This is a genomic window from Streptomyces sp. NPDC048331, assembly GCF_043201215.1.
GTDB lineage: Bacteria > Actinomycetota > Actinomycetes > Streptomycetales > Streptomycetaceae > Streptomyces.
In genome coordinates, this window is sequence record NZ_JBICYT010000002.1 from 112,865 (window position 1) to 226,887 (window position 114,023).

Consider the following 114,023-nt stretch of genomic DNA (forward strand, 5'->3'; position numbering starts at 1 on the left):
GGCTCCAGCGTCGAGGGCGTGACCGACAGTCTGACCCGGCAGGGCTACGAGGTACGGTCCGTCACGGCCGCGGGCCGTAACCTGCTCCAGCTCGAACTCACCGCGGAAAAGGTCGACCTGGTCGAACTGAGCAACTTCTCGCGCCAGATGGCCGCCTTCATCAAGGCGGGGGTGCCCCTCCTGGACGCCCTGGAGATCATCCGCGCCGAGACCAAGGACAAGAAGCTGGCCAAGCTGCTCGTCGACGTCATGGACTCGCTGCGATTCGGCGAAAGCTTCGCCGGCGCGATGGCCGCCCACACCAAGGCACTCCCGCCGTTCTACGTCTCCGTCCTCCGCTCGGCCGAGGCGACCGGTGAACTCGACGTGGTGATGGCCCAGTTGGGCCGCTACATCGAACGGGACGTCGAGGGCCGGCGCACCATCCGCTCCGCCCTGACCTATCCGAGCCTGGTGATGGCTCTGGCCGTCGGCGTCATCCTCGTCCTCGTCATCTTCGTACTGCCCCGGTTCAAGCTGTTCTTCGAGTCCTTCAACGCGGAACTGCCGCTGCCGACCCGGATCCTGTTGGGCTTCACCGACTTCGTCACCGTCTGGTATCCGGTCGTCCTCGGCGTGCTCGTCGGCCTCGTCGCGGCAGTGATCGCCGCTCTGCGGACCGAGCGGGGACGGGTGCTGCGCGACCGATTCCTGCTGGCGACGCCGGTGGTCGGCGACGTGGTCCGCTACATGGTCATCGAACGGTTCTGCCGCATCCTGACCTCGATGATCAAGGCCGGGGTGCCGATACCGGAGGCGCTCGGCCTGGCCAGTGCGGGCGCCAACAACCTGGTGTACGAGCGTTCCATCGGGAGGGCCCAGGTGGAGATGCTCGAAGGTGGCGGCATCTCCGGGCCGATCGTTCGTACCAAGCTGTTCCCCGGGGCGGTCACCCAGATGATGCGCGTGGGGGAAGAGACCGGGACCCTCGACGACCAGCTCGAGAACGTGTCGGAGTTCTACGAGAAGGAACTGCAGCACAAACTCAAGCGGCTGACCAGCCTGTTCGAGCCGGCCATCGTGATCGTGGTCGGGGTCGTCGTGGGCTTCGTGGCCGTCGCCCTCCTCTCGGCGATCTACGGCGTCTACAACCAGGTCGAGGTCCAGTGACCGGCCCCGCGCGCCGCCCGGAGCGCCGCCCGCGGCGCCGCCGCCGCGGCGAAGAGGGCGAGACGCTGATCGAGGTCCTCGTCGCCGTGGTGCTCATGGGCATCGCCTTCGTGGCCGTCTTCGCGGGCATCGGCACCGCCATCGTCAGCTCGGTCAGGCAGCAGAAGGTGACCACCACCGACTCGGTCGTCCGTAGCGCGGCCGAGAAGGTCATCGGCGCGCCGTACGTGTCCTGCGCCGGTGGGTACGAGACTCCGGCGCCACCGGCCGGGTACACGGTGACCGTCACGATCGAGTACTGGGACGGAGTGGGTTCCTTCGGCCGGTCCTGCCCGACGGCCGACACCGGGGTGCAGAAGGTGACGCTCACCGTGCACTCGACCGGCCCGCACCCCGTCCGGGACGCGACCCTGGAAGTGGTCAAGCGGGAGTCGATGCTGTCATGACGACCCAACGACCCACCGGAGGCTCGGAGTCGGGGTTCACCCTGACCGAGTTGCTGGTCACGATCGTCATCCTGGGCATCATCGGGCTCATGCTGCCCAAGGCGATCCTCCTCGGACTGCAATTCACCGCGGGGACCGAGAAGCGGGTGGCCGCCACCGGCGCGGTGGGCACACTGGGCCGCTACTTCTACGGCGATGTGCAGAGCGCGACCACCGTCACGACCGCCCCCGCGTGCGGCGTCGCCGACGTGATCGTCCACCTGGGCCGACCCGGCACCGACATCGTCTACGCCCACGACGTGCCGACCGGCACCCTCAACCGGGTGACGTGCACCGACGCAGGCGTCGTCACCACGTCGCTGGGCCGGTTCGACAGCGCCACAACGCCCCATCCCGTGACGCTGAGCTGCGGTGCCGAGATCTCGTGCACCTCACCCATGGAGGTAACGCTGACCGTGCGGAGCGACCCCGCCGCGCCCCCGACGGCCCTCACCGCCGTCCGACGATCGAGCGCGTCATGACCGGCCGCCGCGGCTCGCCCCGCCGGCGCGACGACGAACAGGGCGCGACACTGATCCTCGCGCTGGCCTTCATCGTCGTCTTCAGCCTGGTCACCGTCTCGGTGCTGTCCTTCGCCGCCACAGGACTGCGGGCCGCCGGCGCGTACGCCGACCAGGGCAAGCGCGGCTACAGCGCGGACGGTGCCACACAGCTCGCGATCGAGAACTTCTCGCAGGGCAACCCGTGCGCCGACTACACCGCCCCGCCGATCAACGGCCGGCAGATGATCGTCCACTGCGACCCCCTCAACGCGTCCCCCGCGTCCACGCGCGCGACGCAGCCCCAGGACGCGCTGCGCAGCCTGGGCAAGGCCGCGGAGGACGGCATCCACGTGACCACGCCCGGCCTGCGCGTGCAGGGCGGCGTGTTCTCCCACTCGAACATCACCGCCGGCGCCGGCGCCTCGATGGTCGTGTCGGGCGACGTGTCCGCCGTCGGGAACTGCTCCGGTGCCGTGTCGCAGCCCCGGCTGTCCCCGACCCAGGCGCCGTACGCGCACGACTGCGCCGACGACAACCCGCCGGCTCCCGCCGACGAGGTCGTGGGCGCCGACCCGGACCACACCCCGCCCGCCACGGCCGTCCCGGTCCGACGGACGGTGCCCGCGTGCCCCGGCACCGGCCCCGGTTCCGGCCCCGGTTCCTGGCTGGTGCGGTTGCAGCCCGGCCACTACGACGACGCCGGCGCCCTGACCCGCCTCACCGGTGGTGGTTGTCCGGGCGTCGTCGTGTGGCTCCAGCCGGGTGTCCACTACTTCGACTTCACCTCGACCGGCGCCGCCGCGGTCTGGACGGTCGACGATCCCACGGTCGACGTGGTCGGCGGCACGCCGGCGGGATGGGATCCCGCGGCCGCCGCCCGCCCGACCATCCCCGCCCCGGGCGGGTGCGCCGCGACGCGGCCCGAAGGCGTCGAGGTCATGCTGGGCGGCGGCAGCCGGTTCCAGGTCGACCGTGGACACGCCGAACTGTGCGCTCCGGTGACCCCGGACGCGCAGCAGGTGGCGGTGTACGGGGTCCAGCCGCCGAAGCCCTCCCACACGCTGAGGCCGACAGCGGTGCGCACGAACACCGGCTTCGTCAACCCGGGCCAGGCCCTGACCGGTGGCGAACGGCCGACCCTGCCCGGGTGCGCACAGCCGACGCGCACCGCGGGCTGCACGGCCGACGCGGTCCTCGACCCGACCGAACGTCGGTCGGCCTCGATGCAGCTCGCCGGCTTCACCCCGCGGGTGCCGCCCGGCTCGGTCATCAGCAGCGCGACGCTGCGTATCAGGCACGAGGACGACGGCGCCCTCACCGCTCCCGGCGCGGTGAAGGTCACCACCGCCGTCGGCGGAGACACCTGCCGCACCGACGACCTGCCCCGGCACGCGGCGCTCGTCACGGATCCCCCGATCGACCTGCTGGGCGCGTGCGGGCTCACCGACCCGGCTCGGCTCACCGGCCTGACGGTGACCTACGCCGCCACGCTGGACGCCGACGCCACCAGCGCCACGGAACGCCTGGACGGCATCTGGCTGGAGGTCGCCTACCGCACACCGACCACGTTCAAGCCGACCGCCGTGGCCGCGTCGAGCGGGTTCACCGCTGCCGGCACCGATCCCCGCAACGCCCTGGAGATCGGCGAGCAACCGACGGCTTCGGTGGCCGGCGCCGCTCTGAGCACGGCGGCCCGGGCCGCGTCGATCACCCTGGCCGGGTTCGGCCTGCCGCCCCTGGCCCCGGATTCGACGGTCCACTCCGTCGTGCTGCGGGTGGCCCATCAGGAGACCGGCGACGCGGCGGCGCCCAGGATCAGCGTCACCCCCGCGGGTGGCGGCGGCCGTTGCACCGATCTACCGCTCACCGCGCGGGCCGCCCTGGGCGAGGACCGCGTCGACCTGAAGGCTTGCGGCATCACCGACCCCGCACAGCTGACCGGCCTGACCGCCACCTACGCCGCCGGACTGAACGGGGGCGGCACCGCGGGCGCCGATTCCCTGGACGGCATCTGGCTCGAAGTCGTCCACGATCCGCCGCCGCCCCGGCCGGCGACGAGCGCGGAGTCGACGACGTTCCTCCCCGCGACCGACGCCAAGGCGATCGACGGCGCCGACACGGCCCGCGTCACGCTCGCCCCGGTCACGAGGCCGACCGCCGCCATCGACCTCGGCGGCTACGACACCCCCGCGGTGGCGCCCGGCTCGGTCCTGGACAGGGCCGTGCTGCACATCGCGCATCGCGACGATCCCGGAGCGGCCGGAGGCCCGCCGCCGACGGTCACGGTCACCCTGACCGGGCCCGGTGTCCCCCGCTCCTGCACCACCGCGCGGAAGCTCCCCACGCGCCAGGACGCCCTGGGCACCGACACCCTGGACCTGGTCGCCGTCTGCGGGCTCACCGACCCCGCCGAGTTGGCCGGCCTGGTCGTGACCTACACCGCCACCCTCGGCGCCGGCGGCACCACCGCCACCGCCCAACTCGACGGAATCAACCTGGAACTGGCCTACCGACCCCCGATCGCGGTACGGCCCACCCTGGCCGTCAGCACCGCGACGCCCACCACCGCGGCGTTCCTCGACCCGAAGAACGCGCGGGCGCTCGACACCAGCACGTCGACCGCGAGGCTCTCGACGGCCACGCCGTCGGCGTCGATCCGGCTCGGCGGGTTCGCGATGCCGGCCCTACCGCCGGGGGCGGTGATCGACAAGGTCCTGTTGCGCGTATCGCACCAGGACGACGACACCAGCCCGGCACCGCCCTCGCCGACGGATCCACCCGCGCCGACGGGGCCGACGGATCCACCGGCACCGGCGGGGCCGCCCACGGCCACCCTGGCCGTCTCCGGAACCGGTACCGCGTGCGACGCGAACCACACCCTGACCGCCCGCAACGGCGCACTCGGCGTCGACGTGGTCGACCTCGGCGCCTGCGGGGTCGGTAGGGTCGACCAGTTGACCGAGCTCGCCGTCGACCACACGGCGAGCCTGGGCACCGGAAGTACCGCGGCCGCCGTCCAGCTCGACGGCGTCGAGCTGGACATCGTGTTCCGAGCCCCTTCCATCAGGCCCCTGTCGGGGTGCCTCACCAAGGGCAGCGGTTGCGCGGTGCTGAAGTCGACCGACGGCGCCGACACGGGCACCCGTCACAGCCGCCTGATCATCAACGGCACCGTCTACGCGCCGACCGCCGCCGTCGACCTGTCGATGAGCCAGGTCAGCTCGCAGGTGGTCACCCGCGGCATCATCGCCCGGAGCATCGGTGTCGGCATCAGGCCGGCCGCCGGACACCTCCGCCCGGTCATCGGAATCCCACCGGAGCCGGTGCGGTTCACGACCTATCCGGCCGTGATCGCCGAACCCGGGTCGGTCACCGCGATCACCGGGTTCACGCGCCCGGCTCCCGGCGCGCCCGTCGACGTCACCGATGCCACCGTCCTGGGTGGTGGCCGGGCGTCCCTCACCTTGGGCGGCTACGCCCCGCCGGCACCGGCCCCGTCCGGACCGCTCGACCATGTCGTCCTGCACGTGGCGCACCACGAGGACGGAGACGTGGCGTCGGTCAAGATGTCGGTGGACTTCCCCGGCAGCACCTGCACCGACGGCGCCACGTCACTGGACGTGCCGGTCCGTCTCGGTACGAGCGGGCCGGTGACCGACCAGGTCGACCTGGCGCCGTGCGGCCTGACCAAGGCCTCCCAGCTGGCCGGGCTGACCGTGACCTACACCGTCACCGCCGGGAGCGGCGGCGCGACCGAGCACCTCGGCGGCACCCGGATCGACCTGCTGTCCGACCCGCTCGTCAAGGCCGCCGTGTCCTTCGACGGCCACACCAGCACCGTCAAGCAGTGGACGGTGCTGCCATGAGCGAACACGCCACCTTGGAGAGCACCATGTCCGGACCGAGTCCCGCGATCATCGACCACCTGCTCGGTGAGCTGTCGGAGCGGGGCGGCAGCGACCTGCTGCTCACCGCGGGATCGGCACCGTTCCTCCGCGTCGACGGCACCCTGCGACCGGTCGAGGGGGCCGCACTGACCGAGCCGGAGGTCGATCGCCTGGTGACCGGCGTGCTCGGCGAGGAACTCACGGAGCGGTTCCGCCGGGAGAAGCAGGTCGACTTCGCGTTCAGCTGGGGGGAGCGGGCCAGGTTGCGCGGGAACGCTTTCGTGCAGCGCGGCACGTCGGCGCTGGCGCTGCGGATCATCCCGTTCGAGGTACCGTCGTCCGCCCAGCTCGGACTCCCCCCGGCCGTCATCGGGTGGGCGGGCGTGCCGCGCGGGCTCGTGCTGGTCACCGGGCCGACCGGATCGGGGAAGTCGACCAGCCTGGCGGCGCTCCTCGACTGGGTCAACACGCACCGGTCGGTGCACATACTCACCCTCGAGGACCCGATCGAGTACCTGCACCGGCACAAGCGCTCGGCGGTCAACCAGCGCGAGATCGGCACCGACACCGACTCGTTCCCCGCCGCGCTGCGCGCGGCCCTGCGCGAGGATCCCGACGTCCTGCTCCTCGGCGAGATGCGCGACCCGGAGAGCATCTCCGCGGCCCTGACCATCGCCGAGACCGGGCACCTGGTGTTCGCCACCCTCCACACCAACGACACGTCGCAGACGCTGGACCGCATCGTCGACGTGTTCCCGGCCGAGCAACAGCCGCAGATCCGACTGCAATTGGCGCACACCCTGGTCGGCATCCTCAACCAGACGCTGATCCCTCGGACCGGAGGGGGCCGGGTGGCCGCCTTCGAGGTGCTGGTGGGCACGTCGGCGATCCGCAACCTGATCCGCGAGGGCAAGACCCGCCAGATCCGCAACATGGTCGCGACCGGCCACCGCGACGGCATGCAGACCCTCGAAACCGGCATCAACGCCTTGGTCGCGGCAGGCCTCATCGCCTACGAGGAGGCCGTCCTGCACACGGCCCACCCGGAGGACCTCCACCGCCCCCAGGCCCCGATCGGCCGCGCCTGACCGCCCTGGGGGGACGGTGATCGTAGCGATCATCCGGCGGCAGCTGCCGCCCGTGATCGACTCCGCCTGGCCCACGGTCTGCCGCCGGCTACTGAGCCGGCATGCGTGATGTCGGCCAGTCGTCCATGATCAGGTCGGTTGCGGTCGTCCTGCCTGGGGTCGAGTCCGTGCGGACCGCATCCGGGTGACCTGGGCGCGGTTGCGGGCCCGGGTGGCCCGGCGCTCTTCAGCCTCGGCGAGCACCGCGGCTCTGGCTTCGTCTCCGGCGTCGAACGTCGCCGGAGAGAAGCGGTCGCCGGCTCTGACGTGCCGTTCCCAGTCGTCCTGCCAGAACTCCACCGTCCAGCCCGGCCACAGCTCCGCTACGTGGTAAGCCTGTGGCGAGGAGGAGAGGGACCACCAGCCCAGGTGGCGGCGTTCGGGGTCGAGGTGGATACCGGAGTTGACGTGCAGGTGGCAGCCCGCGTGCGGGGGCGCGTCCGTCAGGCGGTTGAGCAGGGCGGCGCCCTCGCGGACAGGGTGGTCGAAGGCGTCGGAGGCGACGTGGCAGCGGCCGTCGCTGAGCGTGATCACCACACCTCCTGGGTCGGGCCCGGCCAAGTCCTCGTCGTCGGGGGCGAGCAGCGGGGCCGAAGAGGGTTCCGCGTCGCGGCAGCGGACGTACTCCGGGTCCAGCCCGACGTACTCCCGCAGTTCGGCCGGGCCGTCGTACAACCAACGGACCTCCCAGCCCGGCCACGCGGCTCGGATCAGCTCGTGCGTGGCCGCGCGGTGGCGAAGCTCGGTGCTGGGCCCCTCCCAGGCGAAGAACAGGAGCACCTTCCGGCCGAGGTCGAGCAATATCCCGCCCTGGGCCATGGTGTCGTCCAACCACCATCCGTCTTGGCGGAGTTCGGGAAGCATGGCGAGAACCGGCATCGGCCCTTCCAGCAGGTCGAGGTCGATTCCGACCGCCCACCCGGTCCGGTACAGCTCGTGTGTGCCGTTCTCGCGGACCACGATGATGTTGGCTCTGTCTCCCATCGGGTCAGGATGACCGGGCGGGAGGCTGTCAGCCATCCGTTTTCGGCGGCTGAGAGGCTCTGACGTCCAGAGAGGCAAAGCGTGCCGACAGGCCGGCGGACGATCCAGCCGTCACACGCCGCCGCGGTGCTCCTCCCCGCGGCCAGGCTCCTTCGTGCGGACCTCGACCGCCGCGTCGTCACGCCCGATCGCCCGCAGAGCGGGCTGCTGCCAGGACCAGCCGCGCCGCTTCAGCGGAAGCCACCCGCTTGTCACACCCCGAGCCGGTGGCGCACGTGGTCGGCTTCGCCGAGCAGCTCTCCTGGGCCCTGTACAGGCTGGACCGCTCCCACACCCACCATCTGAAGCGACCTCTCAGTCCCGTCGTGCGGGCCCGAAGGCGGGTGGCCTCTGGTTGTCGCCGGCCGGGCCGACGTCGCCTTCCTTCCACGCCGGGTCGTAGGCGCAGGGCATGCTCGCGCCGCCGGTGAAGTACTCCCGGTCCTGGTACCAGGTGAAGGACATCCGCTCGGCGCCGCCGTCCCGTTGGGCGAACAGCTCCCAGTCCTTGTCCTGCTCGCCCTCGCCGTGGACGGTGACCTCCCAGCCGGTGTCCTCGAGGTGCTGACGCAGTCGGCGCAGGCCGGGGATCGCCTGGCTCGCCGGCACGTGGTCCAGTGCCCAGCCGTGGCGCATCGAGTAGGCGCCGTCGACGGTCTTGTCGTCGAGCCCCAACAGACCCCCGTCGTAGCAGTAGTCGGAGTCGAGCGTGTTCTCCGTACTGACTCCGATGTCCTCGACTCCGGGTTCTATGGTGCGCTCGAAGCCCATGACCTCGTAGGCCTGCTGGGAGCGCTGAAGGGCGCGGTCCGCCATCTCCTCGGGTGCGACGCGTCGGAAGTCGGTCGACCCCCATGCGCCCCACGCGAACGTGACGATCACAACGAGTACGCCGACGAGCCCCACGCCCGCGCATCCCAGGATGCCGCGGAGCCAAGTGGAGGCCTTGGACCGGCTCGAATCGGGGGCGGCGATGCTTGGCGGGTTCTCGTGGGACATACGAGGAGGCTATGCGAGCGGGATGCGCGGCGAATGAGTGCGGTGACCGGTCTCGGACTGAGTACGCGTACTCACCCGGCCCGGCCCCCCATCGCCCGCGTCAGGTGGGTGTGTGGACGGACTTGTTCGTCGTGGTGCCGTCTTCGTCCTGGGCCTGCGCCGCATCGGGCTGTTGCGGAGCGGGCGGGGTGCGGATCAACAACGCGACCAGCACGGCCAGGACGCCGATCCCGGCGCCGATGCCGAATCCCCACCGGATGCCCGAGGCGAGGGCCCCGGTGGCGTCGGCGCCCTCGGCAGCCGCCGTGACGGCGTGTCCCGACATGACGCTGATGACCAGGGCCGTGCCGGCGGCGGCCGCGACCTGTTGGAGCGAACCCAGAATGGCGGAGCCGTGCGGGTAGAGGTGCGGCGGCAGCACCGCCAGACCGGAGGTGAAGACGGGCGTGAAGACGAACGCCATGCCCGCGCTCAGGGCCACGTGCAGGGCGAGCACCAGCCACGGCGAGGTCTCTTCCCCGGCGAGGGCGAACAGCCCGAGGCACAGCGCTGTGAGCGCGGCTCCGGGTACGACCAGGCGCGGTGCGCCGAGTCGGTCGTAGAGCTTGCCGACCTGCGGTCCGAGCAGGCCCATGGTCAGGCCGCCGGGGATGAGGAGCAGCCCGGTCTGCAGTGAGGTGAGGCCGCAGACCTCCTGGAGGTAGATCGGCAGCAGGATGAAGGCGCCCATGAGGGCCATGAACGACAGGCACATCAGGCCGAGTGCCACGGAGAAGTGGCGGAACGTGAGGGCGCGCAGGTCCAGGAGCGGGGTGGAGGAGCGCTGCAGTGCCAGTTGCCGCCATACGAACAGCGCTACGAGCACGGCGCCGGCCAGGGTGGTGGCCTCCGGGGGCACGAGTGCCTGGGCGGCGTTCTCGGCGCCGAGCCCGCTCAGGCCGTAGACCAGGGCGCCGAAGCCGGCTGCCGCCAGGGGGACGGAGATCCAGTCGATGGGGGCGGCCTGCGGTTCGCCGATGTTGATCAGGTTGCGCCGACCGAACACGGCCATGGCGCCGGCGATGGGAAGCACGGCCAGGAACAGCAGGCGCCATGACCCCAGCTGCAGCAGCACGCCGGAGACGGCGGGGCCGAGGGCGGGTGCGACGGAGATGACGAGGGTGATGTTGCCCATGACGCGGCCGCGGTCGTGCGGGGGCACGAGGGTCATGAGCGTCGTCATGAGCAGCGGCATCATGACGGCGGTGCCGCCGGCCTGGATGACGCGGGCGGCCAGCAGTACGGGGAAGGCGGGCGCGACCGCGGCCAGAGCGGTGCCGGCGAGGAACAAGGCCATGGCGAGACCGAAGGCGGTCCGGGTGGTCACGCGCTGGAGGAACCAGCCCGTCACCGGGATGACGACGGCCATGGTGAGCATGAAGGCCGTGGACAGCCACCCTGCGGCGGCTGCGGTGACCTCGAAATCGCGCATGAGCCGCGGGATCGCGTTCACCATGATCGTCTCGTTGAGGAGGACGACGAAGGTGGACAGCACGAGAATCCGCAGCACGGCGGTGACGCGGGCGGGCGGGAGGGTGGGTGTTGCGTCTGGTGCGGGCATGATGCCTTCCGTCATGTGAGTGTCCTCCGTACGTGGCGGGTCACACTGACAGACTGCGGCGCCGGGAAGAACTCATCGGTCTTCCCCGATCCTGTCGGCGCCGCCGCCCGAGCTCAAGCGATTTTGCCGACCCGGAACGGTCCGGGCACGGCTTCCGGGGCAGCCCGGCCCCGCGTGCGGCGCCCGGTTCCCCGCCGGGCGGGGAACCGGGCTCACGCGTCGTTCAGTCGCAGCAGTCGCAGCAGCACTTGCACGGGTTGCAGCAGCCACCACCGCCGCCGCAACCGTCTCCCGAGCCGCCGCCGGAACCACCGGAGCCACCCGACCCACCCGACCCATGCCCGCCGCCGTGGCCGCCGGAGGAGCCGCCCGGGTGGCCGCCGCCCTGGCCGCCGAACCAGCCGTCGCCGCCGGAACCGTCCCGGTTCGAGCCGCCGCCGCGGTTGCCGTCGCCGACCTGCCACGGCTCCGCGTCGTCCTGGCCACCGTCGTCGCAGCGGCAGCATCGGGAGCACAACCCGCAACCGCGGCACAACCGGGCCGACGCGCGGCACCGCCGGCACTGCCCCTCCGACGGCCGGCCCGAGGCCGTCACCTCCCGTGCCGAGACCGCGCCCGCGAGCTCCCCCACGCCGCAGGCCGTGCCCGCGTCGGTCCCCGACGGCGTCGCCGTCTCGGCCCGGCGTCCCAGCCAGGGCAGCACGCGCAGGCCCGGCGCCTGGCGGCGGTGCTGATGCTGACGATGCCGAGGGTCGAAGACGCGATCGACGGCACGCTCCAACTCGCCACCCAGGAGCGCCTGCACCAGCCGCCCGTCGACGAACACGGCGTCGGACAGGGCGAGTCGGATTCCGTGGACGGCGTCGTCGCAGAGCCTGCGCACCTCGGCGCGATCCGCGCCGGTCACGGCGATCGGGTTCCACGCGCCGGACGCCTCGTCCGCGTCCAGGTCCTCCACCGCGTCCAGCAGATGCGCCAGCCGACCGAACAGGCGACCGGCCTCCGCCAGCGGTTCGGCGTTGTCCGGGCGGTCCGTGAGCACCGCGGTGTACGAGAAGGCGGCCGCGGTCGCCGTCTCCGCGGGTTCGGTGACCGTCAGCAGCGAGCCACCGGGGCCGGTCGAGCGCTCGATGTCCGGCTGGCGCTCGACCGCCGCGAGCAGCAGCGTGGTGTCGAAGCCGAGTCGTTCGCCGCCCGCGACGCCCGCGCGGTCCCAGTTGTGGGCGATCCGGCGGGCCGCCATCGCCACCGGGCGGCGCCCCGCCAGGCCGTCGCCGTCGGCCGCGTGGTCACGCATCTTCGCCGCGGCCAGCACCAGCGACACCGTCGCCGCCAGCCGCGCACCCTCGCCCTGCGCCACGTCCGCCGACCGCATCCCGCGCAGCGGGCACGGCCCGGCGCCCCGTCGCCAGTCCCCGGTACGCTCCGACTGCGCCTCGGTCAGCACCGAGACGATCAGGCCGTCGTAGTTGGTGGCCACCCTGGCGAACTGCCCGTACTCGCTGCGCAGAGCCAGGCACAGCCCGCACAGATGCGCCATCCACTCGGTACGCAAGCCCTCGCCCAGGCGATGACGGCATGGCCTGATGATTCCGAACACCGAACTTCTCCCCCGTAACCGCACATGACATCCACGCGCGGCCGACATCCTACGACGGTCCCCTCCGAGGGGAGGTAGCGTGCGGGGAGCGACCATGCGTCCGGCTGGTCCGCACGAGGGATTCCGGCGGAGAGCGATGAGGCTGCGATGAGTGAACGGACGAAGCCCGAGGTCGAAATTCCGGAGGGTGACGCTCCTGAAGAGCTGACCGTCCGGGACCTCGTCGTCGGGGACGGAGCCGAGGCGAAGCCGGGCCGGGTCGTCCGCGTCCACTACGTCGGGGTCACCTTCGAGTCCGGGGTGGAGTTCGACGCCTCCTGGGACCGGGGGGAGCCGTTCAAGTTCGCCGTGGGTGGCGGCCGGGTCATCAAGGGCTGGGACCGGGGACTCCGGGGAATGAAGGTCGGCGGTCGGCGCGAGATCATCGTTCCCCCGCGCCTGGGCTACGGCAAGCAGTCCCCTTCCCCGTTGATCCCGGCGGGTTCCACGCTCGTCTTCGTGGTGGACCTGCTCTCCGTGGTCTGAGACCACCGTGCCGAGGTGGTGGAGGGCCGGGATCAGCTCCCCTTCGGAGCCGCGCTCGCCGTGGTCGCCGCCCTCACGGATCAGAACCCGAGGCCGGAGCGGACCTGGCCCGCCACCCGGTTCGCGAGGGCGCCGACGTCGATCTGGGGGACGATCCACTGGATGTCCCCCGCTTCGGGAAGGCGGAGCGGCTGGTCGGATCGGTAGTGGAACGGGGCGACGAGACCGAATTCCAGGCCCGTGGCGTACGCGTAGGACGCCAGTTGATAGGGGAAGCGCCAGGTACCGCCCACGGCCGCCTCGATCAGGATGTCGGCCTCGATGCGCAGGGTCAGGACGGGCTGCACGCTGATGCGGGCCAGGGTGTCGAAGGACAGGACCCCCTTCGCGTAGGCGAGCCGGGCACCGGCGTCCAGGCCGCCCCGCAGCAGGACGCCGCCGGTGAGGGTGATGCCGCCGGTGGCGCTGGCGATGGCCACGGACGCGCCGATGCCGGCGCGCACGAACATCTCCAGACCCGCTTCCGCGGGCAGCACGAGGCGGGCCTCCGCCGCGAGTTCCGCGTTGCTCTCCTCTTCGAGGGGGTTGAACGCGCCGCGGATGACCATGTCCCGGATCTCGCCGGGGCCGAAGCGGTAGAAGACGACCAGGCCGCCGCCGATGCGGGCGACCAGGCCGACCGCCCCGATACCGAGGGGGATCGCGAAGATCGGGATGTCGGGCAGGCTGTGTCGGAACAACTCGTGTCGGGCGCCGCGGGGTTCGAGGAAGCGGTACGGGGGGAAGCGCAGTTCTCCGGAGACGCGGAGCTTGCGGTCCCGGCCGTACTCGACGCCTACGGTGGCGACCAGTCCGGGGCGGATCGTCAGGCTTCCGGTGCCCCGGCCGCTGATCCGGCCGTCCTCGTCGAGGTGCGCGTCGAGCCGACCGGCGAACCGTCCGCGCCGGAGCTCGACGGATCCGTCGCCGCCGAAGAGACCGTCCCGGTAGCGCAGTGCGATCTCGCCCTCGGCTCCGAGCAGGGTGAACGTCGTGCGTGCGGTTCCCGTCACCCGCTCGCCGTCGTAGGTCACCGCGACGTCCACCGGTCGTAGGCCCGGCACCTTCAGGAGCGTCTTGCCGCCGTAGAGGAGCCGGTCCCCGGCCCTGCGGACGGTCAGCTGGGCGGGACTGTCCCCGGGCAGCATCACGTCGATCCGGCCGCCGACGCGCCACGCGCCGCCGCCGAGGTCGAGCCGCACCTCGCCGTCGCGCACGAGCCCGGAGGGCCTCGACGCCCGGGCGACGAAGAAGCCGGTGAGTCCCGTCGCGGGCCGGTACTCCACGTCTCCGGTCGCCTCGTCGAGGCCGGGGACGTGCCCGACCATCCGGCCCTTGGCGAAGAATCCCTGCGCGTCCGCACCCGCTTCGACGCGTCCGGTGACCAGGGAGCCGAGGACGAAGGCCACGTGGCCGCCCACCTGGAGCTGCGGGGCGATGCTCAGCGCGAGGGCGGCCTCGGTGACCTTGAACGGCGGCAGCGACAGTTTGTCCGCGGGCGCCTGCGCCGACCCGCGGAAGCCGGTGCGGTCCCAGTCCACGGTGATCGGGACCCGGGACAGCAGGGGAACGCTGGGGGTGAGGGTGCCGTGGCCGACGAGCCCCTGGTCCGTCGACGAGAGCGTGAGCCGGCCGGCGGACAGGTACGGGTAGAGGAAGCGGATCTCCTGGTGTCCGCCGTGCAGGGAAAGGGCGCCGGTCGTGAAGGGGTCCTTCACGTCCAGGGTGAGTTGTTTGTCCTCGGCCTTCGGGATGCTGATGGGCAGTCGGGTGCCCGCGCGTACCGGGTGCGCGTCGGAGTCGATCCACGCGGTGACGGTGTGCGCGCCCTTGCCCGACGAGGGCCGCTTCAGTTTTTCCAGCATGACGCCGGCGATCAGTTCCCGCGCGGCGCGGTTCTCCGGTACGGCACTGGTCTCGATCTCGTCGTGGCCGTCGGCCGCCGGTTTGTCCGGCACCCGCAGTCCCTGCCGGTTCGGTCCGCTGACCAGGGGATAGCTCGTGTACGCCGCCCATGCGTCGGCGGCCTTCTTCAGGTCGTCCGCCGAGGGCCGCCGTCCGGCCCTGCGGTCCGCCTCCGCGGTGAAGTGCACTTGGAGCGCCGACTGGGCCTTGCGGGAGGCGAAGGGCGGGTCGAGGGGCTTCACCTCCTTCTTGTCGTACCTCTTGGGCTGTTCGGCGCTGCCGAACCACAGCACGATGTGGTCGGGCCGCTTGCGTCCCTTGGCGTGCAGCGCGTCCGACACGGAGGAGGCGGCCTGCTGCACGTGCCGGGCGATCGTGCGCCCGCTGTCCTCGTTGTCGGGTCCGTCGTGCGGGGCCAGGTTCTCGGGCACGTTGGAGCCGCCGAGCTGGAGCTCGACGATGTGGTCGATCTGCGACTGCACGGAGTTGACGTACGGATCGAAGTCCGCGCCCTTCGTACGGTCGTCCCCGCCTGCGTCCTTCCACCACGCGTTGGCCTGGTCCTTGGGCCACTGCTCGCGCAGCAGCCACAGTCCGCGCAGCTCCTTCGTGGGGGCCCGCTTCTCCCAGAGCCCGGAACTGGGCCGGTTCCCGGACATCTTGACGACCGCCTGGAGGCCCTTCTCCTTGGCGATGGCGTCGTACGTCTCCTTCCACGGGCCCTTGGTCTGCGGGACGACGAAGGTGCCCAGGTTGACGCGGACCATGCCGGCGGGGTCTCCGGGAGAGCGCTGCTCCTCCTCGACGGTGCGCTGCTCGTCCGCGTACTCGACCGTGTACCGGTCCTTGGCGTCCAGCGTGGTCCAGCTCATGTCCGCGCGGCCCAGGAAGGGGCCGGCGGGCCGTTCCCAGCGCCATTCGGCGGGCAGCGGTTCGCCGCGCGCGTGGAACGCGGACGCCGTGTGCGCCTGCTGTTCCAGCCGGGCGTCGGCGGGCGGCGGCGCCACGGAGGGGTGTGTCCGCAGGAAGCCGGGCGCCGCGGGGTGGCCGCGATGCTGGGCGACATGGGCCAGCTCGTGCGCGATGAGGCTCCGGCCCCGGCGCGACAGCGGATCGTAGGCGCCGTGCGAGAAGACGACGTCGTTGCCCACGGTGTAGGCCAGGGCGCCGAGTTCGGCGGTGGCCCGGTCCGCGGCGGGGCCGGCGTGGACGCGTACGGGGGAGAAGTCGTGGCCGTAGCTCGTGGACAGCTGGTCGCGTACGCCGGGCTCCAGCGGCGCGCCCGCTCCCTGGAGCCCCGAGGCGGCGGCGCTGCCGCCGGCGTCGGTCATGAGGGCAGCCAGCCGCGGATCTCGGCGGCGGCCAGGGGGCGTTCGAGCTTGTCGCTCTCGATCCTGGCGGCGTCGAGCACGTGGCGCATGCCCACGGGGGCGCCCTCGTCCGCGGCGAGGAACGCGGCGTGCAGGGCCAGCTGGGCGATGGTGCCGCCGCTGACGGCCAGTTGGGCGAGGCGGCCGGGGTCGAGCCCGTCGGTGGGCACGCCCGGCGGGAACGCCCCGGCCCACAGGTGGGCGCGCTGCTCGGCGTCCGGGAAGGGGAACGTCACGACGAACCGCATCCGGCGGACGAAGGCGGGGTCGATCGCCTCGCGGGCGTTCGTGGTGAGGATCGCGATGCCGCGGAAGGTCTCCAGGCGTTGCAGCAGGTACGACACCTCCAGGTTGGCGTAGCGGTCCCGGCTGTCGCGTACCTGGGTGCGTTTGGCGAAGAGGGCGTCGCCCTCGTCGAACAGGAGCACCGATCCGGTCTCGGCCGCGTCGAACAGCCGGGCGAGGTGCTTCTCGGTCTCGCCGATGTACTTGCTCACCACCTGGCTGAGGTCCGCGGCGATCACGTCGAAGCCCAGTTCGTGGGCGACGGCCTCGGCGGCCGTGGTCTTGCCGGTGCCGCTCGGGCCCGCGAACAGGGCGGTGACCGCGAGGCCGCGGCTCCGCTCGGCGTACCCCCACTCGCCGTGGACCCGGCGGCGCCGGCGTACGTGCGCGAGCAGGGCGCGCAAGGAGCGGTTCGCCTGATCCGGCAGGACGAGGTCGTCCAGCCCTGCCGCCGGGCGGCGCACCGTCGCGAGACCGTGCAGCGGCCGCTCGGCGACGGCCCGGCAGACCGCCGCGACGTCGGCGGTGGGGGTGGCGGCGCGCTCCGGCCCGCCGGCTCGGGCACGGGTGTCCCCGACGGCCCGGTCGCCGGGGGCGGAGGCGAGCCGGCCGGTGCGCTCCACGGCCAGTGCGATGCCCGCCGGGGTGAGCGGATGCCGTTCGGCGAGTTCGGCCGGGTCCTCGCTCAGGCGGGCGGCGCGGAGGGCGGCGGCGAACAGGTCCCGTCGTTCGCCCGCCGATGCGGGCGGCAGGCGCAGCATCGGGAGGTCGCTGCCCGCGGGTGCCTCGTCCGCCGACAGGACGGCGGCGACCCCCAGCGGTGCTCCGACGGTCAGCAACCGCACGCAGCGCGGGAGGGATTCGGCGGTTCCCTCGACGAGCAGCAGCCGCAGCCCGAGCCCCGCCTCGCGGGCGAGCAGACGGGCCAGGGTGTCCATGGCGGGCGCGGTGTCGGGCAGGTCGAGGCCGTCGACGGCGAGCACGGTGAGTCCGATCCGCTCGGCGGCGTCGACGACGGCCTGGCGGCGGGTGAGCCGGTCCTCTCCGGTGAGCAGACAGCCTTCGGCGCCGGGGTCGGGGCGGACCAGCGCGGCCAGGGAGGCCACGGCGGCGCCCTGTCCGGGCGCCAGCCGGCACACCGGGGTGACGAGGCGGGCCCGCCCGGCCAGGCGGTCGTCCGTCGTGTCGGCGCCGAGCAGGGCGTGCAGGATGCGCTCGTCGACGGCGAGGGGCAGCTGCGACAGCCCGCCGAACTCGGTGGGCGGCAGCTGCGCCGGTACGTCGAGCAGGCGCCATCCGCGCAGCGGCGAGTCGGGCAGCAGCGCGCTCCAGTGCGCGTCCGGCAGCCCGGCCAGGGCGCGGGCGAAGGTGACCGGCCCGGTCGCCGTGGGCAGGCCCAGTTCGGGAGCGGCGACCGCGACGAGCAGGTCGCGCTCGAACGCGGTGAGGGTGAACAGGCCGCAGAGCCGGTCGAGGGCCGTGGGCCGTCCGGTGCTCTCCCGGACCTCGGCGGCCAGCAGCTCGGCGGCGCGGGCCGGTCGGTCCGCCTCGTCGGGCCGGGCGTCGAGGCGGGCCGCGGCGGCGGCCGCGGCCAGGGCGAGATGCCGTTGGTTGTCACGGGCCCAGACCCGGTCGCGGTCGGCCGTGTCGAGGCGGGGTTCGGTGTCGGAGAGGGTCACAGGGTCACCACCGTGGGGATGTACAGGCCGTTGGCGTCGAGGCCGGGGAGGCTGCGCGCTCCGTCGACCTCGAGGGTGAGGCGGTACGGGCCCGCGGGGGCGTCGGTCACCGTGAAGTCCACCTGTGCGGTGGGGGGACCGCCGCGCGGCAGGGCGGCGGTGAGGGCGAGCGACACCGCCGAGCCGGGCGTCATGGCATCGAGCAGGAGCCGTACCCGGTTGCCGGGTCCGACCGGTGGGGTGACGGCGGCGGAGACGGTGCCGGTGCGCAGCCCCGGCCGGTGACCGTTGTCGGTGGTGGCGACGACGGCGCCGAGGGTGGGGACCACAAGGACGACGACGGGGGCGCTCACCTGCGAGGGTCGGGTCGGGGACAGGGTGGGGTGCGGCGGCGGCCCGCTTCTGCGGACGGAGATCCGCCGTCGGCCGGGGGCGAGCGCCGGCGCGGTGAGGACGAGGTGGGTGTCGTCCGCGGCGGTCACCCCGGTGACGGGCGCGCCGTCGATCAGCACCTCGCTGGTCTCGCCCTCGCGGGCGGCGAGGGCGTGGCCGTGGAGATGGAGATCGGGCATCGGGTCGGCGGCCCGGACGGGCGCTCCTACGCCTTCGGGGCCGGCGGCTCCGTCCAGCCGGGGCGGTGCGAAGGGTGCGGCGCCGACGAGGACGGTGCGGACGGGGAGGACGGCTCCGGGGTCTCCGTCGCCGTCCACGAGCACGGGGCCGGCGGTGACGGCGAGCGTCACGGTGAAGGTCGCGGGCGGGAACAGGGCCCAGAGCCTGCTCAGTTCGTCGGTCGAGAGGGCTTCCGGAGTGACGCGGACCGGTTCGTCGGCCTGCGCCAGGTCGTTCCCGTCGATCTCGGGGTGGTCCACCTCGGCGTCGGCGAGCAGGGTGGCGGTGATCTGGGGGACGGTGTGCAGTGCGGCCGCCGTTCCGGCGAGGAGCTGCTGCGTCTCCCATTCGTTCGAACCGCGGAAGGTGAACAGGTAGTGCAGGTCGAGGGCTGCCCGCGGCTTCTGTCGCAGGTGGCCGGCGGAGGAGCGGGTGGGCAGGTCGGCGAGGGACAGGGTGGCGTTGCGCGAGACGCGGTACAGGTGCACGCCGACGCGGGCGTGGTCCCCGGTGTCGTCGAGGGGGCCGGGGGCGACGACCGGGCGGGGGTTGATCCCGAGCCCGTCCACGGCGTGCTGTACGAGGGTGGTGAGGGCGGCGGTGACGGCCGGCACGGCCAGGGCGTTGCTCATCGGGTCCTCACCACAGCGTGCTGAGGTCGTCGAGGTCGGTGTACCACTGCTCGGTCCCGTTGATCAGGCTCTCGGTGATCTCGACGGCGCTCTGCTCGTCGTCGGCGAGCGTCTGGCGCACCCGCTCCAGGTTGTACTGGAGCAGGAGGTCGTTCTGGGCGGCGGCCTGCACGGCGTCGGCGTCGAGGATCTCGGCGGTCGCCTCGCGTTCGGCCGTGTCGGCTTCGAGGGCGCTGTTCGCGGTCCGGATGAGCGCGTCGAGTTCCGTACGGATCGCGTCGAAGAGAGGTGACAGGGCCTCGTTCACCACGTCGGGTTCGTCGTCGGGGTCGTCGTCGCGTGCCTCCGGCGACCGGGGCACGATCACGATCATCCCCGGTCGTAGCCGGTCGAGGTCGAGTCCCGGATTGGCTTCGCGGATCGCCTGCGCGGCCTTCTCCTTCGCCGCCTTGGAGGTTCGGGTCTTCACGAGCCGTGCGGCCAGGGCGGCGACGGTCTTCTCCTGATCGACGACGATGATCGGCATCGGTACGGTCCTTCCGGCGTTGGGGGTCGGGGAGGTCGAGGTCGGGAGGGAGCGGGTGGTCCCTCGGCGGCGGGGTGCCGCGGCCGTCGTCAGAGCACCCCGTCGACGTTGAGGTGGAGCCACTTGGGGTCGATCATTCCCTCGGCGTCGATGCCTCCGGTGGTGATGTTGCCGAGCACGGCGAGCCATCGGGGTTCGACGTCGAGGTGGATCGACGGACGGCCGCCCCTGGCCCGGTTGCCCGTCACGGTCGCGGTCCCGGCCCGAACGACGAGCGCGGCCGGGTCCGAGTCGCCGTGCTGGCGGAACTGGTTGGCGGAGACGACGGCGTCCCTGGCCACGTGGATCCGCGCCGCGGGGTGCTGGGCGGCGCCGGTGAAGGTGTTGGCGGAGACGATCGCGCTGACGTCGTCCGAGACGTGGGCGAACGCGGTGTAGGGGCCGATGAGGTACGAGGCCCTTTCGCCCACGACGGAGACGTACCGGCCGATGCGGCCGCTGAGGTCGTTCGGGGTGTCGGGGTCGGCGTCGTCGTCGCGCGGGTCGTCGCCCACCAGCAGACCGCTCCACGGATTGTGGCTGTCGTGGTCGACGTCCTCGGTGATCCGCCGGCAGACGTTGCCCTCGATGGTGGTACGGGTGAAGACACAGACGTGGATGCCGAGGTTCCGGGCGGTCTCATCAGGATCGGACGGGCCGATCCGCTCGACGGTGTTGGCGTGCACCCGGGACTCCCGGCAGGCCAGCAGGGCCACCCCGGTCCTCCGGTCCGACGCGTCGCCCTCCCCGCGCACCTCGCGCTCGCCCCGATCGGCGCGCTCGCCCCGATCGCGGCGATCGCCGTCCCCCTCGCCCTCGTCGAATTCGGTGGTGAGTCCGGAGACGGTGTTGGACCCGACCAGTGCGTGGTTCGCACCGACGATGCGGATGCCGTCGGTGCCGTCGGTCAGGTTCCACTCCCGCGTGACGAGGTCCCGTACGGTGTTGCCGATGATCACGGCGTCGGCGGCCCGGCCTCGATCGGTGACCACGATGCCCCCCGAGGTGGCACCTTCGACGGTGTTGTGGGAGACGTCGAGGTCGCCGGCGGGCACCCGCACGAGGACGCCCACTCCCCCGATCCGGCTGATGTGGTTGCCGCGGATGCGGGTGGCACCGCGCAGGACGCCGGACACGCCGCTCCGCAGGACGATCCCGTCGCCCGAACCGGATTCCGGGTCCGGGGTGCCGGAGACCGTGTTGTCCCGGACGGTGTATCCGCTCGCTCCCACCTCGATGCCGGTCCCGTTGCTGCGCACATGGTTGTCGGTGATGTCGAAGGAGGCCCACGGGGAGACGGCGCCGAGGAAGCTCAGCGCCGCGCCCTGCGCGAACTCGACCGTGTTGTCACGGACGGTGTTGCGGAGCATGTGGGCGGCGCTCCCGCGGAACTGCACGCCGGCCCACCAGCACATCAGCAGGTTGCCGCTGATCTCCAGATCAGCGGTCAGCAGGTGCGCCCTGTTACCGCCGCCTTCGGCATCACCCTCGCCGTCGCCACCGCCGTCGTCGTCGTCCGTGTTCAGGTTCTCCTTGGCCTCGATGCCGATGCGGCCGGCGAGGTCGCAGTCCTGGACGCGGGTGCGCAGGCAGGCGTGGGACAGCTCGACGGCGGGGCCCTGGCCGCTGCCCTCTCCGCCGCCGGCGATCAGCACGGTGAGCCGCCGGACGGTGACCTCGGCCGCGATGGAGATCTTGATCCCCGGCCGTCGGCTGCTGGAGATCAGCGCGAAGTCCTCCAGGGTGACGAAGGCCGAGAGCCGGATGTCGAAGCCACCTCGTTCGGCGATGAGCAGGGTGCCGGGGCCTTGCCCGTGGATGCGCACCGACCGTGCCCTGCGCATCCGTACGGGTTCGTCGCCGAGGTGGTAGACGCCCTGTGCGAGACAGACCGTGCCTCCCTCCTCCGCGACCGAGTCGACCGCCGCCTGAACCGTCATGACACCGCTGGCGTGCGACTCGGGCGTGACGCAGACCGTGCAGTCCCCGCAGTGCCCGCCGTCCGGCCACAGGGTGCGGCAGTCGTTCGCGGCGGCGGGGAAGGTCACCACGGCCAGGCGTGCGTAGTGGTGGTGGACTCCCAAGGGGGGTGCCTGGTCGAGCGGTTCGACGGTGGCGGTCGAGGTGCGCGCGGTGAAGATCCAGTGGTCACCGGGGCGGAAGGCACCGTAGGGGGCGTCGAGCACGACGGTGACGCCGTGCTCCAGGACGACGGCCGCTCCCCCGGTCGCCACCGTGATGACCCCGGTGGAGTCCGGGGCGTCGAGGTCCTGGAGTACGGCGCCCTCGCCGTTCTTGATCCTGCCCGCCTGGTCCCAACGGCGGATCCGCAGATTCCGCCTGAGTGCCTCGTCGGTCGTGGCGGGCAGGTCGCCGGGGAGCGCCGGGCTGAAGGAGACCGTTCCGTCGGTGTGCACGGTGGTGATCCGGCGCATCTCGCCCGGCTGCTCGTCGAGTTCCCGGTGGTCGTCGAGGATCTCCACCCAGTCGTTCTCGCGTAGGCCGAGCACGGTGTCGCGGCCCAGGTGCTCGGGCCGCAGCCGGTCGGGGGCCACGACCTCGACGACCCGCATCGCGACGGAGCCGTTGTCGCGGGACCACTTGAAGGTGGCGGTGCCAGGGGTTCCCCCGTCGTGGACCTCCACCCGGTACGTCTGGTTCTCGAGACCGCGGTAGTCACCGCCGGGCGGCAGTGAGCAGGGGTCGTCGGCGGCCGCCACGACCACCGTGCCGGTGGTGAGTCGGCCCCCGGAGGGGGCGATGACCCCGGACCAGTCGGGGATGTCCTCGTCCGGGGTGCTGCAGTCGATGTCGGGGGTGTCGGGCTCGTGCACGCGCACCCGCCAGACGGTCTGGGTACGGGCGGTGGTGTCGACGCCCACCGCCTCCTCGACCAGGTCCGGTGCCTGGATCGGGGTGACCTCGCGCTGCCACACGTCCAGATAGACGAGATGGGTCCCGGTGGTGGGCAGCTCCTTCGGGGCGGCCCAGTAGGGCTGCTGCGTGTACGGGGTGTCCTGCGCGCGCGCCGGTTCGGCGAGCAGCGGATCGAGCACGGTGGCGCCGGTGCCGTGGTTCTCGGCCGGCAGCCCGTCGACGTACATCCGGCCGCGACCGATGGTCATGCCGTCGTCCGAGCTCGTGATCAGGAAGGCGTCGGGTGTCGTACGGGGGACGACGGCGGCTCCGGAGAAGCCCTCGGTGACCCCGGGGCTTCCTAGGTCGGCGGCGGCGGCGCGCAATCGGCGGTCGACGATCGCCACGAACTCGTTCCAGTCGGAGTCGAGCAGCAGTCGGCCCTGCTGCATGACGACGCCGGAGTGGTCGCGCAGCGCGTCGAACCGCACGCGGCTCAGATCGGCTCCCATCGGGAGGCCTCCTTGCTCAGGTCGCGTAGAAGAAGACCGCTTCGAGTCCGAAGCGGAGGTACTCGTCGAGCCGCAGCAGGAGATCGCTCTCCCGTTGTGGCGTGAACAGCAGGTGGGTGGCGCCCATCTCGCCCTCGTCGTGGGCGCCGCGCCGGACGGTGTCCGGTGTGGCGGCGGCGAGCTGGGCGTAAGCGGGGTCGCCGAAACGGAGCGAGGTGAAGTGCGGGCGGTCGGCGCGCCGGGTGCCGGGCGGATCGGCGGGGTCCGGGCGGCAGCGGTACCGGCGGCCCGTGCGTGAGCCCTCCGGCACGTAGCTGAAGCGCAGGCATCCCTGCTGGCGGCGTCGGGCCCACACGGCGGCTTCCCGGACGTCTCCCGGTGCGAGTTCGGCCACGAGCAGGGAGTTGGACGCGTCGAGCTCGACGGCGTGGATGCCGCCGACGACGGTGGACTCGTGCAGGTGGAGGCGGCCACCGGGCTCGCCGCCCGCGCCCGTCTCCTGCGCGGCCTCGTCGGGGACCGTGCGCGGGCCGCCGCCGGGCGGGGCGGGGCGACCGCAATAGGCGACGGCCGTCGGGGCTCCGGCGTCGACGACGCAGTCGGTGAGGGTGATGTCGGCGCCTTCGACGGCGACGATCGGCCCGACGACACATCGGGTCAACCTCACGGTGGCGAACGGGTCGAGGACCAGGAGAGCGGCCCGCTCCGGGTGGGCCGGCTGCCCGTTCGCGGTCCGGCCCTGGCCGGGGACCAGGGTGCAGTCGCGCAGCTCCACGGTGCGGTTTCCCCCGTCGCCCTGCTCCTCGAGGACGACGGGACCGCCGGTGACCAGGAGTCCGTCGAGGACGACGGTGGTGCGCGGGCCCATCGCGAGGCGCAGTCCGTCGCGGACGACGACCGTGGGGCGGGTGCCGTCGTCGGCGCGTACCCACACCGTGGTGTCCGGGCCGTCCGCCGCGGCCGTGGTGGTCCGCACGGTGTGCAGCTCCTCGTACCGGTCGGAGTCGGTGACGCGCAGGGTCCCGCCGGTGGCGAGGCCGTCGAGGAGGGCCTGCGGCGCGTCTCCGTCGGCGACCTGCCGGTGCGGGCGGGGCGCCACCGCCTCGCCGCGTGCCGAGCCTCGGGCGCCCAGCGGCACGGCGAGGCCGTAGTGGTGGGTGGCGACCGGCTCGGTGGTCCCCGGAACGGCCGTCCCGAAGAACACCCGCCCGAGCTCGGGATCGACCGCGACCTTGCCCGCCGCCGGTTCGTGCCCCCACGCGCCACTGCCGCCGGGCAGGTCCGACAGGTCGCACACGGTGACGTGGGTGGCCGGGACGGGGGTGAAGACCCGTGCGCCGTCGGGGGTGCGTACGGCCTGGGACAGCAGAAGATCGCGCCCGTCGCCGTACGAGGCGTCGAGGCGGGTGCCCAGCACTCGGCGGGTGAGCGGCAGGGGGACGTCCGCGGGCTCGGCGAGGTGGGTGATCTCCTCCTCGGTGCGTGGCGCGCCGAAGAGGGCCGAGTCGCTGCCCAGCGTGTCGAACCGGAAGCGGCGCCGGTCACCCGGGGTGTGGGGGGTGAGCGGGGTGCGGTCGAGGCGCACGGCCTCGGTGCGCCAGAGGAAGAGGCCGACGTTCGGGATCCCGTACCGTCCGGCGCGGTGCGGCGGGCGCGTGGCGATGGCGCGTACGTCGGCGGTGTGGGCCAGGTCGTCGAAGGCCCCGTTCATCCGGGTGCACCAGGACAGCGCCTCCGCGTCGCGCATGTCGGGGGTGGCCCTGGCGTGCGGCCTGGTGTGGTTCATGTACTGGGTGGTCACGAGGCGTTCGAAGTACTCGACGGCTCGGGCCGGCCAGCCGGTGACGTCCCGGGCCAACTGCTCCAGCGCCGCGGCCGTGCCCTTGCGGCGCCGGTAGGCGATGGTGTGGGCCACCTCGGCGCGGGGTGAGCGCACCTTGTCGGCCACGCCGTGCAGCGGGCGGTAGCCGATGAGGTCGCCGATGTAGGGGGCCACCCAGGGTGCGCAGGTCTCGATGAACTGGTCGTCGTACAGCTGCTCCAGGTCCTCCTCCAGAACCTCCAGCTGGGTGGCGAGCACCTCGACGAACTCGCGCAGCGGGCCGCCCCGCTCGACGTCGCGCAGCCGGTACAGCGCCGGCAGCAGGGCGTACAGCCGGTCGGCGGCGCCGGGTTCGGGTCGGGGCCGGGTCATGGCATCTCCTCCAACCGGTCGAAGGGGGTTTCGGCGAGGGCGAGCAGTTCGGCCGCGACGGGCCTGCCCGCGTGGACGGTCGCCCCGGCGGCGGGGAGGCGGGTCTCCAGGCCCGGTCCGTCGCGGTACAGCGCGTCCAGGTCCACGGCGACGACGCCCGGCACGCTCGCCGCGACGGCGACGACCTGCGAGCGGTGCACCGGTGCGGCCAGGCCACGGGCGAGCGGCGCGTAGGCGGCGCGCAGCGCGCTCTCGACGGCGGCGAGCACGGCCTTGGTCTCGCGTGCGGGATCCACCCGTACCTTGAGGGCCAGCCGGAACCGCGGCTGACGGGCCGGCAGGACCTCGACGCGGGTCAGCGGGTCGCCGTACCGGCGCAGGGCCGCCGTGAGGTGGGCGACGGTGGTGTCGGGGGCCGCCGCTCCGTGGGGCCCCGAGACGCTGACGACGATCGTCCGGCCGGTCCGCAGCCGCAGCACGTCGGCGCGGGCGAGCGAAACGCCGGAGAAGGCGAGTGCGAAGTCGGCGTAGTCGCGCAGCGAGACGGCCCGGCCGAGGGTGCGGGTGGCGAGCGGCAGGGTGGCCCGTGCGTGGCTCTCGTCCTCGGGGTCGACGCCTCCGTCGGCGGCGACGGGGTTGGTGACGGCCTTGACGCCGAGGGGGCGGTCCATGAGCAGGGACACCCGGTCGGCGGGCAGGTTGCCGGCGAGGCCGGTGCCCTTGCGGTACGTGGCCCGGACGTTGTGCGATCCGGAGGGCAGCCGGGCTCCGCGGACGCCGTCGCCGAACGCCACCACCACGGGGCCGTCGGGTTCGTCGCGGGTGGTGAAGGCCCGGTCGCCGGCCCGCGCCCCGTACAGGGTGGGCAGTTCTCGCCAGGCGACCTCGTCGGCCCGGACGGTGAGGGTGGACGCGAAGCCCTGCGGGGTGTCCGCGCGGACGTGGGTGAGCGGGCCGTGCAGCAGCGGCATGCTCTGGAAGGGGCGGCGGGCGTCCCCGTCGCCCAGGACCTGGTGCACGCTCTCGCCATGGGTGGCCCTCGTGACGTTGCCGAACAGCACCGCGGTCGCTCGTTCGTAGGCGTGCCGGGGTGGTTCGGTCAGCGTGACCAGGGTCCGCCCGCCCGTGGTCCGCACGGTGTCGAGGACGACGACCTCGGCCACCGGTTCGTCCTTCGGAGTCCCGTCGTCGAGTCGGCCCGAGAGGACGAGCCGGCGTCCCGGCGCCATGGCGCTGGTGTCGCCTTCCACGAGGAAGGAACGGGTGGTCAGTGGTGCGGTGTCGGGCGCCTCGACGAGGGTGAGGGGTTCGGACACGGCGAAGACGGTCACGTCGCGCGGTGTCGCGTCCGGGAACCGGTACCCGCCGGCCCGTTCCCTGTCCGGGGAGTTCGGCTCCCCGCGCAACGTGAGGCGGGTGACGGTGCCGGAGACGGCGAACCGCGCCAGGGAGAACTCGCTCCGGTCCACCACCTCGAACAGTTCGCGGTAGAAGGGGGTGTCCTCGCCTTCGTGTTCCTGGGACAGGACCACCCAGGACCCGACCACGACGTCGGGTTGCGATCCGTCGAGGTCGACGACGACGTGGGCCCGCATGGGCTCCTCGCCGTCGGTGACCGCGTGGAACTCCGGCCACTCGGCGTCGCACACCGACCCGCCATAGACCGCCACGTATCCGGCACGGAACTCCTCGTTCATGGCCCGCCAGACCGGCGCGTTGTGGCCGAACAGCCGCAGCCGCTTGCGCAGGACGAAGGCGTCCGGCCGGGCGGCCGGTTCGTTGTACGGGGCTCGCGAGCCGAGGCCCCGGTCCCAGCGGACGTGCGTGCGCCGGTGCGGCGGGTCCGGTTCGACGTCGGTCACCAGCCGCACGTCCCACCGGTCGTGGGCGAGGTCGTCACTCGCGAAGAGGATCGCGTCGCCGGTCCGCACCAGCAGCGCGTCGCCGTCGAACCAGGCGTCGACGCGGCCCTGGACCGGCGGGTGGGGCTTGGTGGCGACGACCGGCAGCGCGTTCCATTCGGGGCGCGCGGCGAGGTCCTCGACCGTCTCGAACATCTGGGGGCGCTCGTCGGGGCCCGGCACGCTCTGCACCCTCAGCCCGCGGGGCAGGTCGACGGCCGTGGGCGGCGCCGGGGGGCGCAGACCCGGGTCGGGCGGAAGGCCGGTGGGCTGCCCGGCCTGCGGCGGCTTCTCCAGGGAGAAGGCGAGGTGGGTCTCGGCCGCGACACCGGGCGCGAGCCGGTAGGCGACGAGCCGGCCGAGTTCCTGGAGCGAGACCCGTTCGGTGGCCGTGCGCAGGTACGACTCGTTGGCCAGACGCTCGTTGTAGAAGGTCAGGACGTCGCAGACGACCGCCCAGGCGTCGATCAGGGCGATCGTCGCGTCACCGGGGTCACGGGTGAGCAGCCGGGACAGCTTCGGGCGGCTCGTGTCCGAGAGGGCGGTGACCATGCTGGACCGGAAGTCGCCGTGCGTACCGCTGCGGTAGGCGATCTCGGGCAGCCCGGGCCGGTTGCCGAGGGTGGCGGGGGTACGCGCGGACCTGCCCGAGCAGCAGCCGCAGGTCCCTTCTCCTCCGGTGCGGACGGTGTGGCTCATCGGCCGCCTCCCAGGGTGAGGGCGAGCATGCCGCGCTCGGGGAAGTTCGGGTCGTTGTCCAGGCGGGCGATCTCCAGGCGCCCCATCTCCAGGACACCGCTGTCGAGGCCGCTGGTCTCCGGCAGTCGCTGCCTCTGGAACGTGTGGACGTCCACCGACTCCACTCCGGGCACGGCGTGCACCTCGGCGAGGACCGTGGACAGGTGCACCGGCCGGCCGAAGGTGAGGCGGTCCGGGTGGAAGAGGCCGCTGCCGCCGCCCGGCAAGGTGGTGTCGCCGAGCCGGGCGAGGATCGCCGCCCCGACGTCGGAGCGCAGATGGGTGCGCTCCACGCACACCCGCAGCCCGATCTCCAGGGGTACGAACACGGGGCCGTCCACCTCCAGGTCGTAGCCGGCCGGCCGGTAGCGCTCCAGCCGGGCGCGCAGGTCCCGTTCGAAGTCCGCGTCGACGGGCCTGCCGCCGCGCCGGTCCGCGGTGACGAACACGCTGTGCCAGGAGCCCGTCCAACGCAGGGTCGCCGCCGCACGCTGGACGCCACCGACGCGTTCCGTCACCTCGGCCCAGTCCGCCTCGGTGACCGCGCGTTCCTGAACGGCGAAGGCCTGGGGCGCGTCGCGGCGGATCTCCTCCGCGGTCTCGGGATCGGTCCCGCCCGCGGCGGGCAGCGGGTTGCGTACGGAGGTGACGGCGCCGATGTCGGTCACGACATGGGCGATCGACTCGGCGCCGACATTGCCCGCGCGCCCGTTGCCCACCCGGTACCGGGCGGAGAACACGGTGCCCTCCTTGGGCCGCATCCCGTGTTCGTCGTCCCCGAAGCGCAGCCGGACCGTCCCGTCGTGTTCGGCCTCGACGGTGAAGTCGACGGCCACCGCGGCACTGTCCAGCAGATCGGGCCGCACCTGCCAGTCCCGGCGATCGGTGCCCAGTTCGCCGACGAGGTCGATGGCCGGGCGCGCCGCGCGGGGCTCGGCGGCGGGGACCGCGGACGCGGGCGGGGACGGCTGCGACACCAGCAGGTGGTCCCCGGCGAGGAGGACGCGCAGCACGGTGGTGCCGTCACTGATCGACCAGAGCGGGTCGGCGCCGCGGACGGTGACCGTCCCGCCCGTCGGCTGCCGTCCCTGGGAGCGCAGCAACGTCCGTAGCTCCTCGTCGTAGGTGAGTGCGGTCAGCTCGGCCAGCAGGGCCGCGGTGGCGCTCTGGCGGAACAGGACGGCGGCGGGGTGGGCGCCGGCGTGGGTGAGGGGGCCCCGGGCGAGCGTGGGACGGTAGCGGGCCGGTACCGGGCCGGGCGGTGTGCTGCCGGGCCGGTCGGGTCGGCCCACCCTGACCAGGCGGGGCCCCGGGACCTCGCCGAGGGGCTCGCCGGGTCGGTCCGGGCCGGGGACGGTCTGCCCGTGGTCGGCGAGGACGATGTTGCCCCAGGCGCGCGCGGTCTCCTGGCCGTCCTCGACGCCGAGGCACAGCGGGAACGGCAGGGCGTCGTCCTCGTGCCAGGCGATCTCGGTCACCGGGAGCGGATCCGCGGTCCGGGGGTCCTCGAACAGGCCACCCACCGGGTCCTCGGAGCCGCGGACGTCGGTGAGGCGGACGGCCCATCGCCGGATCGGGTCGGCGTCGACGGCCAGTCCGGTGGTCGGCGACACGGTCTCGGCGAGGACCAGCACGTCTCCGGACCTCAGGTGCGGATGGGCGCCGCGCAGGGTCGCCGCCGTGGCCCCCGTGGGCAGGCAGCAGCCCTGGTCGCCCCAGGTGTGGAAGCGCATCTCGGTCAGGTCGGCGTGCACGAGGGCCGGCTCGACGGTCTCGAAGACGACCGGCTGCGCCGCCAGCGCCGTCCGGTGTTCCGGGGACCCGGGTTTCAGCACCGGTGGCGCGTTCGGCACCGTCGTGAGGAGCGGCGTACCCGCGGGCAGCGCGACGGCCGTGCTCCCTTCGACACCGATACGCACCCAGACACGGGCGTTGCATCCCTCGTGGACGCGGTAGTCGACGAGCCGGGCGTGCCGGCGCAGCGAGATCCGGCTGCGGGCGGTCCCGAGGTAGGCCTCGGTCGCCACGGCGTCCTGTCGGTAGGACAGTTCGTCGGCGGCGTAGGCCAGCAGTTCGACGAGGGCCGTTCCGACGTCCGCCGGGTTGCGTTCGGTCCAGTCGGGTGCGAGGAGCGCGATCCGGTCCAGCATCAGCCGACGGAATCCCCGGTAGTCCTTGGCCAGGTAGTCGATCGCGGGGGTGTCGGGCGGCTCGGGCGGACAGGTGTCGACCGGGGCGCAGTCGAATTCGCTCGGGCACTCGACCTTGAACGCGAACTCGGCCTCGGCGAGCAGCGTGTCGAAGCCGGCGGGTGGCAGGTCCGAGCCCGGACCGGCGACGAGCCGCAGCCGGTAGGTGGAGAAGTCCCCGCGCTCCGCGGTGCCGACGACGAGCACGTGGTCGGGTTCGTCGATGCCGACGAGCAGTTCGGGCGGCACGTCGGGGCTGTCGCCCGCGGCCGCCCAGGCGACCGTCACGGCCGGGATGCGCTCGCCGCCCTCGACGCGGACGTTGTCCTGGTCGAGACCGGCGGGGACGGGCCGGACCAGCCGCACGTACAGGACGCGTTGGCGCAGCTCCGGGGCGGGTGCGGCGGTGTCGAGGACCTCCACGTACTCGATACCGTTGAGGTCGCTCAGGGGGCCGGCCTGCTGGAGCGCGAGCAGGCGGTGCGGCTTGACGCACGGGAAGCGGGTCACGGGCGACCGCCGGGGGTGCGGAAGGTGGCGACCGCGCGGGTGCGGGTGCGCAGCACCACGTACGAGACGGTGATCATCAGGGTGGAGTCGACGGCCTCCACCTCGACCCGGTCGGCGGTCAGGACCTGCCCCAGGTGCCGTTCGAGGGCGCTCTGCACGAGGTACTGCGCGGTGGCGGCCGCCTCGGGGCCGCCCGGTTCGAAGACGAGTTGCAGGAGCCCCGCCCCGAAGTCGGGCCGCATCACGCGTTCTCCGGGCGAGGTGAGCAGCAGCTGCTCGATCATGTCGCGCACGTGGTCGTCCGGATCGGTCGTCGCCGTGCGTCCGCTGCCGCCGATGTCGTAGGGATGATCGATGGTCATGCCGACTCCCTCATGAGGCGATGGCCCGGGTCTGGGCGGCCGACGGGGTGAGTGGGGTACCGGTGGGGGTGCACATCGAGGTGCCGGACTGCAGCGCGACGGGTGTGCCGCCCGCCAGCACCCGCACGGCGCCGGTGAGCCATTGGGCGGTGACGCACGGTGGGGTGGGGGTTCCGGTGAGCCCGCATCCGGCCACCACGTACGGGGTGGCGAGGGTGACGACGGGTTGGCCCGAGACGGTCACCCGGGGGAAGGGTGTGGTCGGTGTGGCCTGTCCGGCGTGGGTGCACAGAACGGTGGCGCCGAGGTGGAGGATGGGTCCGGGCATCGTTCACACCACCGTCAGGGCGCCGAGGTTGATGTCGGTGGTCGGTCCGGTCAGGGAGATCGTCGCGCCCTTGCCGTTGCTGATGACGATGCCGACGTCGCTGACCGAGATCATGGCGCCGGTCGCGGTGGTGATCAGGATGCCGCCGGTCGGCCCCGGGGCGTCGCTGATCACCAGACCGTTCTTGAGCGTGGTCTGGAGGGTGATGCCGGACATGCCGGGCGGCACGGTGCGGGACAGCAGGGGGACCTCGGCCGGGCTCCCCCAGTAGCCGCCGACCCAGACCGGGTGGTCGGCGTCACCGTGCTCGTACTCGATCCAGACTCCGGAGCCGATGGGTGGCACGGTGAAGACGCCGGTGTTGATCCCGGCGAGCGGCAGGCAGGGCATCGCCCACGAGGACACGCTCGGCGAGACGTCGGGGACGAGGGCCTGGATCCGGCCCAGTTGCAGCGGGTCGACGTTGTTGACGACGGTGCCGCGGTACTTGCCGACGAAGCCGGTCACGGCGGGGGTATCGGTCCGGGTCATACCGGCACCGCCGGGACGGTCGAGACGACGCCGTTGCGGGCGAGCGAGAACGACTGGGTGTAGGAGCCGCGCCGGATGTCGTGCGTGACGCGGGTGACGTAGTAGAGGCCGTCGAAGGCGGTGCCCGCGCCGCGCACCCCCACCAGTCGGCGCGAGCGCAGGACATGGCCGTACTTCGCCACGTCGAGGGTGCCGGCGGCGAACACGGCGTCGGAGTGCTGGGCGGCGTGGGCGACGCCCCTCATCACGGCGGCGAGGGGGGTGAGGTTCGCGGTGTCCGTCATGCGGTGCACCTTCGGCGGGAGCGGGGGGACGAGTCCCAGCGGCGGCCGGATGGGGGCCACGTCGGGGATGGGCAGCTGCAGCGGGGCCTTGCTGGTGCGTTCCTGGATCGCGACGATGGGAAGCTCCCTCTTCTCCTTGTCGAACGTGAAGTTGAGGGTGGCGACGTTGTCGTGGGCGGCGTCGAGGCCGACGCTGAGCGCGGGTTGCGGCGCGCCGAGCCGGATCTCCGGCCCCCAGTACGCCTTGCTCACCCCCGGCACGGGTCCTGGTTCGATGTAGAAGACGTGACCGACCTCCTTGGCGAGAGCCATGACGTAGGCGTAGTCGGTGCCCTGGTGCACGGGGATGCGGTCGACGGGGATCGGTACGTCCTCCAGCAGGCTCGGGATCACCACCGGCGCACAGCCGAGTGCCGCGTACTTCGCGAGGACGGTCAGGGCCCGCACGGCCGGTGACATCGCCGGGTAGGGCAGGCCGTCGAACGGCACCAGGTCCATGACGCAGCTGAGGTCCTTGCCCTTCACGTGGAGCACCGAGGTGGGTCCGGCCGCCGTCATGTCCTGGTGGGTCACCACTCCGTCGACGAGGACTTCGGTGACACCGCGCACCGTGACCGCGACGACGCACCGGAACACCGGCACGGTGACCGGGAAGAACGCCTGGACCGGGGAGTCCTTGGCGATCGAGAAGGTCAGTTCGAACCCGCTCTGCGCGTCCCCGGCGCCGCTCTCGACCTTGAGGCCGGTCAGCGCGTCGACGACGAAGCGCGGCGCGGGCACGGGGACGGCGGGGCCGAGGAACAGCTGGAGCCGGACGGGGCCCGGGGGCAGGTCATTCATCCGGGGCTCCGGGCACGCCTTCGGCCAGGGTGACGCGCAGCCGGCGGCCCGGCGGCAGGGTCATCCGGGCCGGGTCGATGACCCCGTTGGCGTCGGCCAGCCGCCACCACAGCTCCGGGTCGCCCAGCAGGCTCGCCGCGAGCAGGTCCCGGCGGTCGCCCGCCGTGGTCGCGTACTCGTGGAGCAGCGCGAAGCGTTCCGGGGACGGGCACAGCCGGCGGCGGAAGTACGGGACGGGCGGCGCGGGTTCCTCACCGGGGTCGTGGGGGCGGACGTGGGCCGTGACTCCGGAGTCCGCGTAGCGGCTGGTCGGCGGGAGCGCGACGGTGGGCACGGCACCGGCCGCGAGGAGTGCCTGGAGCGGGTCGGGCACCTCAGATCACCTCCAGCCCGAGGGCGGACAGGGCGGCCGAACCGGCGCGGGAGGCCAGCGCCTCCTTGTTGCGCAGGTGGCTCATGAACAGCGCTCCCCCGCGGTGGCCGAAGCCGAGGTCGTCGACGGACAGGACGCGCATGCCGAGCGTGACCTTGGCGCGGATCGGGTTGAGCAAGGTGTCGAAGGCCTCCTCGGCGATCGACATCTCGGTCACGCGGACCGGTACGACGCGCTGCCTGCTCCAGACGAACAGCGTCAGCGGCGATTCCATGGGGAGGACCTCCAGCATGCCCCTGGCGGCCAGGGCGTCGTTGTCCACGAGCGTGGTGGCCCGCGGGTTGACCAGGAGTTCCAGGGCGGCGAGCTGCGGGTGGATGCCGAATTCGACCGTTCCCGGGTTCTCCGCCGGGAATTCGAGCCGGTCCGTCGCGTCGATCTCCGCCTCCAGGCGCAGCGTCTCGACGGCGACGCCCTTGAGGCGCAGCGCCTGGCCGGTGTCTCCGCCCGCGGCCTGGACGGCGACGGTGCGGGTGAGCGCGTCCGGGTTGTACTGGAGCGCGATCGTCCGCAGGACGCGGCCGCTGGTCACCTCCACCTCGACGAGGCCTCCCTTGACGACACGGGGCGAGATCACCGATCGCCTCCCAGGGCCGTCCAGATCGCGGTCGCGGCCTGCGCGCCCAGCGCGGCGGCGTTCGGAGCGGGGGTGGGGGCGAGCCGGGGGCGCACCACCGGCAGGGCGCGCCCGGTGAGGGCGGCGGGGTCGGCTCCGGCGGCGAGGACGCCGAGGGCCCGCTCGAGACCGGACACGACGGAGCCGGCCTGGTCCGATGTCAGGCCGCGCAGCACGACCTCGTCGACGACGATCCGCACCTGCGGCCGCCCGGCGCTCATCGCGGGTCCCGAGTGCCGCGGAGGAAGTCACCGAGGGACAGCGTGCCGGCGCCCGGCCCCGTCCCGCCCCGGAGGGCGGTGTCCGGCGCCGAAGGGGCGGGCGGGTGGGCCGCCGGGGGGACCGCGCGGATCTCGACCCTGCCGATGGTGATCGTGACGGCGGGGGCCTGCTCCGCGGTGGCGGGGAGCGTCAGGGCCACGGCGGTACGGGCCCGCACAGCCGGCGGGACCGGGGTGGGGACCGGCGCGGGGCGGGCCACGGGAATGCCGGGTGCCGTCCGCGTCCGCGTCGGCCGCCCGGGGTCCTGACCGGAATCCTGCCCGGGGTCGGCGGGGAGGCGGCGCGGACCGGGAACGCCCGGTTCGGGCCCGTTCGGGGCCGGGGAGGTGCCGCCGTCATCGGCGGCCCGTACGGCCCGTACGGCCGGTGCGCCGGGCGACGGGGCCACGGCGGTCGCGGGCGTGACGCGGACCGGCGCGCCGAGCGACGGCCGGTGCGGCGCCGTGTCCTGCGGCTCGGCGCGGCGTACGAGGTCGGGCGCCCGGCGCTCGGAGGCGGCCGCCGGAGGCAGCGGCGAAGGGGGCGTCCCGCGGCCGGGGAGGGTGGGGACGGCTGCGGGGTGCGGACCGTGCGCCGCCGCCGCGGGTCCGGGGACGGGCCGGCCGTCGGCGGGACCACGGCCGGTCCCGGTGCCCCGGGCGGGTGCCTCGGCGTCCGGCGGGCGCGCGGCCCCGTCCGTCGCCTCCCGCGACGCGGTGTCCTCGCCGGGGCCGACGGGCTCCCGCTCCCGGGACGCCCGCTCGGCAGCGGGTCGCGGGGGCAGGACGGTGGCGGGTCGGCCGGGCCGGCCCGCGGCCCGGGAGGCGAGGCGGTGCAGCAGGTCGGTCATGGCAGTTCCCCTGTGACGATGCGGAGGTAGCTCGCCCTACGCTGCTCGCTCAGCGCGAGCACCTCGCTCTCGGACCAGCCGTAGGAACGGGCCAGCGCGTCGACGTCGAGCAGCAGCTGCCGGCCACGGGCTTCGAGCTCGGCCCATACGAAGGCGGCCACGTCGAGGTCGGCGGTGAACGCGAGCTCGCAGTCGGGGCACCGGAGGTCGACCAGCAGGTCGGCCAGCGGGTCCGCGGACGACATGGCGTCGGTGAGCGCCTGGCGCACCGGGTCGGGCAGGTCGACGGCGGACGAGGTCCGCGGGTGCTCCTCATGACGCAGGCTCAGCAGGCATCGCTGGAGCAGCAGCAGGGCACCCTTGTCCGGGTCGTCCGCCTCGGGCAGCTCGGCCACCGCGCGGAGGTCCTCGTACGAGAGGCATCGCCAGACCACCTCGTACCCGCCGTGCAGCAGGGGCGGCGGGGAGTCGACGATCTTGTCCTCCAGTGCGAGCAGCGCTTCGGTCGTGGCCTGGAACTCCACCGTCCCGCGGCACCCCGGGCAGCCGACGGTGGCGGTCATCCGCGGACCGGCCAGCGCGTCGCGCAGGCGTAACAGCTGCGCGGTGATGCGGCCGATGGGCCGCTCGGCCGGCGGGACGGCGCGACCGGTGTCGTCGTCGGCCGTGGCGGCCAGGGCGAGGGCACGCGCCTGCGGGGACGCGTCCCGGCACTCGTCCCACAGCCGTAGCACCTCTCCCGCGGGCAGGGTGCGCATGTCGCCTCCCCCTACGGCTCGACGAACGAGGGCTCTTGCGGCTCGACCACGTCCACGTCACGCTCCCAGCCCTCGTGTTCGAGCTTCAGCGTCTGGATGGCCACGGCGTTGGCGTTGGAGTCGAGTTCGGGGAGGGACTGGAACTCCGAGACCCAGGCGCGGAAGACCTTGTAGGCGATGACCAGTTGGCCCGCCTCGTTGTACAGCTCGATGATCAGGTCCTTGCGGAAGTCCTTGAGGGAGACCTCCGCCCCGAGCCCGGAGCCGAAGTTCCAGACCTTGTTGGCCCACCGCTCGAACTCGACGTCGTGGGTGACGCCCCGGGTGAGGGTGATGGCCTCGTACTTCGTGCGGCCCGGTGATTTGCGCGCGGTGGAGGGGTCGGCCCCGTCGCGGTGCTCGACGACCTCGGTGGTGCGCTTGAGGGCGCTCACCTTGCTGACGCCGGCCACGAAACGGCCGTCCCACTTCACCCGGAACTTGAAGTTCTTGTACGGGTCGAAGCGCTGCGCGTTGACGCTGAACTGTGCCATGGGGTCGACTCCTAGGCGGGGATCTGGCCGGCGATCTGCTGCAGCCGGAGGACGACGAACTCGGCGGGCTTGAGCGGAGCGAAGCCGACGAGGATGTTGACGACGCCGAGGTTGACGTCGGTCTGGGTGGTGGTCGTCGCGTCGCACTTCACGAAGTACGCCTCGCGCGCGGTCTTGCCCTGGAAGGCGCCCTGCCGGAAGAGGTTGTTGAGGAAGGCGCCGATGTTCAGGCGGAGCTGGGCCCACAGGGGTTCGTCGTTCGGTTCGAAGACCGCCCACTGGATGCCGCGGAAGAGGCTCTCCTCGATGAACAGGGCGGTACGGCGCACCGGGAGGTACTTCCATTCCGAAGCGAGGCGATCCGCGCCGTTGCGGGTACGGGCTCCCCAGACGGCGTGCCCCGCGGCCGGTGCCAGCCGCAGGCAGTTCACCCCGACGGGATTGAGCAGCCCGATCTCCCCGTCGGTCAACGGCACGGCCAGCTCGGTGACTCCGGACAAGGTGGCGTCGAGCCCGGCCGGGGCCTTCCAGACGCCCCGCTCGGCGTCCGTCCGGGCCATGACACCGGCGACGGTTCCGGACGGGGCGAAAGACATCACCTGACCGTCCCGGAGGGGGTCCGGCTGCCTGATCCGGGGGAAGTAGACGGCGGCGTTCTTGCTGCTGGTGAACGTGGCCGCGCCGGCCGTGGCCAAGGCCACCGTCGTCCAGGCCTGGGGCGGGTCGAGCACGACGACGGCCCGCCGCTTCGCGGCATAGGTGAGGGCGGAGGTGATGACCTGGCTGTCGACGTCGCGGTCGCCCGGATCGCCGGTACCCGCGTAGGGCGGGATGACGAGCAGGTTGAACAGGTCGGCGTGCTCCAGGGCGTAGAGGCCCTTCTTGTCCGCCTCGAAGTTGGTGCCGGCGGTGATCTCCGCGGCGGTGATCGACCCGCCGTCCGCCCCTCCGGTGGCGGTGGCCTCCACCGGAAAGGTGCCCTGCGGCTGCGCCGGGAGCGGTGTGTCGGCCCTGACGAGCTGCGATTGGGCCGCGAGGACGAGGTCCACCCGACGGACGGCGCCGGGCAGGTAGGAGACGTTGCGGAACACCTCCTTGACGCCGGTGGCCGTGTCGAGGACGGTCAGGTTGAACAGCGCCGGGTCCTTCGTGCCGTCGTCGTTCGGCCGGACGTCGTCGTCCACGGTCGCCTTGAGCTTCGCGCCCCAGACCCCGGGCGAGGCCGCGTTGAGCTTGAGTCGTTTGTTTCCGGTTCCCAGTGCGACGGCAGCCGTGTCGTTGGCGGTGGTGGCGTGGACCCGTACGACGAGGGCCACTCCACCGCCCTGTTGGAAGAAGTCCCTCACGGAATAGCCGAGATGACTCTCCGACCAGAGCCCGCCGAAGCTGCGCTCGAAGTCCGCGTAGGACGTCAGCGTCACGGGCTTGTGGAGCGGGCCGCGCAGGGCGCGGCCGACGAAGGCCGTGACCGAGGTGGGGACACCCGTGATCGTGCGCACACCGCTGGACAGCTCTTCCACGTACACGCCGGGGTAGGACAGTTGCACCGCCATCGGCTTTCCCTCCGCCAGGTCATCTGTTGTGTATGGCTTATCCCGCCCGTGTCACCACGGCGTCACCGCTCGATCACCGGTGGGGTCGCGCGGGGGGCACGACCTGTCCCCGGGCCAGTGCCGTCAGTCGCGCGGAGGGCCGCAACCCCAGTTCCGCGTCGAGCAGTCGGCGGAACCATTCGTAGTGCCGGACCGCGTCGACCGCGTTCCCCTCGGACTGGTGCACGGCGATGACCGCCCTGTTGGCACTCTCCCGCAGCGGCTCCAGGCGAACGGCCTCGAAGGCGAGCTCCAGGGCCCCCGCGTAGCTGCCGTGGGCGGCCATGCGATGGGCTGCCGCCTCCAGTGCGTGCAGTCTGAGCTGACGGGTGTACTCCTGTTCCAGCAGCACCCAGTCGTCGTACCACCCCGGTAGCAGCTCCCCGCCCCTGAGCAGCCAGGCGTAGCCGTCCTCGTCCACCGGCGGCGGCTGACCGCCGGAGGTCGGTCGCAGCATCCGCCGGATGCGGACGGTGAATTCCCGGTTGTCGACGACCGTGTCCGGCGCCAGGGCGACGTGGATGCCGCGGGTGACCACCAGGCCGGGCGCGGCGCGGTTCACCCGCCACACCGCGGTCCGGAGGCTGGCCTGCGACTTCTCGTCGGACGCCCCGGGCCACAGGACGGCCGCGGCCGCCGATCGGCCGGCGCCGATCCGCAGGGCGAGATAGGCGACGAGCCGCTGCCCGCTGGGCGGCACGTCGACGGCACGGTCGGCGCACCCCACGGCGAATCCGTCGAGGAGCCGGATGGTGAACAGGGAAGGGCCGACGCTCGGTACGGACATGAAGTTCCTCACGCAGAGCGACTGTCGAGCGATTCGATCGCAGACGGTAGCCGAGCGGCATGGAGGCCGACCCGACGTGGCAACCCGGCAGCCACCCTTCGGTGTGCGGTGTTCGGGCCGCACGGCCCGGCCTCGGGCCGTGTTCGACGCCCATGGAGCGGCATGGGAGCCCGCGATCGAACTGTCCCCGATGTGGGTGATCGGCGGGCGCGTGAAGGAGGTGACGGAGCGCGGGCGCCGCCCGACTTCAGGTGCGTGGGTGGCCGGAGGCCGGACCGCCGCTCAGGGCTTCCCCTACGGTGCGACGCACGGCTTCAAGATGCCGTACCTGTTCTCCCTCTCCCACCGGGCTGTCCGGGGGCGGTGTTCAGCCTTCGATGCCTGTGGTCGTGTGGGCGGCGCCGACCGGCTCGGATTCGGGGGAGCCTCGCCGGCGGAGGTAGACGGACAGGACGACCATGGCGGCGACGGCGAGGAGTTCGGACTGCCGGTACGGTGCCCAGGGAGCGGGCGTAGAGGGTCTGGCGCCAGTCCTTGGTCCCCGCCCAGCGGGGCGATTCAGGGCGGGCGTGGTCGCCCATGCGCTGCTCCCGCTCGCTCTCCGTACCGGCCTGGTGGACCTTCTCGGACTCCGGGGAACCACGCTGGACGAGGTAGACGGTGCCGAAGATGTAGAGGAAGAACTGCGGGAGCTCCGTTCACCGAAGCTGAGCGGCTGGAGGCCGTCCACCGTCATCTGTCCGTCGAACTCGGCGTGCCCGACGGCCTGGCAGGCCAGAACCACCAGGAAGCCGATGCCGAAGGCGAGGGTCAGGCTGTTCTCCCGCCAGAACCCTCTTCCGACCGGTGGTGAACAGCGAAAGGAACAGGGTGTCCCCCGCCATCCGCACGATCGCCTGCCGTCCGTACGCCTCGACCCCCTGGACACGGTGCGTCCTGGGCAACTCCTGCGCGGCGAATGCCGTCGGGCAGGCTTTCCGCTCGTCCTGCTCCAACTGCCGGCGGGTTTCCGGAGCCGGCAACTCGCACGCCCGTACGTGCTCGCCTGCCGCGAAGGCGGCTTCGAAGGCGGCCCCGGACGCGGCCGCGGAGCCGGGGCCGTGGTCGGGTCACTTCGAGTCGGCGCTGGGAACGGCCGGCGGATCGCGCGGCGCCCGCTCCTTCCCCGCCTCCATCTCGTCGCCCAGCTCCGTGAGCCTGTTACGGCCCATCGCCTTGCGGACGTCGGGGAACCAGTCCTGTTCCTCTTCCTCGACGTGATGGCGGACCTGTTCCATCAGGACGCTCATCTTCGCCTTGAACCGCTCGTCGGCCGGATCCATGTCCTTGATCTCCGACAACATCCACACCACGGCGTGGTGCTCCTCGATGCTCTCCAGGATGTGGTCCTTCGTGTCCGGCGCTGCCTCGCGGGCGGCCGGGTAGAAGAACTTCTCCTCGATCCAGGCGTGGACGGTGAGTTCCTCGATCACCTCATCGGCGATGCGGCGGCGCTCGGCCGTGTCGTCGTCGGAGGTCTTCTCGAACCCTTTGAACAGCTTCTCGACCGTCTTGTGGTCCTCGCGCAGCAGCACGATCGCGTCCATGGGGGCGCCCGCCGTCAGGTGGTGACGCGGCAGTTGGATCCGTCGTGGCCGTCGGCCCGGTCGTCGTCGAACCAGCGGTCTCCGGCCGCCAGGTAGCGGAAGGAGTGGACGCTGTGAGCGGGCAGGACGACCGTGGCCGCGCGCATGCCGTCGCCGCGGACCTGCAGCGGGTGTGCGGCGGGGTCCCAGTCGTTGAAGTCCCCCACGACGCTGACCGGCCCGTCCGGGCTGTCGGCGGGAAGAACGAAGGTGACGCGCGTGCGGCCCTTCAGCTGCTTGCGTTCGAGCACCGGATGACTCCTGACGGGCGGAATGGGCAGGGCCCGAGCACCCTCGCACGGTGCTTCTCCCCCAGAACCCGCACACGCCGCCGCCCACGGGTCCCGTCACTCGACCGGACGTCGAAAGCTGAGAACAACGGGCGGACCTGAGGCGTTGGCCCTGCGTCCCTCGCCCGCTCGCCGGTCGGCCGCGGTCGGTGAGGTCGTCACCGCCGCGCGATGGCGTACGGCCAGGGCAGGGGCGAGACGGACGACAAGAACGCCGTCGTCGAAGGGGTGGGTCAGCAGCAAGGCGGGGCCCTTCGTCCGGGGAGGAGGACCATGTGGCGGCGCACGCACTCGGCCGCCTCGGCCGAGGCCGTCTCTTCCGGATCTTGCCGGGCCCGGCCCGCCCGGCACGGCACCCCGCCGCGTTGTCGGGGCACCCGAGTACGACCGGTACACGGGCGCCCCTCCGCCCGGGGGCCCCTCCCAGCGGTAGCTGGGGGAGAGGCACCGCACCGGATGACCCGGGCTCTTCCGACAAGATCCGAAAGAGACGACCTGGGCTTGGTGCGTCGGCCATGCCGCGAACCGTTCGAGGCCGACCGGGATCGCCGCGGGAGCGGGATACGCGGTGACGATCCGGGTAGCCGGACCACATGGACACCACGACTGAAACCACGCCCCTGCGCGCCGTCGCGCTGGTCTGCACGCTTTCGCCGTCGCCGAAGCGGTCCAGCTCGCAGTTGCTGGCCGAGCAGACCATGGACGCCCTCGCCGATCACGGCGTCACGGGGAAAGTGATCCGGATCGCCGACCACGACGTCAAGCCGGGCGTTCAGGTGTCGATGGGGGAAGGGGACGCCTGGCCGGAGATCCGTGACACGATCCTGGGCTGCGACATTCTCATCCTGTCTACGCCGATCTGGCTCGGCCACCCCTCCAGCGTCGCCCAGCGCGTCCTGGAGCGGCTCGACGCCGAGCTCGGTGAAAGCGACGACGAGGGCCGCATGCTCACCTACGGCAAGGCCGCGGCCGTATGCGTCGTCGGCAACGAGGACGGCGCCCACCACGTCGGTGCCGAACTCTTCCAGGGACTCAACGACGTCGGCTTCTCCCTCGCTCCGAACGCCGTTACCTACTGGGTCGGCGAAGCCATGCAGGGCACCGACTACCAGGACCTCGACAAGACCCCCGAGAAGACCGCGGCCACGACCAAGACCCTCGCCTCGAACACCGCACACCTGGCGCGCCGCCTCAAGGCCGCCGCCTACCCGCCCTCTTCCTGACCGCATGACCGCATGAACGCATGACCGTATGAGCGACCGAGCCGGAAGGAGACCCGCAATGCCCTCCCCCGAGCAGCCCGGCCTCGCCGATCCGGTGGGGCTGAACCCCCGTCCCCCGTTTCCCGAGCAGGACCAGGACCATCCCGGTTCGACCGAGGACATGGATCCTCGCCCCGACCACGGCGAGACCGACTACGAGGGCCACGGTCTTCTGCGTGGCCGCAGGGCACCGGTCACCGGAGGGGATTCCGGAATCGGCCGGGCCGTCTGCCTGGCCTTCGCACGGGAAGGCGCCGATGTCGTCTTCACACACCTGCCCGAGGAAGCCCACGAGGCCGCGGAGACCGCCCGCCTGATCCGTGCGGCAGGCCGCACGGCGGTCGCCGCCGCCTGTGACATCCGCGACGAAGGCGAGTGCACCGCCCTGGTCGACAAGACGGTGGGCGAGCTGGGCGGCATCGATCTGCTCGTCAACAACGCCGCCTACCAGATGGCCCAGCCGGACGGGATCGTCAACGCCACCGGCGGAACTCCCCTGCCGTGACACCGGACCGGTCCCTGCGTCGGATCGCCTTCCTCCTCGAATGGCGCGGCGCGTCCCCGTACCGGGTGCGGGCGTTCCACACGGCGGCCGATGCCGTCCGCGACCTGCCATCGGGGCCGGTGGACGCCGCCCGGGCCCGACGACTGCGCGGGGCGGGCCCGGTCACGACCGGGGCGGTCCCGACTACCTCGCCCGCCTGGAGGCCGAGGCCGGCCCGGGCGCCCGGGCCGGCTGGGACCTCGCAGCGTCGAGCACCGGGGACTGCCACCTGCACTCCGACCGGTCGGACGGCGGCAGCCCGCTCGAAGAGATGGCCGACGCGGCCCGCGCCCTGGGCCACCGGTGGGCCGTCCTGACCGATCACTCGCCGCGGCTGAGGCCTGGGAGCGGACCGGCTGATCACGACCTGGTCCCTCGGACACCTACTGGCGACCCGAGGGGCGGACAGTGGACCGATCTCGGCCTGAAGAACGGGAGAGGCCGCCCCGGTGCCGTGGGCGGCGTGCTCGCGGCATCGCCCCCGGCCGTACGCCGTCGTCCGGGTGCGTGAGCGAGGTACGTACTCGACGCTGGAACACGTATGAGAACCCGTACGGCCGTGTCGCCCGACTCCTTACGGCCGACCGAACGAAAGGGAGGCGCCATGGACGGCAAGGACGACCTCAGCCGGGGTGACGAGGTCACGTGGAAGAGCCACGGGCACCAGGTGACGGGCAAGGTGAAGAAGAAGATCACTGACCGGACCAGGGCCGCAGGACGCACCGTCGACACCTCGAGCGAGGAACCGCAGTACGAAGTGGAGAGCGACGCGTCAGGCCGGTCTGCGGTGCACAAGCCGGACGCCCTGCGCAAGAAGGGAAACTCCTCCTGATGACTGGCAGAGAACGCGACGAGCCCGATGAGACCGTCGACGCGTTCGCGGAAGCCGTCAACATGACAGCCGGTCGCCTCGAGGCATGGTTGACCACGGACGAGTCGAGAGCGGTGGGACAGAGCGACGGCGGGGGCGAGAGCGTGGGCCATGCTTCCGGACGGCGTATCGTCACCCTCTTGCGGACGAAGAAAGCCGACCTGACGGCAGCGGACCTCGCGCACATGCGCAAGGTCGTCGGCTACGTCCAGCGCCACGGCGCGCAGCGACCGGCCGGCGACGTCACCGAGACCCCGTGGCGGTACTCACTCATGAACTGGGGGCACGATCCGCTCGGGTGACCCCGCCGTCCGGTTCGGCCGACCTATGGCGATGCCGGGTCACAGCCCCGGTTCCGGTCGCCGGGGCGGGTCGGACGGTACGCGCCCGGCCGAACCGGGCGGACCTCAATCGGACGTGGTGGTACCGGTGATCAGGTCGATCAATCCCGGGAGCCCGCCGTCGGCCAGGGCTCGACGCTGACGATCGGCGGGGGTGCCGTCTCGGAGCATGCGGTGGACGAGTGCGTTCACTTCACGGAGGTCACCGGACTCCTCCAGCACGGGAGTGATGTGCTGGAACAGGGCGCACAACGCGTCGCCGCTGGAGTGCGGACGGCCGTCCCGGCCGACCAGGGTGCCGTTCAGGCCGTGCCGGGCAGCATGCCAGTTGGCGGCATGCAGAATCTCCGGCTCCCAGGGTGTCAGTTCCACGCCGGCCTTCTCCTCGGCGATGGCGGTGGCGACCAGCGCCCGGACGACGCCGGCGAGCATGGCGGCGTCGTCGGCCCGGAGCTGCACGTCCAGGCACCGTACCTCGACGGTGGGGTAGCGATCGGACAGCCGAGCCTGCCAGTAGACCTGGGCCCTGTCGGCGATCACGCCCGACGTCACCAGCGCGTCCAGTCGGCGTTCGTAGTCGGGGTATCCGTCGAAATGCGGGGGTGGACCACTCACGGGCCACCGTCCGAACACAATGGTCCGCCAGCTTGCGAAGCCGGTGTCCAGCCCGTCCCACAGGGGCGAGTTGACGGACATGGCCAGCAGCGTCGGAAGCCACGGCCGGATCCGGTTCAGTACGGCGACCCCGGTCTCCGGGTCGGGAACTCCTACGTGGACGTGCATGCCGCAGATGAGCTGCTCGTCCACCAGCTGCCCCGCATCGACCTCCATCCGGAGATACCGCCGCGTCGGGGTCACCGGCACCGGCTGCATCCCCCGCAGGGGAGCCGCGCCCGTGGCCGCGATCCGACAACCGTTCTGCTCGGCGGCCGACGCGAGCGCGTGTCGGAGACGGAGAAGGTGACCACCGATCTCATCCAGGCTCTCGCAGACGGGGGTGGCCACCTCGATCTGGGCCTGGAGGAGCTCGTCCTGCACCTCGCCGCGCTCCGCGAGGGCCCCGAGACCGGCCGTGCGGCTGACGTCCTCCACGAGCGGTGTCGGCACGGCCGTGACCGGATCCACCAGCAAATACTCTTCTTCGACGCCAAGACTGATCACGTCCCGCAACTACCCCACCGCCCCATGATCACCCCACGTGGTCGCCAGAAGACCGATGTATGTCACGACGAAAGACGGAAGGCCTTACAGCGTGTGGTCGGGGTGCCCGGTGGTTCGCCGCTGCTCCTTCATGCGTGCCTCGAGCAGGTGGTCACGGCCCTCGGCCAGCTGGTCGACGATGTCCCGCTCGATTCCGGCGAAGGGCCGGTAGTAGGTGGTGTTGTACGCCTCGACGATCTGGAAGGTCCAGTGTCCGGGGATGACGTTCCGGCCGAGGACCTCCCGCTCCACCCGGCTTGCCTGTGCTTCGTGGCCCGCTTCCCGCAGCAGCCTGACGGCATCGTCCAGCTGGAAATCCGCGGTTCCCGTCAGCTGATGGAATCCGTACAGGTGGCCTCGCGCCCGCTCGGTCGTCTCCAGAGCCTTGGTCAGTGCGCCCAGCGCGGCGACGGTCTTCTCACTGACCCCGTGGGGTACCTGATGCGCGTCGTCCAGTGACTCGTTCACCTGCCCATTCAGCCCCAGGAATCCACCGAGAGCCAGCCGACACGGTCAGTCACCGCCGATGTCGTGGGCATCCGAGGGCTCGGGCGGTCCGAGAGGTTTGGCGCCCCGGGTCGTGGGCACGCGCGGACCGGCGGCCGTGTACGCGAGGCCGCCGACGTGGGCCGTGTCGTCGACCGCCGTGCCGAACGGCGACCTTCGCGGTCTACTGGATCCCTGAGATCGGCTCGCTTCGGGAGCGCACAGGAGACCCTTGGGCTCCTGTCCCGGCAGGGAATGTCCGCGCAGGTCACCGAACGGGCCTCGGTGCCCTGGGGTCCGGTACTGCGCTCCCGCCGGGCTTGGCTGCAGGAGCAGGGCCTGGCCGAGGAGAACGACGACCAGGAGGAGTTGGTGATCGTCCGTGCCCAGCGCCTCTGAACCCGGCTGGACCCCGCAGATGCCCGCAGGGGTGAATTCCCGTGCCCCGCGCCACCGCCGGGTCGCCCTGAGCCGATCCGGGTCGGTGGACGGTTGCGGGCCGGTCCTCGTCGAAGGCCCGGTCGAGGTCGTCCTGGACGACGGGACGATCGCCCGGTCCGACCGGTTCATGGTCGCCGTGTGCACCTGCCGCCGCAGCCGGACCTACCCCTGGTGCGATACCAGCCACCGCCCCCGCGAGCGCACGACGCCGCCGCCCGAGGACAGGAACGAGCCGTGACCGCACCCGCACCCAGCCACACCGCCGGGGCCGCGACGGCTCCTGTGCTGGTCGAGGGGCGCGGGCCGCTGTCCCGCGCGGTGGTCGACGCCCTGCGCAGCGGCCGTACCCCCGTCCACACGACCGCGGCGCTCCTCAAGGCCGACCCGTGGGGCGACGACCTCCAACTCGCCCTCTACCTGCTGTACGAACTGCACTACCGCGGTTTCGCGGGCGTGGACGAGGCCCTGGAATGGGATCCGGAGCTGCTGCGGCTGCGCCGGGCCCTGGAGGACCGGTTCGGCCATGCGTTGCGGTCGGACACGGCGAACGCCTCCAGGACCGTGGCAGCGGCGTTCGGCCCCCTCCTCGTCGAACCGGTGGACCTGAGCGGCAGTCTGAGTCACCACCTGGAGACCGAGGGCGAGCTGTGGCAGCTGCGCGAGTACGCGGCTCTGCGCTCCCTGTATCACCTGAAGGAGGCCGACCCGCACGCCTGGGTGATCCCACGGCTCGGCGGCCGGGCCAAGGCCGCCATGGTCGCCATCGAGTACGACGAGTTCGGCGCGGGCAACGCCCAGCGGATCCATGCCCGCCTCTTCGCCGACCTCATGGACGACCTCGGCCTGGACACCGCGTACGGCCACTACCTGGACCAGGCCCCGGCGCCGCTGCTCGCCACCGTCAACCTGATGTCCTTCCTGGGGCTCCACCGGGCCCTGCGCGGGGCACTGGTCGGACACTTCGCGTGCGTGGAGGTGACCTCGTCGCCCGGCTCGCGGCGGCTGGCCAGGGCCATGCGCAGGTGTGGTGCGGGCCCGGCGGCCGAGCACTTCTACGCCGAGCACGTGGAGGCCGACGCCGTCCACGAGCAGGTCGTACGCCATGAGGTCATCGGCGGGCTGCTGGCGGACGAGCCGGACCTCGAAGCGGACGTCGCGTTCGGTTGCGCCGCGACCGTGCTCCTGGAGGACCGCCTGGCCGCGCACATCCGCGGCGAGTGGAGCCAGGGGCGCTCGGCCCTGCGCACCCCGCTGGGCGGTGCGGGGTAGCGAGTCCGGCTTCTCGCTGCTCCTACGGGCGAGGAGAGAGATGGTAGACGGCGTAGGCCCGGTCGATCACGGGCATGGCCACGTTGCGGACGAGGACTCCGCCGGCCGTGATTCCGTGTTCGGTACCCAGGTGGGCGTGTCCGTGGACGGCGAGGTCCGCGCCGATCTCGTCGATGGCCTCGGCAAGGAGGTAGCTGCCGAGGAACGGGTGGATCTCGGGGGGCTCGCCGGCCAGGGTGTCCGTGACCGGCGAGTAGTGGGTCAGGGCGATCCGCCGCGCGATGCCGGCGTCCGCGAGGTCGGTGAGCGCGCGGCGCAGTCCGTCGGCACACGTGCGGGAGTAGCGCATGAAGGCCTTCATCTCGGGTTCGCCGAAGTCGCTGCCGCAGCGGCCGGCGTACCCCCCGCCGAACCCCTTGGCTCCCGCCACTCCCACCTCGGTTCCGTCGACGTCGAAGACGGCGGTCTCGCCTTCCAGGACGGTCACCCCGGCCTCGGTGAGGACGCCGACGACTTCCTGCGGCCGGTCCGCGTGGTGGTCGTGGTTGCCGAGTACGGCCACGACCGGCACGGGCAGACCCGCGACCTCGCCGGCGACCACGGCCGCCTCCTCGGGAGTGCCGTGGCGGGTGAGGTCGCCGGCCAGGAGGAGCAGGTCGGCGTGGTCGGCGAGACGCGCGAAGGCGGGTCGCAGCGATCCCTCACTGCCCGGTGCCAGGTGGATGTCCCCCACCGCTGCCACGCGGATCACCACAGGTCCTCCTCCCGGTCGGGCGGGCGGGCACTGACCACGGTCAGGTCGTGGTGCCACACCAGGGGGTCGAGGGCCTCCGCGGCCATGCGCAGGACCGTCTCGCGGCACCCCGGGCTCGATACCGGTCCCCAGACGACGACGGTGGGGCCGCGCAGTTCGACGCGGACCCCGAGTTCGGCGATGTCCTCCTGGGCGAGCAGGTCACGTAGGTGCTGGGCCCGGTACTCGGGTGGGGTGGGGTTGCGCGTGGTCATCGTGGGCCTCCTTGCGGGGCTCGATCACCCGGAGGCGTTCGAGGAGGTAGAGAAAGGCGTCGGCCAGGGGCTGGTCACGGTGAAGACGGTCGAGGAGCCCCCAGTCGATGCGTTCGCGGAGCATGCGGGCCATGGGGAGCAGGTCGGCGAAGTCGCAGTAGTGCTCGCACAATGCGGTCAGGCGACTGTCCATGAGGTCCGTCGGGGCCAGTACGGGCATGCGTACGGAGTCCACGGCCCGTACGTCCGCGCGCTGAAGCAGCTCCTGGTCCACGGGTCGACCGGCGAGGTCGAGGATGAGGTCGACGTCCTCGTCGCCGTCGCGTCCCTTGATCAGCCAGTCCTCGGGTGCGTCGACGATGGTGATGCCTCCGGCGCGCAGCGCCGCCACGGCGGCCGGTGCGTCGTCCCGGCAGAGGCAGAAGTCCGTGTCGTGGCGGAAACGAGCGGGCAGGCCGTGGGCGAACGCGGCCACGCTCCCGGCGAGCGCGAAGGGCACGTCGGCTTCCTTGAGGAGCGCGCCCACGCGCTTGGTGGATTCCAGGATGGCCTGCGTGTGGTCGCGTGGAAGGCCGTCGGACCCGCTCACGATGCACCTCCTGCCTAGGACGTCCGGTCGGCGCCCGCTCCGGATCCGGCCAGGGGCGGGGTGTCGGCGCCGAGTCCCCGGTGCAGGCCTTCGAAGAATTCCGCGAGAGCCTGCGTGGAGGTGGCGGACGGTGCCCAGTCCAACTCGTCACGCGCCCGGCCCGCATCGAGCAGGGGCAGCCGTAGGACGGCGTCCAGCAGGCCGGGGGCGGCGGGTACGAGGTGCATGCGCCAGGCCGCGGCGAGCGCGGCGCGACGGCGCCCGCGGGGAGCGGCACCGTGCGGGTGTGCAGGATCTCGGCGATGGCGGCGGTGTCCAGCACCGGGTCGGCCACCAGGTTGAACGGTCCCCGGACCGGCCGTACGACGGCCGCCCGGTAGGCCTGGGCGGCGTCGTCGGTGTGCAGGGCCTGGAAGCGCAGGCCGGAGACGGCGGGCAGCGCGGGCAGCAGGCCCGGACGGATGAGGCGCCACGGCAGGAGGGGGCCGGCGAAGATCCGGCGCTGTTCACTCGCCGACTCCTCCTTGAAGAGGAACGCCGGTCGCATCCGGACCAGCCGGATGTGGGGGTGGGCGAGTTGGAATCCGTCGAGATAGCGCTCCAGGTAGGCCTTTTCGCGTGTGTAGGCGGCGCCCGGCCAGCCGTGGGTCGGCCAGGACTCGTCGATGGGGCGGCCGTCGGCGGGGCCCGGTGAATACGCGCCGACCGACGAGGCGTGCACGAGTACGCCCACCCCGGCCCGGGCGCAGGCCTCGAAGACGCGGATGCTCCCCAGGACGTTGGTCCGCCAGGTGGTGACGGGGTCGTGGGTGGGCTGGAACTTCCAGGCCAGGTGGACGACGGCGTCCGCGCCCGCGAAGAGGTCCGTCAGCCCGGTCCGGCCGGGGTCGATGTCCGCCGCGGCCCAGCGCACGCCGGGGATGTGGAGGTCCGGCAGTCGACGGGCGACCCCGAGCACCTCGCCGACCGTCCGGTCGGCGGCCAGGGCGCGCACCACGCTGGTGCCCGCGTTGCCGGTGGCACCGGTGACGACGACTCTCATGCCGCCCACCTGGCCCTTCTCGGCGAGCCGTGACGGGACGGCCCGGTGTGGCCGGGCGCGGCGACCGTCGCGGAGGCGGTGAAGGTGCGCCGGGCGGCCTCCACCCGCAACGCCTCCAGTACGGACTCCTGCCGTACGGCACGCGCCAGGAGCCGGTCGACGGCCACCTGGTCCAGGCGGGAGTCGCCGAGGGCGAGGATCCTGAGCGACCGCCACATCGACGCCTTGCCCTCCACCCCGAGACGCATGGCTTCCAGCTCGATGACATCACTCAGGGGCGAGCGCTTCACGAGTCGACCGTTGAGCTTGAGTCTGCCGACCTTCTCCGCCAGCCGGCCCGCGACGACCCTGGGCCACCGCGCGGGCACGTCGAGCGCGGTCATGAACTCGCGCAGGCTCTCGCGGTCCTCGCCGATCTCCACGGCGAGCTCGGACAGAAGCCCTCCCGCGGGCGTGTTCCGGTGGGCCCGGGCCATGCGACGGATCAGGGAGACCCCGCTGCCGGCGCCCGCGAGATGGTCATTGAGGTAGATCGCCAGGAGGCGCTGCGGCTCCGTAGGTGGCCGGGAACCGGGGCCTGCACTGGGGGGTCGGGTGTTCATGGCCATTCCGATCGCTCGGGTGGTGCGTTGCCCATCGCGGACTCGCGCGACCTACTTGCGCGCCGTGGGGGAAACCTCATCCCGGTTACCTCACGGCGCGGCCCGTGGCCCCGCTCCTCGGACCGGACCGGCGGACCTCGAACCCGCACGTGTGGCGCGTGCCCTCACCCACCGGACGCAAACCCTGTCGACGGACCTCGGCCTCGGGCTGAGGCGCGGCCGCTGCCCCGGGGCGGCAGGAGCTACGCCCTGGAGCGGGAGGCGAGGCGTAGGAGTCCGGGTGGGGGGTAGCCGGTCCAGAACACGACGACGCCCACCTGCCCGGACACGCGGCCACGGGGCACGGACGCGAGGAGCCCGATATGAGCAAGCACGAGCGGCGCGACGAAATGGCGACACCGCCTTCGAAGGCGCCGGGCGAGAGCGGGGACCGAGAGGCGCGGCAGGAGGCCGAGGAGGCTCTGGCCCCCGGCCGGGGTGATGGCGAAGCGGGCGACGCACGGTCGCCGAACACCAAGGACCAGAAGCGCGCGTCCCGGCGACAGCCGTCCGGGCACTGACTCCGGCCCACGTATCGTCCGCGTCGGTGGTGGGTCCCGACCCCTGCGGACGCACACCTCGGATCGCCCCCACCCCTATGAGCCTTCCCCCGATGCTTGCGGCGACCGTGGGTAGGTGCCGGACATGGACAGCGATCGGGTGACGACGGAAGCCGAGGATCTGCTCACGGGGCTGAGCGTGGATGTGAGCCGCCCGGAGCAGCCCGTACTGCTCGACGCGGACGGCGCTCCGATCCGCACCTGGCGCGAGAACTATCCCTACCACCAGAAGATCCGGCGGGCGGAGTACGAGCGGGCCAAACGAATCCTGCAAATCGAACTGCTGAAGATGCAGAGCTGGGTCCGGGCGACCGGCGCCCGGGTCGTGGTGATCTGCGAGGGCAGGGACGCCGCGGGCAAGGGTGGCACGATCCAGCGCTTCACCGAGAGGCTCAACCCTCGCGGCGCACGCATCGTGGCACTGGACAAGCCCAGCGGCCACGAGGCGGGGCAGTGGTACTTCCAGCGCTACACCGCCCACCTCCCTTCCCCCGGGGAGATCGTCTTCTTCGACCGGTCCTGGTACAACCGGGCCGGCGTCGAAAGAGTGATGGGGTTCTGCTCCGATGACCAGTACGAGCTATTCCTGCGCCAGTGTCCGGTCTTCGAGGCCATGTTGGTCGAGGACGGCATCCTCCTCATCAAGTTCTGGTTCTCCGTCTCGCGGGCCGAGCAGCGCACACGATTCGCGATCCGCCAGGTCGACCCGGTACGCCAGTGGAAGCTCTCACCCACGGATCTGGCCTCCGTGGGCCTCTGGGACGCCTACACCAGCGCCAAGGTCGCCATGTTCCGCTCGACCGACACCCGAAGCGCCCCGTGGACGGTCGTCAAGAGCAACGACAAACGGCGCGGCCGCCTCGAGGCCATGCGCAGCTTGCTCTGGCGCACTCCGTACGACCGCAAGGACGAAACCGCTGTCGGCGAACCCGACCCGCTGATCGTGGGCAGCGCCGACACTCTCCTGGAGCCTGGGGAAGAGCTTACGGACCTCTCCCCCACCCCCTTCGCCGGACCGCCCTCCGGTCCCGGACACCACCCCACCACGCCCACCCAGCCGTAGCAGGCACGGTTCCGCGCCCGCGAGGGCTGCCGACGCACCCTTCGGCCGTGATCCGCGCGCGAGGTGGACGGCGCGAACCACGGGCATCGCCCCGGCTCGGACACCCTGTCCGGGCAGGAGGCCTGCCCCCACGGCTCGGCGCCGGTCCGGAACCGCGGCCGGCTCGGCCGGTGCTACGGCCACGACCACCACACGACCGGCTCTACCAGGGGGCTCGGGCGCAGATGGTCTTGCCACCGTCGCTGGTGGGCTCGATGCGTACCTCCGTGGTGAGGTAGTTGATCAGCTGCCGTCCCCAGCCTCCGGTGCCGTCGACGTGGGGCGGGCGGGGCACGGGCCGGTCGGGGCTGGTGTCGGTGACGCGGATGTCGATGTGGTCACCATGCAGTTCGAGGTGGAGTGACGCGGGCCCGTCAGTATGTCGAATGGCGTTGGCGACCAGCTCGCCGACGACCAGGAGCACAGCGTCGTCGTTCCCCGGCTCGGCGGGCGGCTGGACGCGCGCGGCATGGCGGAGGAAGGTTCGGGTGGCGTCGCGCGCCGACGTCGTCGGCTGCCCATGGCGGGGCAGTGACCGATCGAGGACGGGTGCGTCCATACGTCCTCCCTCCGCGCGCTCTACCACGCACCTGCCCGATCCGAAGAGGAGAAACCCGACAGACGACCCACGACGGCGTCGGCGCGCGGGTACGGAGGATCCTCTTTCGGACATTCTGTGCTCGATGGGCGCGGGGCGGCGCGTCCGCGGCTTTTGCGGGCAGGCGAAAGGCTGACCACGACCCAGGCACTGCCTCCGGGCGCCCGGCTCCAGCCGAACGTCCTCACGAGCAGGCGGTGTTCTCTTCAAGGAGGTTCCACACCATGCTGATCACCGTCACACGCACCGGCGGGTTCGCCGGCGGGGAAACGACGGCGTCCCTCGAAACGGAGTGCCGCGCCGACGGGCTCGAGTGGGAACGGCTGGCCGAGCGCGCGCTCACCGCCGAGGGCCCCACGGAGCCGGAACCGGTTCCTGACGGCTTTCGCTACGTCGTCCGCGCCGACAGCAAGCTGGTCGAGTTACAGGATCCGTACCTCACCGAGGACCAACGGCAACTGATCGACGCCGTTCTGGCCACCGCCGCCTGAGCGGCCACCCGCCCGGCCCCGGGCGGTGCCGTACCGGCACGGGCGGGGCCGGTACGGCACGGGCGGGGCCGGTACGGCACGGGCGGGGCGGCGGGCCCGGCAAGATCCGGAAGTGACGGCCTAACCCGCCGCACCGTTCGAGGTCCGACCCTGCCGTGCCCCCGCCCCCGCGTCATCCATGTCACCGAGCCACGCGGTACTCAGCCGCTCTCGCGCCGCGGCCAGCGCGGCGTCCATGTCGCGCGTCCCGGTCGACACGCACAGCGTGTAGACCACGTCCTCCATCTGCTGCCGCACCGGTCCGTGGGGGCCTGCGGTCCGGAGCTGGGACTCCATCTCGTACTCCGCCACCAGACCTGCCAGCACCGCGGGGTGAGTCATCAGCACCATCTCGCTCCTTCACACACGGCGCAGTCACAGGCAGCCGGCCGCTCCCGACGGCTCGGCTGCCCCGGCACGGGCGTCCCATGCGCCACAGGCGTCGTCACGTGGCGCGGAGTCCGGCGACGAAGCAGCCGCAGAGCTCGAGCGGGCGCAACAGCGGGAACGGACCACTCCGGACACCTCCCCGGCCGTACACGCCGTGCAGGGCACGCTGCTCACGGATGCCGGCCGCCTCCTGGCCGATCTCCGCTCGGGCCGGCCGAGCTGGCCCGTACGTAAGGATCCCGGATCCGGCACGGCCCGGCGTGGTGGGTGAGCAGGGGCGGGGTACGGAACAGAAGAGACGTCACCGGTCGACGGCGCTTGCCCCTCCCGGCGATGCCCCGGCTCTGCCGCTCGCTCCTCCTGCTCCCCGCCGAAAACCTGGGTCGGTGGCCCGAAGCGGCGTGTCGTTCGGGTGCAGTCGAGGCCGGGCCGGGACTGCGGCGGGGCAGCGGGTAGGCGTGATACATGCACTCACACACCCCTGACGCCTCGCCTTCGGCCGGACCGTCCGCCGCTCTCGACTCCGCTTCGGCATGCTGGCTGAAAACCCTGGACCGGCTCGAACGGACCACGGTGGCCGACCCGGCCATCCGGGCGCTGCAGCGGGGAATCCGCGCACTCCCTCTGGGCGGCATGCGTGATCTGCTGCGGGGCAGGCCGCTGGGCCACCCCGTGCACCCCGTGCTGGTGCAGGTGCCCATCGGATGCTGGCTGTCGGCCTCGGTACTCGACGTCGTACCGGGAACACAGCACGCGTCGACCACCCTGACCGCCGTCGGACTGGCCGGGGTGGCCCCCGCAGCCGTTGCGGGCTGGGCCGACTGGGCGGACCTGCCACCCGAGCAGGCCCGCGTGGGCCTGGCTCATGCGGCCTCCAACGCGGCCGCGGTGGCCTGCTACGCCACATCCCTGACGGCACGCCTCCGCGGCCGCACGGCGAAGGGCCGACTGTGGGCCCTGGCCGGGATGGCTGCCGTAGCCGTCACCGGTGCCCTGGGCGGTCACGTGGCCTATCGGCAGACCGTCGGAGCGCACGCCGCAACATAGAGGTGGCTGGGGGCTCGCGATCGCAGTCCTGATCCTGTGGCTGATCGGTTTTCCGCTCATCCCTTGTCTCGATCCGCGTGCGTGAAGTCGCAAAGGTGGGGAAGGCGACGTTCAGGCGGGACGCAGCACCACCGCCGAACGACGTACGGAACAGGGCGGAGCCGTGGAGAATTCGTTTTCCACCGCCCCCCGTTGACCGGAGGAGTTGTTTTCGCGTGACTGAGCATGTGTGGAGTTACCAGCCGACCTCGGGCCACCTGGCCGGCACCGATCCGACCGGCTACAAGGTCGAGGCGACCGACGGCAGCATCGGCAAGGTCGACAAGCACTCCGACGAGGTCGGTGACGCCTACCTGGTCGTGGACACCGGCGTGTGGATCTTCGGCAAGGAGGTCCTGCTGCCGGCGAGCACGGTCGTCAGGATCGACGCGGACGAGCAGAAGATCTTCGTCGCCGGAACCAAGGAACAGATCAAGAACGCCCCCGAGTTCCACCGGGACAAGCACCTCGGCGACGCCGGGTACCGCGAGGAACTGGGCACGTACTACGGCACCGGCGCGCCCTTCGGCGGCCGCCCCGCCTGATCGCCTTCTCGCACGACGAGGCCGGTCCACGCCGAAACCGGCCGCAGTCAGGCCGGCGCATGCCCGCGCACCACGTGTATCCCTTCAGCCGGAGACGAGCACGGAGTCGTCGAGGGCACCCGTGCCCGGCAGATGATGGTGGGTGGCGACAAGGGCGGCGTGCACGTCCGTCGTACCGGTGGACACGCAGAGCGCCCGCTCGACGTCCTCGAGCTCTCTGCGTACGGGCGACTCGCCTTCCGCCGCGTCGAGTACGGACAGCGCCCAGTAGCGGTTGACGAGGCCGGGGAGCACGGCTGGGTGAGCCAACAACATGGGTGAGTGCCTTTCGCCGCCGGATTCCGGATCGTGGCCGTCGCCTACCCTCCCGATCGACGTTGAAGCGGTCCCCGCTGCGGCCGCGTCTCGGGCGGCCCACCCGCACTCGCCTCTCCGGCCCGGTGGAGGCCTCCGGACCGTGTCTTCCGGATCTTGTCGGGTCGCGTGTCGGAGCCGTTCCACTTCTCGTGGGCGTAGCGGAGCAGGAGCAGGGCGATGTCGTCGGTATGGGGAGTTCCGCCGCGGGCTCGGCCGATGAGGTCGTCCGCCAGTGTTCTCACCGGCTGGTGTTCGTGGGTCGCGGTGATGCGGGCGGCCACGGCCGCGATGCCGTCCTCCAGGTCCTCGCCGGGACGCTCGACCAGCCCGTCGGTGTACAGCGTGAGCAGAGTGCCCGGCTCGAACGGGATCTCGACGGCCGTGTACGACGCATCCGGGGCGATGCCGAGCAGCAGCCCGGGCGGCAGGTGCAGCATCTCCGCCGGGCCGCCGGCTTCGCGTAGCAGCGGGGGCGGGTGGCCGGCCGTGGCGAGGCGGGCGGTGCGGGTCGCGAGGTCGATGTGGGCGTACACGCAGCTGGTGAACATTCCCGGGTCGAGGTCGGTCAGGAGCCGGTTGGTACGAGCGAGGACTTCTTCGGGGGGTGCGCCGGCCGTGGCGTGGACGGCGGTTCGGACCTGGCCCATCAGAGCGGCGGCGTTCACGTTGTGGCCTTGGACGTCGCCTACGGTGGCCGCCACGGTCGTGTCGTCGATCCGGATGAGGTCGTAGAAGTCGCCGCCGATGTCGAGCCCGTGCGCCGCCGGCAGGTAGCCGGCGGCCACTTCGAGGTGCGGGACGCCGGGCAGGGCGCGCGGCAGCAGGCCGGTTTGCAGACTGTGGGCCAGCTGGTGGGTGGAGTCGTAGAGGCGGGCGCGGTCCAGGGCCTGGGCGATGAGTCCGGCGAGGGAGGTCAGGACCGCCCGTTCACCGGGGGCGAACGAGTGGGGACGTGCGTAGGACAGGATGAGGGTGCCGATGGGCCGGCCGGAAGCGATGAGGGGCAGAAAGGTCCACGCTGCCATGCCGTCCCCGATCACGACGGCGGGGAAAGCGGCCGCGAGTTCGCCCGCATCCGCGAAGAACAACGGCTCGCCCGTGCGCAGTCCGTGGGTGCTGGCCGTGTCGACGCCGAGCGGGATGCCGTCGTAGCGGGCCATGAGTTCGGCCGTGTAGCCACGGAAGCCGACGATGCGCAGACGCTGCTCCTCGGCCACCAGGAGGGCCAGGGCCTGGGCGCCCAGCGCGGGGACGAGCAGGTCGGCGGCCTGGTCCACCACGTCGCGGGCATGGACGGCCTCCGTGAGGGCGGCCGCCAGGTGCATCAGCTGGTAGAGGGCGGTGGCGCGGCTGGGCGAGGGCTCCGCGGGAGTGGCCGTCGGCGCGGCGGGCGAGGGGGTGGGATCGTCGGCGGTGACCGGGGTGATGCGCACGCTGATCCCGGTGTCGTCCGGATAGAGGTCGAAGCGCAGGTAACTGCCGATCGGCGGCGCGGCGGTGAAGCTGCGCGGCACCCGGCTGATCGCCGCGGCCCGGTAGTGGTCCTCGATGACGGGTGTGTCCATCCAGGGCAGCGCTTCCCAGGGCAGGGCTCCGCGGAGCCGGGAGACGGGTGCGCCCAGCATCTCGGCCGCCTCGGCGGTGATGAAGGTGATCGTGCCGTTCAGATCGAGTGCGCAGTTGCCTTCGGGCAGTCGGCGGATGAAGGCCATGGCGGCAGCCGCCTCTGCCGGTCCAGGTGTGGGAGGGGGCGGCGGTCGCAGCATGACCGGGTGCGCCGGCGGACGCACGGGGCGTGCTTCGTCAGCGGCCCGGCGCAGATGGTTCGCGAGACGGCCGCAGGCCGAGTCCACGGCGTCGCGCTCCGCCTCGGTCAGGTAGGGCGCGTGGGAGCCCGGCCACATGAGGACGAGCCCGGCCCCGGTGGGTTCTGCCGCTCCGGAGACCGGGTCGGGGACGAGCGGGGCGGCGGCAAGGGCGAAGTCGTACGGCAGCACGAGGCCGAGGCGCGGGTAGCGCCGGGCCGTCTCCTCCTGGCCGCCCAGCCAGATGAACCGCCCCTCGCGGACCGCGTCTGCCACCGGGATCGAATCGTCCATGACGACGCGGGACCAGGGCAGCGCGAACTCGCGGGCCAGGCCGAGAGTCATCGCCAGATGCAGGACGCGCCGGGTGGGGTCGGGCAGGTAGAGCATGCCGATGGATGCCCCTGCGGCCGCGCAGACCCGGATCAGGGCCTCGCCGAGTGCCCGCTGATCGGGACCCTGGATGTTCTCGGCGGGCTCGGCTGGTCCGGCGGGCTCGGCTGGTCCGGCGGGCTCGGCGGGTCCGGCGGGCTCGGGCGGCTCGCCTCCCTGGTCATGCCCTGGAAGATTTCCCACACGCCCATGGTCCCCCCACACCCCGCCTGCGCCTCGGCACCGGCCCGCCCCGGCGAGCCCCCGCGTCGGCCGCGGCACGGCGATCAGGCCGGATCGAGCGCTCCCTCGTAGATGTGTGCCCGTAGATGTGTGCCGGGCGGGTGGACGCCAAGGCCGGCCCGGGGTGGCCCGGCTCGCTTCCCGCGAGCAGCGGGACGCTCCTGTGGCGGGAGGGGAAGTCGTCGACCGGGTCGGCGTCCTGCCGTGCCCTGATGGTCATGTGCTTCCTGATGTTCGAGACGGCTCGGTCCTGCCGCCGCGGGCCTTTGACCGACGGGCGCGGAGGTCGGGAAGGGCCGGCCTCGCCGCGAGAGGCCCGGCTGCGACTCCTCCTCCGGAGGACACCACGTAGGGCCGATCCGGTCCCGGCGCCGCAGCGATCGACGACGGCCTAGAGTGGACAGGTGCCGGTTGCCGTCCACCCGAGCGGCCCCGTCGCGGCGGGTGAGCGGCCGGGCTCAAGATCTCGGAGTGCGCCCATGAGCAAGCCCCCGCCCGCCGGGGCCCACCGTTCTCCCCCAGCGCCTTCTGCCGACGACACCGGTGCGCTGTTCGGGCTGGAGGAGCTGCGAGCGGGGAGCGACCGTGGCGGCCCGGCGCGATCCCGGCCGCTCGTCGGGCCCTCGTTCCGTGACTCTCCCACCGCTCGACGGCTGCTCTCCGTACGGGAGATCCACGCCGAGCCGGCCGCTGCCGGATCGCCCCGGGGGCGGCAGATCCTCGCGCGCTTTCCGGATGCGCGGATCATCGAAGTGGACTCGCACTGGCGGATCCCGCATCTGCACGGCAACGAGGGCAACCTCGAACGCTGGGTCCGCGTCAAGAGCGGCGTCCTGGTCCTGGGCGAGAAGAAGACCCTGGCCACGCGACCGAACGGCAGGTCGGCCGACTGGATCGCTCCCGGGGCGGCCAACGGTTGCGCCATGGCCTGCGCCTACTGCTACGTACCTCGCCGCAAGGGCTACGCCAACCCGATCACCGTCTTCACCAACATCGAGCAGATCATCGCCCACCTCGACCGCCACATCGCCCGACAGGGTCCGAAACGGGCACCGAACCAATGTGATCCGAGCGCGTGGGTCTACGACATCGGCGAGAACAACGACTGCTCGGTCGACGCCCTCATCAGCGAGAACACCGCCGACCTCGTGCACGCCTTCTCCCGCCGGCCCTCCGCCAAGGCTTCCTTCGCCACGAAATTCGTCAACCCGGACCTGCTGCTGCTCGACCCGCGCGGCCGTACCCGGGTGCGCTTCTCGGTGATGCCGCCGCAGGACTCCCGGCTGCTGGACATCCGCACCAGCCCTGTCGAACAGCGCATCGAGGCCGCCTCGGACTTTCTGGAAGCGGGATACGAGGTGCACTTCAACCTCTCCCCCGTGGTCATCCGGCCGGGCTGGGAGCAGGATTGGACACAATTGCTGCGGCACATGGACGACGTCCTGCCCCGTGCCGTGAAGGAGCAGGCGGCGGCCGAGGTCATCCTGCTGACCCACAACAGGGATCTGCACGAGCTGAACCTGGCCTGGCACCCACGGGCCGAGGACATGCTGTGGCGTCCCGATCTCCAGCAGGCCAAACGCTCCGAGAACGGCAGCTGGAACGTCCGCTACCGCAACCGCGACAAGGCCGAAGCGGTCGACACCATCCGCCGTCTGGTGACATCGCACGCTCCCTGGCTGCGCATCCGGTACGCCTTCTGACCCACGAGCATCCTCGCGGCGGCCGAGCCCGGTGGGCCGGGCGCCGGTGGGCCGGGCGCCGGTGGGCCGGGCGCCGGTGGGCCGGGCGCCGGTGGGCCGGGCGCCGGTGGGCCGGGCGCCGGTGGCGATCGTCCGGCGTCGAATGCCGCGGGTGTCACAGCAGGCGGTGATCGGCAAGCGTGCGTGCGCGAACGCGCCCGTCGACGCCGGATGGCACAGGCGTGCCGCTCCCGCGCCGTCAAGGGGCCGGGTTGCTGCCGAGGTACCGCTGCAGCCAGTCCGCGGCGGCCCGACGGTAGAGCCTCCTGTTGTCGGCCCGCAGGAAGTCGTGCCCCTCGTTGCGCAGCGTCAGCTGCCGTGCCGGTACCCCCCGGCCGCGTGCCGCGCGGATGAACTGTTCCGACTCCGTCGGCGGCACGTTGGTGTCGTGTTCGCCGTGGACGGCCAGTACGGGCGCGCGCAGTTGATCGATGCGGCTCATCGGGGAAAGGGCGCGCAGCAGGTCCCGGTCGTGTTCGGGGTGGCCGTACTTGGCGGTGGCCGACCGGGCGATCCACGGTTCGGTGCCGGCGAAGAAGGTGGCGAAGTCCGACATCCCGCAGACCGCGACACCGGCGCGGAAGAGATCCGGATGCCGGACGAGGGAAGCCATGGTGAGGTAGCCGCCGTACGAGCGGCCCATCACTCCCAGCCGTACGGGGTCTGCGTAGCCGAGCGCGACCACGTACGCGGCGCAGTCGGCCACGTCGTCGATCGCCGCGAACCGGCCGGCGCCCAGGTCGGCGTCCACGAAGGACCGACCCCAGCCGGAGGAGCCGCGGACATCCGGGGCGAACACGTCCAGGCCCCTGCCCAGGAGCTCGTGGTAGAGCGGGCTGAACACGGGCCGCTCCTGTTCCTCGGGGCCTCCGTGAAGGTGGATGACGCAAGGTGCGGGCCGGCCGGGATCGCGGTCGGGCGCCCGGTAGTACCAGCCTCCCAGCGTCAGCCCGTCCCGCGCTCGGCAGCGCAGGGGCACCGGGCGGACAGGAGGTCGCCCGGGCGGCGCGGCGTCCTCGTCGCGGGCCGACCAGCCGGCCCGCGCCGACACGAAACCCTGGTCCAGTTCCCAGATGCCGGGCCTGCGCCGGGACCCGGCGAGCGCGGCGAACAGGCCACCGCGCTCCAACGGCGCCATGCGGGTCACCACCTCGTGCGGCAGCACCGGCCGGTGCCGTGGTTCCGCGGCGGCGTCCGCGTCGCCGCGGGGGAGACCCATGCTCTCCAGCTCGGTCGCGCCGTGCACGTTCCAGGCCAGGAGCGCCCACCGGCCGTGGTCGGGCACGCTCAGCAGGTCGAGGTCGGTCTTGTCGCGTTCGACCGCTACGGAGACACCCCTGCCGGCGCCCTGCTCGTCCAGCCGGACCCGCAGGAGGGCCGCGAACTCGCGGTCCGTGTCGCTGCGCAGCCATACCGTCCGCGCGTCGGCGGAGAACCGCCCGATCCAGGGGTCCCCGTCGGCGACGTGCAGGGAGAAGGTGGCGCGGCCGGAAGCGGTGTCGAGCACGAGGGCCTCGCGCCGGCCGCGGGGACCTCGGCGAACAAGTGCGAAGTGGCCGTCCGGGCTCGTGTCGCACACCCGCAGCGACGCCGCGTCCTCCTCGCCGTAGAGGAGTACGGGCGCGTTCACGCCCTCCGGGTCGAGCAAGTAGGCGGCCAGCCCGCCGCCGCGGACCTGGACGAGGTCCGGAAGCGGCCCGTGCGCCGCGTGCGCTGCGTGCGCCGACGGTACCCGGTCGTGTCGGGGGAAGCCCCGGTGCGCCGCAGTGCCCGGGAGGAGGGTCGCCGTGCCGCCGTGTTCGGACCGGTCCGCGCCGGGGCCCCGTACGCCGGCCGTCGGCGCACCGTCGAGGTCCGATGGCAGGTGTCCCGCCCCGGTGTGCACCGCGCCCGACACGGACGGCTGGGCGACCGTGACGGCCAAGGCCGTCCCGTCACGGGTCCAGCACCCGAGGTGTGCGGAGCTTCCGGGCTCGGCTCCGGCGAGCACCTGCCGTCCGGTTCCGTCCGGGCGCACCACCAGGACACGGGTGTGCTCGCCGCCGCCCGGCGCCGAGGTGTAGGCGATCCAGCGCCCGTCGGGAGACCAGGAGACCTCGGTCACCGGATCGGGATCGCTGTCCAGGACGTGGGCCTCGGTCCCCCGGGCGGGGCCGCTCCACAACTGGGGGACGCCGGCTCGGTCACAGATGAAGGCCACGTGCTCACCGGTGGGGTCGGCCGAGGGATACCAGCATCCGTGGGTGGTCAGCAGAGTGGGCGGGTCTGCGCTGAGATGGTCGGGCATCCGCACCGGTACGGGCGCCGGTACGGGCGGTGGCGCGGGCGCGGGTTCGGGCGGCGGCGCGGCATCGGCGCCTCCGGTTCCGGGGGCCGCCCGGATCCCGTGCGCCGTGCCGGGCGCGTGATGCGTGAGGTTCGTCCGCTCCAGGGGCATGGCCACCTCTCCCAGGCTTCCGCTTCCTGAGTGTTCCCACCACTCGGTCCCGTCGTTTCACCCGATGCCGTGCGCCTGGAGCCAGATCTCCAGCGTCGCCACCTGCCACAGAGTGTTGGCCCCGCGTCTGGCGCGGTGGCGGTTGGGCGCCGCGAGCATCTCGTCCACGAGGCGCTCGTCGAAGATCCCACGCCGGCGCGCCTCGGGAGCCGTGAGGGCGTGCCGCACCCGGGCCAGCACGGGTCGGGCCATGTTGCGCACCGCCGGGACGGGGAAGTAGCCCTTGGGACGGTCGACGACCTCGCGGGGCAGTACCGCGCGCCCGACGTCCTTGAGCACGGCCTTGCCGCCCTGCGCCAGCTTCAACCCCGGTGGACATGCCGCTGCCAGCTCCACGAGGTCCTGGTCCAGGAACGGCACCCTGGCCTCCAGTCCCCACGCCATCGTCATGTTGTCCACGCGCTTGACCGGGTCGTCGGGCATCAGCGCGTGGACGTCCATGCGCAGGGCGGCGTCGAGGGCGGTATCGGCTCCCGGGGTGGCCATGTGACGTCGTACGAAGTCGGTGGACGTGTCGTGGCCGACGGCGAGGTCCGGGTGGATCATGGCGCTGAGGTCGCCGTGGGACCGGTCGAAGTAGGCACGGGCGTAGGCGTCGTCGGCTGTGGCCCGGGTGGCGCGGGCGATCTGCGGATACCAGTGGTATCCGGCGAAGACCTCGTCCGCGCCTTGACCGCACAGGACGACCTTGACCTGCTTCGAGACCTGTTCGGAGAGCATGTGGAACGCCACGGCGTCGTGACTGACCATGGGCTCGCTCATGGCGCCGATCGCGGCCTCCAGGGCTGCGGGTAGCCGGTCGGAGGGAATCAGGAACTGGTGGTGGTCGGTCGAGAACCGGCGAGCGACGAGGTCCGAATAGAAGAACTCGTCGCCTTCCTCACCGTTCTCCTCCTCGAAGCCCATGGCGAAGGTCGGTACGTCCTCGTGTCCCTCCTCCGCGAGCATGGCCACCATCAGGCTGGAGTCCAGTCCGCCGGACAGGAGCACCCCCACGGGAACGTCGGCGACCGTACGCCTGCGCACTGCCGTACGCAGCGCTTCGTGCACGGCTTCGCGCCAGAGCACCGGATCGTCCCCGAGTTCGGACCGCCTGGTGTAGGAGGGCTGCCAGTAGCAGTGGTCGTGGCTGGTGCCGTCGGAGTCGACGACGCGGACGGTGGCCGGCGGCACCTTCCGTACGCCCGCCAGTACCGTGCGGGGTGCGACCACCGTGCCGTGCCAGCTCAGGTACTGGTGAAGGGCCACCGGGTCGATGGACGTGTCCACTCCCCCGCCCGCCAGCAGGGCGGGCAGCGAGGAGGCGAAGCGTAGGCGGTCGGCGTCCTCGGTGACGTAGAGCGGCTTGATTCCCAGCCGGTCACGGCCCAGGACGACACGGCCCGTGTGGTGCTCGGCGACGGCGAAGGCGAACATGCCCACGAAGAATTCGACGCATTCCGGTCCCCATTCCGCGTACGCCTTGACGACGACCTCGGTGTCGGAGTCGGAGAAGAAGCGGTACCCGAGCCTCTCGAGCCGGGCGCGCAGCTCGCGGTGGTTGTACAGGCAGCCGTTGAAGACCACTGTGAGGCCGAGCTTCGTGTCGACCATGGGCTGGGCGCCGCGCTGCGACAGGTCGATGATCTGCAAGCGCCGATGGCCCAAGGCGACCGCCGCCTGCGACCAGATCCCTCTGCCGTCGGGCCCCCGCGACTCCATTGCGTCGGTCATTCGTTCGATCGAAGCGAGGTCGGGGCGCCTTCCGTCGAACCGCACCTCTCCACTCAGGCCGCACATGAGGCACCTCCCCACGCTTCGGCGCCTCGGGACGCCCGGGAGAACCCACTCCGGTCGGCGGGCCAGGTCGCATACACCATGCTTCTGCACTCCTGTGCCGGCTCGGCCGGCACGTGCGAACCGGCTCGAACGGGCGATCGACATGTCCCGCACCTGCCCGCACCTGGGTCTTTCAAGCCGGCGTCCGCTCACTCGGCGTGGGAGCGGCGCCCCTCACCGTGTGCCGCCGCCGGTGCCGCGCGCACCGTGGGGTGCCCTCGTCGGCGCCGAGTGCCGCTCTCCGCTACCACACCGATCACCGCCGCTTCCGGGCCGCTTCCTTGTCCTGGGACTGGAGTTCCAGCCGGCGGCCGATGTCCTGCGCACGGCTGTCGCCCCCAGCTTCGCCGAGATCGGCCGGTCGGCGGCCGTGGCCGCCATCCGCACCGTCCTCGACTTCTTCCTCACTCGCGAGATCGCGCAGGAGCGCGCCGAGATCGAACGCGACGAGAACCAGCCCCTGCGGCAGACCACGGCCCCCTGACGGCCCGGACCCGCCAGACATCGTCCGGCCGCGTCTCAAAGCCTCCGGCAGGGCACCTCGCGCAGGTGGTGGTCCCGCAGCAGCACCGGCCCGCGCGGACCGGCCTGGAGCGAGTGGCCCGTGTCGTGGAGCCACGTGCCCGGCACGGTGGTGGGGGTGGGCGCCGCTCCGGGCCGTCCGGGCCTGCTCGTCGTCGGTCCGACGAAGTCGGCGTCGACGAGCACAGCGCGCACCGCGCCCCGGAACTCCAGGTCTGATCTTCTTCCACGATCCGCACGGTGGGGGCCGTTGTCATCCAGGTCTGGAGAAACCGGAATCTCGCGTCCTATAATTCGGGACATGGAATCGGTCGAGTCACGGACCAGCTGGACCTTCGTCACCAACCACGCCCGGATCCTCGCGATGCTCCTGCGAGACCCGGAGGTGCGGATGCGTGACATGGCGGCGGCCTGCCAGATCACCGAACGCGCCGTCCGTTCCGTGATCACCGATCTGGAGAGCGCCGGCTATCTCACCCGCGCCCGCCACGGCCGCCGCAACCACTACCAAGTCACCGACGGCACCCTCTTCCGCCACCCCGCCGAGGGACCGCACGAGATCGGCCACCTGATCAGGCTCCTCGCCGATCTCGAGCCCTCGCGACCGATGGCTGGGCAGCCCGTCCCGGAAACCGTCCCACGACCCTGACCCCACGACTCGCCGACGCCCTGCGGTCGGCCCTCACGAGTCGTTCCGATCGCTGAAGGGAGCGAGGCCATGACCCACTCCGACCGCGAACGCGACCCACGCGAAGCCGTATCCGCGGTCGTCGTCGCCGTCCGCCCCGGACCACGACGAACGCGGGCCCAGGTCAGCGGCGAGATCGACGCGGACAACCACAACGATGTGCGGGCCGCTCTCGACGAGGCCCTCGATGCCAGTACGACCGGGCTCGACCTCGACCTGTCGGCTCTGCTCTTCTGCGACAGCGCCGGCCTTCACCTGCTCCTCGACCTCCACCGCACCGCCACCGACACGGGCAAGACCCTCGTCCTCCACGGGCCCCGCCGACAGCTCACCCGGCTGCTCGCCCTGACCGGTACGACCGCCCTCTTCACCATCCACAACCCGCCCACCCACCCGGCGGAACACCCAGGCGGCCACCGCTCCGTCACCGGCAGCGACCCAGCAGGGCCCGCTTTCCATCCGCCCCACACCATCGACCCCGCCATCGCCTATGACGACGAACCTTGACGGTGAGGTGAGGTGGCGAGAGGGATGGGGCGAGGTCGGGGTGTGTCCTTCTCCACCGAGCGGCGTGGCTGAGGTCAGGTGGCCGAGGGCGGCCAGGGCCTGGAGCGTGTCGACGGAGAGTTCGGCCCGGGGGTCTTGGGGTGGGACAGCGAGACACCCATCTTGACTTCTGGGCCGTCCGGTAACGCCTCCACCTATTCCATGGTGGCTTTGTCCACGAGAAGGGGTTCTGGCACACTTTCCGTGGAGCGTGCACTCTGAGTGACGATCGTCGGGCGAGCGGGTCTGCGGGAAGATGCCCGGAATTGATCCGTACGGGGTGTGGTGTGGCTGACAGTTCGGCCCGTGGAAGAAGTGGTGCTCCGGCTGGAGAAGTTGCTGTTCCCGTCGATATCCGACGTGGTGGTGCTGTCCGTGGCCGTGAACGACGAGGCGGTTCACATCGAGGCCCGAAGCACGGTGGCTGGGGCCATCTGTCCCGAGTGTGGGGCCTGGTCAAGGCGGATTCACAGCTCCTACCTGCGGTTTCCCGCTGATGTGCCCAGCGGAGGCAGGCGGGTCGCTCTCTGTTTACGGGTCCGCCGGTTCCTCTGCCCAGTAATCTCGTGCGGGCGGCGGACCTTCGCCGAACAACTGGCGGGTTTGACTCGTCGGTACGGCCGGCGGACTGAGCGCCTGCGGTCGACGCTGGCCGCGGTGGGCCTCGCGCTCGCAGGCAGGGCCAGTGCTCGCATGGCGAGAGTCTTCGGCGTGTCTGTCAGCCGGAGTACGGTGCTCAGGCTGGTCGAAGCGTTGCCCGACCCCGAAGTTCCAGCCCCGCGGGTAGTTGGCGTCGATGAGTACGCGACCCGCAAAGGCCGCCACTACGAGACCGTCCTGGTCGACGTCGAAAGCCGGCGTCCAGTGGACCTGCTGCCCGACCGGGAGGCGTCCAGCCTGGCCGCTTGGCTCGCGAAACGGCCCGGGGTGGAGGTGGTCTGCCGTGGTCGGGCTCCATTCTTCGCCGAAGGTGCCACGGCCAGGGCGCCGCAGGCGGTGCAGGTCGCGGACAGGTGGCATCTTTGGCACAACCTGAGCGAGGCTGCAGAGCGGTGCGTCGCGGACCACCGCGGTTGCCTGCAAGTCCTGGCGCCAGACCCTACCCAGCCTGCCCCCGGTCCGGAGACGTTCGAAGACCCCTCCGGCTCGCCCTGGCCGAGGGGACACCGCTTCGCTGACCGCCCCCGCATGAACCACGCAACCGTCCACGAACTGCTGGCCGCCGGGCTCAGCCGGAGGGCGATCGGCCGCCAACTCCGGATGACCTCCCGCACCGTCAAGCTCTTGGCCGACGCAGCCACCCCCGAGGAACTGTTCCACGGGCAGTGGCAGGGCCGGCCATCCAAACTCGACGCCTTCAAGCCCTACCTGGATGACCGCTGGAACCAGGGCTGCACGAACGCCTGGAGCGTGTGGGAGGAAATCGTGCCGCTCGGCTATCAGGGCAGCTACCAGCGGGTTCGCGCCTATTTCCGGGAGAAGCGACTCTCGCCAGGCCCCGTCACAGCTCGGCCACCGTCACCCCGGGTCGTCACCGGATGGATCCTCCGCCGGCCGGAGACCCTCAACGAGACGGAGCACATACGGCTCAAGGCCGTGCTGGTCCACTGCCCTGAACTGGACGCCCTCACCGGCCACGTCCGCTCCTTCGGGCAGATGCTCACCGAGCGCCAGGGCGAACGGCTGCCGCAGTGGCTCGATGCCGTCCGGCAAGACGACCTCCCCGGCCTCCACACCCTCGCCGCAGGCATCGACCGTGACCGCGATGCAGTCATCGCCGGCCTCACCTTGCCTTGGAGCTCAGGCGTCGTCGAAGGCCACGTCAACCGGATCAAGATGCTCAAGCGCCAGATGTTCGGCCGCGCAGGCTTCCAGCTCCTTCGCAAGCGCGTCCTATTAGAGTCATCTCATTTGGCGAGTCTGCGGTAGCAGATGAGGGTGCAGGCGAGGCTGGTGAAGGCGAGGAAGTGCTCGGCCTTGCGTTCGTAGCGGCGGTGTAGTCGTCGGCAGCCGGCGAGCCAGGACATGGTCCTTTCGATGACCCATCTGTGGCGGCCGAGCCGCGCAGAGGACTCGATGCCTCTGCGGGCGATGCGGTGTTTGATGCCGCGTCCGCGTAACCATCGTCGCAGGTGGGCGTAGTCGTAGCCCTTGTCCGCGTGCAGCTTGCCGGGCTTGCGCCGTCGGCGTCCGCGGTGTGAGCGGATGGGTGGTATGCCGCGGACGAGGGGCTCGAGAGCCTGGCTGTCGTGCAGGTTGGCGCCCGAGATTGCGACGGACAGGGGCAGACCGGTCCGCTCGGTGATCAAGTGGATCTTCGACCCGAACTTGCCCCGGTCGACAGGATTCGGACCTGTCAGGTCCCCCTTTTCAAGGCCCTCATGTTCACCGAGTCGATCGCGCAGCGGGACCAGTCGAGCTCGCCGCGGGCGCCGAGTTCGTCGAGGACCAGGCGGTGGAGCTTGGCCCACACCCGGGCCTTGCTCCATTCGGAGAACCGCCGATGGGCCGTCGCCCCCGAGGGGCCGAACGATGCCGTGGGCAGCTGCTGCCAGGTACAGCCCGACATCGCCACGAAGACGATCGCGGCCAGTACTTCACGGTCACCGTGCCGACGCCGTCCACCGCCTTGGGGCCGCGACGGCGCCTCCGGCACCACCCGTTGGAACAGCTCCCACAGCTCGTCCGGCACCAGCCGTTCAACGATCCCCACCATGACCGACAGCCTACCCGCAAAGCCAAATGAGATGACGTCTTAGCGTGACTGGACGTCGCTGTACCGCAGACACCGCGGCCAGCAGCGGTCAAGGCTCACTGAGTGTCGGCGCACATCGTCAAGTGACGCAGCGTCGTGTATGCGAGGTATCCGCGCCATGTGTCCACCGTCGGAACCTGGCGGGCGAACTGCTCGTAGGAAGTGTTCCCGTCCAGCACTCCCGTCAGCACTTCACCATTCTCGCCTCCGGCCCGCTGTGCGGCGCGGGCACAGGCCATCAGGGCGGCGCCGACCGCTGGGTGGGACGGGCCGTGGGAGTCGGCAGGCCAGTCGATGGGCCGCACCACCTCCGGTCCCAGCCAGGTGGCCAGGACGTCCGCCACAGTGCTCCACAGTTTGAACGGGCACAGTAGGTGCGGGGTCTGGGCTATTCCATCCGGTCTGGCACCGTTCAGTCCCAGGAGGTCAATGAGAGGGCGGTCGAAGAGGGCCCGGGCGTCCCGGTCGAGGTTGTCGGTGCTGTTGGTTGCGTGAACCAGGTTGAAGACGGGGTTCAGGGCCCCGAAATCTCCGCGTAGAGTGCCCGGTCGGGCCCCGTGGGGAAGGGCATCCCCTATGAAACGGCCCGCGAGCTCGGCTGCAGCCGACCCCTCGTCCGAGGACCGGCTGCCCTCCCGCTGCAGGAGCAAGGCGTGCGCCGGTCCCAAACCGTAAAACACCTCGCTCAGCTGCCGATCGATCCGGCCTCCGGCGTGGGTGTCCATGTCGAGGATGAGCTGGTGTTCCGGGCTCAGGATCAGCTCCCGGAACCCGTGCAGCTGGTAGCCCCGGTCGCGTGTCCAGAGGGAGATGAGCCGAGTGAGGTGCTGGGCCACTCCGTCTGGCTTGACTATGAGAAGGGCGAAGCGGTCCGGTTCGAGCAAGGAAGACTCCTGTGCGAGCACGATCTCACGGGCGCTCCGACTGTACCTGGAGCCCAGGCCAAGCCAATTCGTAACTCTGCGTGGCTGTTTCACGGAAATTGAGCCAGACCCGGTTCTCGTGAACAAAGCCAGGTGTCGAAGTCAGCCCCCGACGCCGCAACTTCGCCGGAGGCGGCCCATGCGCGGTGCGCATGGCGGTGGTGCGCAATCGTCGCTGGTCGCGGGGGCATCGGTTCTCTACCGTGGCTCCATGACATCTGTTGCTTTTCTCGGTCTCGGACGCATGGGCGCGCTGATGGCGCGGCGACTGCTGGAGGCGGGTCACGAACTCACCGTCTGGAACCGGACTCCGGGCAAGGCCGACGTGCTCGTGGCGGCCGGCGCCCGTGAGGCGGTCACCCCCGCCGCGGCCGTGGCCGACGCCGACGTGGTCGTCAGCATGTTGTCCGACCCGCACGCCGTGCGCGAGGTGCTCCTCGGCACGGATGGGGCGGCCTCGACGCTGCGCCGGGGCACGCTCATCGTCGACATGTCGACCATCGGTCCGGCCGCCACGGCGCTGCTGCGCTCCGAGCTGCCTGAGGGGACACGACTGTTGGACGCTCCCGTCCAGGGCAGTCTCCCGCAGGCCGAGGCGGGCAAGCTCACCATCTTCCTCGGCGCGTCGGACGAGGACGCGGTAGCCGTCAAGGAGGTCCTGGAGCACCTCGGCACCGTCAGGCACGTCGGCGCCCCGGGCGCCGGAGCCGCGCTGAAGATCGTGGTCAACGGCATGATGGTGTCCGCGTTCGCGGCCATGGGCGAGGCGCTGCGGCTGGCCGACCGGCTCGGGGTCGACACGGACGACGCCCTGGACGCGCTGGCCGTCACGGCCGTGGGCCCCCTGGCCACCCGTGTGAAGCAGCGGCTCGCCGATCCGGAGACACCCACCCTGTTCGGTCTCGGGCTCGCCGAGAAGGACCTGCGCCTGGCACTGGAGGCCGGTGCCGTCACCGACGGGGTCACGGCCGCCGCCCAGCGCGCGTTGGCCGCCGCCGTCGCCGACGGCCTGGCGGAGAGCGACTTCAGCCGCGTGGTGCAGCACATCCGCGGCTGACGACCGGTCGCCTCCCGGGCCCGTACGCGGGAACGGGGCACCCCGGCCTACGCGCTGCCGCGAACCGGTAGCCCGTGAATCGGCGGCCCGGCGTGGGCCGATGCCCCCCGGGCCGATGCCGACGAGCGGGCCTGCCCGGCCGCGCGCAGCTCCGCCAGCAACGCGCGCGCCGCCGGTGCGGAACGCGCCTGCTCCGACAGCACGGCGTACACCTGGCGTACGGGCGGCGCCGGCGCGAGCGGCAGCACGGTCACCCCGTCGGGCACCGCGTCGAGTGCGAGCCCGGGCACGAGGGTGATGCCCAGCCCCGCCGCCACCAGCCGGAGCTTGGCGATCCACTCACTGACCCGCAGGGTGCTGCGCGGGGCGAACCCCGCGCTCTCGCACAGGGCTCTCAGAGCGTCCAGCGCCTCGGGGGTGTCTCCCACGATCCAGTCGCTGTCCGCCAGCTCCGCCCACGCCGCTTGGGGCCGCTCGGCCAGTCGGTGGCAGCTCGGTAGGGCCACCATCAGTGGATCGTCCAGCAACCGGGCCGCGTGGTGGCGGACGACCGGTTCGGGCAGCCGCCGCTTGTGGCTGCTGAGTACGGCGATGTCGATCTCCCCGGACTCCAGCATGGGCAGCAGCCGTTCGCTGGTGCCCTCGCACAGATCCACCGGGATCTTCGGGTACGCCGCACGGAAGCGTGTCAGGGCCTGTGGGATCAGGGTGGCGTTGGCGGTGGGGAAGGCACCCACCCTCAGCGATCCGGTTTCGAAGCGCCGCGCGGCGTTCAGCGCCCGTCCGGCCGCCGCCAGTTCGTCCAGTACGGACCGCGCATGGGGCAGCAGCATCTCGCCGGCGGTGGTGAGCCGCACCCCCCGCGCCCCGCGGACGAAGAGCTTGACACCGCAGAGATCCTCCAGCGTGGTGATCTGGCGGGAGATCGCCGACTGGGTGTACCCACTGTCGGCCGCCGCGGCCGTGAAGGACCCGTGGGCGGTCACGGTGACGAAGGCCTGGAGGGCTGTGGGCGGCAGCACCTCGGGGCGCATCGACTTCGTCCTCATCGTGCCTGCGACGGGTTGCTCTGGTCGGCGGGGGTGGTGAGCGCCTCTGCCAGGTTCCGCCAGGCCTCGGCGGTCAGGTCGGTGTTGGAGGAGTCCTGCAGCCGGGTGGCGAGGGAGGTCATCTCGTCCACCGCTTCGCGGACGGCGCCGGACTGGTGCCTGAGGCGTATCCGAAGCATCTCCAGACGTACGCCGTCGCGGTAGGACAACAGGCTGGGTTCGCCGGCCAGCTCGACGCACAACCGTTCGGCTTCCGGGAAGTCTCCGGTGTGGAAGGCGAGTTGTGCGGCGACGACCCGGTACTCCTGCTCGTGCAGGCGCGTGCCCACGAGGCCGATGGGCACCTTGGCCTCGGCGAGACCGGCGGCCGCCCGGTCGGTCAGGCGCGGGGCCATCTGCAGGTACAGCGAGGCCGCGGCGATCCGCAGCCGGGTCCACAGCAGGATGTCGTCGTGACTGTCGAGATCCCGCATGGCGGTTTCCAGGTGGTCGCGGGCCGCCTCGTGCTCGCCTTGGCGCACCCGGACGCTCGCGGCCGACCACCGGGCCTCGGCGGCGAGCGAGGACGGCAGCTCCGGATGGGCCTCGACCAGCTCGCACAGCTCGTCGACGTGTTCCCGGGCCAGGGTGAGCCGACCGGACTCGGCCTCGGCGGAGACCGCCGCGAGGAGCGCGCGACAGAGATCGCTCGCGGACACTCCGGGTGCACGGCCGAAGGACACGGCCTCCTCCGCCCTGGCGCTGCCCCGCTCGGGAGAGCCGGACAGGCGGTGGAAGCGGGCCAGCTTGACCCGGGAGCGTAGCTGCAGCTCGGGTAGGCCCATCTCGTCGCTCAGCCGGACGAGGCGCTGCAGGGTCTCCTCCTCGGCGGCCGGTTCGGTGCTGGGAGAGGGTGCGGAGGCGAGCATCCACAGCATCTGCCACTGCAGGGCCGTGTCGACCTCCGTGCCGGCTTCGGCGGCGCTGTTGAGCACGTCGAGGATCTTCTCCCCGGCGCCGCCGTCGGCGGCGGAGATGCCCCGGGCGAGCAGCTGTGTCACCGCGGTGGACGACGCGCTGTCGAACGCCGACCGGGGCACGTCGAGCCGCTCGGCCAGGTAGGCCACGGCTTTCGGCGTCGGGGGTCTGGACCCGGACTCCAGCCGTGAGAGGTAGCTGGTGGACATCCCCGGCTCGGCGAGGGCGGCCTGGGACAGGCCGTGGGCGGTTCGGAGTTCGCGGACGCGTTGCCCGAACAGTGGCTGCTCCAGAATTGTGACCACCCTCGCTTACTACTGGTGCGACAAGCTCTCAGCGGAGAACTTGCCTAGCTCGCTGCCAACGTTGCCAAAAAGTCAAAATCCCTGCAACCCCGAGCAAAGCGAGAGCCCGGTGGCACGTGAGCGCCACCGGGCATCGTGGGTCGGTGAGCGTGGCTCGATTACGGCCAGTCGATCTTCGGAACGACGGGCGCCGCGGCCCCCACCGCGACGACACCGTCCTCCACCTTCTCCGAGTGCCCGAAGCCGGCTCCTGTCACGAGCGCGATCAGCAGGAATGCCCCGACCGCGCCCGCTCCGACGTAGTTGCGTGTGACCTTGATCATTTGAACCGCCCCCTTGTGTGTCCCAACCCCCGACCCGACTCGGTTGCCGCCGGTCGGGGTGGCTCAAACCTAGGAATGTTGACTAATTTTGTCAACGGCAAATCGATCATTGACAAATTTGGCAACACCGACCTAGCGTTCACCGCCGAGACGCCGTGATGACGCCTCCTGTTCATCTCTGGACGGCCGAGTGCCGTCTCACACAAGGGAGTTCGCCGCATGGCAGACACCGCGCGCATCGCCGGGCCGGGAGGATCCCCGGAGTCCGTGCAGGCGCTGATTCTCCGCCGGGTCACCGCCCGGCCGGACGCGACAGCCGTCCGCGATGCCGTGACGGGCCGCGAGCTGACCTACGCACGGCTGTGGACCGCGGCGGGCCGCCTCGCCCGGCGGCTGACCGACGCGGGCATCGGCCGCGGCGACCTGGTCGGGATCGACCTGGACCGCGGCGAGGACCTGCTGGTGACTCTGCTCGGCATCGTCCGAGCCGGCGCCGCGTACCTGCCGCTGGACGGCAAGGCACCGGACAGCCGGATCCACGCGATGCTCGCCGCCGCCGAGGTGCGGGTCGTCGTCGCGGTGGACGGGGCACCCACCTCGCGGATACCGGCCGGAGTGCGCCGCGTCGATCCGACCGCCCTCGGCGACGACGCCGGGGACGAGGACGCGACCCTTCTCACCGGCGGCGAGCCGGCGGGCTCCGAGGACCCCGTGTACGTCGCCTACACGTCCGGCTCCACCGGGGTGCCCAAGGGCGTCGTCGTCCCGCAGCGCGCGGTGGTCAGTCTCGCCACCGAGCCCCGCTACTGCGTCATCGGCGCAGGGGACCGGGTGGCCCAGCTCGCCAACCCGGCCTTCGACGCCCTCACCTTCGAGGTGTGGAGCACCCTCGCCGCCGGGGCCACCGTCGTCGTGCTGCCGGCGGTGACCGACATGACCGTGCCCGCCTGGTCGCGGCTGGTGCGCGACGAGGGCATCACGACGATGTTCCTCACCACCTCGCTCTTCCACATGGTGGCGCGCGAACAGCCCGCCGCCCTCCACGGCGTGCGCGACGTCCTGGTCGGCGGGGAGCAGCTGGACCTCGCCGCGACCCGCCGGGTCCTCGCCGACCGGCCGCCCACCCGGCTGGTCAACGTGTACGGCCCCACCGAGACCACCACCTTCGCCACGTGGTTCGTCTGTACGGAGGAATCCCTGGCCGCCCGGGACCGCATTCCGATCGGGCAGCCGCTGCACCAGACAGATCTGCGGATCCTGGACGGGGACGGGAAGCCCGTCGCCCCGGGCGGGACCGGAGAGCTGTACATCGGCGGAGCCCGGGTCGCGGCCGGCTACCTGGGACGACCCGACCTGACCTCCCAGAGGTTCGTCGCCCTGGCCGCGCCCGGGGACCGGAGCGGCGACCTGCACTACCGCACCGGCGACCTCGCCCGTCAGGGCACCGACGGCGCCCTCGAACTGCTCGGTCGCGCCGACCGCCAGGTGAAACTGCGCGGGTTCCGGATCGAGCTCGAGGAGATCGAGCAGGCCGTCACGCGATCCGGCCTGGTCGACGCCGCCTTCGTGGAGAAGACCGGTGCGGCGGGCGCCGAGCGGCTGACCGCGTTCGTCCTGCCCCGACCGGCTCGACCGGGAGAGGCCCCGAGCACGGACGCCGAACTGACCGCCGAGCTGGCCCGCCGGCTGGCCGACGAGGTCCCCTCCTACATGGTGCCGACCGCCTGGCGGGTGCTGGACTCCGTCCCGCTCGGCGCCACCGGCAAGACCGACCGCGCCCTCCTCCTCGCGACCCTCGACGAGAGCGCCCCTCGGCCGGAGCGGGACACGCGGGCGCGGGACGCGGAGGAGGCGACGCCGACGGATCCGGTGACGGCGGTCGTGCTCTCCGTCCTCGCCGACCTCCTCCCCGACATCACACCCGTCCCGGACGACGACTTCCTGGCCCTGGGCGGAAACTCCATCCTCGCCATCCAGGCCGCCTCCCGGCTGTCCAAGGAGCTCGACCTCGACGTGGAACCGGCCGACGTGCTGCTGGCCACCACCCTCGCCGACCTCGCCGCCCAACTGGCGGACCGGCACCCCGACCCCGCCGCGAAGGGACGTTGATGGACCCCCGACACGACCCGCGGCCGCTCCCCGAGGCGGCCCGCACCGCACCGCTGTCCACGGCGCAGGAACGGCTGTGGTTCATCGACGCGGCAGCCCCCGGTTCGGCGGCCTACAACGTTCCGCTCCTCCTGCGCTGGCGCGGGGCGGTGGACGTGGCCGCGCTCACCAAGGCGCTCACCGCCGTCACCGTCCGGCACGAGGTGCTCCGTACCGTCTACGCGCTCCGTGACGGGCAGCCCGTACAGATCGTCGTCGAGGCGCACCCCGTTCCCGTCGACACCGTCGCGTGCGCGGCCCACCCGACACCCGAGGCGATCGACAGGGAAGCCCGCCGCCCCTTCGACCTGGCCGCCCGGCCCCCGCTGCGCTGCACCGTCTGGCAGGGCGCACCCGAAGGGGACCTCGTCCTCCTGAACATCCACCACATCGCGGTGGACGGCTGGTCCCTGCTGCCCCTCTTCACCGACCTGGCCGAGGCCTACGGGGCGGCCGTCGACGGCGCCGCCCCGCACCTGCCCGACCTGCCGCTCCAGTACACCGACTACGCCGCACTGGAGAAGGAGGCCTGCGCCTCCCCCGCGATCCTGCGCAAACTCGCCGAGCGGGCCGACCAGCTTCTGTCCTGCCCCGGACACCTCGTCCTCGGTGAACGCAAGGCCCATTCCCTCGTCCCCGAGGGTGCGCGGCGCGGAGCCCAGCACACCTTCCGCCTCGACCCGAACCTGTGGACGGATGTCGCCGACCTGGCCGCGCGGCTGCGCGCCACCCCGTACACCGTCCTGCTCGCCGCCTTCCAGACCGTGGTGCAGCGGTGGTCGGCGCGGGAGCGCTTCATCCTCGGCACCGTGGCCGCGGACCGCCAACTCCCCGATCTGGAGAAGCTGGTCGGCTTCTTCGTCAATACGGTCCCGCTGATCTGCCACCCGGAGCCGGACCAGAGCTTCGAGGAGCTCTGCCTCCAGGTCCGCGCCGAGGCCTACCGCGCCCTGACCCTCAGCCGCCTTCCGTACGACCGGCTCAGCGCGGCCGCGGCACCCGGGCGCGCCGAGGCGGGCCTCGGCCCGCTCGTGGAGATCGGATTCGGACTGCAGAACATGCCCGCACCGCCCACGGACGGGAGCGTGGCATGGGAGGTCCCCGAACTGCTGCCGACCGGCAGCGCCAAGTTCGGTCTGCTCCTCCTGGTGGAGGAGGGGCCGGACGGCGTCCGCGGCACGGTGGAGTACGACCTCGACCTCTACGGTCCCGAGCTCGCCGAGTCGGTGGCCGAACAGTTCCAGGCCCTGCTCGCCGCCGCCCTCGCGGACCCCACGTGCGCACTGCGCCGCCTGCCCCTCACCCGGCGCCCACCCGGCGCCGCCCACCCCGGGATCGTCCAAGGAGAGCGCCGCGACCTCGTGGCCGAACGCTTGGCCCTCCTCGCCACCGGACACGGAGGTAACCGGTCATGACGCCCTCGCAGAAGACCGCCGCGTTCACCGTGGTCCACGTACTGGACCGCGTCATCGAGGCCTGCGACCCCGACGCCGTGGCCGTCGGCTGCGCCGGCGAGCACATGACCTGGCGGGACCTGGACGAGGCCGCCTGGCGGGTGGCCCGGGCGCTGCGTGCCCGTGGCATCGGATCCGGCGACCACGTACCCGTACTCGCCCACCGCGGCGGCGCCATGGTCGCGGGCTGGCTCGGTGTACTGCGCTCCGGGGCCGCCTACGTCCCCCTCTCGCTGGACACGCCCCGGCAGCGCCTGGCGCACGTCGTCTCCGAGGTCACGGCCCGGGTGGCCCTGGTCGACGAGGCCGGCCGCGCCCTGCTGCGGGCCGGGGCCGCCGACACCGAACTGCTCGACCTCGCCGACCCCGGCGCGGGAGCGGACCACGGCACCGGCCGGGACCTCGCCCCGCTGCGCCCCGAGGACCCGGCCGTGGTGATCTACACCTCCGGTACGACCGGCCGGCCCAAGGGCGTGGTCATCGCGCACCGCGGCCTCCTCAACAACACCCTGTGGTGGGCCTCCGACACCGGCCTCACCCCCGCCGACCGGGTGCTGTGCACCTGGGGCTCGGCGTTCGACGGCGCCACCTTCGACACGTTCCGCACCCTCGTGGCCGGCTCCCGGCTGATCTACGCCGACGACGCCGAGCGCCGTGACCCGCGCGCCCTGTGCCGCCTGCTGGCGGGACCGGACGGGGCCACGGTCGTCTCCATGACCCCGAGCCTGCTGCGCGGCGTCCTCGACGCGGCACAGGACGAGGAGGCGCGGCTCGAGGAGGCGCGGGACGACGTGGACCACGGCGGCATGCCCCGGGGCGGCAGTGCGCTGCGCAGCCTCACCACCGCCGGGGAAGTCCTCACACGGCAGCTCGCAACCGAGGCCTGGGAGCGCTGGGGAGCGCCGATCCGCAACCTCTACGGACCCACCGAGAACTCCTGTATCAGCACCTTCGCCGCGTTCCGCCCGGACCACGACGAGGAACCGACCATCGGCCACCCCCTCCCCAACACCCGGGTGTACGTGCTCGGACCCCACCAGGAGGAGATCCCGCCGGGCGTCCCCGGCGAGATCTACATCGCGGGTGAGGCCGTCGCACTCGGCTACCTCGGACAGCCGGATCGGACCCGGGATGCCTTCCTGCCCGACCCGTACACCGACGAGCCCGACGCCCGCATGTACCGCACCGGCGACCGCGGCGTCCTGCGCCCGGACGGCCGGCTGGACTGCCTCGGCCGCGCCGACGACCAGGTCAAGATCCTCGGGAACCGGATCGAACCCCAGGAGATCCGCAAGCTGATCGAGGAGCACCCGGCGGTGGCCGCCGCGGCCGTCCGGGCCGTCGGCACCCCGCCCCGGCTCGTCGCCTACGTGGTCCTGGACCGGGACGGAGCCCACGAGGACGCCCCGCCGACCCGTGACGCCATCCTGAAGCCGCTGCTGAACTGGGTGGCCTCCGCGGTCCTGCCCTCGCAGGTCTACGCCGTCCGGCGACTGCCGCTGACGGCCAACGACAAGCTGGACTTCGAGGCCCTGTCCCGGATGCACGACCGGCCGCTGCCCCACGCGTCCGCGGGACCGGCCGAGCTGACCGGCCCGCAGCGCGAGGCCGCCCGCCTCATCGCCCGGGCCCTCACCGACGCCCGCCCCGACCCGGACTCCCCCGCGCCCGACGCCGCGCACCTCGGCCCCGACGCGGACTTCTTCACCCTCGGCGGGCACTCGCTGCTCGCCGTACGGGTCCTCGCCGCGGCCGAACGCCTCGGCGGACGGCCGCTGTCCCTGCGGGAGTTCCTCGCCGATCCGACCGTGACCGGACTCGGCCGCATGCTCCAGGACGCGTCCACCCGTCCCCCGGTCGAGGAGGACACCGCGACCGGCGCCGACGCGGGAGACGCCGATCCGGACACGAACCGCCACCGCGCCACCCCCGCCCAACTGCGCCTGTGGTTCGTCGACCGCATCGCCGCGCTGCGCACCGCGTACACGATCCCCTGCCTGCTGGAGGTGCACGGCCCGCTCGACACCGCGGCGCTGACCGCGGCCGTGGAATCCGTGCTCGGCCGACACCCCGGACTGCGTTCCCGCTTCGAGCTGGACGCCCGCGCCCGCACCCTCTTCTACCGGACGGACGGCCCCGCGCCGCCCGTGGTGACCGTGGACGCGAGCGCCTGGGACACCGAGAAGCTCGACGCCTACCTCGGCGAGCGCTCGTGGGCGCCGTTCGACCTCGCCGTCGACGCCCCCGCCCGGGCGGAGATCGTGCTCCGCGAGGACCGGACACTGCTCCTGCTCACCACGCACCACTCGGTGTCCGACGGGCGCTCCGTTCAGATCCTCCTGGACCAGATCGGCGAGACGTACCGGGCCGGCCGGGAACACCGGGAGCCCCGGCTCGCACCCGCCGTCCACCCCGCCCGGACCGCCACCGCCCCCTCGGGCGGCGAGGAGCGGGCCGCCGACTACCTGGCGGCCCTGCGCGGCGCCCCCACCGACATCGCGCTCCCGCACGACCGGGAACGCCCCCCGGTCCAGTCGACCGAAGGCCGGGTGCGCGCACTCGACCTGGATCCGGACGACGCGGCGCGGCTCCGCACCCTCACCACGGAACTCGGGTGCAGCGCCTTCATGACCGCCGCCACCCTCCTCGCCGTCGTCCTCGCACGGCGCGGCGGCGACCGGGACCAGCTGATCGCCTTCCCCTGGGCGGGACGCGAGGAGACGGCCGAAGCGGACGCGGTCGGCATGTTCGTCAACACACTCGTCCTACGCGCCGATCTGACGGGCCGACCCACCTGGCGCGAGGCACTCGACCGGATCCGCCGGGCCGCCGTCCTCGCCTACCGCCACGCGGACGTCCCCTTCGACACCCTCGCCGCCGCGCTCCACCCCGGGCGGGGACTCGACCGCCCGCCGCTCACCCCGGTCTACCTCACCGTCGAGGACGAACCGATGCGGCCGCCCCACCTGGGCGAGGGAACGGACGTCCACTACCTCCCGCCCAGCCCGCTGCGGGTCAAGTACGAACTGGAGCTGACCGCCTCGGGCGGGGCGGACGGCACGGGCTGGCGACTGGCCTACTCCGAAGCCGTCTTCGACGACACGACCGCACAAGGGCTGCTCCACGAGCTGGCCGCGGCAGCCGCCGCACTGATCACCGACCCCGACGCCGAGGTGTTCGCCTCGCTCGGACCGGACCGGACGCACAGAAAGCAGGAAGACCAGTGACCTTGTCAGAGGAGACCGCCCTGGCCGGCACCGGGGAGCTGGAATCCCGGATCGCCGGGATCTGGAGCACGCTGCTCGAAGACCCCGACGTGTCGCCCGACGTCAGCTTCTTCGAGGCCGGCGGTGACTCCATCCTGCTGATCGTGCTCCTCGAAGAACTGCGCGAGCTCGGCGGCCGGGAGATCGACGCGACCGACCTCTTCACCCACAGCACCATCCGCGCCCAGGCCGACTTCCTGTCCGGCCACACGGCCGACGCCGTACCCGCTCCCGTACCCGCGGGCCGCGACCGCAGCCTGCTGCGCGACCGTTCCGCCCGCGTATCCCCCACCGGTGCAAAGGACCACGCATGAGTTCCGATTTCGACATAGCCGTCGTCGGGGTCGGCTGCCGATTCCCCGACGCCCGCACCCCCGAGGAGTTCTGGCGCAACATCGGGGAGGGCAAGGTCTCCACCAGACCGCTCGACCCCGACGCGCTGCGCTCCGCGGGAGTCCCGCAGGAGGTGCTCGACGACCCGGACTACGTGCCGGTCGCGGCCACGCTCCCCGGCGCCCAGGAGTTCGCGGCCGAGTTCTTCGGCTACTCACCCAGCGAGGCCGAGTCGATCGACCCGCCTCAGCGCCTCTTCCTCGAAGCGTGCTGGGAAGCCCTGGAAGCGGCCGGCCACGCGCCCGGCACCCACGGCGAACTGCTCACCGGCGTGTTCGGCGGCACCGCCCAGAGCGTCTACCTCTCGGCCCTGCAGACCGCCCGCGCCCAGCAGCACGGCGTCGCGGCCGCCTCCGACGACATGGAACTGCACCTCGGCGGCCTCGGCGACTTCCTGACGTCCCGCGTCGCCTACAAGCTGGGCCTGCGCGGCCCCTCCGTCGGCGTGCAGACCGCCTGCTCCTCCTCCCTCACCGCCGTCCACTACGCGTCGTTGTCCCTGCTCTCCGGGGACTGCGACATCGCGCTCGCCGGCGGTGCGACCGTCAACGAGCCCGCGTTCGGCTATCAGTACCAGGCGGGCGGCCTGATGTCGCAGGACGGCCAGTGCCGCGCCTTCGACGCCCGGTCCACCGGCACCTCGTTCAGCTCGGGCGTCGGCGTGGTGGTACTGCGCCGGCTGTCCGACGCACTCGCCGACGGAGACCCCGTCCTCGCCGTGATCCGCGGCAGCGCCGTCGGCAACGACGGCTCCGACCGCTCCGGCTTCACCGCCCCGAGCCCGGCCGGGCTGGCGGGCGTGGTGTCCACCGCGCTGCGCACCGCCGGGGTCACCCCCGACCAGATCCGCTACGTCGAGGCGCACGGCTCCGGCACCGCCCTCGGCGACCAGATCGAACTGCGCGGACTCACCGACGGCTTCCGGGCCGCGGCCGCCCCCGGCGCGACCGAGGAGACCGGCTGGGCCGGCCTGGGATCGGTCAAGGTCAACATCGGGCACTGCGGGCCCGCCGCCGGCATCGCCGGCTTCATCAAGGCCGTGAACATCGCCCGCACCGGTGAACTCCCGCCCCACCCGCTCTTCGAGCGCCCCCGCAATCCCGGAGTCCTCGCGGGTAGCCCCTTCACCATCGACTCCGCCCCCGGCAAGGCCGTGGACGAGGACCGGCACGTGCTGGTCAACTCGATGGGCCTGGGCGGAACCAACGCCTCCGTCGTGCTGGCCGCCCCGCCGGCCCCGCAGCGCCCCTCCGCGCCCCACGGCGAGAAGGTCGTGCTCACCCTCTCCGCGCAGACCCGCGGCGAACTCGACGAGCTCTCCCGGCAGCTGGCCGACGCACTCGACGCGGGCGGCCTCGACCCGGCGGACGTCGCCCACACCCTGCGGGTGGGCCGACGCTCCTTCGAAGAGCGCCGCGTGGTCACCGCCGCACCCGGGCAGCTGGCGGCCGCGTTGCGCCTGCCCCGCCCGCCTGCCGTCCGCACCGTCAAGGCCGTCTCACGCCGCCCCGTCCTGGTCCTCCCCGAGGACGGCCAGGCCCCGCAGCCGCTGCTCGACCTGCTCACCGCCGCCCTCGGGCAGCGGGTACAGACCGTACGCGGACCCCTGGGCCCCGTGCCCGCCGGCCGCTACGCCCTCCAGCTCGGCGCCGGCGAGAGCGGCCCGGACCGCCTGACCATCCCGCTCGACGACGCCGAGGGCCCGCTCACCGAGCGCGTCGAGCGCGCCCTGGCCGAAGCCTGGCTCGGCGGTGTCGACATCCACTGGCAGGCCCTGGCCGGCGATCACGGTCGACGCCTCGCCCTACCCACCTACCCGTTCCGCCGCCGCCGCTACTGGGCGCTGGACCGGATCGCCCCGCTCGGCGCGCCGATCGAGGCCACCCCGGCGTGCGCGAGCGCCGTGGCCGCTCCGGCCACCGCCACCGACGGAACCCAGGGCCCGCTCCCCGAGGACCCGGTCGAGGCCGACCTGGTCACGCTGTGGCGCGAGCTGTTCGGCATCGGCACCATCGGCGTCGACGACGAGTTCGGAGCCCTGGGCGGCACGTCCCTGCTGTCCGTGCGCATGGCACTGGAGGTCCAGCAGCGGCACGGCATCCTGGTCAACATGCACCGGGCCGGCGGCAGCCGCGCCACCGTGCGCCGCCTCGCCGAGATCGTCAGCGGCTTCAAGAGCGGCGCCGAGCGGGGCTCGGCCGACTTCGACCCGATCGCCGACGGCGACGGCGAACTGGTCGACACCGACCTGGAACTCTCCCTCGGGGAGGCCTCCGCCACCGAGACCGAGGGCCGGGACACCCTGCTCACCGGCGCCACCGGATTCCTCGGCGTCTTCCTGCTCCACCAGTTCCTGGCCGCCACCACCGGCCTCGTCTACTGCGTCGTCCGCGCGGAGAACGAGGCGCAGGCCTGGCAGCGGCTGCGCGAGAAGTCGGCCGAGTACTCCCTGCCCGCCCCGGACCCGGAGCGCGTACGGATCGTCCTCGGCGACCTCACCGACATCGGGCAGCTCTGCGAGTCCTACGGGGACGGCGAGCTCTCGAAGACGATCGGCCGGGTGGTGCACTGCGCCGCCAAGGTCGTCTTCACCGAGCCCTACCGGGTGCTCCGCACCGACAACGTCATGCCCGTGGTCGAACTGGTGCGCTGGATGAACCGCCACGGCATCAGGGACTTCAGCTTCATCTCCACCGTCGCGGCCACCGGCACCGCCCTCGAAGGCGGCGTGCTGGAGACCCGTGAGCAGCCCCTCGACCCGCAGCAGGGCGGCTACGGTGTCAGCAAGTGGGTCGCCGAACGGCTGCTGGAGCGCGCCGAGCAGGAGACCGGCCTGCGGGTCCGCGTCTTCCGCCCGGGCTTCATCCTCGGCTCCACCGCCACAGGCGCCTGCAACACCAAGGACCTGATCTGGCACATCCTCACCAGCGGTCTCGCGGTGGGCAGTCACCCCACCGACGACCGCGCCCTGCCCATGGCGCCCGTGGACATCGTCTCCCGGGCCGTCGCCGAGCTGTCGGTGACCCCGTCCTCGGCGGGCAACGCGTACCACCTCGTCGACGAGGTCGCCGTCAGCACCCGCGGTCTGTTCGAACTCCTCGGCCACGCCGGCTGGGGCACCCCGGCGGCGGTCCCCGCCGACTGGCAGCGCGCGGTGGCCGACCGGGCCCTGCACGAGCAGGACGAGATCCTCTCCAGCGTCGCCCTCTACGAACTGGAGGGCCACGCGCTCGGCGAGCGCGACCTGGTCGCCCTCAACTGGCGTCCCTGGCTGGAGAGTCGGGGCATCGACCCCGCCCCCACCGGCCACCTGGTCCGCAGCAGCCTGACCTACCTCGCCGGCCAGGAGCCGAAGTTCGCGGCGCTGCTCGGCGACCTGCTCCAGGCCCCGGCCACCACCGACACCACCGAGGAGAACCACCGGTGAGCCAGCACACCCCCGCGCCCGACGCGCTCCCCGACCCCGCAGGACAGCTGATCGCCGTGCTCGGCGCGGGCACCATGGGCGTCGGCATCACCACCCTCGTCGTGGGCCACGGCCTGCCCGTCGTCCTCGTCGACGTGGACGAGAGCCGGCTGGAGCAGGCCCGCACCGCGGTCTCGCGCGGCCTGCGGATGGCGCAGCTCATGGGCAAGCTGCCGCGCGGCGCCGAGAGCGGCGCCCTGACCACCACGACCCTGATCGACGACATCCGCGACGCGACGGTCGTGATCGAAGCGGTCACCGAGATCCCGGAGACCAAGGCGAAGGTGATCGCCGCGGCCTCCGCGGTGATCGCACCGGGCACCCCGCTGGTCTCCAACACCTCGGGCATTCCGATCGACGAGCTGGCCGTGTCGGCCGCCCGACCCGAGGACATGGTCGGCGCGCACTTCATGAACCCGCCCTACCTGATCCCGGCCATCGAGGTCATCCGCGGGCCCCGCAGCGACGAGGACGCGCTGAGGCGGGTCACCGACCTGCTCACCCTGCTCGGCATGAACGCGATCGTGGTCGGCGACGGGCCCGGCTTCGTCATCAACCGCGTCCTGCAGCGGGCCCTCAACGGAGCCGCCCAGCTGGTGCAGGACGGAGTCGCGGACGCCGAGTCCGTCGACGCCCTGTTCCGAGGCTGCCTCGGACACACCACCGGCCCCCTGGCCACCGCCGACCTGATCGGCCTGGACAACGTGGTCGACAGCCTGCGCGTGCTGTACGACCGCACCGGCGATGCCGGATACCAGCCCTGTGAGCTGCTCCTCCAGAAGGTGGCAGCGGGCGACTTCGGCCGGAAGACCGGCCGTGGATTCTTCGAGTACGGAGGCGTTCTGTGAGCAACACCGCCATCACCCCCCGCGACCTGACCCCCGCCACCGTCGAGGCCGGCCTGCTGGCCTTCCTCGCCCAGTGGACCAAGCGGACCTGGGCGGCCGACGAGGACCTGTTCGCGGGCGGAGGCGTCTCCTCCCTCTTCGCCCTCGAACTGGTCGTCCACATCGAGCAGGCCTACGGCGTCGCCGTCACCGGCGACGAGCTGTCGCTGGCGAACTTCCGTACCGTGCGCACCATGACCGCGCTGGTCGCCCGCCTGGCACCGGCCGGGGGTGACATCGGTGAGTGAGCTCGACCGGCCGAGCGAGACGCCGGCCGAGCTGGCCACCCGTCTGATCGGCGACCGTGCCGGTGCCTGGGACGTGGCCGGCCGCATCCCCGACGAGGTGATCAAGGAACTCGGGGCGGCGGGCGCCCTGTGCGCCCAGGTGCCCGCCGAGTACGGCGGCCTCGGACTGAGCAGTGCCCAGAACGGTGAACTGACCGCGCACGTCGGTGCGCTGTGCAGCTCCACCCGCTCCCTCATGACCTCGCAGGGCATGGCGGCCTGGACGATCCAACGCCTCGGCAGCCCGGCCCAGCGCAACGAGTACCTGCCTCGGCTCACGGCCGGCGAGACGGCCGGCGTCGCCTTCAGCGAGCCCGGCGCGGGCAGTGACCTCTCCGCGATGGCCACCACCGTACGGCCCGAAGGCGACGAGATCGTCCTGGACGGGACCAAGGTCTGGGTCACCGGCGCCGGCTACGCGAGCATGCTGCTCGTCTTCGGCCGCTTCGGTGCCGGCGCCGCCGCCGTGGTCGTACCGGCCGACGCCCCCGGCGTCCACGTGGAGAAGGTGGCCGACCCGCTCGGCTGCCGCGCCGCCGGACACTCCACGGTCACGCTGACCGACGTACGCCTGCCCCGCACGGCCCTGCTCGGCGCCGCGGGCCAGTCCGCCGCGCTGCTGGTCTCCGCCGCCCTCGTGTACGGCAGGGTGTCCGTCGCCTGGGGCAGCACCGGCATCATCCGGGGCTGCCTGACGGCGGCGGCCCGACACGCCGCCACCCGCGAACAGGGCGGCCGCCGCCTGGCCGGTCACCAACTCGTCGCCGGGCACCTGGCCGAGATGCTGATCGCCGAGCGCGCCGCCACCCACAACTGCGCCGCCGCGAGCGCGAGCTGGGACAGCGGCTCGCCCGACCTCGTCTCGGCCGCGGTGCTCGCCAAGCACGTCGCGGCCGTCGAGGCCGCGCGAACCTCCGCCTCGGCGGTGCAGGTGCTGGCCTCGGCCGGCGCCCAGGACGGCCACGTCGTGGCCCGGGGCTTCCGGGACGCCAAGGTGATGGAGATCATCGAGGGAAGCAACGAGATCAGCCGCCTTCTGCTGGCCGACCACGCGCTGGCGGTGTGGGCATGAGCACACCCTCCACGCCGGAAGCCATCGGCATCGGCGCCATCCACTGCCTGCTCCCCGACACCCTCACCCCCGTCGGCGAACTCCCCGAGTACGGTCAACTGGACCACGATCAGAGGGAGTTCGTCACCGGTACCGGAATCGCCACGGTCGGCGTGGAGGCGGGCGGCGGCAACGCCGAACTGGCCACCCGCGCCGTCGGTGAACTCCTCGCCGCGCACCCCGGTGACCCGGACGTCCTCCTGATGGTCGGTCCCCGGGCCCCCGACGTGCTCCTCGGATCCGACGTCTGTCGGGTCCAGCACGAGACCAAGCTGGACCGCACGTTCTCCTTCACCGTGGACGGCCTCGGGTGCACCGGCTCCAGCGCCGCCTGGGCGCTGGCACGGGACCTGCTGATCGCGGACCCGAGCCGGCGGTCCGTGCTCATCACCCACGCGAGCACCCCCACCGGCGCCGACCGGGTCCGCCGACCCGTGACCGTGATCGGTGACGGCGCGTACGCGATGACCATGGTCCGCGGCGGACGGCCCGTGCTGCGCGCGCACAGGATGGAGACCGACGGAGCCTTCCACGACCTGTTCGGCGTCGACTACCGCCAGACCCCCTGGTACGAGTGGCGCGAGGAGTGCAAGTCCGCCGACCGGTACAGCTTCGAACTGGCCCTGCACAGCCGCCAACGGCTCGGCCGGATGGTCGACGAGGTGCTCGCCGAGGCGGGCGTGGCCAAGGACCGTGTCGCGGCCACCCTCATGCAGAACGTCACGGCGGGCGCCTTCGACTTCTACCAGTCGCTGCTCGGCCTGCCGATCCACGACATCTGCCGCGAGCACCTGAGGTCCTACGGCCACCAAGGCGCGATGGACGTGGTGTTCAACCTGGACAGCCTGCTGCGCTCCGGCGAGCTCTCGCCGGGTGACCTCGTACTCGTACTCAACAACAGCCCCGTCGCCGCATGGGCGGTGACCCTGTGGGAGGTGTGACGATCAGCGTGACCGAATCAGTGGTAGAAGACGTGACGGAAGAAGCAGCCGGTGAGGCCACCGAGGAGGCGGCGGTCACGGTCAAGTGCCTCGTCTGGGACCTCGACCGGACCCTGTGGCAGGGCATCCTGCTGGAGGACGGCGAGCCCGTCGTCTCCGACGGAGTCCGCAAGACCATCGAGGAACTCGACGCCCGCGGCATCCTGCAGTCGGTCGCCAGCAAGAACGACCACGACCATGCCTGGCCGCTCCTGGAGAAGCTCGGGCTCGCCCCGTACTTCGTCCTGCCGCAGATCGGCTGGGGTCCCAAGTCGCAGTCGGTCCGCCGGATCGCCGAAGGGCTCAACTTCGCCGAGCGCACCATCGCCTTCATCGACGACACGCCGAGCGAGCTCGCCGAGGTGGCCTTCCACCTCCCCGAGGTGCGCTGCTACCCGGCCGAGCAGGCGGAGGAACTGGCCCACCTGCCCGAGTTCACGCCCCCGCGGGTGACCTCCGACGCCCGCCGCCGGCGCGAGATGTACCAGGCCGGCTTCCGGCGGGAGCAGGAGCGCAGCGAGCACCAGGGAGCCGACGAGGAGTTCCTGCGCACCCTGGACCTGGTGATGGAGATCGAGCGGGCGGGCGAGGACTCGATCTCCCGCGTCGAGGAACTCACCCTGCGCACCAGCCAGATGAACGCCACCGGCGTGCACTACTCGGACGCGGCGCTGCGCTCCCTCCTCGCGGACGACAACCACGAGGTGCTGGTGACCTCGCTCACCGACCGCTTCGGTCCGCACGGCGCCGTCGGAGTGCTGCTGCTGGAGAAGCTCCCCGGCGTGTGGCGGCTCAAGCTCCTCGCCACCTCCTGCCGGGTGGTCTCCTTCGGCGCCGGCGCCGTGATCCTGCGCTGGCTCATCGACCAGGCGGCGCAGGCCGGGGCGCACCTCACGGCGGACTTCAGGGCCACCGACCGCAACCGGATCATGGAGATCGCCTACCGGTTCGCCGGCTTCGCGGCGCTGGACTGCGCCGACTGCGCCGCGCGGCTGCCCGCCGGCGCCGAGGACGACGCGGCGGCGACCGTCCTGCACCTGCTGCCCTCGGCACAGGAACCGCCGACCACGATGCGCCTGGTCGCGCCCCGCATCGCGCCCGGCACCGACTGACACGCCCGCTCCCACCGTCACTCCCACTGCCCCGAACCGAGGACAAAGGACCAAGGCCCGCCCATGACCGATCGCACCCTCTACGAGTGGTTCGCCCGTACCGTCGAAGCGCACCCGCACGCTCCCGCCCTGGAGCTCCGGGACAGTGAGCAGCGCGACCGCGTCATCGACTACCGGGAACTGCACCGGCGGGCCGAGGCACTGGCCCACCGGCTCGTCGCCGAACACGGCGGCGTGCCGCGCCGGATCGGTCTGCTGGCCTCCCGCAGCCTGACGGCCTTCACCGGCTATCTGGCCGCCCTCAGGCTCGGGGCAGTGGTCACCCCGCTCAACCCGGAGTACCCCGCCGCACGTAACGGGGCGGTGTGCGAACTGGCCGGTATCGACCTGCTCCTGTCCGACGGCCTGGCCGCGCTGCCCGACACCGCCGGACACGACGGGCCCGCCACCGTGCTCGTCCTGCCCGACACCCGACTGCCCGCTCCCGAGCCGGACCCGGCGACCGCCGCGCTCCTGCCCGCCTACACCACCACGATCGACGACACCGCGTACGTACTGTTCACCTCGGGGTCCACCGGCCGCCCCAAGGGAGTGCCGATCCGGCACCGCAACCTCTCCCCGTACATCGCGCACAACATCGCCCGCTACGAACTGGGCCCCGGCTGCCGCACCTCGCACACCTTCGACCTGACCTTCGACCCCTCGGTCTTCGACCTGTTCGTCACCTGGGGCAGCGGCGCCACCCTGGTCGTGCCGCAGCGCAGCGAGCTGCTGCACCCCGTCGAGTACGTCAGGAAGCAGCGCCTGACCCACTGGTTCTCGGTGCCGTCCGTGGTCTCCGTCAGCAAGGCCCTCGGCAACCTCCCGACCGGCCTGGTGGACACCCTGCGCCACAGCGTGTTCATCGGCGAACCCCTCACCTACGCCCAGGCCGCCGCCTGGCGGGACGCGGCCCCCGGCTCGGTGATCGAGAACGTCTACGGGCCGACCGAACTGACCGTCGCCTGCACCGAGTACCGACTGCCCGCCGACCCGATCGACTGGCCCCGGACCTCGAACGACACCGTTCCCATCGGCCCCGTCTACCCCTTCCTCGACACCCTTGTCGTCGGAGAGGACGGTCGCGCCGCCGCCGAGGGCGAACTGTGCGTCCGTGGCTCGCAGCGCTTCGACGGCTACCTCGACCCCGGTGACGACCACGGGCGCTTCCTCGCCGGCGACGGATCCGGCACCACCGTCCACGACGGCTCGGCCCCGCTGACGGCCGGACACTACTACCGCACCGGTGACCGGGTCCGACACGAGGACGGCCACCTGGTCCACCTCGGCCGGCTCGACAACCAGGTCAAGGTGCGCGGCTACCGCATCGAACTCGGTGAGATCGAGGCGGCCTTCCGCCGCCACGAGGAACTCGACGAGGCCGTCGTCCTCGCGCTGCGCAGCGACGCGGACGTGGAACTGGTGTCCTTCTACACCGGCCGCGCCCAGACCACCCCCGTGCTGCGCCGCTGGCTGCGCGAGCGCATCCCCGGCCACATGGTGCCCCGGCGCTTCCTCCACCTGGAGCGGATGCCGCTCAACCCGAACGGCAAGATCGACCGCCCCGCCCTGCTGCGCACCCTCGTCGACCCGACGCCCGCGACCGACCCGAGGGCCGCGGCCACCGCGGCGCCCGGCCACGCGCCCGACCCCGCTCCCGCCCTCGCCGCGGGCAACTGACCGGAAGGCACCCCTCACCATGTCCATACTCAGAGATCTGATCCCCCCTCCGGGGGTGATCCGGCTCCTGGCCGTCAGCAACCTCGTGCGGACCTGTGGCAACGGCTTCCTGATCTCGGTCAGCGTGCTCTACTTCATCCACTCCGTGGACCTGCCCGCCCGTCAGGTCGGCCTCGGCCTCACCGTCGCCGCCGTGCTCGGCATGCTGGTGAGCATCCCCGCGGGCCACGCCGCCGACGTCCTCGGCCCGCGCACCATGGCCATCACCTTCGTCGCCCTCCAAGGCGTCGCCGTCGCCGGCTACGCCCTCGTCCAGGGCTTCGTCGGCTTCCTGGTCGCGGTCTCCCTGGTCACCATGGCCGAATCGGCCGGCAACTCCTCCCGGGGCGCACTCGTCGCCGGTGCCGTTCCCTCCGAGGAACGGGTCCGCGCCCGCGCCTACCTGCGCTCCGTCACCAACGTCGGTATCTCGATCGGCACCGTCCTCGGCGGCGTCGCGCTCGGCTACAACAGCCACTCCGTGTACGTGCCCCTGCTCGTTCTGAGCGGACTGCTGTACGTGGCCGGCGGGCTGATCTATCTCGCGCTCGCGCCCGTCCCCCCGGCTCCGCGCCCGGAGAAGGAAGCCCGCCGCACCGTACTGAGCGACCGGCCGTTCGTCCTGATCTCCGTACTGAACATCGCCCTCGTGATGAACGGCGGCCTGCTCACCGTCGCCCTGCCGATCTGGATCGCCGAGCGCACCGACGCGCCGGTCTCCCTCTACGCCGGACTCCTGCTGCTCAACACCGTCATCGTGATCCTCTTCCAAGTCCGGGCCAGCAAGGGCGCCGAGACGGTACAGGGCGGAGCCCGTGCCCTGAGCCGCTCCGGGGTCCTCACCGCGCTCAGCTGCGGGGTGTTCGCCCTCGCCGCCGGCCGCTCCGCCTGGCTCGCCGCGGTATGCCTGATCGCCGGGACGCTCGTGCACGTGGTGGGTGAACTCCTCTACTCCGCCGGCTCCTGGGCGGTCTCCTACGAGCTCGCCCCCGCCCACGCCCAGGGCCAGTACCAGGGCATGTTCGGCCTGACCACCCAGCTCGGCACGGCCATCACCCCCGCCGTCACCACCGCCCTGGTGATCAGCTTCGGCTGGCCGGGCTGGCTGTTGTTCGGCCTCATGCTGCTCGCCGCGGCCCTCGCCATGCCTCGGGCGGTCCGCTGGGCCGAACGCACCCGCGAACCGGCCGCCGAGCCCGCCACAGCCTGACCCGCACCGGCTCGTGCCGGCCGCCCACAACACCGGAGACCGACATGGACTTCAGTCTTTTCTACTTCGCCAACGACAGCACCAAACCCGGCACCGACCCCTACCGGCTGCTGCTGAGCGGCGCCCGCTTCGCGGACGAGCGCGGATTCACCGCCGTCTGGACCCCGGAACGCCACTTCCACCCCTTCGGCGGCCTCTACCCCAACCCCGCCGTGGCGGGCGCCGCCGTGGCCGCCGTCACCGAACGCATCGGGATCCGGGCCGGCAGCGTCGTCGCCCCGCTGCACCACCCGCTGCGCATAGCGGAGGAGTGGGCCGTCGTCGACAACCTCTCCGGCGGCCGCGTCGGCCTCTCCTTCGCCTCCGGGTGGCACGCCGTCGACTTCGCCCTGCGCCCCGAGAACTACGAGCACCGGCGCACCGTGTTCCTGGAGACCGTCGAGCAGGTGCGGGCCCTGTGGCGCGGCGACGAGATGACCGTCGAGGACGGCACCGGCCGGCCCGCGTCGGTCCGGTCCTACCCCCGGCCCGTCCAGCGCGAACTCCCGGTCTGGGTCACCAGCGCCGGCGGCGTCGAGACCTTCCGCAACGCCGGCCGGGCCGGCGCCGGAGTGCTCACCCACCTCCTCGGCCAGGACATCGACGAACTCACCGAGAAGATCGCGGCCTACCGGGAGGAGTACGCGGCCCAGGCCACCGCCGACGGCGACACGGGGCACGTCGCGCTGATGGTCCACACCTACCTCGACGAGGACGACGACGCCGCCCGCGAAACCGTCCGCGAGCCGCTCTGCGCCTACCTGCGCAGCTCGCTGGGACTCATCCTCGGCTCGGGTGCCGACGGCAAGAGGCGGATCGACCCGGCGAAACTCAAGGAGAAGGACATCGACTTCCTGGTCCAGCGTTCCTTCGAGCGCTACTACGAGGACGGCGGCCTGCTCGGCCAGGTGGACAAGGCACACGCCAAGGTCGAGCGGATCCGGGCGGCCGGAGTCGACGAGATCGCCTGCCTGATCGACTTCGGCGTCCCGGACGAGCAGGTGCTCGCCGGCCTCGAACACCTCGACCGGCTCCGCATCGCCTGCACCGCCCCCGCACCCGCCACGGTGGCGGCGTGAGCACCGGGACCGCCGGGCTCGCCCCGATCGCCGGCACCACCACCGACATCGTCTCCGCAGACACCCGGCGCCGCGAATTCAGTCGTACGGCGGCCCGCTTTCCCACCGGGGTCACCGTGCTGACCACGGTCGCCGACGGGCAACTGCACGGCATGACGGTGAACGCCTTCGCGACCGCCTCCCTGGACCCCCTCCTGATCCTCACCGCGCTCGGCAACACCTCGCGCACCGCCCGGTACATCCTCGACACCGGCCGCTTCGCGGTGTCCGTACTCGGCGCCGAACAGCAGGACACGGCCCGGTGGTTCGCCGACCGCTCCCGGCCCGTCGGCAGCGAGTCCTTCGCCGGACTCGGCTGGCAACCGGCCCCGTACACCCACTGTCCCGTCCTCGACGGCGCCGTCGCCTACTTCGACTGCACCGTCCACGACACGCACCCGGCGGGGGACCACACGGTGGTCATCGGGGCGGTCCACGCCTTCGACACCCTCTCCGGACAGCCCTCGCTGCTCTTCTCCGGCAGCCGCTTCTCGGCCGCCCCCACGGGCTGACCGCCGCCGCGCCGACCACCGGACCGGACCGACCCCGGCCCGCCCGCCCTTCCCCGGGAGACCGCCATGCCCGTACACGCCCAGTCCGTCACGCACACCACCGCCGGATCCACGGCCGGGTCCGCCGCCGAGGACGTCCCGGACCCGTACCTCAAGCGGATCGAACCCCACGAGTTCCCGCCCTCCCGCACCGCCGGCCCCGACCGGGGCGACGGCCCCACCGGCTACGAACCCGCCTGGCACGGCGTGTGACCCGACCATGACCCCGCAGTCCCCCGACGAGAGGAACCACGCCGCCATGTCAGACCAGAACCGCTCCGAGCGCGAGTGCTACGGAATACGCGTCGAACTCGTGACCGACCCGGACGCGCTGCCCATGGTCGACCAGTTCTTCGGACCGCCCGCGACCGTCTTCGCCGACAGCGGCACCCGCCTCCACCTGGAGATCACCGTCTCCGACGAACCCCCGGCCGGCCCCACCACCGAACCCCCGCACAACGCCGACGTGCTCAAGGCCGACCCGATCGTCATCGACACCGGCGGCTCCCGCGCCGTCGTGGACCCGGCGGCCTGGAAGGCCACCGTCACCCTCGCCCGCGCCGACCTCGACAACCCGGTCGTCTGGGGACGCTGGATCCTCGAACGGCTCTTCCTCTACCTGGTCTGCCGCTCCGAGCGCCACTACCCCCTGCACACCGGAGCGGTCCGGATCGACGGCCGCACCGCCCTCATCTCCGCCCCCACCGGCGTCGGCAAGTCCACCTTCACCTACTGGGCCGCCCACCGCGGCGCCGTCCTGTGCGGCGAGGACATCATGGTCCGCCACCTCGACGAGGCCGAGCCCCGGGTGTGGGGCCACCCCCGGGTCACCTACCTCTCCCCGGACCTCATCGCCCGCTGCCCCGAACTGAACACCGCCCAGCGCACGGAGATCGACGGCGGACGCAAGTACCGGCTGGGCCTCACCGACGTCCCCACGCTCGAACTGAGCCCGGCCGCCCGCCCCGACGCGGTGGTCTTCCTCACCCAGGGGGAACCGTCCCTGCGCGACCTCGACCTCGACGAGGCCGTCGAACGCTCCCGCGACGACTTCTCCACCGCCAAGTCCGACCCCGGCCTCCTCGCCGCCGTCGAAACCGACCTGCGCACCGCACTGGGCGGACTGCCGGTCTGGGAACTGGGCCTCTCCCTGGACCTGGACGCCACCCACGACCTGCTGCGCACCGCCCTGGGCGCCCGGTGACGGCCGGACCACCGTCGGCGATCAGCGCCACCACGGCCGACGTACTGCGGTCCTCACCCCTCGGTGAGGACGCCCTCTCCCCCGGCGAACACACCAGGGCGGCCGCCTTCAAGAACCCCTCGGACCGCGAGGACTTCATCGCGGCCCACCTGTTGGTCCGCCTCCTCGCCGCCCACGTCGCCGGTGCCGACGCGCGGGACATGCACCTCGTACAGCACTGCGACCAGTGCCGAGGACCGCACGGCAAACCGGCCGTCCTCGGTCACCCGGACCTCGCGGTGAGCATGAGCCACGCCCGGGGCGTGGTCGCCGCGGCGGCCGGCCACCACCGCGTCGGCGTGGACATCGAGCCCCTCGGCTCCTCCCCGGTGCCGCGCCGGGCCATGGCCCACGTCCTCGCACCGGCGGAACTGCGCCGCCTGGAGGCCTCGGGCCCGTCCGCGCAGACCGCATTCCTCCGCACGTGGGTCCGCAAGGAATCCCTGATCAAGTGCGGGGTGACGGACCTGGCCGGCATGCAACGCATCGACCTCTCCGAGGTTCCCGACAACGGCCGGTATGACGACACGTGGCACCTCCTCGACTGGCGGACCGACAGCCCCGCCTGCATGGCGGCCGCCGTCGGCACCCGGCCGCTCCACCTCATCGGGCTGCCGGCCCTCCTCGCCCGGGACCCGGTGGCGGCATGACCCCCTGGCTCGCCTGCCCCGACCCCCGCCCGCGCGCCCGCCTGCGCCTCGTCTGCTTCCCGCACGCGGGCGGGTCGGCGGCTTTCTTCCACCGCTGGGGCAGGGCCCTGCCCGACATCGAGGTCCACGCCGTCCGCTACCCGGGCCGCGCGGACCGCAGCGCCGAGCCCCCGGCGACCGACGTGCTCCAACTCGCCCACGACACGGCCCAGGCCGTACTCGCCGGCGTCGACGGGCCCGTCGCCCTCTTCGGGCACAGCCTCGGCGCGACGGTGGCGTTCGAGACGGCCCGAGCCCTGCGCGCCGAAGGCGCCGAACCCGTCCACCTGTTCGTCTCGGGCTCCCGAGCCCCGCACCTGCCGCCCTCGGACCTCGCCCACCGCGCGGCCCGGGACGACGCCGGGATCCTCGCCACCCTCCGCGAACTGGGCGGCACGGACGACCGGCTCCTGAACACCCCCCTGTTCCGCGACGTGGTCCTGCCCACGATCCGCGGCGACTTCCACCTCGCCGACACCTACCGCCACCACCCCGCCGCCCCGCTCAGCTGCCCCCTCACCGCCCTGGTCGGCGACACCGACCCCGAGGTCTCCGCGGCCGACTGCGCCGCCTGGTCCCCCCTCACCCGCGGCCCCTTCACCCACCAGGTCCTGCCCGGCGACCACTTCTACCTCGCCGCCGAACCGCCCTTCCCCGTCCTCCTCGACCGACTCTCGACGACGGGGGCCGAGCCCTGGGCACACGACGGGTGCCGCCGATGACCGGAAACAGCGCCGACCAGGCCCACGGAGGATCCGTCACTCCGGGCGACCCGCTGGTAGCGTCCCGCCTCATGTCAACGTCGAACACACCTTTGTATGTAGCTGCCGACATCCACGGGCACCGGGACGAATTCCGACAGGTGCTCCGTGACGCGGGACTGGTCGACTCCACGGGGCGGTGGTCCGCGGGGAACGCACGGCTGTGGCTGCTCGGCGACTACGTGGACCGCGGTCCCGACGGCATAGGCGTCATCGACGATGTCCGGAAACTGACCGACGAGGCCGCCGCCGCGGGCGGCCACATAGGAGCCCTGCTCGGCAACCACGAGGTCCAACTGCTCGCCGCCCACCGCTTCGGCGACACGACCGTCGCGGGATGGAAGCAAGAAGGTGGCTTCCACGGGGGCTGGGCCCGCTTCGGCGGCCGCGAGGACGACCTGCGCCGCCTCACCCCGGACCACATCGCCTGGATGACCGGCCTGCCCGCCCTCGCCCTCGTGGACGACCACCTCCTCATCCACTCCGACACCGCCCGGTACCTGGAGTTCGGGTCGACCGTCGAGGAGGTCAACACCGCGGTGTCCGACATCCTGGACTCCTCGGACGCCTCCCTGTGGCTGGAGTTCTGCTACCGGATGAGCGCCCGGGGGGCGTTCCGCGACGCCGAGTCCGCGCACGCCGACGACCCTGTCTCGGTCATGCTGCGCACGCTCGGCGGCGACGTACTCGTCCACGGGCACAGCACGCTCACCAAGTACTTCGACGTCGCCCCGGCCGACGTCCGGGACGTCCTGCGCTACGCCGACGACAGGGTCGTCGCCATCGACGGCGGCGTGTACGAGGGAGGGCGCATCCTCCTCGCCCGCCTCTCCTGACCCGCCGGGAGCAGGGTCAGGCCCGGGCCCGGGCCTGACCCTGCTTCCGCCGGAGGCGGCCACAGCCGCCAGGCACGTGGCCACGCGCCGTGCGTCAATACCGGCAGGGCCGGACGCGCAGCAGCTCGGTCCGCAGTACGGGTGTGCCGTCGACCGGTGCCGGGTCCTCCGCGGTCGGCACGATGCCTCCGGCGGCGGTCCTGTCGAGTGTCGTCAGGCCGTCGGCGCCGACCGTGCCGAACACGGTGTAGTTCGGTCGCAGCGCGGAGTCGCCGTACACGACGAAGAACTGTGAACCGTTCGTGTTCGGACCGGCGTTGGCCATCGCCAGCAGGCCGCGCCCGTAGACGCGGCGCGCACCGGTCGGATCGGTCGGCGCCGGCGGCAGGTCCACCGGCAACTCGTCCTTGTACTTGTACCCGGGCCCGCCCTCACCGGTACCGGTCGGGTCGCCGCACTGCAGGACCTTGAGCGTCGGATACGCCGTCAGACGGTGGCACACCGTGCGGTCGTAGAACCCGTGCCGTGCCAGGTGCAGGAAACTCTGCACCGTACAAGGCGCCTTGGCCCGGTCCAAGCGCAGCGGGAGCGAGCCCTGGCTGGTCGGCACCGCCACGTCGACGGTGCCACGACTCGGGGTGCGCCGCGGGTCGGGCGGCAGCGGAACGCGGCGCGCGGGCGGCTCGTCCGGGGTCTGCGTGTACTGGCAGGGGCCGTGCGTGGTGCGCGGCGGAACGCCGTCGGAAGCGGTGGCGACACTCCCCCCGGACACGACTAACGCCACTGCCGCGAATGCGCTGATCAGTACTCGTTTCATCTCGCACGCCTTCCCGATGATCGCCAGGTTTCGGAGCGGTCGCAGTCTAGGGTGCGGCGTGGTCGGCGGGAGGGGCACTTCCGGCCGACTGCGGGCACCCGTTCCGCACGAAGAGGCGGGCGGAACGGGCCCGCCCGAGCCTTGACGGGGTGGGCCCGTTTTCGTCGTTTCCCGAGGTTCCGACCCCTCAGACCGCAGGCGGGAACCTGTCCCAGGCCCGATGCTCGGCCAAGGCCGCGGTGACGGTCCGGACGACCGCCGTACCGTCCTCGTCCAGGGCGATACCCGGGTCGTCGGCCGTGATGCCGACGGTCTCGAGGAACCGGTCCGCGCCGTTCCAGCCGCCGATGGCCTTGCCGTGCCGGTACGCCTCGGTGACGAGCAGGAGCACCCGCGGGTCGACCGCTCGCGGGGACCGGGCGGTACCGGCCTTGGCGTCGCGGGCGCCGTACGCGTCCGCGCCGGCCTGGGGCGCGCCGGCGAGCAGGAGTGCGTCGAATTCGGTGGAGCGGGCGGCGGCGTAGGTGCGCCGAATGGTGATCGGGTCACCGTGGGGATCGAGGGCGCCGCCGGTCGGGGCGATGACGAGGGGCACCATGCCCGTGTCGAGGACGGCTTGACGAGCGGCCCGTACGCCGTCCAGGTCGGCCGCGGCATCCGCGATGATGCCGATGACCGTACCGGCGCCGCGGTGAGCGGCGATGCGGCAGCTCATGTCACCGATGGGCCCCAGGCCCATGACGGCGACGCTACCGCCCCGCGGAACGGCCGCGTACTCGACGGCCTGCCAGGCGGTGGGCAGGACGTCGGACAGGTAGACGAAGCGGTCGTCGGGCGGCCCGTCAGGCACCCGGACGGGAAGGGAGTTTCCGAACGGAACGCGCAGGTACTGGGCCTGTCCGCCCGGTACCTGGCCGTAGAGCTTCGTGTAGCCGAAGAGCGACGCGCCCGTGCCGTGCTCGTGGACCTGTGTCGTCTCGCACTGGGAGTGCAGCCCTCGGTCGCACATGAAGCACGACCCGCACGAGATGTTGAAGGGGATCACCACCCGGTCCCCCGGCCTCAGCGAGGTGACGTCCGGTCCTACCTCCTCCACGATGCCCATGGGTTCGTGGCCCAGAATGTCACCGGGGTCGAGAAACGCCCCGAGAACCTCGTAGAGGTGCAGGTCCGAGCCGCAGAGGCCGGTGGTGGTGATCTTGACGATCACGTCGTCGCGGTCGCGGATCCTGGGGTCGGGCACGGTGTCGACGCGTACGTCCCGCTTGCCGTGCCAGGTGAGTGCCCGCATGACGCCTCCTCGCAGACGGTGCTGCTTCGCTTCGTCGGTTCCTGCTGCGGCCGAGCCCCCACGGTGCGGCTGCCCCGCGCCGGGGCGACGAACCGTACGGTGCGCGCCTTCCACTGCCCGGGGCCGGAGGCAACACAGCGGGTGACCGACCGGAACGCCGGCGCGTCGTGGCCGTCGCGGCACGGGATCGGTGGTAGGCCGGGCGAACAGCGGCCACAGCCACCGGCCGGGGAGTCCTGACGGATCGACGTCGGAGCGGTGCGGCACATTTTCGCTGACCTTAGAGTGCTACGGGTGCCGAGAGACGGCTGGAAGCAGGGGTCATGGATCAGGACGGAACCGCAGCGTCCGAGCAGCCCGGCCCGGGCCCGATCAGGGCGTCCGCCGAGTTCCATGGCTCGGAGAGGATCGCCGACGCCCGGCGTATGGCCCGGTCCTTCCTCGACGAGGCGCAGTCGCTTCACGGCCTGCAGATCTCCGCTCGTGCGGCCGACGCGGTGATGCTGGTGGTCAGCGAGCTGGTGACCAACGCCCGCACCTACGCGCCCGGAGCGTACCGGCTGGCGCTCGAGGTGCGGGACGGCTGTGTCGAGGTGAGCGTCTGGGACGGCGACCCCGCCCCGCCCGCCCTCCGGCTGCCCGACCCGCTGCGGATCGGGCAGCACGGTCTGGAGATCGTCAACGCGGCTTCCCGGAGCTTCCACGTCCGCAGAGCCGCCGGAGGCAAACGGGTCACCGCAAGCATCTCGCTTTCCGACAGGGACCAGCGGGGACCGAGCCATACCGACTGACCTGCCGAGGCCAGGGCGGTCGGGGCGGTCGGGACCCGGCGGCCGCGACCGGATCCGCTGCTCCACCTCGCAATGAGAGCTGCCGGTCCGAAATGCGTGAGATGCGACGGGATCGGGGTACGCGCACCATGACCGTGACATCACACCGTCGATGGAGGGTTCCGTCATGCCCCGAGGTTCCAGCCCGAAGCGCGAGCGTCAGTACGAACACATCAAGGAGTCCGGTGAGGAGCGCGGCATGTCGGAAGGCCGCGCGAAGGAGATGGCCTCCCGAACGGTGAACAAGGAACGGGCCCGTTCCGGGGAGAGCAAGACGGCGAGCCGCAGTTCCACCCAGGGCAAGTCCGCCTCACAACGCGGCGGTGAGAAGTCCCGGGGAGGCGGCGGCTCCTCCGAACGCACCAAGGACGACCTCTACCAAGAAGCGAAGAAGCGCGGCGTCGAGGGTCGCTCCACCATGACCAAGCAGCAGCTCAAGAACGCCCTCGGCCACTGACCTGGGAACACACCCTCGGGGGCGGCGTCGCTGCCGGGCACCGAATCGGCGTGGGCCTCCACCCATCTTCCGCAGCACATCACCTCCGACGCCGGCCCCGACGGCGTCACCGGCCGCTGGGACACCCGCGAACAGGAAGCCATGGCCGACCGCATCGAGGTCCAGGTGGAACGCTTCGCACCCGGCTTCCGCGGACTCATCGGCGCCCGTCGCATCCTGGCCCCCAGCACCTTGCAAGCCATGGGCGAGAACCTGCGCAACGGCGCCATCGACAACGGCACCACCGCCCTCCACCAACAGGCGGTCTTCCGCCCCACCCCCGGCGGCGGCGTCCACGGCGCCCCCGGGGCGAACGCCGCACGGGCCGGCCTGCGCGCCCACGGGCTCCACGCCCTCCTCCACCGCGCCCCACGCGTGTGACGCGCACGGCCCCACCCACGGCCACGCACGAGTGACACCGGGCCGTCGTGCGCGTGCCTCGGGCCGTGCCGGGTACGCGCGTCCCATGCCCTCCTCCAAGAAAGCCGACGCCGCCCCGTGGAACGACAGCACGCTCGCACTCCTGGTGCACGGTTACGCGTGGCTGCCCAACCGGATGCGCCGCAGCCTCGACGGCACGGTCCGGACCCGCCTGATGGGACGGCCCGCGATCGCCCTGCGCGGCCCGGACGCTGTCGCCTTCTTCTACGACGAGAAGCACGTCGTACGCACCGCGGCCCTGCCGGACCCGGTCCTGGACACCCTCTTCGGTCAGGGCGCCGTCCACACCCTCGACGGTGACGCGCACCGCGTCCGCAAGGCGATGTTCATCGCCCTCCTCAAGGACGGCGCCTCAGTCGCCGCACTGGGCGAGTGCGTCACCCGGCGGTGGCGCGAGGCGATGGCCGGCCGGAAGCAGGACCGCGTGGTGCTCTTCGACGAGGCCGCCGAGGTCCTCGCCCTTGCCGTCCGTGACTGGGCGGGCGTACCGCTCTCCGACGAGCAGGCCGCCGACCTGGCACGCGACTGCACGGCCATGGTCGACGGCTTCGCCACCCCCGGCCCCCGCCACCTGCGCGCCCGCCGGGCACGGCGCCGCCAGGAAGACGCGCTCGCCGGCCTGATCACCGATGAACGCACGACCCCCCAGGGGCACGTCAACAGTTCGGCACTGGAGACGGTGGCCTGGCACCGCGACCTGGACGGAAACCTCCTGGACGCGCGCACCGCCGCGGTCGAGCTGCTGAACATCATCCGGCCCACCGTCGCCATCGCCTGGTTCGCCACGTTCGCCGCACACGCACTGCACCGATGGCCCCAGCACCGCGACCTGCTGCGAAGCGACACCGCGGGCACCTACGCCGAGGCGTTCGCCCACGAGGTACGGCGCTTCTACCCGTTCGCCCCCTTCGTCGCGGGCCTCGCCGCGCAGGACCTGACCTGGCACGGGGAGCACGTTCCCAAGGACGCCCTGGTCCTGCTCGACCTGTACGGCCAGAACCACGATCCCGCCCTGTGGGAGGAGCCGTACCGGTTCGACCCGCGCCGCTTCTCGAGCCCCGAGGGGCCGCGCGACCCGATGGACGACCTCGTCCCCCAAGGCGGCGGCGACCCGGCACGCGGCCACCGCTGCCCCGGAGAGGACATCACCGTCACCGCGCTCGCGGCCCTCGCGACGGAACTGGCGCGACTCGACTACGAGGTTCCCGACCAGGACCTCGGGATTCCCCTGTCCCGCATTCCCACGATCCCCCGGAGCGGCTTCCGACTCCGCCTGAGGTGACCGGTCCGCGCAGGTCGCCCCCGCGGGACGGCGGGGGCGACCTGCGCGGACGGACGTACGGACCTCGGTAGCTGTCGCGTCCGCCGGTCTTCGCCGGCTCGACGCCGCGCCTCACGACCGGAGGGTCAGCTCCGCACACCGGGTGACGACGGACGCGAGTTCCGGCCCGTCGGCGCGCAGCCGGCGCTGGGTGCGGGCGCCGTTCCCGCGTTCGTGCAGGTGCGTGATGCCTTCCCGGACCCGCTCGTCGTCGCCGTGGTCTTTCAATGCCGTGCGCACGTGCTGGTACAGGGCCTCGACCGCGTCCTCGGCAGACGTCTCCCGCATGGTTTCGGGGTGCAGCAGGGGTCCGTCCAGGCCGGAACGTCCGGCCCGCCAGGAGGCCAGGCGCAGCAGACTCGTACCGATCCTGGCCGGTGGTCGTCCGTCCTGCCAGGCGCGGGCCGCCGTCTCGACCAGGCCACGGATGAGGGCTGCCAGCAGGACCGGCGTGGAGGCGTCCAGGCATACGTCGGCGACGCGGACCTCCACGGTGGGGTAGGTGGCCGACAGACGGGCGTCGAAGTAGATCATGCCCTCGTCGCGCAGCGCTCCGGTGTCGATCATCGCGCGGACCTGCTCGTGGTAGCGGTCGGCGGAGCCGAAGACGTCCACCGGACCGGCGGACGGCCACCGGTTCCACACGCGGCTGCGGTAGCTCCCGTACCCGCTGTCCTCGCCCTGCCAGAAGGGCGAGTTCGCGCTCATCGCGGTCAGGACGGCCAGCCAGGGCCTGATGCGGTCCAGAACGGCTACGCCCTCTTCGTCCGACGCGACCGACACGTGGACGTGGCATCCGCAGGTCAGCTGCTCCTGCGCGGTCAGTCCGAACTGCTCGCCCATCCACCGGTAGCGTCGTCCGACGTTCAACGACGGCTTGACGGGCAACGGGGATGTCGCGACCGCCGCCACCACCGCTCCGGCACTCGCCGCGTGGTGGGCCGCCTCGCCGCGGATGCGGACGATCTCCTCCTGGAGCTCACGCATCTCGGTCACCGGTTTCGTGGCGAACTCCAACTGCTCCTTGTGCAGTTCCTTCTCGAACTCGTGGTCCCGTCGAGCGCTCGTGCCGGGGCGCTGCCAGGCCGAACGCTCCGCGGCTGCCAGCACCGCCCCGGACACGGCGAGCGGGGCGCCACTGTCCGCGTCCACGAGCAGCAGCTCTTCCTCCACACCTACGCTTCGCATGACGCCGCCTGTGGATCGAACCGTCAGATACCCCGCACCTGCCCTGGCTCCCCTCGACCATGCCGCCGCCCCGCCTGATCACCTCGTGACGGGATCAGCCACCCTCGAATCCGAAGACCCCGGCCAAGGCCGTTTCCTGCTCCTCGACGTCCCCCGCGCTGCGGGCGATCACCGCGTACCTCCAGGAACGGCCGTCGGTCGGCGCGTCCGCGTACAGCACGACGCCCTCGCCGCGCCCCGGATCGAACGCGAGGTGGGCAGCGCGCAGTCGGGCGAGGGCCCCCTCGAAGTCCAGCGGGTCACGCGTCCGGCCCCTCGCGATCGACCATGCCGGAGGCGGCGCGGCCGATCCCCCGGTCAGCCGGGTGACCATGGCGTGGGGAGTGGTCGTGGCCGTGCGGCGGACGTTGCTCTCACTCGCGTACGGGAGGCCGGCCGTGTCCACCAGGGCGTCGAGCCCGAAGGGACCGGCGAATCCGTGGTCGGCCAGGTGGCGTCCCAAGGTCGTCCCCCATCCCGCCAATTCGTCGGCCACGTGCGCGCAGGACGGCGGCAGCGGAGAGGCGTATCCCGTGAAGGATCCTTCAACCGTGCGCATCGCGCCGCTGAAGAGGGCCCGCACTCCGTGGGCTGCCGCCTCCATCTGCGTACTGACCGACTCGGCGACGTCGAGGCACTCCTCCACCACCCAGAGGCCCTCGGGCCCGCCGACCGTGTCGAGCAGCAGGCTTCCCTGGCCCTTCAGGCCGTCGCGGGACACGAAACGCATCCCGTGCCCACCCGCCGAGCGGTCGGGCTTCACCACGACACGCTCGTGGTCCCGAAGCAGTGCGCGCACCACGCCTTCGGCCTCCGGGCGACGGCACGTCCGCCCCGTCGGCAGCCGCATGCCCACCTGCTCGGCCGTCTCGCGGAAGCCGGTCTTCGTGTTGAGCAGCATGGTCATGCGCAGCGCGTCCTCGGCGGCTTCGAGCGTCGGGTACGGGTGCACCGTGATACCGACCTCACGGGCGAACGCGATCGCCGACGCGTCCGACGCGGTCGGCAACAGCGCGGCCCCCCGGTCACCTGCGAGAGCCCGGACCTGCTCGACGAGGCCGGCCTCGCGGACCGCCCGAGCCAGGGGGACGGCGCCGGCGGGCGGCACCTCGACGATCGCCACCGATTCCGGAGGCACCCCTGTCAGGCCGTACACGTACCGCAAGAACTCCCGGCTCAGCGGCACAGGGGTGACGAACACATCCCCCGGCCGGAGCAACCAGGCCTTCCGCGGCGCCTGCTGCGCCCACTGCGTCAGGATCTGCCCCTCGTCGAGATCCACCGCCAAGTCGGAGAGGAAGTTCGCGAAAACGACGATCGGGCCCGTATCGGTCACTGCTCTGCTTCTATGGTCGCCGTACGGCCGTCCACGGCCGGCGGGGGCGGGCCACCCACTCCACGAACGTGGAGGCCGGGCAGGGCAAGGCTCCCACGTCTCGAGCCCGGCCACCCCGCTCCGCGCACGGCCCCTGTCCTCGCTGGTCGGCGCCGCCTACGCGGGGTCGACCGGGCCCGCGACGCGATGGGTGTCGCCGTCGAACGCGCTTCGGTCGGGATTCCAGGAGGGCCTCGCTTGACGGGTGGACGGCACGACAGATAGGGAGAGGCTGTTCATCGCGCAAGGTGTGAAACGGGGGACGTATGAAGCCGCTCGAACCGGGGGATCCCCCCTCGCTGGGCGAGGGTAGGTACCGGCTGGTGGGACGGCTCGGTCAGGGAGGCATGGGCGTTGTGTACCTGGGCCGCTCCCGGTCCGGTCGTGCGGTCGCCATCAAGGTCGTGCGTCCCGAGCTGAGCACCGAGCCCGGGTTCAAGCGCAGGTTCGCCGACGAGGTCGCGGCGGCGCGGCGGGTCGGCGGTTTCCACACCGCTCCGGTGGTGGACGCGGACCCGGACGGGGAGCCGGCCTGGCTGGTCACGGCGTTCGTACCCGGCCCCACCCTGCAAGCGGTACTCGCGCGCGTCGGATCGCTGCCCCTGGACACGCTCACCGTCCTCGCGGCCGGCCTGGCCGAGGCGCTCGACGCGATCCACCGCGCAGGGGTCATCCACCGCGATCTGAAGCCCGCGAACATCATCGTCGCCGAGGACGGGCCGCGAGTCATCGACTTCGGCATCGCGCGCGCCCTGGACGGCACATCACTGACACAGACCGGCCTGCAGATCGGCACGCCCGGTTTCCTGGCACCCGAGCAGCTCACCGGGAGCAGGGACCTCACCCCCGCGGTCGACATGTTCGCTCTGGGGGTGGTGCTCACCCAGGCGGCGGGGGGCGCCCCCTTCGGTGACGGCCCGTCCGCGGCCAGGCACTACAAGGTGGTCCACGAAGAGCCGGACCTGACCGCCGTGCCCGTCGAACTCCGCGAAGCCATCGGCGCCTGTCTGTCCAAGGACCCGGCGGCGAGGCCCACCCCGGCCGCCTTCCTCGGTGGTCTCACCGTCCGCCACGCGGACGGCGCCTCCTGGCTGCCGGAAGCGGCCACGCAACTGCTCCCGGTGCCCGTCCCGGAGCCGGAGCCGATCCCGGTCCCGCCGGTTCCGATCCCGCCGGTTCCGATCCCGCCGGTTCCGGTCCCGGTCCCGGAAAGCCTGTCGGAGAACCGGCGGGACACGTCGGAGAACGCCCCGGACGACGTCCGGCTGCCGGGCGCCGCCCCGGCCGTCGTCGCGGAGCCCCGCACCGAACGCTCACCCACCGTGCCGGGGCCCGGCACGCAGCCCTCCCTCACCCCCGCGCAGGTCCCGCCGACCGATGCGGGGAAGGGGCGGCGTCGCCGTGCGGTACTCGCTGCGGTGCTCGTGGCATCTCTCGCGGCCGCCGGCCTGTTCGTGTGGCAGCCGTGGAACCACTCGACCAAGAACGGTTCCAAGGGCCGCGCCTCCTCACCCACCGGATCCGCGCCGACCCCCGCGCCGTTCCCGGCCGAACCGTTGCTGATCCGGCAGGACACCGCCCCGGGCTGGCCCGGAACGTGCCACGGCGTCATCGCCCGTCGGGACGCCTCGGCGGAGAAGCCCGTGGAGCTCATCGCGGGCGGCGCGGGCACGTGCGACATGCTGCCCCAGTGGTCCCCGGACCACCGGTCGTTCGCGTTCACCCGCAGCACGCCCGAGGGCACGGCCGTCTGGATCGCCGATGCCGACGGCTCGAAGGCGCGCCGGATCACCTCCATCGCCGGCGGCAGGGTGTCCTGGTCGCCGGACGGCAGCCGGCTCGCCGTGCTGCGCAAGAAGGACGGCGTACAGCAACTGTTCGTGGTCGACGTCGCCGACGGCGCGGCTCGCCAGCTCACCTCGGGCGGGAGCCAGGTCGAGGATCCCGCGTGGTCGCCGGACGGCAAGAGCATCGCGGTCTGCCTGCAGACAGGCGCCGGGAACTGGCAGATCCACGTGGTCGATCCCGCCGTCCCGGACCGCGCCCCGCGGCAGGTGACACGGCTGCCGCACGCGGCGCAGGACCCGGTGTGGTCACCCGACGGCGCCACCCTCGCCTACACGGCCGGAACCTACGGCACGGGCACCCAGGGCGACATCCGCCTGGTGAACGCGGACGGCAGCGACGATCGCGAACTGATCGCGGGCAGCGCCCACGAGATGGACCCCGTCTGGTCCCCCGACGGCACGTGGGTGGCCTTCGTCCGCGGCCCCTACGAACAGCCCACGATCTGGGCCGTGCGCGCGGACAGGACCGGCGAGCGCGCGCTCACCGCCGGCGGTGCCGCCGAAGGGCATCCTGCCTGGCGCTGAGAGCGAAGGCGGCCACGCGGCGTCCCCGCGTCCGCGGCGTCCCCTCGTCCGCGGCGTCATCGCTCGGCGCCGCCCCGACCGCCGGTGTGGCCGGGGGCCTCGTCGGCGCAGGGGGTTCGTCGTCCTGATGAGCGCCTTCCAGAAGGTCGAACATCCGGTCCATGACCTTCTGGAAATCAGTCCACGGGGACGTCGGGTCCTGGGCGTCGACAAGGGTGTACGCGGGGCCTGCGCCCGCTCGGTTCGAGGTCATGTTCCACCTCTTGGCATCAGCGGCCGGCTCGGTACCGGTGCGTCTCGCGCGCGTCGAGCGTGCCCGGGGCACTTGCCCCGATACCGGGGGCTCATGCGCGCTCCCGGCGGCCGCAACGCACCAGGGTCGGTCGGACCACTGACACCTGCGGTGCCCCTCGGCGGGCAGCGCGCAGGTCTGACGCCTCCCGTGGGTCGGCCGACAGCCTCTTCGCCCACGAGGAACAGCGCCGGCGCGACCACGCCGACGTCCTGCTGGTCCACACCGACGCTTCCGCGGTGCGGATCAGGGCGCGTCGGGCACGTGGACCTGTAGGACGCAGATATCGTCCCGGTTGCCCGGACGCCGCCCGGCCAGGGTCTTGGCGAGGTAGCCGTTCCGGCCCTCCCGCACGAGCCGCAGCGCCGTGTCGGAGAGCCGGTCGAGCCCGACCCCCAGGTCCTCGCGAGGCTCCTCCACCAGGCCGTCCGTGTAGAAGAGCAGATGGTCCCCCGGCAACAGCTCGGTGACCTGCTCCTCGTACACCGAAGCGGCCGCCGCGCCGAGGAGGCTGCCCTCGGGCTGGGGGAGGTAGACCGCCCGGCCGCCCCGGATCAGCAGCGGCGGGAGATGCCCCGTCCGCACCCAGGTCAGCCGCTGGTCCCAGGGCTGGTAGCGCCCCATGACCATGGTCGCGGTGGCGCCGTGGGCATCCCCCGCCGTGTGGAGCAGGAGCGTGTTGAGCCGGGCCAGGACCTCCGACAGGGGTGATCCGGTGATGCTCATGCCTTTGGCCGTGAACCTCAGCTGGGCCATCGTGCCCACAGCCGACAGGCCGTGGCCGGCGACGTCCCCGACGACGAACAACGCGCTCCCGTCAGGGAGTTCGATGGCGGAGTACCAGTCGCCCCCGACGTTCAGCCCGCTCTCTGCCGGGACGTAGGCCACGTCGACGCGCAGACCGGCCAGCTCGAGGGACTGCTCGGCGATCGGCAGGAGGGTGTCCTGGAGTCTTGCGGCCAGGGCGCGCTCCGCCTTCAGCATGCCCCGCTGGACGAGATTGGCGCGTTCGCTCTCCTTCAGGGCCGTCTCGGCGCCCCGCTGCGCGGTCAGGTCCTGGAAGAAGCCGTGTACTTCCACCGGATTGCCGTCCGCGTCCCGCTGGCCCTCGGCGACGATCCGCAGGTGCCGGACGCCGCGTGCCGTGGCGATCCGGAAGGGCTGGTCGATGGCCCCGCCGTCGCCCAACAGGCGCTGCACGGCCGCGCCCAGTTCCGGCAGATCCTCCGCCAGCAGGTGACTCGGCAGCTCCTCCAGGCGCATGGGGCCCAGAGCGGGATCGCGGTCGAAGATCGTGTAGACCTGGTCGGACCAGCTGATCGTGTCCGTGGTGAGGTTCCAGCCCGCCCAGCCGAGGTTGCCCAGGCGCTGCATGTCGTCCAGCCTGCGGGTCTCACGTTCGTCGGTGTCGTGCCGGATCCACGTCACGATCAGACGGTTCCTCAGCTTCGACGCCCGGACCGAGTAGACGGACTGCCGCGGGGCTCCGGCGGCCACTTCCTCATAGGTGAAGGGCTCGCTCTCGTAGACGGCGCCCGTGGTCAGCGTGTCCAGGTACCCCTCCCAGACGTCGCTGCCCGCCACCGTCGGGTACGTCTCCAGGATCTTCCGGCCGATCAGCTGTCTGCCGTGCCGACCGGCCACGTCGAGGGCCTCGGGCGCCGCCGCGTCGATCCGGTAGTCCTCCACCTGTCCCGTGGGCGAACGCAGCGGCGTCAGCAGCACCGCCGGCCCCGGCAGGGCGTCGAAGATCGCTTGGACGTCCTCGACGTCCTGCTGGAGGGGGTCGGGCCGGTCGGAGTCCCGGTCTTCCCGCAAGGGGCCGGTGCACAGGCCGACCGCCCGCCGGAGGAGGGTCCGGGTGCGCGCGTCGAAGGGGCCCGGCCGGGTACGGAAGAATCCGACGACGGCCGTCACCGGCCGACTCCCGGGTACGGGGAGCCACGCGCGGGAAGGCCACCGCTCGGGCGGCTCACCGATCAGCAGGTACCGGACGGCGTCCCGCGCCAGGTCTTCGAGCCACACCGCCTCCTCGGCCTCGATGGCCTCCAGTGCCGCGACACCGCTGAGCGGGGGGGATGTGGCTCCATTGCTCGGCCGTGGCGTCGTCCACGCCCGCGTGCCCGGTCAGCTCCAGGCTTCCGGCCGGGGCAACGGTGTAGATCATCACCGCGGCCACGTCCTCCGTTTCGCCGAGCACGTATCGCAGCAGGCCCGCGATCTCGGAGGGGGCACGTACGTCGGCGGCCGTCAGGCTTTCGGCCAAGCGGGCAAGGAGCGCCCGATGGCCGGCTCGGGGGCCGACCCCACCGGAGAGGACGTAGCGACCGGTGTCGAAGGGGGTGTGCTCCACTACGGGCACGGCTGCACGAGCGGCCCGCTCGGCGGCCTTCGGCGGCGTCCCCGCCCAACCGGCACCGACCTGGCCCTGGGTGATCCAGCATTCCTCCAGCAGGGTCCGGCGGTGTCGCGCGGCACTGTCGAGCAGCTCCTGATACGCGGCGTCCGGCGGTAGGCCCGTCCGGGCCATCACCATGCCCTTGGCACGCTCGAGGACGGCTGTCATCGACGCCTGTGCCTCCAGGTCCACGACCTCGGCACGGAGCCTGGCGACCACGTTGGCCAACGCCAGCATCTCGGGGCTCGCGCCGCCGCCTGTGGGTAGCACGGAATCGCCCTCCATAGGTCGAGCATGCCACGCCCCACGGCCGTTGTAACCGGCCCGACCGCGCGGCGCCCTGGGCGGTCTGGGCCGGGCCCGCACGGGGAAGTGTGGGTTGGTGGAGGAGATGGACCGTCGTGGTTCCGTCGCTCGAGGCTCCGCCGTCGTTCGCGGACGGTCAGCGGCATGTGTGTGCCCGACGAGCGGGGCAGCTCCCTCCGACATCAGCCGTACGCGGTGTCCGGGTCGACATCCAGCAGGCTCGCGGCCTGACTCGACGTGCACGTCCGCCTCCCCGGCTACCTCCCGCCGGATATCTCATTCCACTGTCCGAATACTGGAATCCACTCGTCGCTGCGCGATCCGGGCCCCTAGGGTGGCCGGTGCAGCTGGTTCGCCCCGTCCGCCAGGCGGGATGCGTCGTAAGAGGGAACCCGGTGGGAATCCGGGACTGCCCCGCAGCGGTGAGCGGGAACGACCGCCGTCATACGCACTGGGACCGGCCAACGGTCCTGGGAAGCGACGGCCAGTAGGTGCCCGCCGGGAGACCGGCAGGCGTGCCCGCGAGTCCGAAGACCTGCCCGTTGCCCGCACGCGGACGTATTCCGCATGCGGATGTCCCGGTGACCTCGTGGGCGGGTCGGCGTACACAGCGAGCGGCACGTGCGGTGTTCTCTCCCGCGGCGTGGTCCGCACGTTCTGTCGTCCCTTCGCGTCCGCGTCCCGTCGTCCGGGATGTTCTGGACACATCTCGCGAAGGAGAGTTCCGTGACAGCGAAGTCCGCAGCCGCGGCAGCACGAGCCACCGTGTACGGCTACCCCCGCCAGGGACAGAACCGCGAACTGAAGAAGGCGATCGAGGGCTACTGGAAGGGCCGCGTCACCGCCGACGCCCTCCGCCGGACCGCCGCCGACCTGCGTCGTGCGAACTGGCAGCAGCTGGCCGACGCCGGCATCACCGAGGTGCCCACCGGCGACTTCTCGTACTACGACCACGTCCTGGACACCAGTGTGATGGTCGGCGCTGTCCCCGATCGGCACCAGGAGGCCATCGCCGCGGACGCCCTCGACGGCTACTTCGCGATGGCGCGGGGCACCCAGGACGTGGCCCCCCTGGAGATGACCAAGTGGTTCGACACCAACTACCACTACCTGGTACCCGAACTCGGCCCCGACACCGTCTTCACCGCCGACTCCGGCAAGCAGGTCGCCGAGCTGAAGGAGGCCCTCGCGCTCGGCCGGTCGGCTCGCCCGGTCCTCGTCGGCCCTGTCACCTACCTGCTGCTCGCCAAGCCCGCCCCCGGCGTCGCCGCCGACTTCCAGCCGATCACCCTGCTCGACCGGCTGCTGCCCGTCTACGCACAGGTCCTTGCCGACCTGCGCGCCGCCGGCGCCGAGTGGGTGCAGCTCGACGAGCCCGCCCTGGTCCAGGACCGCACCCCGGCCGACCTGAACGCCGCCGCCCGCGCCTACCGTGACCTGGGCGCCCTCACCGACCGGCCCAAGCTGCTGGTCGCCTCCTACTTCGGCCGGCTCGACGACGCCCTCCAGGTCCTCGCCGCCGCCCCGGTGGAGGGCCTTGCCCTCGATTTCACCGACTCCGCCGCCTCGAACCTCGATGCCCTCGCCGCGGTCGGCGGGCTGCCGGGTAAGCGCCTGGTCGCGGGTGTCGTCAACGGTCGCAACATCTGGATCAACGATTACCAGAAGTCGCTGACCACCCTCGGCACCCTCCTCGGCCTTGCCGACCGGGTGGACGTCGCCGCGTCCTGCTCCCTGCTGCACGTGCCGCTGGACGCCAACGCCGAACGGGACATCGACCCGCAGATCCGGCGGTGGCTCGCCTTCGCCCGACAGAAGACCACCGAGATCAGCACCCTCGCCCGCGGTCTCGCCCAAGGCACCGACGTGATCGCCGCAGAGCTGGCCGCCAACCGCGCCGACCTGGCCTCGCGCGCCCATTCCGCCATCACCCACGACCCTGCCGTCCGGGCCCGCACCGCTGCCGTCACCGACGCGGACGGCCGCCGCTCCCAGCCCTACGCGCAGCGCACTGCCGCGCAGCGCGCCCACCTGGGACTGCCCGTACTACCCACCACCACCATCGGCTCGTTCCCGCAGACCGACGAGCTGCGCGTGGCCCGCGCCGACCTTCGGGCCGGCCGCATCGACGCGGCCGGGTACGAGGAGCGGATCGAGAACGAGATCCGCGAGGTGATCTCGTTCCAGGAGAAGACCGGCGTCGACGTGCTGGTACATGGCGAGCCCGAGCGCAACGACATGGTCCAGTACTTCGCGGAGCAGCTGACCGGCTACGTCGTCACCCAGCACGGCTGGGTGCAGTCCTACGGCACCCGCTACGTCCGCCCGCCCGTCCTGGCCGGCGACATCTCCCGGCCGGAGCCGATGACCGTTCGCTGGACGACGTTCGCGCAGGCTCAGACGCCGAAGCCGGTCAAGGGCATGCTCACCGGTCCGGTCACCATGCTCGCCTGGTCCTTCGTACGCGACGACCAGCCGCTCGGAGACACCGCCCGCCAAGTGGCGCTCGCCCTGCGCGACGAGGTGAACGACCTGGAGGCAGCAGGCACTTCGGTCATCCAGGTCGACGAGCCGGCGCTGCGCGAGACCCTGCCTCTGCGGGCCGCGGATCACGCCGAGTACCTGGCCTGGGCGACCGAGTCGTTCCGGCTCAGCACCAGTGGTGTGCGGCCGGACACCCAGATCCACACGCACATGTGCTACGCCGAGTTCGGCGACATCGTCCAGGCCATCGACGACCTCGACGCCGACGTCATCAGCCTGGAGGCCGCCCGCTCCCACATGCAGGTCGCGGACGAGCTGGCCGAGCACGGCTACCCCCGTGAGGCCGGCCCGGGCGTCTGGGACATCCACTCCCCGCGCGTCCCGAGCACCGACGAGGCCGCCGGCCTCCTGCGCAAGGGGCTGGACGCCATCCCCGCCGAACGGCTGTGGGTCAACCCCGACTGCGGCCTGAAGACCCGTGGTTGGACCGAGACCCGAGCCTCCCTGGAGAACCTCGTCGCCGCCGCCCGCGAGGTCAGGGCGGAGCTGGCGGTCGGCAACGGCTGATGCCGCGCGTCCGGGCCGGGCGCTTCGGCGTCCGGCCCGGACCGGCCACGACCGGACAGGAGCGACGCAGGCCCGGCAGACGGGAAGGTCTCAGGTGGCGAAGCGGAACAGCCGTTCTCCGCGACGGCGTAGGCATTGAGCTGTCTACGCCTGGCCGGCAAGGCGGCGTCCTCGGTCCAGGGGTCCCGCGAAAGCGGCCACCGGCCACGTTGGGAGACACGACGTCAGTGGGGCCTGGCAGACCCCGCCATGGTCCCAGCGGTGGTAGCCGGCGGCGTCCCCTTCGTCGCCATGCACTGGCGGGGGGGGGACGGCCACGACATGAACAGCCGCGCCGTGTACGAGGAGGTGGTGCGCGAGGTCGTCGCGGAACTCGGTGCCCGTGTCGAGGCCGTGGTGGCCCGCTGAGAATACGGAACGGTGGGGACGCGACGACACCACTCGCCACTCCCCCACCGTTCCTGCGTACCTCCGGCGCACCCTCAGCCCCGGAGTCGTGCCGGGCCCCTCAGACCCGGCCGTATGTGTGGAAGCCGCGGCCACTCTTGCGGCCGAGCAGCCCGGCCTGCACCATCCGCGACAGCAGCGGGGGCGGGGCGTACAGCGGTTCCTTGAACTCCTCGTACAGCGACTCGGCGATGGCCGCGACGGTGTCCAGGCCGATCAGGTCGGCGAGTTTGAGCGGGCCCATGGGGTGGGCGCAGCCCAGCTCCATGCCGGCGTCCACGTCGGCGGCGCTCGCGAACCCTGATTCGGCCATGCGGATGGCGGAGAGCAGGTACGGGATCAGCAGCGCGTTGACCACGAAGCCGGCCCGGTCCTGGGACCGGACCGTGGTCTTCCCGAGAGCCTCTTGGGCGAAGGTCTCCACTGTGGCGAGGGTGTCCGCCGACGTGTGGAGGGAGGAGACGACCTCGACCAGGGGGAGGACGGGGACGGGGTTGAAGAAGTGGAGTCCCACGACCCGGTCGGCGCGACCGGTGGCCATGCCCAGCCGCATGATCGGGATGGCCGAGGTGTTCGTGGCGAGGATCGCCTCCGGATCCGCGACGATCTTG

General features: G+C 72.2%; 101 protein-coding genes, 5 pseudogenes and 1 riboswitch (2 of these 107 running past the window's edge). Of the genes and pseudogenes, 51 read left to right on the top strand and 55 right to left on the bottom strand.

Annotated features, from left to right (window positions below):
• The 5 genes in view from ACGFYY_RS04015 to ACGFYY_RS04035 are tightly spaced (each overlapping or abutting the next) and all read left to right on the top strand, a layout consistent with a single transcriptional unit that may run on beyond the window.
• Window positions 1-1,149, top strand: partial view of a type II secretion system F family protein gene (locus ACGFYY_RS04015; protein WP_393706935.1) — the 3' portion only. It extends 63 nt beyond the left edge of the window; only the last 1,149 of its 1,212 coding nucleotides appear in the window; its start codon lies beyond the left edge, outside the window; it ends in the stop codon at window positions 1,147-1,149.
• The gene (locus ACGFYY_RS04020) at window positions 1,146-1,595 is read left to right on the top strand and encodes a prepilin-type N-terminal cleavage/methylation domain-containing protein (RefSeq protein WP_393706937.1); all 450 of its coding nucleotides are present in this window, start codon (window positions 1,146-1,148) and stop codon (window positions 1,593-1,595) included. The genes ACGFYY_RS04015 and ACGFYY_RS04020 overlap by 4 nt, the downstream gene beginning before the upstream one ends.
• On the top strand, window positions 1,592-2,116 hold the full coding sequence (locus tag ACGFYY_RS04025) for a type II secretion system protein (RefSeq protein ID WP_393706939.1): 525 nt from the start codon (window positions 1,592-1,594) through the stop codon (window positions 2,114-2,116). Before ACGFYY_RS04020 ends, ACGFYY_RS04025 begins: the two co-directional genes overlap by 4 nt.
• The gene (locus tag ACGFYY_RS04030; protein WP_393706940.1) at window positions 2,113-6,003 is read left to right on the top strand and encodes a hypothetical protein; all 3,891 of its coding nucleotides are present in this window, start codon (window positions 2,113-2,115) and stop codon (window positions 6,001-6,003) included. The genes ACGFYY_RS04025 and ACGFYY_RS04030 overlap by 4 nt, the downstream gene beginning before the upstream one ends.
• Window positions 6,000-7,112 carry a type IV pilus twitching motility protein PilT gene (locus ACGFYY_RS04035; RefSeq protein WP_393706942.1) on the top strand — a complete coding sequence of 371 codons (1,113 nt, stop codon included), beginning with the start codon at window positions 6,000-6,002 and terminating at the stop codon, window positions 7,110-7,112. The genes ACGFYY_RS04030 and ACGFYY_RS04035 overlap by 4 nt, the downstream gene beginning before the upstream one ends.
• A 129-nt stretch (window positions 7,113-7,241) precedes the next feature.
• Here the strand turns inward: ACGFYY_RS04035 and ACGFYY_RS04040 are convergent, their stop codons facing one another.
• The 5 genes from ACGFYY_RS04040 to ACGFYY_RS04060 form a co-directional block, all read right to left on the bottom strand.
• Window positions 7,242-8,135: a hypothetical protein gene (locus tag ACGFYY_RS04040; protein WP_393706943.1), complete on the bottom strand. Its 894-nt coding sequence runs from the start codon at window positions 8,133-8,135 to the stop codon at window positions 7,242-7,244.
• Between the two features lie 111 nt (window positions 8,136-8,246).
• Entirely contained in the window at window positions 8,247-8,390 is a 144-nt protein-coding gene (locus ACGFYY_RS04045; RefSeq protein WP_393706945.1) for a hypothetical protein, read from the bottom strand.
• Window positions 8,391-8,489: 99 nt separating this feature from the next.
• Window positions 8,490-9,173, bottom strand: coding sequence for a hypothetical protein (locus ACGFYY_RS04050; protein ID WP_393706946.1), 684 nt, complete (start codon window positions 9,171-9,173; stop codon window positions 8,490-8,492).
• A 100-nt stretch (window positions 9,174-9,273) separates the two neighbouring features.
• Window positions 9,274-10,788 carry an MDR family MFS transporter gene (locus ACGFYY_RS04055; protein ID WP_393706948.1) on the bottom strand — a complete coding sequence of 505 codons (1,515 nt, stop codon included), beginning with the start codon at window positions 10,786-10,788 and terminating at the stop codon, window positions 9,274-9,276.
• Between the two features lie 208 nt (window positions 10,789-10,996).
• A complete protein-coding gene (locus ACGFYY_RS04060; protein ID WP_393706950.1) occupies window positions 10,997-12,373 on the bottom strand; it encodes a DUF5685 family protein in 1,377 nt (458 codons plus the stop codon).
• Window positions 12,374-12,520: 147 nt separating this feature from the next.
• On the opposite strand from ACGFYY_RS04060, the gene ACGFYY_RS04065 reads away from it, so the two are divergent.
• Complete coding sequence (locus ACGFYY_RS04065) at window positions 12,521-12,898, top strand: FKBP-type peptidyl-prolyl cis-trans isomerase (RefSeq protein ID WP_393706952.1); 378 nt, start codon at window positions 12,521-12,523, stop codon at window positions 12,896-12,898.
• Window positions 12,899-12,978: 80 nt separating this feature from the next.
• On the opposite strand, the gene ACGFYY_RS04070 is transcribed toward ACGFYY_RS04065, so the two are convergent.
• From ACGFYY_RS04070 to ACGFYY_RS04185, 24 genes and pseudogenes are all read right to left on the bottom strand, one after another.
• Window positions 12,979-16,173 (bottom strand): DUF4157 domain-containing protein, encoded by a 3,195-nt coding sequence (locus tag ACGFYY_RS04070; protein WP_393706954.1) that lies wholly within the window; start codon window positions 16,171-16,173, stop codon window positions 12,979-12,981.
• Window positions 16,170-18,176 (bottom strand): ATP-binding protein, encoded by a 2,007-nt coding sequence (locus ACGFYY_RS04075; protein ID WP_393706956.1) that lies wholly within the window; start codon window positions 18,174-18,176, stop codon window positions 16,170-16,172. The genes ACGFYY_RS04070 and ACGFYY_RS04075 overlap by 4 nt, the downstream gene beginning before the upstream one ends.
• Window positions 18,173-19,420, bottom strand: coding sequence for a DUF4255 domain-containing protein (locus ACGFYY_RS04080; protein ID WP_393706958.1), 1,248 nt, complete (start codon window positions 19,418-19,420; stop codon window positions 18,173-18,175). Before ACGFYY_RS04080 ends, ACGFYY_RS04075 begins: the two co-directional genes overlap by 4 nt.
• Window positions 19,421-19,427: 7 nt before the next feature.
• Complete coding sequence (locus ACGFYY_RS04085) at window positions 19,428-19,946, bottom strand: hypothetical protein (RefSeq protein ID WP_393706960.1); 519 nt, start codon at window positions 19,944-19,946, stop codon at window positions 19,428-19,430.
• Window positions 19,947-20,035: 89 nt separating this feature from the next.
• Window positions 20,036-23,353 carry a DUF6519 domain-containing protein gene (locus ACGFYY_RS04090; protein ID WP_393706962.1) on the bottom strand — a complete coding sequence of 1,106 codons (3,318 nt, stop codon included), beginning with the start codon at window positions 23,351-23,353 and terminating at the stop codon, window positions 20,036-20,038.
• A 16-nt stretch (window positions 23,354-23,369) separates the two neighbouring features.
• Complete coding sequence (locus ACGFYY_RS04095) at window positions 23,370-25,547, bottom strand: hypothetical protein (RefSeq protein ID WP_393706964.1); 2,178 nt, start codon at window positions 25,545-25,547, stop codon at window positions 23,370-23,372.
• Window positions 25,544-28,147: a baseplate J/gp47 family protein gene (locus tag ACGFYY_RS04100; protein ID WP_393706966.1), complete on the bottom strand. Its 2,604-nt coding sequence runs from the start codon at window positions 28,145-28,147 to the stop codon at window positions 25,544-25,546. The genes ACGFYY_RS04095 and ACGFYY_RS04100 overlap by 4 nt, the downstream gene beginning before the upstream one ends.
• A complete protein-coding gene (locus tag ACGFYY_RS04105) occupies window positions 28,144-30,885 on the bottom strand; it encodes a putative baseplate assembly protein (protein WP_393706968.1) in 2,742 nt (913 codons plus the stop codon). The genes ACGFYY_RS04100 and ACGFYY_RS04105 overlap by 4 nt, the downstream gene beginning before the upstream one ends.
• A complete protein-coding gene (locus tag ACGFYY_RS04110) occupies window positions 30,882-31,247 on the bottom strand; it encodes a GPW/gp25 family protein (RefSeq protein ID WP_393706969.1) in 366 nt (121 codons plus the stop codon). Before ACGFYY_RS04110 ends, ACGFYY_RS04105 begins: the two co-directional genes overlap by 4 nt.
• 10 nt (window positions 31,248-31,257) lie before the next feature.
• Entirely contained in the window at window positions 31,258-31,575 is a 318-nt protein-coding gene (locus tag ACGFYY_RS04115; RefSeq protein ID WP_393706971.1) for a hypothetical protein, read from the bottom strand.
• A 3-nt stretch (window positions 31,576-31,578) separates the two neighbouring features.
• A complete protein-coding gene (locus tag ACGFYY_RS04120; RefSeq protein WP_393706972.1) occupies window positions 31,579-32,106 on the bottom strand; it encodes a phage baseplate assembly protein V in 528 nt (175 codons plus the stop codon).
• Window positions 32,103-33,230, bottom strand: a complete 1,128-nt coding sequence (locus tag ACGFYY_RS04125) for a hypothetical protein (RefSeq protein WP_393706973.1) — start codon at window positions 33,228-33,230, stop codon at window positions 32,103-32,105. Before ACGFYY_RS04125 ends, ACGFYY_RS04120 begins: the two co-directional genes overlap by 4 nt.
• Window positions 33,223-33,603 carry a LysM domain-containing protein gene (locus ACGFYY_RS04130; RefSeq protein ID WP_393706974.1) on the bottom strand — a complete coding sequence of 127 codons (381 nt, stop codon included), beginning with the start codon at window positions 33,601-33,603 and terminating at the stop codon, window positions 33,223-33,225. Before ACGFYY_RS04130 ends, ACGFYY_RS04125 begins: the two co-directional genes overlap by 8 nt.
• Window position 33,604: 1 nt before the next feature.
• Window positions 33,605-34,240, bottom strand: a complete 636-nt coding sequence (locus ACGFYY_RS04135; RefSeq protein WP_393706975.1) for a hypothetical protein — start codon at window positions 34,238-34,240, stop codon at window positions 33,605-33,607.
• A complete protein-coding gene (locus ACGFYY_RS04140) occupies window positions 34,237-34,500 on the bottom strand; it encodes a hypothetical protein (protein WP_393706976.1) in 264 nt (87 codons plus the stop codon). Before ACGFYY_RS04140 ends, ACGFYY_RS04135 begins: the two co-directional genes overlap by 4 nt.
• Entirely contained in the window at window positions 34,497-35,390 is an 894-nt protein-coding gene (locus ACGFYY_RS04145) for a hypothetical protein (protein WP_393706978.1), read from the bottom strand. The genes ACGFYY_RS04140 and ACGFYY_RS04145 overlap by 4 nt, the downstream gene beginning before the upstream one ends.
• Entirely contained in the window at window positions 35,387-36,148 is a 762-nt protein-coding gene (locus tag ACGFYY_RS04150) for a hypothetical protein (RefSeq protein WP_393706979.1), read from the bottom strand. Before ACGFYY_RS04150 ends, ACGFYY_RS04145 begins: the two co-directional genes overlap by 4 nt.
• An 11-nt stretch (window positions 36,149-36,159) precedes the next feature.
• The gene (locus ACGFYY_RS04155; RefSeq protein ID WP_030384121.1) at window positions 36,160-36,681 is read right to left on the bottom strand and encodes a phage tail protein; all 522 of its coding nucleotides are present in this window, start codon (window positions 36,679-36,681) and stop codon (window positions 36,160-36,162) included.
• An 11-nt stretch (window positions 36,682-36,692) separates the two neighbouring features.
• Window positions 36,693-38,234: a phage tail sheath family protein gene (locus ACGFYY_RS04160; protein WP_393706980.1), complete on the bottom strand. Its 1,542-nt coding sequence runs from the start codon at window positions 38,232-38,234 to the stop codon at window positions 36,693-36,695.
• A gap of 73 nt (window positions 38,235-38,307) precedes the next feature.
• Entirely contained in the window at window positions 38,308-39,060 is a 753-nt protein-coding gene (locus tag ACGFYY_RS04165) for a BTAD domain-containing putative transcriptional regulator (protein ID WP_365281231.1), read from the bottom strand.
• Window positions 39,061-39,427: 367 nt separating this feature from the next.
• Window positions 39,428-39,622: a DUF6766 family protein gene (locus tag ACGFYY_RS04170; protein ID WP_393707308.1), complete on the bottom strand. Its 195-nt coding sequence runs from the start codon at window positions 39,620-39,622 to the stop codon at window positions 39,428-39,430.
• Window positions 39,612-39,731: pseudogene (locus tag ACGFYY_RS04175) on the bottom strand (DUF6766 family protein); the annotation flags it as partial. The gene ACGFYY_RS04170 and the pseudogene ACGFYY_RS04175, both read right to left, overlap by 11 nt.
• A 438-nt stretch (window positions 39,732-40,169) precedes the next feature.
• A complete protein-coding gene (locus tag ACGFYY_RS04180) occupies window positions 40,170-40,646 on the bottom strand; it encodes a hemerythrin domain-containing protein (protein ID WP_393706981.1) in 477 nt (158 codons plus the stop codon).
• Between the two features lie 14 nt (window positions 40,647-40,660).
• Window positions 40,661-40,936, bottom strand: a complete 276-nt coding sequence (locus ACGFYY_RS04185; RefSeq protein WP_365273599.1) for an isoamylase early set domain-containing protein — start codon at window positions 40,934-40,936, stop codon at window positions 40,661-40,663.
• Window positions 40,937-41,568: 632 nt separating this feature from the next.
• Between ACGFYY_RS04185 and ACGFYY_RS04190 the strand changes: the two genes are divergently transcribed.
• The 5 genes and pseudogenes from ACGFYY_RS04190 to ACGFYY_RS04210 all read left to right on the top strand — a co-directional run bounded on the left by ACGFYY_RS04190 (window position 41,569) and on the right by ACGFYY_RS04210 (window position 43,954).
• Complete coding sequence (locus ACGFYY_RS04190) at window positions 41,569-42,198, top strand: flavodoxin family protein (protein WP_393706982.1); 630 nt, start codon at window positions 41,569-41,571, stop codon at window positions 42,196-42,198.
• Window positions 42,199-42,256: 58 nt separating this feature from the next.
• Window positions 42,257-42,709: pseudogene (locus ACGFYY_RS04195) on the top strand (SDR family NAD(P)-dependent oxidoreductase); the annotation flags it as partial.
• A 98-nt stretch (window positions 42,710-42,807) separates the two neighbouring features.
• On the top strand, window positions 42,808-43,098 hold the full coding sequence (locus ACGFYY_RS04200; protein WP_393707309.1) for a hypothetical protein: 291 nt from the start codon (window positions 42,808-42,810) through the stop codon (window positions 43,096-43,098).
• A gap of 287 nt (window positions 43,099-43,385) precedes the next feature.
• Complete coding sequence (locus tag ACGFYY_RS04205; RefSeq protein ID WP_393706983.1) at window positions 43,386-43,613, top strand: DUF2945 domain-containing protein; 228 nt, start codon at window positions 43,386-43,388, stop codon at window positions 43,611-43,613.
• On the top strand, window positions 43,613-43,954 hold the full coding sequence (locus ACGFYY_RS04210; RefSeq protein WP_393706984.1) for a DUF3140 domain-containing protein: 342 nt from the start codon (window positions 43,613-43,615) through the stop codon (window positions 43,952-43,954). Before ACGFYY_RS04205 ends, ACGFYY_RS04210 begins: the two co-directional genes overlap by 1 nt.
• A 105-nt stretch (window positions 43,955-44,059) precedes the next feature.
• Here ACGFYY_RS04210 and ACGFYY_RS04215 read toward each other — a convergent pair whose 3' ends face one another.
• Window positions 44,060-45,154, bottom strand: coding sequence for a glutamate--cysteine ligase (locus ACGFYY_RS04215; RefSeq protein WP_393706985.1), 1,095 nt, complete (start codon window positions 45,152-45,154; stop codon window positions 44,060-44,062).
• 84 nt (window positions 45,155-45,238) lie between these two features.
• Entirely contained in the window at window positions 45,239-45,661 is a 423-nt protein-coding gene (locus ACGFYY_RS04220) for a hypothetical protein (protein ID WP_365273613.1), read from the bottom strand.
• Window positions 45,662-45,934: 273 nt separating this feature from the next.
• On the opposite strand from ACGFYY_RS04220, the gene ACGFYY_RS04225 reads away from it, so the two are divergent.
• The 3 genes from ACGFYY_RS04225 to ACGFYY_RS04235 are packed head-to-tail and all read left to right on the top strand — an operon-like array spanning window position 45,935 to window position 47,389.
• Window positions 45,935-46,078, top strand: coding sequence for a hypothetical protein (locus ACGFYY_RS04225; protein ID WP_393706986.1), 144 nt, complete (start codon window positions 45,935-45,937; stop codon window positions 46,076-46,078).
• Between the two features lie 19 nt (window positions 46,079-46,097).
• The gene (locus tag ACGFYY_RS04230) at window positions 46,098-46,358 is read left to right on the top strand and encodes a CDGSH iron-sulfur domain-containing protein (RefSeq protein WP_393707310.1); all 261 of its coding nucleotides are present in this window, start codon (window positions 46,098-46,100) and stop codon (window positions 46,356-46,358) included.
• Complete coding sequence (locus ACGFYY_RS04235) at window positions 46,355-47,389, top strand: iron-containing redox enzyme family protein (protein ID WP_393706987.1); 1,035 nt, start codon at window positions 46,355-46,357, stop codon at window positions 47,387-47,389. Before ACGFYY_RS04230 ends, ACGFYY_RS04235 begins: the two co-directional genes overlap by 4 nt.
• A gap of 22 nt (window positions 47,390-47,411) precedes the next feature.
• Here ACGFYY_RS04235 and ACGFYY_RS04240 read toward each other — a convergent pair whose 3' ends face one another.
• The 5 genes and pseudogenes from ACGFYY_RS04240 to ACGFYY_RS04260 form a co-directional block, all read right to left on the bottom strand.
• Window positions 47,412-48,140 (bottom strand): metallophosphoesterase, encoded by a 729-nt coding sequence (locus tag ACGFYY_RS04240; RefSeq protein ID WP_393706988.1) that lies wholly within the window; start codon window positions 48,138-48,140, stop codon window positions 47,412-47,414.
• Window positions 48,137-48,397, bottom strand: a complete 261-nt coding sequence (locus ACGFYY_RS04245) for a hypothetical protein (RefSeq protein WP_365273673.1) — start codon at window positions 48,395-48,397, stop codon at window positions 48,137-48,139. Before ACGFYY_RS04245 ends, ACGFYY_RS04240 begins: the two co-directional genes overlap by 4 nt.
• Window positions 48,345-48,986, bottom strand: a complete 642-nt coding sequence (locus tag ACGFYY_RS04250; RefSeq protein WP_393706989.1) for a hypothetical protein — start codon at window positions 48,984-48,986, stop codon at window positions 48,345-48,347. Before ACGFYY_RS04250 ends, ACGFYY_RS04245 begins: the two co-directional genes overlap by 53 nt.
• Window positions 48,987-49,000: 14 nt before the next feature.
• Window positions 49,001-50,028: pseudogene (locus tag ACGFYY_RS04255) on the bottom strand (NAD-dependent epimerase/dehydratase family protein).
• Window positions 50,025-50,630, bottom strand: a complete 606-nt coding sequence (locus ACGFYY_RS04260) for a hypothetical protein (RefSeq protein WP_393706990.1) — start codon at window positions 50,628-50,630, stop codon at window positions 50,025-50,027. The pseudogene ACGFYY_RS04255 and the gene ACGFYY_RS04260 overlap by 4 nt, the downstream one beginning before the upstream one ends.
• Before the next feature lie 362 nt (window positions 50,631-50,992).
• Between ACGFYY_RS04260 and ACGFYY_RS04265 the strand changes: the two genes are divergently transcribed.
• Entirely contained in the window at window positions 50,993-51,190 is a 198-nt protein-coding gene (locus ACGFYY_RS04265) for a hypothetical protein (protein WP_393706991.1), read from the top strand.
• A gap of 124 nt (window positions 51,191-51,314) precedes the next feature.
• Window positions 51,315-52,292, top strand: coding sequence for a polyphosphate kinase 2 (ppk2, locus tag ACGFYY_RS04270; protein WP_393706992.1), 978 nt, complete (start codon window positions 51,315-51,317; stop codon window positions 52,290-52,292).
• A gap of 202 nt (window positions 52,293-52,494) precedes the next feature.
• Here ppk2 and ACGFYY_RS04275 read toward each other — a convergent pair whose 3' ends face one another.
• A complete protein-coding gene (locus ACGFYY_RS04275) occupies window positions 52,495-52,890 on the bottom strand; it encodes an ATP-binding protein (protein WP_393706993.1) in 396 nt (131 codons plus the stop codon).
• Between the two features lie 263 nt (window positions 52,891-53,153).
• Here ACGFYY_RS04275 and ACGFYY_RS04280 point away from each other — a divergent pair, with 263 nt between their 5' ends.
• Complete coding sequence (locus tag ACGFYY_RS04280; RefSeq protein WP_393706994.1) at window positions 53,154-53,420, top strand: protealysin inhibitor emfourin; 267 nt, start codon at window positions 53,154-53,156, stop codon at window positions 53,418-53,420.
• 120 nt (window positions 53,421-53,540) lie between these two features.
• Here the strand turns inward: ACGFYY_RS04280 and ACGFYY_RS04285 are convergent, their stop codons facing one another.
• On the bottom strand, window positions 53,541-53,810 hold the full coding sequence (locus tag ACGFYY_RS04285; RefSeq protein ID WP_393706995.1) for a DUF5133 domain-containing protein: 270 nt from the start codon (window positions 53,808-53,810) through the stop codon (window positions 53,541-53,543).
• 504 nt (window positions 53,811-54,314) lie between these two features.
• Between ACGFYY_RS04285 and ACGFYY_RS04290 the strand changes: the two genes are divergently transcribed.
• The gene (locus ACGFYY_RS04290; protein WP_393706996.1) at window positions 54,315-54,896 is read left to right on the top strand and encodes a DUF2231 domain-containing protein; all 582 of its coding nucleotides are present in this window, start codon (window positions 54,315-54,317) and stop codon (window positions 54,894-54,896) included.
• 215 nt (window positions 54,897-55,111) lie between these two features.
• On the top strand, window positions 55,112-55,480 hold the full coding sequence (locus ACGFYY_RS04295) for a PRC-barrel domain-containing protein (protein WP_393706997.1): 369 nt from the start codon (window positions 55,112-55,114) through the stop codon (window positions 55,478-55,480).
• 84 nt (window positions 55,481-55,564) lie between these two features.
• On the opposite strand, the gene ACGFYY_RS04300 is transcribed toward ACGFYY_RS04295, so the two are convergent.
• Both ACGFYY_RS04300 and ACGFYY_RS04305 read right to left on the bottom strand, forming a co-directional pair.
• Window positions 55,565-55,795, bottom strand: a complete 231-nt coding sequence (locus tag ACGFYY_RS04300) for a DUF5133 domain-containing protein (protein ID WP_393706998.1) — start codon at window positions 55,793-55,795, stop codon at window positions 55,565-55,567.
• A gap of 44 nt (window positions 55,796-55,839) precedes the next feature.
• On the bottom strand, window positions 55,840-58,218 hold the full coding sequence (locus ACGFYY_RS04305; RefSeq protein ID WP_393706999.1) for a SpoIIE family protein phosphatase: 2,379 nt from the start codon (window positions 58,216-58,218) through the stop codon (window positions 55,840-55,842).
• A gap of 518 nt (window positions 58,219-58,736) precedes the next feature.
• Here ACGFYY_RS04305 and ACGFYY_RS04310 point away from each other — a divergent pair.
• Complete coding sequence (locus ACGFYY_RS04310; RefSeq protein WP_393707000.1) at window positions 58,737-59,960, top strand: spore photoproduct lyase family protein; 1,224 nt, start codon at window positions 58,737-58,739, stop codon at window positions 59,958-59,960.
• Between the two features lie 238 nt (window positions 59,961-60,198).
• On the opposite strand, the gene ACGFYY_RS04315 is transcribed toward ACGFYY_RS04310, so the two are convergent.
• Together ACGFYY_RS04315 and ACGFYY_RS04320 are read right to left on the bottom strand one after the other, a co-directional pair.
• Window positions 60,199-62,436 carry a S9 family peptidase gene (locus ACGFYY_RS04315; RefSeq protein ID WP_393707311.1) on the bottom strand — a complete coding sequence of 746 codons (2,238 nt, stop codon included), beginning with the start codon at window positions 62,434-62,436 and terminating at the stop codon, window positions 60,199-60,201.
• Between the two features lie 57 nt (window positions 62,437-62,493).
• On the bottom strand, window positions 62,494-64,275 hold the full coding sequence (locus ACGFYY_RS04320) for an N-acetylglutaminylglutamine amidotransferase (protein ID WP_393707001.1): 1,782 nt from the start codon (window positions 64,273-64,275) through the stop codon (window positions 62,494-62,496).
• Between the two features lie 232 nt (window positions 64,276-64,507).
• Here ACGFYY_RS04320 and ACGFYY_RS04325 point away from each other — a divergent pair, with 232 nt between their 5' ends.
• Window positions 64,508-64,798, top strand: coding sequence for a DUF1622 domain-containing protein (locus ACGFYY_RS04325; protein ID WP_393707002.1), 291 nt, complete (start codon window positions 64,508-64,510; stop codon window positions 64,796-64,798).
• 35 nt (window positions 64,799-64,833) lie between these two features.
• On the opposite strand, the gene ACGFYY_RS04330 is transcribed toward ACGFYY_RS04325, so the two are convergent.
• Window positions 64,834-65,031 (bottom strand): hypothetical protein, encoded by a 198-nt coding sequence (locus ACGFYY_RS04330; protein WP_393707003.1) that lies wholly within the window; start codon window positions 65,029-65,031, stop codon window positions 64,834-64,836.
• A gap of 106 nt (window positions 65,032-65,137) precedes the next feature.
• Between ACGFYY_RS04330 and ACGFYY_RS04335 the strand changes: the two genes are divergently transcribed.
• The 3 genes from ACGFYY_RS04335 to ACGFYY_RS04345 all read left to right on the top strand — a co-directional run bounded on the left by ACGFYY_RS04335 (window position 65,138) and on the right by ACGFYY_RS04345 (window position 67,999).
• Window positions 65,138-65,485 (top strand): MarR family transcriptional regulator, encoded by a 348-nt coding sequence (locus ACGFYY_RS04335; protein ID WP_393707004.1) that lies wholly within the window; start codon window positions 65,138-65,140, stop codon window positions 65,483-65,485.
• Between the two features lie 69 nt (window positions 65,486-65,554).
• Window positions 65,555-66,031 (top strand): STAS domain-containing protein, encoded by a 477-nt coding sequence (locus ACGFYY_RS04340; RefSeq protein WP_393707005.1) that lies wholly within the window; start codon window positions 65,555-65,557, stop codon window positions 66,029-66,031.
• 345 nt (window positions 66,032-66,376) lie between these two features.
• Window positions 66,377-67,999 (top strand): ISL3 family transposase, encoded by a 1,623-nt coding sequence (locus ACGFYY_RS04345; protein WP_393707006.1) that lies wholly within the window; start codon window positions 66,377-66,379, stop codon window positions 67,997-67,999.
• Here the strand turns inward: ACGFYY_RS04345 and ACGFYY_RS04350 are convergent.
• Window positions 67,978-68,786, bottom strand: a protein-coding gene (locus ACGFYY_RS04350) for an IS5 family transposase (RefSeq protein WP_393707007.1) whose coding sequence is annotated in 2 segments (ribosomal slippage) — window positions 67,978-68,438 and window positions 68,438-68,786 — 810 coding nt in all. Because the reading frame shifts where the segments join, the coding sequence is not laid out codon by codon here. The two genes, ACGFYY_RS04345 and ACGFYY_RS04350, sit on opposite strands and share 22 nt — an antisense overlap.
• A 95-nt stretch (window positions 68,787-68,881) precedes the next feature.
• Window positions 68,882-69,709 (bottom strand): nucleoside-diphosphate kinase, encoded by an 828-nt coding sequence (locus ACGFYY_RS04355; protein WP_393707008.1) that lies wholly within the window; start codon window positions 69,707-69,709, stop codon window positions 68,882-68,884.
• A 250-nt stretch (window positions 69,710-69,959) separates the two neighbouring features.
• On the opposite strand from ACGFYY_RS04355, the gene ACGFYY_RS04360 reads away from it, so the two are divergent.
• Entirely contained in the window at window positions 69,960-70,805 is an 846-nt protein-coding gene (locus ACGFYY_RS04360; protein ID WP_393707009.1) for an NAD(P)-dependent oxidoreductase, read from the top strand.
• 47 nt (window positions 70,806-70,852) lie between these two features.
• On the opposite strand, the gene ACGFYY_RS04365 is transcribed toward ACGFYY_RS04360, so the two are convergent.
• The 3 genes from ACGFYY_RS04365 to ACGFYY_RS04375 all read right to left on the bottom strand — a co-directional run bounded on the left by ACGFYY_RS04365 (window position 70,853) and on the right by ACGFYY_RS04375 (window position 73,439).
• A complete protein-coding gene (locus tag ACGFYY_RS04365) occupies window positions 70,853-71,839 on the bottom strand; it encodes a LysR family transcriptional regulator (protein ID WP_393707011.1) in 987 nt (328 codons plus the stop codon).
• An 11-nt stretch (window positions 71,840-71,850) separates the two neighbouring features.
• Complete coding sequence (locus ACGFYY_RS04370; protein ID WP_393707012.1) at window positions 71,851-73,116, bottom strand: helix-turn-helix domain-containing protein; 1,266 nt, start codon at window positions 73,114-73,116, stop codon at window positions 71,851-71,853.
• Window positions 73,117-73,274: 158 nt separating this feature from the next.
• Complete coding sequence (locus ACGFYY_RS04375) at window positions 73,275-73,439, bottom strand: hypothetical protein (protein ID WP_393707013.1); 165 nt, start codon at window positions 73,437-73,439, stop codon at window positions 73,275-73,277.
• Window positions 73,440-73,658: 219 nt separating this feature from the next.
• Here ACGFYY_RS04375 and ACGFYY_RS04380 point away from each other — a divergent pair, with 219 nt between their 5' ends.
• The 19 genes from ACGFYY_RS04380 (at window position 73,659) to ACGFYY_RS04470 (ending at window position 96,748) form a co-directional block, all read left to right on the top strand.
• Window positions 73,659-75,548 carry a non-ribosomal peptide synthetase gene (locus ACGFYY_RS04380; protein WP_393707014.1) on the top strand — a complete coding sequence of 630 codons (1,890 nt, stop codon included), beginning with the start codon at window positions 73,659-73,661 and terminating at the stop codon, window positions 75,546-75,548.
• Window positions 75,548-77,002, top strand: coding sequence for a condensation domain-containing protein (locus tag ACGFYY_RS04385; protein ID WP_393707015.1), 1,455 nt, complete (start codon window positions 75,548-75,550; stop codon window positions 77,000-77,002). The genes ACGFYY_RS04380 and ACGFYY_RS04385 overlap by 1 nt, the downstream gene beginning before the upstream one ends.
• Window positions 76,999-80,268, top strand: a complete 3,270-nt coding sequence (locus ACGFYY_RS04390; protein ID WP_393707016.1) for an amino acid adenylation domain-containing protein — start codon at window positions 76,999-77,001, stop codon at window positions 80,266-80,268. The genes ACGFYY_RS04385 and ACGFYY_RS04390 overlap by 4 nt, the downstream gene beginning before the upstream one ends.
• Window positions 80,265-80,621 carry a phosphopantetheine-binding protein gene (locus tag ACGFYY_RS04395; RefSeq protein WP_393707017.1) on the top strand — a complete coding sequence of 119 codons (357 nt, stop codon included), beginning with the start codon at window positions 80,265-80,267 and terminating at the stop codon, window positions 80,619-80,621. Before ACGFYY_RS04390 ends, ACGFYY_RS04395 begins: the two co-directional genes overlap by 4 nt.
• Entirely contained in the window at window positions 80,618-84,127 is a 3,510-nt protein-coding gene (locus ACGFYY_RS04400) for a thioester reductase domain-containing protein (RefSeq protein ID WP_393707018.1), read from the top strand. Before ACGFYY_RS04395 ends, ACGFYY_RS04400 begins: the two co-directional genes overlap by 4 nt.
• The gene (locus ACGFYY_RS04405) at window positions 84,124-85,014 is read left to right on the top strand and encodes a 3-hydroxyacyl-CoA dehydrogenase family protein (protein WP_393707019.1); all 891 of its coding nucleotides are present in this window, start codon (window positions 84,124-84,126) and stop codon (window positions 85,012-85,014) included. The genes ACGFYY_RS04400 and ACGFYY_RS04405 overlap by 4 nt, the downstream gene beginning before the upstream one ends.
• Window positions 85,011-85,301: a phosphopantetheine-binding protein gene (locus ACGFYY_RS04410; RefSeq protein ID WP_365273915.1), complete on the top strand. Its 291-nt coding sequence runs from the start codon at window positions 85,011-85,013 to the stop codon at window positions 85,299-85,301. Before ACGFYY_RS04405 ends, ACGFYY_RS04410 begins: the two co-directional genes overlap by 4 nt.
• Window positions 85,294-86,412 (top strand): acyl-CoA dehydrogenase family protein, encoded by a 1,119-nt coding sequence (locus ACGFYY_RS04415; RefSeq protein ID WP_393707020.1) that lies wholly within the window; start codon window positions 85,294-85,296, stop codon window positions 86,410-86,412. Before ACGFYY_RS04410 ends, ACGFYY_RS04415 begins: the two co-directional genes overlap by 8 nt.
• On the top strand, window positions 86,409-87,392 hold the full coding sequence (locus ACGFYY_RS04420) for a 3-oxoacyl-[acyl-carrier-protein] synthase III C-terminal domain-containing protein (protein ID WP_393707021.1): 984 nt from the start codon (window positions 86,409-86,411) through the stop codon (window positions 87,390-87,392). Before ACGFYY_RS04415 ends, ACGFYY_RS04420 begins: the two co-directional genes overlap by 4 nt.
• Window positions 87,393-87,424: 32 nt before the next feature.
• Entirely contained in the window at window positions 87,425-88,543 is a 1,119-nt protein-coding gene (locus ACGFYY_RS04425; RefSeq protein ID WP_393707022.1) for an HAD-IIIC family phosphatase, read from the top strand.
• 63 nt (window positions 88,544-88,606) lie between these two features.
• Entirely contained in the window at window positions 88,607-90,262 is a 1,656-nt protein-coding gene (locus tag ACGFYY_RS04430; protein WP_393707023.1) for an AMP-binding protein, read from the top strand.
• A gap of 19 nt (window positions 90,263-90,281) precedes the next feature.
• Window positions 90,282-91,511, top strand: coding sequence for an MFS transporter (locus ACGFYY_RS04435; RefSeq protein ID WP_365273927.1), 1,230 nt, complete (start codon window positions 90,282-90,284; stop codon window positions 91,509-91,511).
• Window positions 91,512-91,555: 44 nt separating this feature from the next.
• Entirely contained in the window at window positions 91,556-92,629 is a 1,074-nt protein-coding gene (locus tag ACGFYY_RS04440) for a MupA/Atu3671 family FMN-dependent luciferase-like monooxygenase (RefSeq protein ID WP_393707024.1), read from the top strand.
• Complete coding sequence (locus ACGFYY_RS04445) at window positions 92,626-93,180, top strand: flavin reductase family protein (protein ID WP_393707026.1); 555 nt, start codon at window positions 92,626-92,628, stop codon at window positions 93,178-93,180. Before ACGFYY_RS04440 ends, ACGFYY_RS04445 begins: the two co-directional genes overlap by 4 nt.
• A 66-nt stretch (window positions 93,181-93,246) precedes the next feature.
• Window positions 93,247-93,432: a hypothetical protein gene (locus ACGFYY_RS04450; RefSeq protein WP_393707028.1), complete on the top strand. Its 186-nt coding sequence runs from the start codon at window positions 93,247-93,249 to the stop codon at window positions 93,430-93,432.
• A gap of 46 nt (window positions 93,433-93,478) precedes the next feature.
• Complete coding sequence (locus tag ACGFYY_RS04455; protein ID WP_393707030.1) at window positions 93,479-94,423, top strand: hypothetical protein; 945 nt, start codon at window positions 93,479-93,481, stop codon at window positions 94,421-94,423.
• Window positions 94,420-95,112: a 4'-phosphopantetheinyl transferase family protein gene (locus tag ACGFYY_RS04460; protein WP_393707032.1), complete on the top strand. Its 693-nt coding sequence runs from the start codon at window positions 94,420-94,422 to the stop codon at window positions 95,110-95,112. Before ACGFYY_RS04455 ends, ACGFYY_RS04460 begins: the two co-directional genes overlap by 4 nt.
• The gene (locus ACGFYY_RS04465; protein WP_393707034.1) at window positions 95,109-95,873 is read left to right on the top strand and encodes a thioesterase II family protein; all 765 of its coding nucleotides are present in this window, start codon (window positions 95,109-95,111) and stop codon (window positions 95,871-95,873) included. Before ACGFYY_RS04460 ends, ACGFYY_RS04465 begins: the two co-directional genes overlap by 4 nt.
• A 71-nt stretch (window positions 95,874-95,944) precedes the next feature.
• Window positions 95,945-96,748, top strand: a complete 804-nt coding sequence (locus ACGFYY_RS04470; RefSeq protein WP_393707036.1) for a metallophosphoesterase — start codon at window positions 95,945-95,947, stop codon at window positions 96,746-96,748.
• Window positions 96,749-96,842: 94 nt separating this feature from the next.
• Here the strand turns inward: ACGFYY_RS04470 and ACGFYY_RS04475 are convergent, their stop codons facing one another.
• Window positions 96,843-97,565: a peptidylprolyl isomerase gene (locus ACGFYY_RS04475; protein ID WP_393707037.1), complete on the bottom strand. Its 723-nt coding sequence runs from the start codon at window positions 97,563-97,565 to the stop codon at window positions 96,843-96,845.
• Window positions 97,566-97,752: 187 nt separating this feature from the next.
• Window positions 97,753-98,856: an alcohol dehydrogenase catalytic domain-containing protein gene (locus tag ACGFYY_RS04480; RefSeq protein WP_393707039.1), complete on the bottom strand. Its 1,104-nt coding sequence runs from the start codon at window positions 98,854-98,856 to the stop codon at window positions 97,753-97,755.
• Window positions 98,857-99,179: 323 nt separating this feature from the next.
• Between ACGFYY_RS04480 and ACGFYY_RS04485 the strand changes: the two genes are divergently transcribed.
• The 4 genes and pseudogenes from ACGFYY_RS04485 (at window position 99,180) to ACGFYY_RS04500 (ending at window position 101,905) form a co-directional block, all read left to right on the top strand.
• Window positions 99,180-99,647, top strand: a complete 468-nt coding sequence (locus tag ACGFYY_RS04485) for an ATP-binding protein (protein WP_393707041.1) — start codon at window positions 99,180-99,182, stop codon at window positions 99,645-99,647.
• Window positions 99,648-99,813: 166 nt separating this feature from the next.
• Complete coding sequence (locus ACGFYY_RS04490) at window positions 99,814-100,143, top strand: plasmid stabilization protein (protein WP_393707042.1); 330 nt, start codon at window positions 99,814-99,816, stop codon at window positions 100,141-100,143.
• Window positions 100,144-100,152: 9 nt separating this feature from the next.
• Window positions 100,153-100,563: pseudogene (locus ACGFYY_RS04495) on the top strand (NAD(P)/FAD-dependent oxidoreductase); the annotation flags it as partial.
• Window positions 100,564-100,648: 85 nt separating this feature from the next.
• On the top strand, window positions 100,649-101,905 hold the full coding sequence (locus ACGFYY_RS04500; RefSeq protein ID WP_393707044.1) for a cytochrome P450: 1,257 nt from the start codon (window positions 100,649-100,651) through the stop codon (window positions 101,903-101,905).
• A 111-nt stretch (window positions 101,906-102,016) separates the two neighbouring features.
• On the opposite strand, the gene ACGFYY_RS04505 is transcribed toward ACGFYY_RS04500, so the two are convergent.
• Window positions 102,017-103,132: a glutamate--cysteine ligase gene (locus tag ACGFYY_RS04505; protein WP_393707046.1), complete on the bottom strand. Its 1,116-nt coding sequence runs from the start codon at window positions 103,130-103,132 to the stop codon at window positions 102,017-102,019.
• Window positions 103,133-103,226: 94 nt separating this feature from the next.
• A complete protein-coding gene (locus tag ACGFYY_RS04510; protein WP_393707048.1) occupies window positions 103,227-104,507 on the bottom strand; it encodes a peptide ligase PGM1-related protein in 1,281 nt (426 codons plus the stop codon).
• Window positions 104,508-104,812: 305 nt separating this feature from the next.
• Here ACGFYY_RS04510 and ACGFYY_RS04515 point away from each other — a divergent pair, with 305 nt between their 5' ends.
• Window positions 104,813-106,918 carry a protein kinase gene (locus ACGFYY_RS04515; RefSeq protein ID WP_393707049.1) on the top strand — a complete coding sequence of 702 codons (2,106 nt, stop codon included), beginning with the start codon at window positions 104,813-104,815 and terminating at the stop codon, window positions 106,916-106,918.
• A gap of 538 nt (window positions 106,919-107,456) precedes the next feature.
• Here ACGFYY_RS04515 and ACGFYY_RS04520 read toward each other — a convergent pair.
• Entirely contained in the window at window positions 107,457-109,235 is a 1,779-nt protein-coding gene (locus ACGFYY_RS04520; RefSeq protein ID WP_393707051.1) for a PP2C family protein-serine/threonine phosphatase, read from the bottom strand.
• Window positions 109,183-109,893: an ANTAR domain-containing protein gene (locus ACGFYY_RS04525; protein ID WP_393707052.1), complete on the bottom strand. Its 711-nt coding sequence runs from the start codon at window positions 109,891-109,893 to the stop codon at window positions 109,183-109,185. The genes ACGFYY_RS04520 and ACGFYY_RS04525 overlap by 53 nt, the downstream gene beginning before the upstream one ends.
• A gap of 402 nt (window positions 109,894-110,295) precedes the next feature.
• A riboswitch (cobalamin riboswitch) is annotated at window positions 110,296-110,451 on the top strand.
• A 189-nt stretch (window positions 110,452-110,640) separates the two neighbouring features.
• On the opposite strand from ACGFYY_RS04525, the gene metE reads away from it, so the two are divergent.
• Window positions 110,641-112,965 carry a 5-methyltetrahydropteroyltriglutamate--homocysteine S-methyltransferase gene (gene metE / locus ACGFYY_RS04530; RefSeq protein WP_393707053.1) on the top strand — a complete coding sequence of 775 codons (2,325 nt, stop codon included), beginning with the start codon at window positions 110,641-110,643 and terminating at the stop codon, window positions 112,963-112,965.
• 231 nt (window positions 112,966-113,196) lie between these two features.
• Window positions 113,197-113,367 (top strand): annotated as a pseudogene (locus ACGFYY_RS04535) (dihydropteroate synthase); the annotation flags it as partial.
• Window positions 113,368-113,473: 106 nt separating this feature from the next.
• Here ACGFYY_RS04535 and ACGFYY_RS04540 read toward each other — a convergent pair.
• Window positions 113,474-114,023 carry the 3' portion of a 3-hydroxybutyryl-CoA dehydrogenase gene (locus ACGFYY_RS04540; protein WP_393707054.1) on the bottom strand. Its footprint extends 335 nt past the window's final position, so the window shows 550 of its 885 coding nt (coding positions 336-885); its start codon lies off the right edge, out of view; the stop codon is at window positions 113,474-113,476.

Excerpts from the sequence above, each read along its gene's own strand:
- ACGFYY_RS04025 (WP_393706939.1), top strand. The coding sequence starts at position 1,592 with ATGACGACCCAACGACCCACCGGAGGCTCGGAGTCGGGGTTCACCCTG.
- ACGFYY_RS04030 (WP_393706940.1), top strand. The coding sequence starts at position 2,113 with ATGACCGGCCGCCGCGGCTCGCCCCGCCGGCGCGACGACGAACAGGGC.
- ACGFYY_RS04035 (WP_393706942.1), top strand. The coding sequence starts at position 6,000 with ATGAGCGAACACGCCACCTTGGAGAGCACCATGTCCGGACCGAGTCCC.
- ACGFYY_RS04040 (WP_393706943.1), bottom strand. The coding sequence starts at position 8,135 with ATGGGAGACAGAGCCAACATCATCGTGGTCCGCGAGAACGGCACACAC.
- ACGFYY_RS04050 (WP_393706946.1), bottom strand. The coding sequence starts at position 9,173 with ATGTCCCACGAGAACCCGCCAAGCATCGCCGCCCCCGATTCGAGCCGG.
- ACGFYY_RS04055 (WP_393706948.1), bottom strand. The coding sequence starts at position 10,788 with ATGACGGAAGGCATCATGCCCGCACCAGACGCAACACCCACCCTCCCG.
- ACGFYY_RS04065 (WP_393706952.1), top strand. The coding sequence starts at position 12,521 with ATGAGTGAACGGACGAAGCCCGAGGTCGAAATTCCGGAGGGTGACGCT.
- ACGFYY_RS04070 (WP_393706954.1), bottom strand. The coding sequence starts at position 16,173 with ATGACCGACGCCGGCGGCAGCGCCGCCGCCTCGGGGCTCCAGGGAGCG.
- ACGFYY_RS04080 (WP_393706958.1), bottom strand. The coding sequence starts at position 19,420 with ATGAGCAACGCCCTGGCCGTGCCGGCCGTCACCGCCGCCCTCACCACC.
- ACGFYY_RS04085 (WP_393706960.1), bottom strand. The coding sequence starts at position 19,946 with ATGCCGATCATCGTCGTCGATCAGGAGAAGACCGTCGCCGCCCTGGCC.
- ACGFYY_RS04090 (WP_393706962.1), bottom strand. The coding sequence starts at position 23,353 with ATGGGAGCCGATCTGAGCCGCGTGCGGTTCGACGCGCTGCGCGACCAC.
- ACGFYY_RS04095 (WP_393706964.1), bottom strand. The coding sequence starts at position 25,547 with ATGACCCGGCCCCGACCCGAACCCGGCGCCGCCGACCGGCTGTACGCC.
- ACGFYY_RS04100 (WP_393706966.1), bottom strand. The coding sequence starts at position 28,147 with ATGAGCCACACCGTCCGCACCGGAGGAGAAGGGACCTGCGGCTGCTGC.
- ACGFYY_RS04110 (WP_393706969.1), bottom strand. The coding sequence starts at position 31,247 with ATGACCATCGATCATCCCTACGACATCGGCGGCAGCGGACGCACGGCG.
- ACGFYY_RS04115 (WP_393706971.1), bottom strand. The coding sequence starts at position 31,575 with ATGCCCGGACCCATCCTCCACCTCGGCGCCACCGTTCTGTGCACCCAC.
- ACGFYY_RS04120 (WP_393706972.1), bottom strand. The coding sequence starts at position 32,106 with ATGACCCGGACCGATACCCCCGCCGTGACCGGCTTCGTCGGCAAGTAC.
- ACGFYY_RS04125 (WP_393706973.1), bottom strand. The coding sequence starts at position 33,230 with ATGAATGACCTGCCCCCGGGCCCCGTCCGGCTCCAGCTGTTCCTCGGC.
- ACGFYY_RS04140 (WP_393706976.1), bottom strand. The coding sequence starts at position 34,500 with ATGAGCGCCGGGCGGCCGCAGGTGCGGATCGTCGTCGACGAGGTCGTG.
- ACGFYY_RS04145 (WP_393706978.1), bottom strand. The coding sequence starts at position 35,390 with ATGACCGACCTGCTGCACCGCCTCGCCTCCCGGGCCGCGGGCCGGCCC.
- ACGFYY_RS04150 (WP_393706979.1), bottom strand. The coding sequence starts at position 36,148 with ATGCGCACCCTGCCCGCGGGAGAGGTGCTACGGCTGTGGGACGAGTGC.
- ACGFYY_RS04155 (WP_030384121.1), bottom strand. The coding sequence starts at position 36,681 with ATGGCACAGTTCAGCGTCAACGCGCAGCGCTTCGACCCGTACAAGAAC.
- ACGFYY_RS04160 (WP_393706980.1), bottom strand. The coding sequence starts at position 38,234 with ATGGCGGTGCAACTGTCCTACCCCGGCGTGTACGTGGAAGAGCTGTCC.
- ACGFYY_RS04165 (WP_365281231.1), bottom strand. The coding sequence starts at position 39,060 with ATGTCCGTACCGAGCGTCGGCCCTTCCCTGTTCACCATCCGGCTCCTC.
- ACGFYY_RS04180 (WP_393706981.1), bottom strand. The coding sequence starts at position 40,646 with ATGGACGCGATCGTGCTGCTGCGCGAGGACCACAAGACGGTCGAGAAG.
- ACGFYY_RS04190 (WP_393706982.1), top strand. The coding sequence starts at position 41,569 with ATGGACACCACGACTGAAACCACGCCCCTGCGCGCCGTCGCGCTGGTC.
- ACGFYY_RS04205 (WP_393706983.1), top strand. The coding sequence starts at position 43,386 with ATGGACGGCAAGGACGACCTCAGCCGGGGTGACGAGGTCACGTGGAAG.
- ACGFYY_RS04210 (WP_393706984.1), top strand. The coding sequence starts at position 43,613 with ATGACTGGCAGAGAACGCGACGAGCCCGATGAGACCGTCGACGCGTTC.
- ACGFYY_RS04225 (WP_393706986.1), top strand. The coding sequence starts at position 45,935 with ATGTCCGCGCAGGTCACCGAACGGGCCTCGGTGCCCTGGGGTCCGGTA.
- ACGFYY_RS04230 (WP_393707310.1), top strand. The coding sequence starts at position 46,098 with ATGCCCGCAGGGGTGAATTCCCGTGCCCCGCGCCACCGCCGGGTCGCC.
- ACGFYY_RS04245 (WP_365273673.1), bottom strand. The coding sequence starts at position 48,397 with ATGACCACGCGCAACCCCACCCCACCCGAGTACCGGGCCCAGCACCTA.
- ACGFYY_RS04260 (WP_393706990.1), bottom strand. The coding sequence starts at position 50,630 with ATGAACACCCGACCCCCCAGTGCAGGCCCCGGTTCCCGGCCACCTACG.
- ACGFYY_RS04265 (WP_393706991.1), top strand. The coding sequence starts at position 50,993 with ATGAGCAAGCACGAGCGGCGCGACGAAATGGCGACACCGCCTTCGAAG.
- ppk2 (WP_393706992.1), top strand. The coding sequence starts at position 51,315 with ATGGACAGCGATCGGGTGACGACGGAAGCCGAGGATCTGCTCACGGGG.
- ACGFYY_RS04275 (WP_393706993.1), bottom strand. The coding sequence starts at position 52,890 with ATGGACGCACCCGTCCTCGATCGGTCACTGCCCCGCCATGGGCAGCCG.
- ACGFYY_RS04280 (WP_393706994.1), top strand. The coding sequence starts at position 53,154 with ATGCTGATCACCGTCACACGCACCGGCGGGTTCGCCGGCGGGGAAACG.
- ACGFYY_RS04285 (WP_393706995.1), bottom strand. The coding sequence starts at position 53,810 with ATGGTGCTGATGACTCACCCCGCGGTGCTGGCAGGTCTGGTGGCGGAG.
- ACGFYY_RS04290 (WP_393706996.1), top strand. The coding sequence starts at position 54,315 with ATGCACTCACACACCCCTGACGCCTCGCCTTCGGCCGGACCGTCCGCC.
- ACGFYY_RS04300 (WP_393706998.1), bottom strand. The coding sequence starts at position 55,795 with ATGTTGTTGGCTCACCCAGCCGTGCTCCCCGGCCTCGTCAACCGCTAC.
- ACGFYY_RS04310 (WP_393707000.1), top strand. The coding sequence starts at position 58,737 with ATGAGCAAGCCCCCGCCCGCCGGGGCCCACCGTTCTCCCCCAGCGCCT.
- ACGFYY_RS04315 (WP_393707311.1), bottom strand. The coding sequence starts at position 62,436 with ATGCCCCTGGAGCGGACGAACCTCACGCATCACGCGCCCGGCACGGCG.
- ACGFYY_RS04320 (WP_393707001.1), bottom strand. The coding sequence starts at position 64,275 with ATGTGCGGCCTGAGTGGAGAGGTGCGGTTCGACGGAAGGCGCCCCGAC.
- ACGFYY_RS04335 (WP_393707004.1), top strand. The coding sequence starts at position 65,138 with ATGGAATCGGTCGAGTCACGGACCAGCTGGACCTTCGTCACCAACCAC.
- ACGFYY_RS04340 (WP_393707005.1), top strand. The coding sequence starts at position 65,555 with ATGACCCACTCCGACCGCGAACGCGACCCACGCGAAGCCGTATCCGCG.
- ACGFYY_RS04360 (WP_393707009.1), top strand. The coding sequence starts at position 69,960 with ATGACATCTGTTGCTTTTCTCGGTCTCGGACGCATGGGCGCGCTGATG.
- ACGFYY_RS04365 (WP_393707011.1), bottom strand. The coding sequence starts at position 71,839 with ATGCGCCCCGAGGTGCTGCCGCCCACAGCCCTCCAGGCCTTCGTCACC.
- ACGFYY_RS04375 (WP_393707013.1), bottom strand. The coding sequence starts at position 73,439 with ATGATCAAGGTCACACGCAACTACGTCGGAGCGGGCGCGGTCGGGGCA.
- ACGFYY_RS04380 (WP_393707014.1), top strand. The coding sequence starts at position 73,659 with ATGGCAGACACCGCGCGCATCGCCGGGCCGGGAGGATCCCCGGAGTCC.
- ACGFYY_RS04385 (WP_393707015.1), top strand. The coding sequence starts at position 75,548 with ATGGACCCCCGACACGACCCGCGGCCGCTCCCCGAGGCGGCCCGCACC.
- ACGFYY_RS04390 (WP_393707016.1), top strand. The coding sequence starts at position 76,999 with ATGACGCCCTCGCAGAAGACCGCCGCGTTCACCGTGGTCCACGTACTG.
- ACGFYY_RS04400 (WP_393707018.1), top strand. The coding sequence starts at position 80,618 with ATGAGTTCCGATTTCGACATAGCCGTCGTCGGGGTCGGCTGCCGATTC.
- ACGFYY_RS04420 (WP_393707021.1), top strand. The coding sequence starts at position 86,409 with ATGAGCACACCCTCCACGCCGGAAGCCATCGGCATCGGCGCCATCCAC.
- ACGFYY_RS04430 (WP_393707023.1), top strand. The coding sequence starts at position 88,607 with ATGACCGATCGCACCCTCTACGAGTGGTTCGCCCGTACCGTCGAAGCG.
- ACGFYY_RS04435 (WP_365273927.1), top strand. The coding sequence starts at position 90,282 with ATGTCCATACTCAGAGATCTGATCCCCCCTCCGGGGGTGATCCGGCTC.
- ACGFYY_RS04440 (WP_393707024.1), top strand. The coding sequence starts at position 91,556 with ATGGACTTCAGTCTTTTCTACTTCGCCAACGACAGCACCAAACCCGGC.
- ACGFYY_RS04450 (WP_393707028.1), top strand. The coding sequence starts at position 93,247 with ATGCCCGTACACGCCCAGTCCGTCACGCACACCACCGCCGGATCCACG.
- ACGFYY_RS04455 (WP_393707030.1), top strand. The coding sequence starts at position 93,479 with ATGTCAGACCAGAACCGCTCCGAGCGCGAGTGCTACGGAATACGCGTC.
- ACGFYY_RS04465 (WP_393707034.1), top strand. The coding sequence starts at position 95,109 with ATGACCCCCTGGCTCGCCTGCCCCGACCCCCGCCCGCGCGCCCGCCTG.
- ACGFYY_RS04470 (WP_393707036.1), top strand. The coding sequence starts at position 95,945 with ATGTCAACGTCGAACACACCTTTGTATGTAGCTGCCGACATCCACGGG.
- ACGFYY_RS04475 (WP_393707037.1), bottom strand. The coding sequence starts at position 97,565 with ATGAAACGAGTACTGATCAGCGCATTCGCGGCAGTGGCGTTAGTCGTG.
- ACGFYY_RS04480 (WP_393707039.1), bottom strand. The coding sequence starts at position 98,856 with ATGCGGGCACTCACCTGGCACGGCAAGCGGGACGTACGCGTCGACACC.
- ACGFYY_RS04485 (WP_393707041.1), top strand. The coding sequence starts at position 99,180 with ATGGATCAGGACGGAACCGCAGCGTCCGAGCAGCCCGGCCCGGGCCCG.
- ACGFYY_RS04490 (WP_393707042.1), top strand. The coding sequence starts at position 99,814 with ATGCCCCGAGGTTCCAGCCCGAAGCGCGAGCGTCAGTACGAACACATC.
- ACGFYY_RS04500 (WP_393707044.1), top strand. The coding sequence starts at position 100,649 with ATGCCCTCCTCCAAGAAAGCCGACGCCGCCCCGTGGAACGACAGCACG.
- ACGFYY_RS04505 (WP_393707046.1), bottom strand. The coding sequence starts at position 103,132 with ATGCGAAGCGTAGGTGTGGAGGAAGAGCTGCTGCTCGTGGACGCGGAC.
- ACGFYY_RS04515 (WP_393707049.1), top strand. The coding sequence starts at position 104,813 with ATGAAGCCGCTCGAACCGGGGGATCCCCCCTCGCTGGGCGAGGGTAGG.
- ACGFYY_RS04525 (WP_393707052.1), bottom strand. The coding sequence starts at position 109,893 with ATGGAGGGCGATTCCGTGCTACCCACAGGCGGCGGCGCGAGCCCCGAG.